Origin of the sequence: Nocardioides sp. LHD-245 (assembly GCF_030929495.1) — a bacterium.
In the GTDB taxonomy this organism is placed as follows: domain Bacteria; phylum Actinomycetota; class Actinomycetes; order Propionibacteriales; family Nocardioidaceae; genus Nocardioides.
The window spans coordinates 56507-169054 of sequence record NZ_JAVFWN010000004.1 but is presented as its reverse complement, the minus strand read 5'-3'; the positions used below and the strand labels follow the sequence as shown (position 1 = coordinate 169054).

At 72.1% G+C, this 112548-nt stretch carries 115 protein-coding genes (2 of these 115 only partly in view); 62 read left to right on the top strand and 53 right to left on the bottom strand.

What is annotated here, in order from left to right:
- The 6 genes from RB608_RS08145 to RB608_RS08120 form a co-directional block, all read left to right on the top strand.
- On the top strand, positions 1 to 1323 hold the 3' portion of the coding sequence (locus tag RB608_RS08145) for an Ig-like domain-containing protein (RefSeq protein ID WP_308087308.1). It extends 2451 nt beyond the left edge of the window; only the last 1323 of its 3774 coding nucleotides appear in the window; its start codon lies off the left edge, out of view; its stop codon occupies positions 1321 to 1323.
- Positions 1324 to 1398: 75 nt separating this feature from the next.
- Positions 1399 to 1794 carry a hypothetical protein gene (locus RB608_RS08140; RefSeq protein ID WP_308087307.1) on the top strand — a complete coding sequence of 132 codons (396 nt, stop codon included), beginning with the start codon at positions 1399 to 1401 and terminating at the stop codon, positions 1792 to 1794.
- Between the two features lie 92 nt (positions 1795 to 1886).
- On the top strand, positions 1887 to 2672 hold the full coding sequence (locus tag RB608_RS08135; protein ID WP_308087306.1) for an amino acid ABC transporter ATP-binding protein: 786 nt from the start codon (positions 1887 to 1889) through the stop codon (positions 2670 to 2672).
- Positions 2673 to 2685: 13 nt separating this feature from the next.
- Entirely contained in the window at positions 2686 to 3570 is an 885-nt protein-coding gene (locus RB608_RS08130) for a glutamate ABC transporter substrate-binding protein (RefSeq protein ID WP_308087305.1), read from the top strand.
- Between the two features lie 134 nt (positions 3571 to 3704).
- Positions 3705 to 4358 carry an amino acid ABC transporter permease gene (locus RB608_RS08125; protein WP_308087304.1) on the top strand — a complete coding sequence of 218 codons (654 nt, stop codon included), beginning with the start codon at positions 3705 to 3707 and terminating at the stop codon, positions 4356 to 4358.
- The gene (locus RB608_RS08120; RefSeq protein ID WP_308087303.1) at positions 4358 to 5248 is read left to right on the top strand and encodes an amino acid ABC transporter permease; all 891 of its coding nucleotides are present in this window, start codon (positions 4358 to 4360) and stop codon (positions 5246 to 5248) included. Before RB608_RS08125 ends, RB608_RS08120 begins: the two co-directional genes overlap by 1 nt.
- Position 5249: 1 nt before the next feature.
- Here the strand turns inward: RB608_RS08120 and RB608_RS08115 are convergent, their stop codons facing one another.
- Both RB608_RS08115 and RB608_RS08110 read right to left on the bottom strand, forming a co-directional pair.
- Positions 5250 to 5726, bottom strand: a complete 477-nt coding sequence (locus RB608_RS08115; protein ID WP_308087302.1) for a hotdog fold domain-containing protein — start codon at positions 5724 to 5726, stop codon at positions 5250 to 5252.
- A 46-nt stretch (positions 5727 to 5772) separates the two neighbouring features.
- Entirely contained in the window at positions 5773 to 7272 is a 1500-nt protein-coding gene (locus RB608_RS08110; protein ID WP_308087301.1) for a sigma-70 family RNA polymerase sigma factor, read from the bottom strand.
- Positions 7273 to 7448: 176 nt separating this feature from the next.
- Here RB608_RS08110 and RB608_RS08105 point away from each other — a divergent pair, with 176 nt between their 5' ends.
- A complete protein-coding gene (locus tag RB608_RS08105; protein ID WP_308087300.1) occupies positions 7449 to 8297 on the top strand; it encodes a hypothetical protein in 849 nt (282 codons plus the stop codon).
- 198 nt (positions 8298 to 8495) lie between these two features.
- Here RB608_RS08105 and RB608_RS08100 read toward each other — a convergent pair whose 3' ends face one another.
- Both RB608_RS08100 and RB608_RS08095 read right to left on the bottom strand, forming a co-directional pair.
- Complete coding sequence (locus RB608_RS08100) at positions 8496 to 9290, bottom strand: methyltransferase domain-containing protein (protein WP_308087299.1); 795 nt, start codon at positions 9288 to 9290, stop codon at positions 8496 to 8498.
- Complete coding sequence (locus RB608_RS08095) at positions 9287 to 10201, bottom strand: alpha/beta fold hydrolase (protein ID WP_308087298.1); 915 nt, start codon at positions 10199 to 10201, stop codon at positions 9287 to 9289. Before RB608_RS08095 ends, RB608_RS08100 begins: the two co-directional genes overlap by 4 nt.
- A gap of 66 nt (positions 10202 to 10267) precedes the next feature.
- On the opposite strand from RB608_RS08095, the gene RB608_RS08090 reads away from it, so the two are divergent.
- Entirely contained in the window at positions 10268 to 10756 is a 489-nt protein-coding gene (locus RB608_RS08090) for a MarR family transcriptional regulator (RefSeq protein WP_308087297.1), read from the top strand.
- Between the two features lie 44 nt (positions 10757 to 10800).
- On the opposite strand, the gene RB608_RS08085 is transcribed toward RB608_RS08090, so the two are convergent.
- The 9 genes from RB608_RS08085 to RB608_RS08045 all read right to left on the bottom strand — a co-directional run bounded on the left by RB608_RS08085 (position 10801) and on the right by RB608_RS08045 (position 21058).
- Positions 10801 to 12225: a hypothetical protein gene (locus RB608_RS08085; RefSeq protein ID WP_308087296.1), complete on the bottom strand. Its 1425-nt coding sequence runs from the start codon at positions 12223 to 12225 to the stop codon at positions 10801 to 10803.
- 77 nt (positions 12226 to 12302) lie between these two features.
- Positions 12303 to 14117 (bottom strand): ABC-F family ATP-binding cassette domain-containing protein, encoded by a 1815-nt coding sequence (locus RB608_RS08080; RefSeq protein WP_308087295.1) that lies wholly within the window; start codon positions 14115 to 14117, stop codon positions 12303 to 12305.
- Positions 14110 to 15003 carry a 4-(cytidine 5'-diphospho)-2-C-methyl-D-erythritol kinase gene (locus RB608_RS08075; RefSeq protein ID WP_308087294.1) on the bottom strand — a complete coding sequence of 298 codons (894 nt, stop codon included), beginning with the start codon at positions 15001 to 15003 and terminating at the stop codon, positions 14110 to 14112. Before RB608_RS08075 ends, RB608_RS08080 begins: the two co-directional genes overlap by 8 nt.
- Positions 15000 to 15884 (bottom strand): 16S rRNA (adenine(1518)-N(6)/adenine(1519)-N(6))-dimethyltransferase RsmA, encoded by an 885-nt coding sequence (gene rsmA / locus RB608_RS08070; RefSeq protein ID WP_308087293.1) that lies wholly within the window; start codon positions 15882 to 15884, stop codon positions 15000 to 15002. Before rsmA ends, RB608_RS08075 begins: the two co-directional genes overlap by 4 nt.
- A gap of 29 nt (positions 15885 to 15913) precedes the next feature.
- Positions 15914 to 17080, bottom strand: a complete 1167-nt coding sequence (locus tag RB608_RS08065; RefSeq protein ID WP_308087292.1) for a ubiquitin-like domain-containing protein — start codon at positions 17078 to 17080, stop codon at positions 15914 to 15916.
- Between the two features lie 233 nt (positions 17081 to 17313).
- Positions 17314 to 18168, bottom strand: coding sequence for a TatD family hydrolase (locus RB608_RS08060; protein WP_308087291.1), 855 nt, complete (start codon positions 18166 to 18168; stop codon positions 17314 to 17316).
- A 10-nt stretch (positions 18169 to 18178) separates the two neighbouring features.
- Positions 18179 to 19039, bottom strand: coding sequence for an alpha/beta fold hydrolase (locus tag RB608_RS08055; protein WP_308087290.1), 861 nt, complete (start codon positions 19037 to 19039; stop codon positions 18179 to 18181).
- Positions 19032 to 19880 (bottom strand): 16S rRNA (cytidine(1402)-2'-O)-methyltransferase, encoded by an 849-nt coding sequence (gene rsmI / locus RB608_RS08050; protein WP_308087289.1) that lies wholly within the window; start codon positions 19878 to 19880, stop codon positions 19032 to 19034. The genes RB608_RS08055 and rsmI overlap by 8 nt, the downstream gene beginning before the upstream one ends.
- A gap of 23 nt (positions 19881 to 19903) precedes the next feature.
- Entirely contained in the window at positions 19904 to 21058 is a 1155-nt protein-coding gene (locus tag RB608_RS08045) for an ATP-binding protein (RefSeq protein WP_308087288.1), read from the bottom strand.
- Between the two features lie 99 nt (positions 21059 to 21157).
- Here RB608_RS08045 and RB608_RS08040 point away from each other — a divergent pair, with 99 nt between their 5' ends.
- Positions 21158 to 22906, top strand: a complete 1749-nt coding sequence (locus tag RB608_RS08040; RefSeq protein ID WP_308087287.1) for a phospholipid carrier-dependent glycosyltransferase — start codon at positions 21158 to 21160, stop codon at positions 22904 to 22906.
- Here the strand turns inward: RB608_RS08040 and RB608_RS08035 are convergent.
- Positions 22903 to 23937: a methyltransferase domain-containing protein gene (locus RB608_RS08035; RefSeq protein WP_308087286.1), complete on the bottom strand. Its 1035-nt coding sequence runs from the start codon at positions 23935 to 23937 to the stop codon at positions 22903 to 22905. The two genes, RB608_RS08040 and RB608_RS08035, sit on opposite strands and share 4 nt — an antisense overlap.
- 232 nt (positions 23938 to 24169) lie before the next feature.
- Between RB608_RS08035 and RB608_RS08030 the strand changes: the two genes are divergently transcribed.
- Positions 24170 to 25489, top strand: coding sequence for a DUF222 domain-containing protein (locus RB608_RS08030; RefSeq protein ID WP_308087285.1), 1320 nt, complete (start codon positions 24170 to 24172; stop codon positions 25487 to 25489).
- A gap of 371 nt (positions 25490 to 25860) precedes the next feature.
- Here RB608_RS08030 and RB608_RS08025 read toward each other — a convergent pair whose 3' ends face one another.
- From RB608_RS08025 to RB608_RS07990, 8 genes are all read right to left on the bottom strand, one after another.
- Positions 25861 to 26130, bottom strand: a complete 270-nt coding sequence (locus RB608_RS08025; protein ID WP_308087284.1) for a Rho termination factor N-terminal domain-containing protein — start codon at positions 26128 to 26130, stop codon at positions 25861 to 25863.
- 45 nt (positions 26131 to 26175) lie between these two features.
- Positions 26176 to 26874, bottom strand: coding sequence for a hypothetical protein (locus RB608_RS08020; RefSeq protein ID WP_308087283.1), 699 nt, complete (start codon positions 26872 to 26874; stop codon positions 26176 to 26178).
- 13 nt (positions 26875 to 26887) lie between these two features.
- Positions 26888 to 28120: a divalent metal cation transporter gene (locus tag RB608_RS08015; RefSeq protein ID WP_308087282.1), complete on the bottom strand. Its 1233-nt coding sequence runs from the start codon at positions 28118 to 28120 to the stop codon at positions 26888 to 26890.
- Entirely contained in the window at positions 28117 to 28575 is a 459-nt protein-coding gene (locus RB608_RS08010) for a hypothetical protein (protein WP_308087281.1), read from the bottom strand. The genes RB608_RS08015 and RB608_RS08010 overlap by 4 nt, the downstream gene beginning before the upstream one ends.
- Positions 28572 to 29051: a DUF6328 family protein gene (locus RB608_RS08005; RefSeq protein ID WP_308087280.1), complete on the bottom strand. Its 480-nt coding sequence runs from the start codon at positions 29049 to 29051 to the stop codon at positions 28572 to 28574. The genes RB608_RS08010 and RB608_RS08005 overlap by 4 nt, the downstream gene beginning before the upstream one ends.
- Positions 29048 to 29218 (bottom strand): hypothetical protein, encoded by a 171-nt coding sequence (locus RB608_RS08000; protein WP_308087279.1) that lies wholly within the window; start codon positions 29216 to 29218, stop codon positions 29048 to 29050. The genes RB608_RS08005 and RB608_RS08000 overlap by 4 nt, the downstream gene beginning before the upstream one ends.
- A gap of 25 nt (positions 29219 to 29243) precedes the next feature.
- Positions 29244 to 30107 (bottom strand): SDR family oxidoreductase, encoded by an 864-nt coding sequence (locus RB608_RS07995; protein ID WP_308087278.1) that lies wholly within the window; start codon positions 30105 to 30107, stop codon positions 29244 to 29246.
- Between the two features lie 71 nt (positions 30108 to 30178).
- Complete coding sequence (locus RB608_RS07990; RefSeq protein WP_308087277.1) at positions 30179 to 30874, bottom strand: PAS and ANTAR domain-containing protein; 696 nt, start codon at positions 30872 to 30874, stop codon at positions 30179 to 30181.
- Between the two features lie 130 nt (positions 30875 to 31004).
- On the opposite strand from RB608_RS07990, the gene RB608_RS07985 reads away from it, so the two are divergent.
- The 3 genes from RB608_RS07985 to RB608_RS07975 are packed head-to-tail and all read left to right on the top strand — an operon-like array spanning position 31005 to position 33416.
- Positions 31005 to 32033 (top strand): iron-containing redox enzyme family protein, encoded by a 1029-nt coding sequence (locus RB608_RS07985; RefSeq protein ID WP_308087276.1) that lies wholly within the window; start codon positions 31005 to 31007, stop codon positions 32031 to 32033.
- A gap of 7 nt (positions 32034 to 32040) precedes the next feature.
- On the top strand, positions 32041 to 32241 hold the full coding sequence (locus tag RB608_RS07980) for a CDGSH iron-sulfur domain-containing protein (protein ID WP_308087275.1): 201 nt from the start codon (positions 32041 to 32043) through the stop codon (positions 32239 to 32241).
- Positions 32238 to 33416 (top strand): alcohol dehydrogenase catalytic domain-containing protein, encoded by a 1179-nt coding sequence (locus RB608_RS07975; RefSeq protein ID WP_308087274.1) that lies wholly within the window; start codon positions 32238 to 32240, stop codon positions 33414 to 33416. The genes RB608_RS07980 and RB608_RS07975 overlap by 4 nt, the downstream gene beginning before the upstream one ends.
- A gap of 93 nt (positions 33417 to 33509) precedes the next feature.
- Here the strand turns inward: RB608_RS07975 and RB608_RS07970 are convergent, their stop codons facing one another.
- Positions 33510 to 34349, bottom strand: a complete 840-nt coding sequence (locus tag RB608_RS07970; RefSeq protein WP_308087273.1) for a sigma-70 family RNA polymerase sigma factor — start codon at positions 34347 to 34349, stop codon at positions 33510 to 33512.
- 231 nt (positions 34350 to 34580) lie between these two features.
- Here RB608_RS07970 and RB608_RS07965 point away from each other — a divergent pair, with 231 nt between their 5' ends.
- Positions 34581 to 34940, top strand: a complete 360-nt coding sequence (locus tag RB608_RS07965; RefSeq protein WP_308087272.1) for a hypothetical protein — start codon at positions 34581 to 34583, stop codon at positions 34938 to 34940.
- Positions 34941 to 35093: 153 nt separating this feature from the next.
- Entirely contained in the window at positions 35094 to 35792 is a 699-nt protein-coding gene (locus RB608_RS07960; RefSeq protein ID WP_308087271.1) for a response regulator transcription factor, read from the top strand.
- A gap of 132 nt (positions 35793 to 35924) precedes the next feature.
- Here the strand turns inward: RB608_RS07960 and RB608_RS07955 are convergent, their stop codons facing one another.
- The 8 genes from RB608_RS07955 to flgN all read right to left on the bottom strand — a co-directional run bounded on the left by RB608_RS07955 (position 35925) and on the right by flgN (position 44151).
- Positions 35925 to 37889: a methyl-accepting chemotaxis protein gene (locus RB608_RS07955; protein ID WP_308087270.1), complete on the bottom strand. Its 1965-nt coding sequence runs from the start codon at positions 37887 to 37889 to the stop codon at positions 35925 to 35927.
- Positions 37886 to 38386 carry a chemotaxis protein CheW gene (locus tag RB608_RS07950; RefSeq protein ID WP_308087269.1) on the bottom strand — a complete coding sequence of 167 codons (501 nt, stop codon included), beginning with the start codon at positions 38384 to 38386 and terminating at the stop codon, positions 37886 to 37888. The genes RB608_RS07955 and RB608_RS07950 overlap by 4 nt, the downstream gene beginning before the upstream one ends.
- Complete coding sequence (locus RB608_RS07945) at positions 38383 to 40542, bottom strand: chemotaxis protein CheA (protein ID WP_308087268.1); 2160 nt, start codon at positions 40540 to 40542, stop codon at positions 38383 to 38385. The genes RB608_RS07950 and RB608_RS07945 overlap by 4 nt, the downstream gene beginning before the upstream one ends.
- 119 nt (positions 40543 to 40661) lie before the next feature.
- Positions 40662 to 40907, bottom strand: coding sequence for a carbon storage regulator CsrA (gene csrA, locus RB608_RS07940; RefSeq protein ID WP_308087267.1), 246 nt, complete (start codon positions 40905 to 40907; stop codon positions 40662 to 40664).
- 17 nt (positions 40908 to 40924) lie between these two features.
- Positions 40925 to 41314: a flagellar assembly protein FliW gene (gene fliW, locus RB608_RS07935; RefSeq protein ID WP_308087266.1), complete on the bottom strand. Its 390-nt coding sequence runs from the start codon at positions 41312 to 41314 to the stop codon at positions 40925 to 40927.
- A gap of 44 nt (positions 41315 to 41358) precedes the next feature.
- The gene (gene flgL / locus RB608_RS07930; protein WP_308087265.1) at positions 41359 to 42249 is read right to left on the bottom strand and encodes a flagellar hook-associated protein FlgL; all 891 of its coding nucleotides are present in this window, start codon (positions 42247 to 42249) and stop codon (positions 41359 to 41361) included.
- A 19-nt stretch (positions 42250 to 42268) separates the two neighbouring features.
- Positions 42269 to 43672 carry a flagellar hook-associated protein FlgK gene (flgK, locus tag RB608_RS07925; protein ID WP_308087264.1) on the bottom strand — a complete coding sequence of 468 codons (1404 nt, stop codon included), beginning with the start codon at positions 43670 to 43672 and terminating at the stop codon, positions 42269 to 42271.
- Positions 43672 to 44151: a flagellar export chaperone FlgN gene (gene flgN, locus RB608_RS07920; RefSeq protein ID WP_308087263.1), complete on the bottom strand. Its 480-nt coding sequence runs from the start codon at positions 44149 to 44151 to the stop codon at positions 43672 to 43674. Before flgN ends, flgK begins: the two co-directional genes overlap by 1 nt.
- Positions 44152 to 44418: 267 nt before the next feature.
- Between flgN and RB608_RS07915 the strand changes: the two genes are divergently transcribed.
- The 6 genes from RB608_RS07915 (at position 44419) to RB608_RS07890 (ending at position 49373) form a co-directional block, all read left to right on the top strand.
- The gene (locus RB608_RS07915; RefSeq protein ID WP_308087262.1) at positions 44419 to 45261 is read left to right on the top strand and encodes a sigma-70 family RNA polymerase sigma factor; all 843 of its coding nucleotides are present in this window, start codon (positions 44419 to 44421) and stop codon (positions 45259 to 45261) included.
- A gap of 125 nt (positions 45262 to 45386) precedes the next feature.
- Positions 45387 to 46517: a flagellin gene (locus RB608_RS07910; protein ID WP_308087261.1), complete on the top strand. Its 1131-nt coding sequence runs from the start codon at positions 45387 to 45389 to the stop codon at positions 46515 to 46517.
- Positions 46518 to 46618: 101 nt separating this feature from the next.
- On the top strand, positions 46619 to 47965 hold the full coding sequence (gene fliD / locus RB608_RS07905; protein WP_308087260.1) for a flagellar filament capping protein FliD: 1347 nt from the start codon (positions 46619 to 46621) through the stop codon (positions 47963 to 47965).
- A gap of 8 nt (positions 47966 to 47973) precedes the next feature.
- The gene (fliS, locus tag RB608_RS07900) at positions 47974 to 48351 is read left to right on the top strand and encodes a flagellar export chaperone FliS (RefSeq protein WP_308087259.1); all 378 of its coding nucleotides are present in this window, start codon (positions 47974 to 47976) and stop codon (positions 48349 to 48351) included.
- Positions 48348 to 48674 (top strand): hypothetical protein, encoded by a 327-nt coding sequence (locus RB608_RS07895; protein WP_308087258.1) that lies wholly within the window; start codon positions 48348 to 48350, stop codon positions 48672 to 48674. Before fliS ends, RB608_RS07895 begins: the two co-directional genes overlap by 4 nt.
- A 264-nt stretch (positions 48675 to 48938) precedes the next feature.
- Positions 48939 to 49373 (top strand): hypothetical protein, encoded by a 435-nt coding sequence (locus RB608_RS07890; protein WP_308087257.1) that lies wholly within the window; start codon positions 48939 to 48941, stop codon positions 49371 to 49373.
- A 39-nt stretch (positions 49374 to 49412) separates the two neighbouring features.
- On the opposite strand, the gene RB608_RS07885 is transcribed toward RB608_RS07890, so the two are convergent.
- On the bottom strand, positions 49413 to 50471 hold the full coding sequence (locus RB608_RS07885; protein ID WP_308087256.1) for a chemotaxis response regulator protein-glutamate methylesterase: 1059 nt from the start codon (positions 50469 to 50471) through the stop codon (positions 49413 to 49415).
- Positions 50472 to 50557: 86 nt separating this feature from the next.
- Between RB608_RS07885 and RB608_RS07880 the strand changes: the two genes are divergently transcribed.
- The 31 genes from RB608_RS07880 (at position 50558) to RB608_RS07730 (ending at position 74701) form a co-directional block, all read left to right on the top strand.
- Positions 50558 to 51409, top strand: a complete 852-nt coding sequence (locus RB608_RS07880; RefSeq protein WP_308087255.1) for a protein-glutamate O-methyltransferase CheR — start codon at positions 50558 to 50560, stop codon at positions 51407 to 51409.
- 11 nt (positions 51410 to 51420) lie between these two features.
- On the top strand, positions 51421 to 51783 hold the full coding sequence (locus RB608_RS07875) for a response regulator (protein WP_308087485.1): 363 nt from the start codon (positions 51421 to 51423) through the stop codon (positions 51781 to 51783).
- Positions 51780 to 52262 carry a chemotaxis protein CheX gene (locus RB608_RS07870; RefSeq protein ID WP_308087254.1) on the top strand — a complete coding sequence of 161 codons (483 nt, stop codon included), beginning with the start codon at positions 51780 to 51782 and terminating at the stop codon, positions 52260 to 52262. The genes RB608_RS07875 and RB608_RS07870 overlap by 4 nt, the downstream gene beginning before the upstream one ends.
- Complete coding sequence (locus RB608_RS07865) at positions 52259 to 52618, top strand: response regulator (RefSeq protein WP_308087253.1); 360 nt, start codon at positions 52259 to 52261, stop codon at positions 52616 to 52618. Before RB608_RS07870 ends, RB608_RS07865 begins: the two co-directional genes overlap by 4 nt.
- Positions 52619 to 52628: 10 nt before the next feature.
- Complete coding sequence (locus tag RB608_RS07860; protein WP_308087252.1) at positions 52629 to 53108, top strand: hypothetical protein; 480 nt, start codon at positions 52629 to 52631, stop codon at positions 53106 to 53108.
- Positions 53109 to 53222: 114 nt separating this feature from the next.
- Positions 53223 to 54236: an Ig-like domain repeat protein gene (locus RB608_RS07855; protein ID WP_308087251.1), complete on the top strand. Its 1014-nt coding sequence runs from the start codon at positions 53223 to 53225 to the stop codon at positions 54234 to 54236.
- 258 nt (positions 54237 to 54494) lie between these two features.
- Positions 54495 to 54857: a flagellar basal body rod protein FlgB gene (flgB, locus tag RB608_RS07850; RefSeq protein WP_308087250.1), complete on the top strand. Its 363-nt coding sequence runs from the start codon at positions 54495 to 54497 to the stop codon at positions 54855 to 54857.
- Positions 54857 to 55249 carry a flagellar basal body rod C-terminal domain-containing protein gene (locus RB608_RS07845; protein WP_308087249.1) on the top strand — a complete coding sequence of 131 codons (393 nt, stop codon included), beginning with the start codon at positions 54857 to 54859 and terminating at the stop codon, positions 55247 to 55249. The genes flgB and RB608_RS07845 overlap by 1 nt, the downstream gene beginning before the upstream one ends.
- Entirely contained in the window at positions 55249 to 55602 is a 354-nt protein-coding gene (locus RB608_RS07840) for a flagellar hook-basal body complex protein FliE (protein WP_308087248.1), read from the top strand. Before RB608_RS07845 ends, RB608_RS07840 begins: the two co-directional genes overlap by 1 nt.
- Positions 55603 to 55608: 6 nt before the next feature.
- Positions 55609 to 57210, top strand: coding sequence for a flagellar basal-body MS-ring/collar protein FliF (gene fliF / locus RB608_RS07835; RefSeq protein ID WP_308087247.1), 1602 nt, complete (start codon positions 55609 to 55611; stop codon positions 57208 to 57210).
- The gene (gene fliG / locus RB608_RS07830) at positions 57207 to 58238 is read left to right on the top strand and encodes a flagellar motor switch protein FliG (RefSeq protein WP_308087246.1); all 1032 of its coding nucleotides are present in this window, start codon (positions 57207 to 57209) and stop codon (positions 58236 to 58238) included. Before fliF ends, fliG begins: the two co-directional genes overlap by 4 nt.
- Positions 58222 to 58893, top strand: a complete 672-nt coding sequence (locus RB608_RS07825) for a hypothetical protein (protein ID WP_308087245.1) — start codon at positions 58222 to 58224, stop codon at positions 58891 to 58893. Before fliG ends, RB608_RS07825 begins: the two co-directional genes overlap by 17 nt.
- Positions 58890 to 60206, top strand: coding sequence for a FliI/YscN family ATPase (locus tag RB608_RS07820; RefSeq protein WP_308087244.1), 1317 nt, complete (start codon positions 58890 to 58892; stop codon positions 60204 to 60206). The genes RB608_RS07825 and RB608_RS07820 overlap by 4 nt, the downstream gene beginning before the upstream one ends.
- Positions 60203 to 60652, top strand: a complete 450-nt coding sequence (locus RB608_RS07815) for a flagellar FliJ family protein (protein ID WP_308087243.1) — start codon at positions 60203 to 60205, stop codon at positions 60650 to 60652. Before RB608_RS07820 ends, RB608_RS07815 begins: the two co-directional genes overlap by 4 nt.
- Positions 60653 to 60713: 61 nt before the next feature.
- The gene (locus tag RB608_RS07810) at positions 60714 to 61658 is read left to right on the top strand and encodes a transglycosylase SLT domain-containing protein (protein ID WP_308087242.1); all 945 of its coding nucleotides are present in this window, start codon (positions 60714 to 60716) and stop codon (positions 61656 to 61658) included.
- Positions 61655 to 62785 (top strand): flagellar hook-length control protein FliK, encoded by a 1131-nt coding sequence (locus RB608_RS07805; RefSeq protein ID WP_308087241.1) that lies wholly within the window; start codon positions 61655 to 61657, stop codon positions 62783 to 62785. The genes RB608_RS07810 and RB608_RS07805 overlap by 4 nt, the downstream gene beginning before the upstream one ends.
- Positions 62786 to 62794: 9 nt before the next feature.
- Entirely contained in the window at positions 62795 to 63301 is a 507-nt protein-coding gene (locus RB608_RS07800; protein ID WP_308087240.1) for a flagellar hook capping FlgD N-terminal domain-containing protein, read from the top strand.
- A 42-nt stretch (positions 63302 to 63343) separates the two neighbouring features.
- A complete protein-coding gene (locus tag RB608_RS07795) occupies positions 63344 to 64192 on the top strand; it encodes a flagellar hook-basal body complex protein (protein ID WP_308087239.1) in 849 nt (282 codons plus the stop codon).
- Between the two features lie 163 nt (positions 64193 to 64355).
- Positions 64356 to 64631 (top strand): flagellar FlbD family protein, encoded by a 276-nt coding sequence (locus RB608_RS07790; protein WP_308087238.1) that lies wholly within the window; start codon positions 64356 to 64358, stop codon positions 64629 to 64631.
- Positions 64628 to 65398, top strand: coding sequence for a MotA/TolQ/ExbB proton channel family protein (locus RB608_RS07785; protein ID WP_308087237.1), 771 nt, complete (start codon positions 64628 to 64630; stop codon positions 65396 to 65398). Before RB608_RS07790 ends, RB608_RS07785 begins: the two co-directional genes overlap by 4 nt.
- A gap of 1 nt (position 65399) precedes the next feature.
- Positions 65400 to 66413 (top strand): flagellar motor protein MotB, encoded by a 1014-nt coding sequence (locus RB608_RS07780; protein WP_308087236.1) that lies wholly within the window; start codon positions 65400 to 65402, stop codon positions 66411 to 66413.
- On the top strand, positions 66410 to 66838 hold the full coding sequence (gene fliL, locus RB608_RS07775; protein ID WP_308087235.1) for a flagellar basal body-associated FliL family protein: 429 nt from the start codon (positions 66410 to 66412) through the stop codon (positions 66836 to 66838). Before RB608_RS07780 ends, fliL begins: the two co-directional genes overlap by 4 nt.
- Before the next feature lie 128 nt (positions 66839 to 66966).
- Positions 66967 to 67884: a flagellar motor switch protein FliM gene (locus RB608_RS07770; RefSeq protein WP_308087234.1), complete on the top strand. Its 918-nt coding sequence runs from the start codon at positions 66967 to 66969 to the stop codon at positions 67882 to 67884.
- A 5-nt stretch (positions 67885 to 67889) separates the two neighbouring features.
- Complete coding sequence (gene fliN / locus RB608_RS07765) at positions 67890 to 68693, top strand: flagellar motor switch protein FliN (RefSeq protein ID WP_308087233.1); 804 nt, start codon at positions 67890 to 67892, stop codon at positions 68691 to 68693.
- Between the two features lie 5 nt (positions 68694 to 68698).
- Positions 68699 to 69172 carry a flagellar biosynthetic protein FliO gene (locus RB608_RS07760; protein ID WP_308087232.1) on the top strand — a complete coding sequence of 158 codons (474 nt, stop codon included), beginning with the start codon at positions 68699 to 68701 and terminating at the stop codon, positions 69170 to 69172.
- On the top strand, positions 69169 to 69939 hold the full coding sequence (gene fliP / locus RB608_RS07755) for a flagellar type III secretion system pore protein FliP (RefSeq protein WP_308087231.1): 771 nt from the start codon (positions 69169 to 69171) through the stop codon (positions 69937 to 69939). Before RB608_RS07760 ends, fliP begins: the two co-directional genes overlap by 4 nt.
- A 24-nt stretch (positions 69940 to 69963) precedes the next feature.
- Complete coding sequence (gene fliQ / locus RB608_RS07750; RefSeq protein WP_257430391.1) at positions 69964 to 70233, top strand: flagellar biosynthesis protein FliQ; 270 nt, start codon at positions 69964 to 69966, stop codon at positions 70231 to 70233.
- A 4-nt stretch (positions 70234 to 70237) separates the two neighbouring features.
- On the top strand, positions 70238 to 71005 hold the full coding sequence (locus RB608_RS07745) for a flagellar biosynthetic protein FliR (protein WP_308087230.1): 768 nt from the start codon (positions 70238 to 70240) through the stop codon (positions 71003 to 71005).
- A gap of 2 nt (positions 71006 to 71007) precedes the next feature.
- Positions 71008 to 72147 (top strand): EscU/YscU/HrcU family type III secretion system export apparatus switch protein, encoded by a 1140-nt coding sequence (locus tag RB608_RS07740; protein WP_308087229.1) that lies wholly within the window; start codon positions 71008 to 71010, stop codon positions 72145 to 72147.
- Positions 72148 to 72353: 206 nt separating this feature from the next.
- A complete protein-coding gene (gene flhA, locus RB608_RS07735) occupies positions 72354 to 74423 on the top strand; it encodes a flagellar biosynthesis protein FlhA (protein WP_308087228.1) in 2070 nt (689 codons plus the stop codon).
- 2 nt (positions 74424 to 74425) lie between these two features.
- The gene (locus tag RB608_RS07730; RefSeq protein ID WP_308087227.1) at positions 74426 to 74701 is read left to right on the top strand and encodes a hypothetical protein; all 276 of its coding nucleotides are present in this window, start codon (positions 74426 to 74428) and stop codon (positions 74699 to 74701) included.
- On the opposite strand, the gene RB608_RS07725 is transcribed toward RB608_RS07730, so the two are convergent.
- The gene (locus RB608_RS07725) at positions 74682 to 76250 is read right to left on the bottom strand and encodes a GAF domain-containing sensor histidine kinase (protein ID WP_308087226.1); all 1569 of its coding nucleotides are present in this window, start codon (positions 76248 to 76250) and stop codon (positions 74682 to 74684) included. The two genes, RB608_RS07730 and RB608_RS07725, sit on opposite strands and share 20 nt — an antisense overlap.
- 213 nt (positions 76251 to 76463) lie before the next feature.
- Between RB608_RS07725 and RB608_RS07720 the strand changes: the two genes are divergently transcribed.
- Positions 76464 to 79778 carry a FlgD immunoglobulin-like domain containing protein gene (locus RB608_RS07720; RefSeq protein WP_308087225.1) on the top strand — a complete coding sequence of 1105 codons (3315 nt, stop codon included), beginning with the start codon at positions 76464 to 76466 and terminating at the stop codon, positions 79776 to 79778.
- Positions 79779 to 79796: 18 nt separating this feature from the next.
- On the opposite strand, the gene RB608_RS07715 is transcribed toward RB608_RS07720, so the two are convergent.
- Positions 79797 to 80237: a YiiD C-terminal domain-containing protein gene (locus RB608_RS07715; protein WP_308087224.1), complete on the bottom strand. Its 441-nt coding sequence runs from the start codon at positions 80235 to 80237 to the stop codon at positions 79797 to 79799.
- Positions 80238 to 80429: 192 nt separating this feature from the next.
- Here RB608_RS07715 and RB608_RS07710 point away from each other — a divergent pair, with 192 nt between their 5' ends.
- A complete protein-coding gene (locus RB608_RS07710; protein ID WP_308087223.1) occupies positions 80430 to 81374 on the top strand; it encodes an erythromycin esterase family protein in 945 nt (314 codons plus the stop codon).
- Positions 81375 to 81503: 129 nt separating this feature from the next.
- Here RB608_RS07710 and RB608_RS07705 read toward each other — a convergent pair whose 3' ends face one another.
- On the bottom strand, positions 81504 to 82094 hold the full coding sequence (locus tag RB608_RS07705; protein WP_308087222.1) for a hypothetical protein: 591 nt from the start codon (positions 82092 to 82094) through the stop codon (positions 81504 to 81506).
- Positions 82095 to 82164: 70 nt separating this feature from the next.
- Between RB608_RS07705 and RB608_RS07700 the strand changes: the two genes are divergently transcribed.
- Both RB608_RS07700 and RB608_RS07695 read left to right on the top strand, forming a co-directional pair.
- Positions 82165 to 83187, top strand: coding sequence for an AraC family transcriptional regulator (locus RB608_RS07700; protein ID WP_308087221.1), 1023 nt, complete (start codon positions 82165 to 82167; stop codon positions 83185 to 83187).
- 95 nt (positions 83188 to 83282) lie between these two features.
- Positions 83283 to 84764: a DUF1254 domain-containing protein gene (locus RB608_RS07695; RefSeq protein WP_308087220.1), complete on the top strand. Its 1482-nt coding sequence runs from the start codon at positions 83283 to 83285 to the stop codon at positions 84762 to 84764.
- A 29-nt stretch (positions 84765 to 84793) separates the two neighbouring features.
- Here RB608_RS07695 and RB608_RS07690 read toward each other — a convergent pair whose 3' ends face one another.
- Positions 84794 to 85606, bottom strand: a complete 813-nt coding sequence (locus RB608_RS07690; protein WP_308087219.1) for an alpha/beta hydrolase — start codon at positions 85604 to 85606, stop codon at positions 84794 to 84796.
- 225 nt (positions 85607 to 85831) lie between these two features.
- Here RB608_RS07690 and RB608_RS07685 point away from each other — a divergent pair, with 225 nt between their 5' ends.
- Positions 85832 to 86848: a hypothetical protein gene (locus RB608_RS07685; protein WP_308087218.1), complete on the top strand. Its 1017-nt coding sequence runs from the start codon at positions 85832 to 85834 to the stop codon at positions 86846 to 86848.
- Between the two features lie 40 nt (positions 86849 to 86888).
- Here RB608_RS07685 and RB608_RS07680 read toward each other — a convergent pair whose 3' ends face one another.
- A complete protein-coding gene (locus tag RB608_RS07680; RefSeq protein WP_308087217.1) occupies positions 86889 to 87230 on the bottom strand; it encodes a DUF2200 domain-containing protein in 342 nt (113 codons plus the stop codon).
- A 57-nt stretch (positions 87231 to 87287) separates the two neighbouring features.
- On the opposite strand from RB608_RS07680, the gene RB608_RS07675 reads away from it, so the two are divergent.
- Positions 87288 to 89282: an MFS transporter gene (locus tag RB608_RS07675; RefSeq protein ID WP_308087216.1), complete on the top strand. Its 1995-nt coding sequence runs from the start codon at positions 87288 to 87290 to the stop codon at positions 89280 to 89282.
- A gap of 108 nt (positions 89283 to 89390) precedes the next feature.
- A complete protein-coding gene (locus RB608_RS07670; protein ID WP_308087215.1) occupies positions 89391 to 91031 on the top strand; it encodes an alkaline phosphatase D family protein in 1641 nt (546 codons plus the stop codon).
- A gap of 209 nt (positions 91032 to 91240) precedes the next feature.
- On the opposite strand, the gene RB608_RS07665 is transcribed toward RB608_RS07670, so the two are convergent.
- A complete protein-coding gene (locus tag RB608_RS07665) occupies positions 91241 to 91876 on the bottom strand; it encodes a TetR/AcrR family transcriptional regulator (RefSeq protein ID WP_308087214.1) in 636 nt (211 codons plus the stop codon).
- A 73-nt stretch (positions 91877 to 91949) separates the two neighbouring features.
- Here RB608_RS07665 and RB608_RS07660 point away from each other — a divergent pair, with 73 nt between their 5' ends.
- Positions 91950 to 92939 (top strand): nitronate monooxygenase, encoded by a 990-nt coding sequence (locus RB608_RS07660; RefSeq protein ID WP_308087213.1) that lies wholly within the window; start codon positions 91950 to 91952, stop codon positions 92937 to 92939.
- Here the strand turns inward: RB608_RS07660 and RB608_RS07655 are convergent.
- The 15 genes from RB608_RS07655 to RB608_RS07585 all read right to left on the bottom strand — a co-directional run bounded on the left by RB608_RS07655 (position 92927) and on the right by RB608_RS07585 (position 110667).
- The gene (locus RB608_RS07655) at positions 92927 to 94066 is read right to left on the bottom strand and encodes a CaiB/BaiF CoA-transferase family protein (protein WP_308087212.1); all 1140 of its coding nucleotides are present in this window, start codon (positions 94064 to 94066) and stop codon (positions 92927 to 92929) included. The two genes, RB608_RS07660 and RB608_RS07655, sit on opposite strands and share 13 nt — an antisense overlap.
- A complete protein-coding gene (locus RB608_RS07650) occupies positions 94063 to 95622 on the bottom strand; it encodes an AMP-binding protein (protein ID WP_308087211.1) in 1560 nt (519 codons plus the stop codon). Before RB608_RS07650 ends, RB608_RS07655 begins: the two co-directional genes overlap by 4 nt.
- Positions 95622 to 96359: an ABC transporter ATP-binding protein gene (locus RB608_RS07645; RefSeq protein WP_308087210.1), complete on the bottom strand. Its 738-nt coding sequence runs from the start codon at positions 96357 to 96359 to the stop codon at positions 95622 to 95624. Before RB608_RS07645 ends, RB608_RS07650 begins: the two co-directional genes overlap by 1 nt.
- The gene (locus RB608_RS07640) at positions 96352 to 97137 is read right to left on the bottom strand and encodes an ABC transporter ATP-binding protein (protein ID WP_308087209.1); all 786 of its coding nucleotides are present in this window, start codon (positions 97135 to 97137) and stop codon (positions 96352 to 96354) included. The genes RB608_RS07645 and RB608_RS07640 overlap by 8 nt, the downstream gene beginning before the upstream one ends.
- Positions 97127 to 99148 (bottom strand): ABC transporter permease, encoded by a 2022-nt coding sequence (locus tag RB608_RS07635; protein ID WP_308087208.1) that lies wholly within the window; start codon positions 99146 to 99148, stop codon positions 97127 to 97129. The genes RB608_RS07640 and RB608_RS07635 overlap by 11 nt, the downstream gene beginning before the upstream one ends.
- A 73-nt stretch (positions 99149 to 99221) precedes the next feature.
- Positions 99222 to 100463, bottom strand: a complete 1242-nt coding sequence (locus tag RB608_RS07630) for an ABC transporter substrate-binding protein (protein ID WP_308087207.1) — start codon at positions 100461 to 100463, stop codon at positions 99222 to 99224.
- 147 nt (positions 100464 to 100610) lie between these two features.
- Complete coding sequence (locus RB608_RS07625; protein WP_308087206.1) at positions 100611 to 101990, bottom strand: 4-hydroxyphenylacetate 3-hydroxylase N-terminal domain-containing protein; 1380 nt, start codon at positions 101988 to 101990, stop codon at positions 100611 to 100613.
- 152 nt (positions 101991 to 102142) lie between these two features.
- Entirely contained in the window at positions 102143 to 102910 is a 768-nt protein-coding gene (locus RB608_RS07620) for a crotonase/enoyl-CoA hydratase family protein (RefSeq protein WP_308087205.1), read from the bottom strand.
- Positions 102911 to 102949: 39 nt separating this feature from the next.
- Positions 102950 to 104182, bottom strand: coding sequence for an acyl-CoA dehydrogenase family protein (locus RB608_RS07615; protein ID WP_308087204.1), 1233 nt, complete (start codon positions 104180 to 104182; stop codon positions 102950 to 102952).
- Positions 104179 to 105327 (bottom strand): acyl-CoA dehydrogenase family protein, encoded by a 1149-nt coding sequence (locus RB608_RS07610; RefSeq protein WP_308087203.1) that lies wholly within the window; start codon positions 105325 to 105327, stop codon positions 104179 to 104181. The genes RB608_RS07615 and RB608_RS07610 overlap by 4 nt, the downstream gene beginning before the upstream one ends.
- Positions 105327 to 106088: an SDR family NAD(P)-dependent oxidoreductase gene (locus tag RB608_RS07605; protein WP_308087202.1), complete on the bottom strand. Its 762-nt coding sequence runs from the start codon at positions 106086 to 106088 to the stop codon at positions 105327 to 105329. The genes RB608_RS07610 and RB608_RS07605 overlap by 1 nt, the downstream gene beginning before the upstream one ends.
- 6 nt (positions 106089 to 106094) lie before the next feature.
- Positions 106095 to 106931 (bottom strand): enoyl-CoA hydratase-related protein, encoded by an 837-nt coding sequence (locus RB608_RS07600; protein WP_308087201.1) that lies wholly within the window; start codon positions 106929 to 106931, stop codon positions 106095 to 106097.
- A 161-nt stretch (positions 106932 to 107092) separates the two neighbouring features.
- A complete protein-coding gene (locus RB608_RS07595) occupies positions 107093 to 107764 on the bottom strand; it encodes a TetR/AcrR family transcriptional regulator (protein WP_308087200.1) in 672 nt (223 codons plus the stop codon).
- 129 nt (positions 107765 to 107893) lie between these two features.
- Positions 107894 to 109462 carry an AMP-binding protein gene (locus RB608_RS07590; protein ID WP_308087199.1) on the bottom strand — a complete coding sequence of 523 codons (1569 nt, stop codon included), beginning with the start codon at positions 109460 to 109462 and terminating at the stop codon, positions 107894 to 107896.
- A 5-nt stretch (positions 109463 to 109467) separates the two neighbouring features.
- Complete coding sequence (locus tag RB608_RS07585) at positions 109468 to 110667, bottom strand: acetyl-CoA C-acyltransferase (RefSeq protein ID WP_308087198.1); 1200 nt, start codon at positions 110665 to 110667, stop codon at positions 109468 to 109470.
- A 187-nt stretch (positions 110668 to 110854) separates the two neighbouring features.
- On the opposite strand from RB608_RS07585, the gene RB608_RS07580 reads away from it, so the two are divergent.
- Positions 110855 to 112012: an acyl-CoA dehydrogenase family protein gene (locus tag RB608_RS07580; RefSeq protein WP_308087197.1), complete on the top strand. Its 1158-nt coding sequence runs from the start codon at positions 110855 to 110857 to the stop codon at positions 112010 to 112012.
- A gap of 2 nt (positions 112013 to 112014) precedes the next feature.
- Positions 112015 to 112548, top strand: partial view of an acyl-CoA dehydrogenase family protein gene (locus tag RB608_RS07575; protein WP_308087196.1) — the 5' end (the start) only. It continues 642 nt past the right edge of the window; 534 of the gene's 1176 nt are visible here — the first part of the coding sequence; it begins with the start codon at positions 112015 to 112017; the stop codon falls past the right edge of the window.

The window sequence follows — 112548 nt, the reverse complement described above, 5'->3', positions numbered from 1 at the left end:
CTCAACGGCGACCTGCTCGCCGGGGCCACCAACGGCACCAGCCTGAAGGCGAGCGTCACCAACACGCGCGGTGCCGTCATGGGGCGCAAGGCGATCGTGTTCACCGCCATCCGCGAGGACGACGGCGTCACGACCGGCAGCCCGCTGCCGCCGTACGGCGTGCCGGGGGACGTGTGCGCCGAGTACGCCTCGCTCAGCGGGGCCGGCACCGTGACCGCGAGTGAGAGCACCCCGCTCCCGGGAGACGTGATCACGCTGGCGGCGGACGGCTTCCGCCCCGGCGAGTCGGTGACCTTCACCCCGGCCGGCATCGCGCCCGTCACGGCCATCGCGGACGGGGACGGCGTCGCCGCGGCGCCGCTCACCGTCCCGGCGGACGTCACCCGCGGGGTCGTCGAGGTGACGGCGCTGGCCGCGGCCACGGGACGGGGCGCGGAGGGCGTGTTCTCCGCGCTGGACGCCACCAGCACCGAGCTCGCCTGGACACCGGACGAGGTCGCGATCGACAAACCGTTCGATCTGGTCGCGACGGTCAGCGGTCCGGACACCGGCGGCCAGGTCGAGTTCCTCGACGGCGACGTCTCGCTCGGCTCGGCTTCGACCGTCGACGGGGTGGCGACCCTGGCGGTGTCGGGTCTGAAGGCCGGGACCCACCGCCTGACGGCGGTGTTCGGCCAGACCGCGACCGCCCGGTCCTCGACGTCGAACGTCGTCACCTTCGCCCTGAGCCGCGGCGGGTCGGCGATCGCGCTCTCGCTCTCCGCCGGCTCGGCGGCGTACGGCACGGGGGCGTCGGCCACGGTCGTGGTCCCCGGCGGCGAGGGCGGCACCGTCACCGTCACCGTCGACGGCGCCGCCAGCACCCACCCGGTGCCGGCCGGTGGCCGGGTGACGATCGCGCTGCCCACCACCCTCGCGGTCGGCGACCACGCGGTCACCGCGGAGTTCTCCGGCACCGACACCCTCGCGTCCAGCGGGCCGATCACGGCGACGTACCAGGTCGCCAGGGCGAGCGTCGGCCTCAGCGCGACCGTGAAGGCCAAGGTCCGCCGGGGCGCCAAGCTGCCCGTCCGGATCCGCACCTCCGGCGCCGTCGCGGGTGCGCCCGTCGGCACCGCGCTGGTGCAGGTCGCGATCGGCAACGGCGTGTTCAAGACCCGCGCCCAGGTCGCTCTCACGAGCGATCTGACGAAGGTCAAGGTCAAGGTGCCGACGTCGGCGAAGGCCAAGAAGGCGTCCTTCGTCCGGGTGCGGGTCCTGCTGCCCGGCGGCCCGGTGTATCTCGACGCGGCCGCCCCGGTGGAGGTGGTCACCCTGCGCTGACCCTGACCCGCGCACCACCTCCCCCGGGATCGCCCGACCCCGGGGGAGGTGGTGCGCGGTCTCTACAGTGGGCGCATGCCTGAGACCGTCTCACCCGGCTTCGTCGCCCGCAACAACGAGGTGATCGGCAGCGTGCTGAGCATCCTCGCGCTGCTCGTCTCGGCCGGCATGGGCGCGGGACTCATGTTCGGGACCGGCACCCGCGGCGCCTCGGCGATCCTCACCGTGCTCACGGTGACCGGCGGCGCGTTCACCCTGCTGCTGCTCGCGCTCGGAGCGATGCTGCGCTCCGCCACTCCCCCGGAGCAGTGGGACCGCGAGGAGACCGCATGGCGCGCCGAGCGGGGCCTGGACCCGCTGACTGCGGCCGACCATGCGGCGTCGGCGAAGGCGCAGCGCAGCGCCGCCCTGCTCGCCGTGCTCGCACTGCTCGTGGGCCTCGCCCTCAGCGTGCTGCCCGACATCTTCTAGGCCCCGAGAGGCATCCGCCGGGTGTCACAACTTGGTCTCGGCGGCAGGTGGCTCTAGCCGAGACGGCATGCATCGGGCTAGCGTCCCGGCGTATGACCGTGACCGATGACGCTCCGGTTGGCAGCGGCACGCCGCGCTCGGGCGAGCCCCTCGTCGAGCTCACCGAGGTGCAGAAGTACTACGGCGGGCTCCACGTCCTGCAGGACATCGACCTGACGGTGGACCGGGGCGAGGTCGTCGTCGTGATCGGCCCGTCCGGCTCCGGCAAGTCCACGCTCTGCCGCACGATCAACCGGCTCGAGCCGATCGACTCGGGCCGGATCCTCGTCGACGGCGCGCCGCTTCCGCAGGAGGGCAGGGCACTCGCCCGGCACCGGGCCGACGTCGGCATGGTGTTCCAGAGCTTCAACCTGTTCGCTCACAAGACGATCCTGCAGAACGTCACGCTGGGCCCGATCAAGGTGCGCGGGCTCGCGAAGGGCGAGGCCGAGACCCGCGCCCGCGAGCTCCTCGAGCGGGTCGGGGTGGCTCAGCAGGCGGACAAGTACCCCGCGCAGCTCTCCGGCGGTCAGCAGCAGCGGGTCGCCATCGCCCGTGCACTGGCCATGGATCCGAAGGTGATGCTCTTCGACGAGCCGACCTCGGCGCTGGATCCCGAGATGATCAAGGAGGTGCTGGACGTCATGGTCGATCTCGCCGAGCGCGGGATGACCATGATCGTGGTGACCCACGAGATGGGCTTCGCGCGGACCGCCGCCAATCGCGTCGTCTTCATGGCCGACGGCCGGATCCTCGAGACGACCGACCCCGAGACCTTCTTCACCAGCCCGGAGAGCGACCGGGCCAAGGACTTCCTCGGCAAGATCCTCAAACACTGAGAAGGAGAATCGCATGCGACTGACCAGACTGAAGGTGGCCGCGGCCGCCGTACTCGTGGCGTCGACGCTCGCCGCATGTGGCGATGCCGGTGACGACGACGACAAGGGCCTCGACGTCGACGTCCAGGACAACGCGGCCGAGGAGTTCGACGCCGGCACCCGGATGCGCGAGCTCGCGGACGCCGGCTCGATCAAGATCGGTGTCAAGTACGACCAGCCGGGCATCGGCTTCAAGGGCGCGACCGATGACACCCCCGTCGGCTTCGACCCGGAGATCGGCAAGATCCTCGCCGCCGACCTGGGCATCGCCCCCGAGGACATCGACTGGGTCGAGACCATCTCCGCCAACCGCGAGGCCTTCCTCCAGAAGGGCGAGGTCGACCTGGTCATCGCGTCGTACTCCATCACCGACGAGCGCCGTCAGGTCGTCGGGCAGGCCGGGCCTTACTACGTCACCGGCCAGCAGCTCCTGGTGAAGTCCGACAGCGACATCGAGTCCATCGAGGACGTCAAGGGCACCGAGGTCTGCTCGGTCACCGGTTCGACCTCGCTCGCCAACATCGAGGCCGAGGGCGCCACGCCGCGCGGGTTCGACACCTACTCCGAGTGCGTCGACCAGGTGCTCAACGGCACCGTCGACGCGATGACGACCGACGGCGCGATCCTGCTCGGCTACGCCGCCGAGCACCCGGACGAGCTCAAGGTCGTCGTCGAGCCCTTCTCCGAGGAGCGGTACGGCGTCGGCTACTCGATCGACCACCCGGAGATGTGCGACTGGATCACCGAGACGATCGAGGACGCGCAGGAGGACGGCGACTGGGCCGCGGCCTTCGAGGTGACGCTGGGCAAGTCCGGCGTCGAGACGCCGGAGCCGCCGGCGATGGATCCCTGCGCCTGACCGATCACCGCGGACCGCCCCGCGGGCCCGGCACCCCGGTGCCGGGCCCGCGGCGGACCGGGACGACCGACCCGACTGACCGACCCAGCTGACCGACCCAGCTGACTTGCCGAGACCGAGAGGAGCGCCACGGCATGGACGACGTGTTCTCCAACTTCGACCTGGTGCTGAAGGCCTTCTGGATGACCGTCCAGCTGGCTGTGCTGTCGGGCGTCGCGGCCATGGTGCTCGGCACTCTGCTCGCGGCCATGCGGGTCGGCCCGGTCGCGGTGCTCCGCACCGTGGCGTCGACCTACGTGACCGTGGTGCGCAACACCCCGCTGCTGGTCATGTGCGTCTTCGTCTTCTTCGCGGCCCCGAACCTCGGGCTCCTCGTGGGGACGCCCTTCCTGGTCAAGGGCACGATCGCGGTCGGCCTCTACACCGCGCCCTTCGTCGCCGAGGCGATCCGCTCCGGCGTCAACGCGGTGCCCCTCGGGCAGGCCGAGGCAGCCCGCGCGATCGGGATGACCTTCGCCCAGAACATGCGCCATGTCGTGCTTCCCCAGGCGTTCCGCGCGTCGGTGCCGCCGCTGGCGAGCACGCTCATCGCGATGACGAAGAACACCTCGGTCGTCGCGGTGTTCGGGATCATGGAGGCGACCGCGCGGATGCGCTACTTCGTGAACCGCAACGCCGACGACACCATCTTGATCTTCGTCGTCTTCGCGATCGGCTACATCCTGCTCGTCGAGCTCATCTCCCTCGGGGCCGTCGGCCTCGAACGTCGCTGGAAGGCGGCCCGCTGATGACCGGCTCGGTCCTCTTCGACGCACCCGGGCCGCGCACGATCGCGCGTCACCGCCTCTACTCGATCCTCACGGTGGTCGCCGTGGTCGCCGCGATCGCCGGTGTGCTGCTCTTCCTGCGGTCCGAGGGCGAGCTGGCCTATGAGAAGTGGGAGCAGTTCGTCACGCCGAAGTACGTCGAGGCGCTGCTGGTCGACGGCCTGCTGAAGACCCTGCAGATGGCCTTCACGTCCGTGATCTTCGCGGTCGTGTTCGGCGTGGTCTTCGGCGTCGGCAAGCTCTCCGACCACCGGCCGGTCCGCTGGGCGTGCACGCTGGTGGTGGAGTTCTTCCGCGCCGTGCCCGTCCTGCTGCTGATGATCTTCATCTTCTTCACCTGGGGCGTCGGTGACGGCTTCGGGCCCTACTGGTCGGTCGTCTTCGCCCTCACCCTCTACAACGGCTCGGTCCTCGCCGAGGTCTTCCGCGCCGGCGTGCTCGCCGTGCCGAAGGGACAGGGCGAGGCCGCCTACGCCATCGGGATGCGCAAGACCCAGGTGATGAACCTCGTACTCCTGCCGCAGGCGGTGAAGATCATGCTGCCCGCGATCATCAGCCAGTGCGTGGTCGCACTGAAGGACACCAGCCTCGGCTACTACATCGTGGCGCCCGGCCTGACCTACATCGGCAAGGCGATGTGGACCGAGTTCCCCGGAACCCACCTGCAGACCGCGGTCGTGCTGGCCGTCCTCTACATCTCGGTCAACCTGCTGCTGACCGGTCTGGCCACCTGGGTGCAGAAGAAGTTCGTCGGCGAGCACAAGCCGCTCGACGTCGGGATGACCGCGCTGACCGGCCTGACTGCTCAGGGCACCGGTGGCGCGCCCGGTCCCGGCATCGGCGCCCCCTGAGCTACTTCTTGCTGGTCACCCACAGGTTGATGGTGCCGTCGATGACCACGGTGCCGTCGGCCAGCTCGCCGCGCACCCGGACGGGCAGGTCGCCGTCGGCGCCGTCCCACTGCTCCTGGTCGGTCTCGGCGATGCACGTGACGTCGCCGGTCGCCTTGGCGGTGTAGGACACGGTCATGCCCTTGGGGATCCAGCGCTTGCCGCTGGGGACGGTGGCCTCGGCGAGGCCGCCCATCGCCATCTCGAGACCGTTGCACAGCGCGATCGCATGGACCGTGCCGATGTGGTTCTGCACGCTGCGCCGCTTGGGGATGACGACCGAGGCGTAGTTGGGGCGCAGCTCGGTCACCCGCGGATGGATCGACGCGAAGTACGGCGCCTTCTGACTGAACGCGATCGAGAAGACGCGCTTGCCGAGGGTGCCGCCGACGACGGGCAGGCTCGTGGTGGTCTTCCAGAGGCTGTGGACCTGGGTCATGGACCTAGATTACTAGCCAGTAACCTCCGGCGCGAGACCCGGCCGGCTACGGCCCGCCCGGTCCGGCCTTCGGGCCGATCGAGATCGTGATCGGCAGACCGGGCAGGTTGATCTCGACGGACGCGCCGGGGTGACCAGCACCGGGCAGGGTCACGGTCACCGGACCCGCGCAGATCCGGCGCGCGCCGCAGTCGGCCGGGCTCGGCTTCGTCGTCGGGGGTACGTCGACCGGTGGCGTGACCGGCGGGGTGAGCGGGGGCGGGACGTCGGCCGGCGCCGGGGTCGGATCGCTGCCCGGGCTCTTGGCCGGGTCGCCGGCCGGGTCCTTGCCGCCGGGCGGTGCCGCCGGCGGTTGCGGGTCCGGGTCGCTCGCCGGCGGCGGGGCGGAAGGGCCGGGCGCGGCGTCGGCGGGGCCCGGGGCGGCAGCGGGCGGGTCCGCCGGCGCGGGGTCGGCTGCCGGAGCCGGATCGACAGGAGCCGGATCCGCCGGCGCCGGGTCCGCTCGACCAGGATCGACCGGGCTCGCCTCCGCCACCGGGCGGGAGGCGGCCGGCGTCCGGTCGGCCCCGTCGTCGCGGTTGATCGCGGCGAAGGCTCCGGCGGCGACGGCCGCCACGACGACGGCGGCGGCCACCGCCGCGACCGGGGCACTCGAACCGCCTCCCGCGACAGTCGAGCCGCCGGCGGCACCGCCTCCCGACGTACCGCCGCCCGCTCCGACGGCGCCCGTCGTGCCGGCCGCCGCTCCCCCGGCCAGCCAGGCCACGCCCTTCGCCCCGGCCGGCAGGGCCAGCAGCACGATCGGCAGGAGGTGGGCGGCGAGCTTCTGGTTGACCCGGTCGACGACGACGAAGGCCCGCCGGCAGTCCGCGCAGCCGTCGAGGTGGGCACCGAACCGCTGCTCGGCGCGGGCACCGAGGTCGCCTCGGGCGTACTGGCTCATCCGGGCGTGCACCCAGCGGCACTGCTCGGGCGCCGGCTCGGGCCCGGCGTGCAGATCGAGGTAGGCGCGCTTGAGGCCTTCGCGGGCGCGGTGCGCGAGCGAGGAGACCGCGCGCGGCTTGAGGTCCATGAGGGTCGCGACCTCGGCGGGCTTGCGGCCCTCGACCTCGACGTGCCACAGCACCGTGCGCCAGCTCTCCGGGAGCGTGGCGAGGGCGTCGACGGCCACGGTCTCGTCCAGCGCCTCGACCGCCTCCTCCGGCGTGACCTCTCCGGTCTCGGCCTGCTCGAAGAGCCACGGCTGGTCCGACGCCACCGCCTCGCGCCGCGAACGCAGTCCGTCGCGGTAGCCGTTGCGGATCGTGACGTGGAGATAGGAGCGGAAGCTCGAGGTGGGGCCGCCGCCGGAGCTGAGCTGTCCGAGCACCCGGGAGAACGACTCGGCGACCAGCTCCTCGGCCGCGTCGGGACCCACGAGGATCCGCGCCAGGTGCCGGGCGCCGTCGACGTGGTCGCGGTAGAGCTCCTCGAACGCGCCGGTGTCGCCGGCGCGCACCCGGTCGAGGAGCTGCTCCTCCGGCGCGCGGGACGCGTCCTCGTCCATCCGGTCCTCCGGTCCTCGTACTCTCGCGTACCTCGATTCAACGACCGAGCACCGTCGATGATGCACCGATTCGGAAAACTTTCGAACTCGCGGCGAAAAGCGCGTGATGTTCCGTGTCGCGCTCCGTCCGGTTCGGTGACTGCCCCGCCAGGGCGGTCCGACCCGAACGGAGACAGATGAGTACGACGCGTCCGGCCGTCACCGCGCTGCGCCCGCGGTCGCTGGCCCGCAGGTCGGCGACGCTGCGCGAGCACGTGCGCGCCCGGCGCGTCATCGGCCTCCCGCACGAGGAGCTGCTCCTCGACGTACTCGACGGCGCGCTCGCCCGGACGCACCGGGTCCGCCCGGAGGACCTCGACGTCTGGGCGCGGCTGGTCGCCCTGGTCGAGGAGCACCCGGAGCTGTCCCACACCCTGCCGGCCTGCGCCGCGTCGGCGAACCTGGTCGGGCTCGCGCTGCTCGGCGACGTGGAGGACCACGCGGCGCTGTCCGGCCTGGTGGGCGAGCTGGGGCACAAGCGGCTCGCGCGGCTGCAGCACCGCTACGGCACCGCGCTGGAGACCGACTCCCGGCTGCCGGTGACCAGCGCCGCGCTGCGCCGGATCCTCGCTCCCGGGCTCACCCGCCGGCTGGCGGCACACCCGCGGACCGCGCACCGCAGCGAGACGATCGACGACACCTGTCTGCGGGCCGCGCACGCGCTGCTGCTCCAGGGCGTCAACCGCACGTGGACCGTGCCGCGGCTCGACTCCGTGGAGGAGTTCGCCGACATCGCGGCCCACGGCACCATCAACGAGTGGCGCCACCACGTCGCGATGATCATCGCGGATCCGTGGTCGCCGTACGTCGACCGGATCGTCGATCTGGCGCGACAGGTCGGGAGGTCGCACCCGTCCCGGATCATCACGGCGATCGTCGCCCTGTGCCGCGAGCAGGAGCTCGCGACGGGCGCCCTCGCGGTCCCGCCCACTCCGCATCCCGCGACCCGACGGTCGCGACACCTGGGCGCCCGGGCCGCCCCATGAGCTGCCGAGGCGGCTGCGGTGCCGAACCGATCCGGCTGGGGGGCGGGGCGGAGCGGCCGAGGTTCGAAGCATCTGGGGGGTGCTGCGGACCGGCGTCCTGAGTTCTCAGGAGCCGACGTCGTCTCGGCGCACCACCGCGAGAGCGGGGGCGAGCGGTCACCGGGGTTCCCTGGAGGGAGGGGAACCCCGGTGGCCGCGTCACGTGGCCTGGGCACCGACCCGCGCCACGGCGAAGACGCGGCGGAAGGGCAGCACGACGCCACGCCCCTCGTCGGGGTACGCCGCCCGCAGCCGCGCCTTGAACGCGTCCTCGAAGCGTGGCCGGAGGTCGTCGGGCAGCGCCTGCAGCGTCGGGCGGGCGCCGGTGCCCGCGACCCAGGCGAAGACGGGGTCCTCTCCGTGCAGCACGTGCAGGTAGGTCGTCTCCCACGCGTCGACCGCGCAGCCGAGCTCCTGGAGCGCGCGAAGGTAGGTGGCGGGGTCGTGGGCCGCCGGGCGCGCGACCCCGACCGTGTGCGCGGCGTACGGCGGCTCGGCCGCGAGCTCCGCACGGATCGTGTGACTGGGCTCGTCGTGGTTGCCGGGCACCTGGAAGGCGAGCCAGCCACCCGGGGCGACCGCGCGCACCAGCGCGGGCAGGAGGTCGAGGTGCTCGGGCAGCCACTGCAGGGTGGCGTTGGAGACGAGCACGTCGACCCCGCCGGCCGGCGCGGCGGTGAGCCAGTCGCGGAGGTCGGCCCTGTGGAAGACCACCCGCTCGGCGGCCGGACTGTCGGAGGCGGCGCGGATCATGGCGTCACTGGAGTCGACACCGGTGATCGCCGCGGCCGGCCAGCGATCAGCGAGCAGGGAGGTGAGGTTGCCAGGTCCACAGCCGAGATCGACCACGACCCGGGGGTCGACGGCGGCGACTCGGCCGACGAGGTCGAGGAACGGGCGCCCACGCTCGTCCGCGTAGGTCAGATAGCGGTCCGGATCCCAGGCGAGGCTCATCGGCGGCGTGCTCCTCCGGGCAGATGCAGGTGGTCGAGGATGTGGGCGTTGACGACGTCGGGGCGCTCGAGCTGGAGGAAGTGGCCGGCTCCGTCGACGATGGCCACGCGGCTGCCGGCCGGCAGGCGGTCGCCGATCCGTCCGGCCCAGCGCGGGTCGAGGCAGCCGTCGTCGGCGCCGTGCAGGTAGAGCAACGGCACCCGGGGTGCGCGGGTCCAGTCGCGGGCCAGCGACCGGTAGGCGGCCGGAAGCCGGTGCGGCCGGGCCTGGGCGCGGTAGTAGCCGATCGCCGCCGCCTTGCGGTCACCGTCCGGTACGGCGGCGGCGAGGTGCGCGAGGTCGTCGGTGGCGTCGTGGCCCGGTGACCAGCGCCGCCACAGGTGGGCGACGAGGGCGTCGAAGCGCCGCTCCGGCAGCCGGGGCAGCTGGTTGAACACCGTGTACCAGCTCAGCCCCGCCTGCCGCGGCAGGATGCGCAGCCAGCGCGCGAGGTCGTCGCGGCGCGGGTTCAGCACGGAGAAGGGAGGCACGGCCAGCGACACGATCGCGCCGAACGGGTTGGCGCAGGAGGCGGCGACGCCGTTCGCGGTGATCGCGCCCCAGTCGTGACCGACGAGCGCCGCCCGGTCGTCGCCGTCGTACGCGCGGTGCAGCGCGAGGACGTCGTGCATGAGAGCGGGGACGTGGTAGCTGCCGTCGGCCGGCACACCGCTCGGCGCGTAGCCGCGGGTGAACGGCGCGACGACGCGGTAGCCCGCGCCGGCGAGCGCCGGGCCGAGGTGGCGCCAGGTGTGGGCGGTGTCCGGGAAGCCGTGGACGAGGACGGCGAGCGGGCGGTCCCGGTCGTCGAGCTCGCCCCAGGTCAGGCTGGCCAGGGCGACCGGGCCGAGATCGATGGCGTGCTCCTTCACGGGGCCGACCCTACGCTCGATTTATCTTGATATCAAGATTCTCGATCGGTGGGATAAGATGGCACCGTGCGGGACGAGGTGGACGAGCTGATCGAGGCGTGGGCGCGCGAGCGCAGCGACCTCGACCTCGGTCCGGTGTCCGTCTTCAGCCGGATCTCGCGGCTCGCGCACCACGTCGACCGGGCCCGGCGCGACGCGTTCACCACCCACGACATCGAGTCCTGGGAGTTCGACGTGCTGGCGGCGCTGCGCCGGGCCGGCGAGCCCTACGAGCTCTCCCCCGGCCGGCTGCTGCGCGAGACGCTGGTGACGAGCGGGACGATGACCAACCGCGTCGACCGGCTGACGACTCGCGGCCTCGTCGAGCGCCACCCCGACCCCTCGGATCGCCGCGGCGTGCTCGTCCGGCTCACCCCGGAGGGCAAGGACGCCGTCGACGGCGCGTTCGCCGCCCTGCTGGACGCCGAGCGCGAGCTGCTGACCGGACTGTCGGAGGCGGACCAGACCGACCTCGCGGGTCTGCTGCGCCGGCTGCTCATACCCTTCGCCGGCTGACCCGACCCGGCGCCGACGGAGGTCAGCGGCGGGTCGGCGGCGGGTCAGCGGCGGATCTTCGCGGCGCGGATCGAGATGCAGCACGCGACGCGGTCGCCCGCGCCGTACACGAGCGAGGTGCGGCCCCGCGCGTCGGAGCCGACCATCGGGTTCGAGGCTCGGCCGGCGAGACGACGCGCCTCGCCCCAGGCGCCGGACGCCGCGCGGTGCCGGGCCAGGGCCAGGGGCCAGCGCTTCTCGGACCGGTACTGCTGCTCCCAGGTGAGGGTGACGTCGCCGCCCGCACCCACCTCGAGCTGGGGCAGGAAGAGGCTGTAGCCGTACGCCGGGAAGGGCGAGGTGGCGTTCTCCCGGATCCACGGCGTGCCGGGAGACTCCTGGATCGCCACGTACGGCAGCACGGTCCCGGCCCGCACGTCGACCTCCTGGCCGTAGATCACCGCTCGCCCGGTCTCGGCGATGCCGACGTCGGTCGCGTTCTGCGGGGTCTGGACGCCGCCGGTGACGACCTGCTCGGTCGGCCCCCACCCGCCGGCCGGAGTGCGGTGCCGGGCGAAGATGGTCGTGGCGTCGCGCCACGCGGCCACCAGTCGGCCGTCGCGCGTCGTCGCGACCGACGGCTGGTCGAGCGGGCCCTCGGCCATGGTCTGCTGGGTCCACCCCGTCGCCGGTCCCCGGGAGGCGAGCCGGACCCGGCTGGTCGCCGGGCCGGCACCCGCCCCGATCTCGTCCCAGGCGATGGTGGCCACGCCACGGTCGTCGATGGCCGGCTCGCTCGCCCGGGCGTCGGGACGCCAGGCCGGGTCGACGTCGAGACGCTGCGCGGCCTCCCAGGTGCCGCCGGGGGCCCGGTACGAGGCGTGGAGGGTGAAGTCGGTGACGCTGGTGTCGAAGCGACCCGCCCAGTGCACGACGGCGTAGCCGTTGCCGGAGACCGCGACCTGCGGGAAGCCGGTGCGCTCGCCCTTGGCGGACAGGGTCCTCGGCTTGGACCAGCCACGCTTCCCCTTGCTCGAGACGGTCCTGACCACGACGCTCTTGCCCTTCGACTGGGTCCACACCACGGTGACCCGGCCCCGGTCGTCGATCGCGATGTCATTGGTTCCGGCGTAGTTGCGCAGCCCCTTCCAGGAGAAGCTGCCGGTGAGCGTGTGCGGCCGGCCCCACTTCCCGCCGGCCGTCCGGCGCGCCACCCGGACCCGGCGCCGGTCCCCGTCGCCGTCGACCCAGGCCGCCGCACCGGCGCCCTTGGCGTTGACGTCGTAGCTCCAGAAGTTGGTCGAGAAGAGGGTGCTGCGGGCGACGCTGGTGCTCTTCCAGGCACCGCCGGCCGACGCGGCGCCCGCCCGCCCCGGCGACAGCGGGCCGAGGGAGAGGACGAGAGCGACGACGAGGCCGGTCGCCACGGCGAGCGCCGCTCGGCGCCCCGCGCGTGGACGAACGCCGTGCAGCATGCTGGATCGGGTCATGCTCGCAACCTTCCCAGAAGCGATCGGCCGAACCACCGACCGCGGTGGGCCGTCGCGTGTCCCACGCCTGGACCGGGCTACCCGAGCACCTCGGCGGCCTCGAGCCACTCCAGCTCGGCGGCCTCCTTCTCCTCCTGCAACGCGGCGAGCTCGGTGCCGATGGCCGTCAGCCGCTCGGGGTCGGTCGCGTGGGCGGCGAGGTCGGCACTCAGCTCCGCCTCGCGGGTCGCGAGCCGCTCGAGCACCTTGTCGAGGCGGGCGACGGTCTTCCTCGCGGTCCGCTCCTCCGCCGAGCCGGCCTTGGCCCTCGGCATCGCCGCTCCTCCCCCGGCGCTCGCCGGCGCGGAAGAGGGAGGCGCGGCGGAAGGGGTGGGTACGGCGACATCGAGGTGCATCGCCGCGGCCCGGCGCTCGAGGTACTCGTCGACGCCTCGGGGCAGCATCGAGACCTGTCCGTCGCCGAGCAGCGCCCAGACGGAGTCGGTGACGCGCTCGAGGAAGTACCGGTCGTGGGAGACGACGACCAGGGTGCCGGGCCAGCCGTCGAGGAAGTCCTCGAGGACGTTGAGGGTCTCGATGTCGAGGTCGTTGGTCGGCTCGTCGAGCAGCAGCACGTTGGGCTCGGTCAGCAGCAGCCGGAGCAGCTGGAACCGGCGGCGCTCGCCACCGGAGAGGTCACCGATCCGAGCCGTCAGCTTGTCGCCGGTGAACCCGAAGCGCTCGAGCATCGAGGTGGCGCTGATCTCGCCGTCGGCGGTCTTCGTGACCCGGCGGATCGACTCGACGGTGGCCAGCACGCGCGCCTCGGGGTCGTCGACCTCGACGTCCTGGGTGAGGTGCTGGAGAGCGACCGTGCGGCCGTGGCGCACCTTGCCGACCCCGGGCACCGCCTCGCCGGAGAGCAGCGAGAGGACGGAGGTCTTGCCGGCGCCGTTGACGCCGACCAGGCCGACCCGGTCGCCGGGGCCGAGACGCCAGGTGGCGTGCGAGAGGAGCTGCCGGGTGCCTCGCGAGAAGTCGACGTCCTCGACGTCGATGACGTCCTTGCCGAGCCGCTGCGCGGCGAACCGCTGCAGCTCGAGCCGGTCGCGGGGCGGCGGCACGTCCTCGATGAGGGCGTTGGCGGCATCGATGCGGAACTTCGGCTTGGACGTGCGGGCCGGAGCGCCGCGCCGCAGCCAGGCGAGCTCCTTGCGGACCAGGTTCTGCCGGCGCACCTCCGAGGCGGCTGCCTGGCGCTGGCGCTCGGCCTTGGCGAGCACGAACGCGGCGTACCCGCCCTCGTAGGTGTCGACGACGCCGTCGTGGACCTCCCAGGTCTGCTGGCAGACCGCGTCCAGGAACCAGCGGTCGTGGGTGACGACGACCAGCGCGGAGGGCCGCGCGGCGAGATGGGCGGCCAGCCAGGCGACCGCCTCGACGTCGAGGTGGTTGGTGGGCTCGTCGAGCACGACCAGGTCGTGATCGCCCAGCAGCAGACCGGCCAGGGCGCACCGGCGGCGCTCACCGCCGGAGAGTCCGTGAACGGCTCGGTCGAGGTCGACACCCGCCAGCAGCACGTCGACGATCTCCCGCAGCCGGGCGTCGGAGGCCCACTCGTGGTCCGCCTTGCCCTGGAGCACGACCTCGCGCACGGTGTGGCTGTCGTCGAAGTCGTCGTGCTGGGCGAGGACGCCGACCAGGAGCCCCCGCTGGCGCGAGACCCGGCCGTCGTCGGGCTCCTCGGCACCGGTCATGATCCGCAACAGGGTCGTCTTGCCGTCGCCGTTGCGGCCGACGATGCCGATCCGCTCACCCTCCCCGATGCCGAGCGAGACGTCGGCGAGCAGCGGACGGACGCCGTACGACTTCGAGACCCGCTCGAGGTTGAGCAGACTGCGCGGCTCAGGCATAGGTCACCACGTGGGCGCCCGCGACGGGGCCGGGGGCGAGGGTGCAGCGCATGCCCAGCGCGGTGAGCTCGGCGACGGTGGTCCGCGCCTCCTCGACGTCCTCGTGGAGGACCAGCAGGGTCGGCCCGGAGCCGGAGAGGAGGACGCCGTCGGGCGCCATGCTGCGCAACTGCACCTCGACGTCGACCAGGTCCGGGCGCAGGTCCCGGGCGGCGGGCCACAGGTCGTTGGCGAGCAGGTCGCCGATCTCGTCGGTGTAGCCGGTGCCGAGCGCCTCGACCAGCGCGTCGGGGACCGGCGGCTCCGCCGGGACATCGGGCGACAGCTCGTCGAAGTGGGCGTACACCGCGGGCGTGGACAGTCCCTCGTCGGACAGGACCACGACCCACCACACCGAGCTGGCGTCGGGGACGGGGGTGACCACCTCGCCGTGGCCGGTGCCGAGCGCGGTGCCGCCGAGGAGAGCGAAGGGCACGTCGCTGCCGAGCGTCCCGGCGATCCGGAGCAGGTCGTCGTCGGAGGTCTGCAGGTCCCAGAGCCGGTCCAGGGCCAACAGCGTGGCGGCCGCGTCGGCGGAGCCGCCGGCCATGCCCCCCATCACCGGGATGCCCTTGGCGATGGTGATCCGGGCGGCACGGTCCAGCCCGTGGTGCGCGGTCAGCGCGCGTCCGGCCCGGACGGCGATGTTGTCCTCGCCGAGGGGGACGCCGTCGACGGGCTCGGTCAGCCCCACGGCCCAGCTGTCGGCCTCGACGACGGTGACGTCGTCGTACAGGCCGACGGCCTGGTAGACCGTGGCGAGGGCGTGCTTGCCGTCCGGCCGCAGCCCGCCGACTCCGAGGTGGAGGTTGATCTTCGCGGGGGCCCGCACCGTCACCTGCGTCATGCACTCTCCCCAGCGTCGGGACTCTCATGGAGGGCGACCGCGATCGCCACGAACTCGTCGATCCCGAGTGCCTCGCCGCGGGTCAGCGGGTCGATCCCCGCCGCCCGCAGAGCGGCCTCCGCCCGCTCCGCGCCACCGGCGATCGTGCGCAGGACGCCGCGCAGCGCCTTGCGTCGCTGGGCGAACGCGGCGTCGATCACCGCGAACACCTGCTCGCGCGTGACCCGGTCGGTGGGCGGCTCGCGTCGGGTCCAGGCGACCAGGCCCGAGTCGACGTTGGGCGCGGGCCAGAAGACGTTGCGCCCGATCGCGCCGGCTCGTCGTACGTCGGCGAACCAGGCCGCCTTCGCCGAGGGGATGCCGTAGGTCTTCGATCCCGGGGGCGCCGCCAGACGGTCGGCGACCTCGGCCTGCACCATCACCAGGCCGCGCTCCAGCGACGGCAGCAGGGCCAGCAGGTGCAGGAGGACCGGGACGGAGACGTTGTAGGGCAGGTTCGCGACCAGCGCCTGCGGCGGCGGTCCGGGCAGGTCGGTCACGGCCATCGCGTCCGCGAGCACGACCCGGAGTCGCTCGGCCTGGCCGGGCGCGAAGGCACCGATGGTCGTCGGCAGCTCGCCGGCCAGCAGTGGGTCGATCTCGATCGCGGTGACCTCGGCGCCGACCTCGAGCAGTGCCAGGGTCAGCGATCCCAGCCCGGGCCCGACCTCGACGACGACCTCGCCGTCGGTGACGCCGGACTCGCGCACGATCCGCCGCACCGTGTTGGCGTCGATGACGAAGTTCTGGCCGCGCTGCTTGGTCGGGCGCAGCCCGAGCCTGGCCGCCAGCTCCCGAACCTCCGCCGGGCCCAGCAGCCGCGGAGCGGAGGTTTCAGGCATGGGGCCCAGGCTATCGGCTCCCCTGCCGGTCAGCGGGGCAGACCGAGCTTGGCGGCGCAGCCGGGCCAGGCGCCGTAGCCACCGGAGCGGTCGCGCAGGCGGGTGGCGATGGCGATCTGGGTCTCCCGGGAGGCCTGGTGGGGGTAGCCGGTGCCGCCGTTGGCCCGCCACGTGCCGAGGCTGAACTGGAGGCCGCCGTAGTAGCCGTTGCCGGTGTTGATCCGCCAGTTGCCGCCGGACTCGCACTGGGCGAGGCGGTCCCACACGGTGTTGCCGGACTCGACGACCGGCTTGGTGCCGACCTTGACGACCTCGGGCGTCGGCTCGCGGGTCACGGTCGCGGTCAGGACGACGCGCCGCACGACCTCGCCGTTGCGGACCGTCACCCTGTAGGTGACGTCGCGGGCACCGTCGACACCGGGGGTCTCGACCTCGGTCTGGCCCTGGTAGAGCGCGTCGTCGGAGACCTTCCGCACCGGCGCGGCGACGCTCTCGCCGGTCACGCTGCGCTCGCGCTTCTCGATGTCGGTGAAGACGATCCGGTCGCCCGCGGCGACCTCCGTGCCGCGGGCGGGACGCACCTTGTCGTGCTCGTCGAGCTGGACGCCGACCTGGGCCAGGGCGTCCTCGACGGTGAGCGCAGGCAGCTGCCGGGTGACCGGCTCGGCACCGGCCAGGACGAAGGTGAGCTCCTTGGGGGTGACGACCTCGATCGCCGCGCCGTCGCGGTCGATGTCGGCGGAGCGGCTCGTGGAGAGCCGGCCGTCGGCGTACGGCGTGCCGATCTCGCTGAGGGCTCCCTCGACGTCGGTCGCGGTCACCCAGTGGGTGCTCGTCTCGCCGTCGACGGTCAGCTCGACCGGGCGGCTGAAGAGCACCGCGATCCGGTCTCCGGCCTCCACCTGCTCGTCCGGGCCGGGCTCGACGATGTCACGCGCGGACACCTCGATGCCCTCGTCGCGCAGGACGTCGCCGACGGTGTCCCCCATCGTCGAGACCGCGCGCTCCCGGCCGTCGACCGAGAGCCGCACCTCGGTGGTCATCGAGGAGTAGCCCCAGGTGACCGCGGAGACGGTCACGAGGACCGCCGCGACGACGACGGTGAGGGCCCTGCGGCTGTGGGCCAGCCTGAGGACGGAGGCCTTGAGGGACCGGCCGTGGGTCAGCCGGGCGAACTGGGGGTGCGTCAGTCGCACGATTCTCCGAACGTCGTTCTGCCCGGGCCTCGGTCGACCAGCCCGACCGACCCCCGACCGCGTGCCGCGGCGGGCGTCGGACCCTGCGTGAGCTGGCCGGAGAACTGCCTCCGATCCCGGCCGTCAGCCATCCACGAGAACAGGGCGCGACCGTCGATGGCAACTTGGCGAGGGCCCTCAGGGCGCCGTCGCGTGACCTGTTTCACGCAATCTCGCCCCATCCGTCACACCGGTCACACGCCCCAGGGACCGCCGAAGGCGGCCTCCGTGGTGGCGTCGATCGCGGCGCACAGCTCGCCGAGGTCGTCGCCGCGCTCGGCCGCCATGGCCCGCACGGTGAGCGGGACGAGGTACGACGCATTGGTGCGGCCGCGGAAGGGCGCCGGCGTGAGGTACGGCGCGTCCGTCTCGACGAGCACCCGGTCGCGGGGCGCGATCCGCAGCGCCTCGCGCAGCGGGTCGGCGTTCTTGAAGGTGACGGTCCCGGCGAACGAGAGATACGCCCCACGGTCGAGACAGGCGCGGGCGAAGGCGGCGTCGCCGGAGAAGCAGTGCATCACCCACCGGTCGGGCGCGCCCTCGCCGTCCAGCACCTCGAGGACCCCGTCATGGGTCTCCCGGTCGTGGATGACGAGGGTCTTGTCGAGCCGCTTCGCGATGTCGATGTGACGCCGGAAGGACTCGACCTGCACCGCCCGGCCCTCGGCGCCCGTGCGGAAGGCGTCGAGACCGGTCTCCCCCACCGCGCGCACGTCGGCGTGGGAGCCGGCCAGCCGCTCGATCTCGTCCCACGCCGCCTCGAGCGCGGCGCGACCGTCGCGCTCGAGGATCCGCGGCGCCTCGTTGGGGTGCAGGGCGACGCCGGCGACCAGCTCCGGATGCTCCGCGGCGGCGGCGACCGCCCACCGGGCACCGGGCAGGTCGCAGCCGATCTGCACGATCCGGGGTACGCCGACCGCGGCCGCCGCGTCGATCGCCTCCCGGGCGTCCCAGGCCTCGCCGCCCCGGCCGATGTCGAGGTGACAATGGTTGTCGACGACCGGGTGCGGAAGCGGCTCCGGGACGGGCGGTCGCTCGTCGGTGCTCACGACACCGGGCTCACGACGCCGTGCGGACGCGGTCGAGGATCGCCTCGACCAGCGCGTCCGGGGCCTGGGTCGGGATCCAGTGGGAGACGCCGTTGAGCTCGACGAATCGGTAGGGCGCGTCGACCCAGCGGACCGTGTGCTCGGCGCCCCAACGGGCCAACGCGACGTCCTCGTCGCTCCAGACCAGGGTCGTCGGCACGCCGACCCGGGTGCGCATGTCGCGGGGGTCGTTGAACGGCAGGGCGCGGTACCACCCCAGCGCGTGCGTCAGTGCCCCGGCGTCGATGATCTCGGTGCGCACACGCTCCACGTCGGCTCGCGTCATGCCGGCGTGCCTGAGCTGGCGGTCGGACGCGGCGCGGACCCGCCCGAGCAGCGTCTCGGGCAGGATCGGGAGCTGGAAGGCCAGCATGTACCAGGACTTCAGCAGCTGGCCGGAGCGCACGAGCGAGGACAGGAACGCCCCCGGGTGGGGCACCGAGACGGCGGTGAGGGTGCGGACCCGGTCGGCGTGGTGCTGGGCGAGGGCCCAGGCGACGATCGCGCCCCAGTCGTGGCCGACGACGTGGACGGCACCGCTCGGGCCGGCGACGGCGTCGATGACGGCGACCGCGTCCTGCGCGAGCAGGGAGACGCGGTAGTCGCGACGCCGGGACGGCCGGGCCCGCGGCGCGTAGCCGCGCTGGTCCATCGCGATGGTCCGATAGCCCGCCGCATGCAGCTGCGGAGCCACCAGGCGCCAGGACGTCGCCCGCTCGGGGAACCCGTGCAGGAGCAGGATCGGCTCGCCGTCGAGCGGACCCGCGTCGAGGACGTCGAAGACCAGTCCCTCCCGCTCGACCGACGTGATCCGTGCCGTCTGTTCAGCCATCGATGTGCACCACCTGGTAGACGTCGCGTTTGGGGAGTCCAGCCTGCCCGGCCACCACCGCGATCGCCTCCTTGCGACGCATGCCGGACTCCTCGAGCTCCGCGACCGCGGCCCGCAGGCTGTCGGGATCGGTCGCCACCGCCGCCCCGGGGACGGCACCCGCGACGACGATCGTCACCTCGCCGCGGACCCCCTCGGCGGCCCAGTCGACGAGGGCGGCGAGCGCGTCTCGTCGTACCTCCTCGTGGGTCTTGGTCAGCTCGCGGCACACCACGGCGGCGCGCTCGGCGCCGAACGCGTCACGCATCGCCGCGAGCGCGGCCTCGGTGCGGTGCGGCGCCTCGAAGAAGACCATCGTGCGCTGCTCGCCGGCCAGGTCGGCGAGCCGGCGCGAGCGCTCCCCCGCCTTGCGCGGCAGGAAGCCCTCGAAGCAGAACCGGTCGACCGGCAGTCCGGACACGGCGAGCGCGGTCAGCACCGCGGACGGACCGGGGACGGCGGTGACCCGGACGTCGGCCTCGACCGCGGCGGCGACCAGCCGGTAGCCCGGGTCGGACACACTCGGCATCCCCGCGTCGGTCACCAGCACCACCCGCTCGCCGGCGACGAGCGCCTCGACCAGCGACGGGGTGCGCGCGGCCTCGTTGCCCTCGAAGTAGGACACCACCCGCCCGCTCAGCTCGATGCCGAGCTCGGTCACGAGGCGGCGCAGACGGCGGGTGTCCTCGGCGGCGACGACGTCGGCCGCGGCCAGCTCGGCCGCCAGCCGGGGCGGCGCGTCGCCGACCTGGCCGATCGGCGTACCCGCCAGCACCAGGACTCCACGCACGGGACCGATCATTGCAGGCGGGCCCGGATCCACGCTCAGGGCCGTAGGTCGCCGAGGCTGTCGACGGCCAGCAGATCGTCGAGCCCGAGCACGGTCGCGTCCGGGGAGAGTCGGTAGCGGCGGTGACCGGGATACAGGACCCACAGGTGGTCGAGGTCGAGGTCGGCCAGGGCCGACCTCATCGAGGAGGTGAGGCGGGGCGCGTCGGCGCGCTTCATCTCGAAGCCGAGGCGATGTCCGGCCACCTCGACCAGGAGATCGACCTCGGCACCGTTGCTCGTGCGCCAGTGGTAGGCGCGCGCCTGATCCGACCGGCGCAGCACCTCCTCCATCGCGAACCCCTCCCAGGACGCGCCGATCCCTGGATGGCGGAGCAGCTGATCGTGGGTGCCGACTCCCCACAGGGCGTGGAGCAGGCCGGAGTCACGGTAGAAGACCTTGGGCGAGCGGACCAGGCGCTTGCCCAGGTTCGCGTGCCAGGGCGGGAGAATCCGCACGAGGAGGGCATCGGCCAACGCCTCGACATAGCGACGGGCGGTGGTCTCACCGATGTCGAGCGCCCGGGCCACGGCGGCGGCGTTCCAGAGATTGCCGTGCTGATGCGCGACCAGACCGAGGAACCGCTCGATCGTGGCCGCCGACAGCGACATCCCGAAGTCCGCCAGATCGCGATTGGCGAGCGTGCGCACGTACGCACCGCGCCAGCGCAACGAGTCCTCCTCCGTGTCGGCCAGCAGCGAGCGGGGGAAGCCCCCGCGCAACCAGACGGTCGCCAGGTCGCCATCGAGGTCGGCGGGATCGATGCCCGGCAGGTCGATCACCTCGACCCGGCCGGCCAGCGACTCCGAGGACTGACGCAGGGCGTGCGGTGAGGCGCTCCCCAGTACCAGGAACGTCGCCGGTCGATCCGCCCGGTCCGCGAGCACCCGCAGCGTCGGGAAGAGATCAGGGCGCCGCTGGACCTCATCGATCACGACCACCCCTCGGAGGTCGGCCAGCGCGAGCATCGGCTCCTCCAGACGGGCGAGATCGACCGGGTCCTCCAGATCGAAGTAGTTCGGCGAGTCCGGCGCCACGATCGTGCGCGCCAGGGTCGTCTTCCCGACCTGGCGAGCGCCGAGCAGCAGGACCACCGGCGAGCGACGCAAGGCGTCCCGAAGACCGGCTCCGTCGTGCTTCCTCTCGACCACAGCTTCAACTTACCATGCAATTCCTCGCAGAGAAGGGGGAAATACATGGCAGGGAAGGCGCCTCAGCTTCCTCCACCCACGGCTGCGTAGGGTTCCCTCGTGACCGTCGTCGGCCTCTCCCGCACCGCGCTCGGCCGGCGGGTGCCGCTGGCGGTGGAGCGGGCGATCGGCCCGATCCGGCGGCTCTCGGGCCGCGATCGGCTGCTCGGCTGGCTCGCGCCGCTCGGGCTGACCCTGCTCGCGTTCGGACTGCGCGTGGTCGGGCTCGGCAACCCGCACCGCTTCGCGTTCGACGAGACGTACTACGCCAAGGACGCCTGGTCGCTGCTCAACAACGGCTACGTCCAGACCTATCTCACCGACGCCGACGGCAACACCAAGACCGACATCAATGCCGACGTCCTCGCCGGGCACACCCAGGGGCTGTGGACCGGCGACCCGTCGCTGGCCGTGCATCCCGACGTCGGCAAGTGGCTGATCGCGCTCGGCGAGAAGGCCTTCGGGATGGACCCGTTCGGCTGGCGGATCGCATCAGCGGTCGCGGGCGCGCTGATGGTGCTCGTCATGTGCCGGCTGGCGCGACGGATGACGGGCTCCACGATGCTCGGCTGCATCGCCGGCACCCTGCTCATGCTCGACGGGCTGCACTTCGTCCTTTCCCGGCTCGCGCTGCTCGACATCTTCCTGGCGCTCTTCCTGCTGTGCGGGGTGTCCTGCCTGGTGGCCGACCGCGACTGGCACCGGGCATGGCTGGCTAGACGAGCGCGCCGAAGGGTCGACACGTCCGGTGACGGTGTCACGCTGAGCGGCTGGGGTCCGCGGATCCTGTTCCGCCCCTGGCTCCTGGCGGCCGGGGTGTGCTTCGGCCTGGCGGTCGGCACCAAGTGGACGGCGCTCTACCCGCTCGCCGCGCTCGGGGTCCTGTGCTGGATCTGGAGCGCGGGCGCGCGGCGCTCACTCGGCATCCGGTGGGCGCTGGTGAAGGGCGCGATCGCCGACGGCATCCCGGCGTTCCTGTCCCTGGTCGTGGTGGCGCTGCTCGTCTACATCGCCACGTGGGGCGGCTGGCTGGCGCACGCCGACAAGTACGAGGAGAGCCTGAGCGCGACCCAGTACCGGCAGTACACCGGGCAGGGCCATTGTGCGAAGGACGACGACTCGTACGTCGCGACCGACCTCGACAAGACCAAGAAGTGGCCGACCGCGACCGAGAAGGACGCGAGCGGGCTCGGTGAGGCGTGGCAGTCGCTGCGCTCGCTCTGGTACTACCACCAAGACGTCTACACCTTCCACACCCACTTCCTGAACTGCTCCACGCACTTCTACGAGTCCAAGCCGTCGGGCTGGCTGCTCATCAACCGGCCGGTCGGCGTCGCGGTCACCAACGACATCTCGCCGGACACCCCCGGTTGCGACGCCCCTGCCGACAGCGACTGCATCAAGCAGGTGCTGCTCCTCCCGACGCCCGTACTGTGGTGGGGCGGCGTGCTGGCGCTCATGTTCGCCGTGGTGATGTGGATCGGCGCCCGCGACTGGCGCTACGGGCTGGCCGTCGTGGGCGCACTGTCCGCATGGCTGCCGTGGATGATGTACGACGACCGGCCGATCTTCCTCTTCTATGCGATCGCGATCCTGCCGTTCACGGTCCTGGCGCTCACCCTCGCGATCGGGGCGCTGATCGGGCCCTCGCGCGCGCCGTCGGCCCGGCGTACCGCGGGCGTCATCGTCAGCGGGGCCTTCGTCGTACTGACCCTGGTGAACTTCGCGTGGTTCTGGCCGATCTGGACCAACCAGATGCTGACGCACAGCGAGTGGCTGGACCGGGTCTGGTTCTCCCGCTGGGTCTAGGGCGCGCCACCGGGCCGCGGTGTTGCTCGGTGTTCGAGAACCAGCTGCCAGGCGAAGCCGACTCGGTTGAACGGCTCTCGGTCGCACAATTCAAGTTCGAGTGCCAGGAGCTGTTCGAAGAAGGCGGGGTCGTGCTTGGAGGTGTTGTCGACGAGGAGATCGTTGGCGATCCGGTTGCCGAAGATGCCGATGGGTGTGAGTCCCGCTGCTGTTGCTTCCGACATCGTGGTCTCGACGCTGACCTTCCGGGCGCTTGTTCGGAAGGTCTCGACCTTCGCGCGGTCGGCCTTGAGTTCCTCGAGCGCCGCGGCGGGGCCACCGTTCAGCAGTTCACGTAGGACTCGACCATCGGGGTTGACGTCCATGAGCGAAAGTCGGCCGCCGGGGCGAACACGGCGTGCGAGTGCGCCGATGTCGTCGGCGGCGCCGTCGCGGTAGCGAAGCACGAAGTGGCACATGACGAGGTCCCACTCGCCCGGTGGCAGGTCATCGAGCCCCGCACGAACGGTGGCGATCGTTGCTCCCGCCGCGGCTGCACGCCGCTGGGCCTCGCCCAGCCAAGCTTCGGAGGGATCGACGACGGTGACGTCGTGACCCGCCAGTGCGAGCGGCAAAGCGTCCATGCCGTCGCCACCCCCGACGTCGAGGATTCGGATCTGCTCACCGAGCTGCTCGGTCTGGCGCCGGAGCACGTCGCCGACGACTCCGTAGCGGATCCGTGCCCAAGGGGTCCGGGTGTAGTCACGCCAAGCCGCGAGCTTCTCGCTGAAAACGTCACTCACGCAACTCAGTCTGCCGGTCCACTGCCACGTGTCATGCGGTGAGCGACCAACCGCGATCGTTCTGGGCGAAGGCGTCGTTGCGTCGGATCCCGTGTTCGAGCTCGCTGAGGGTGGTCGGGGCTGAGGGTGGTCGGGCAGGCACCGAAGGTGTGGTGAGGAGTCGAAGACCTCGCGGGCGATGGCGCGCTTGAGCTTGCGCAGGATCTCCTTGTTGCTGAAGCCGGCATCGCGGCGGCGCATGCGGCGCATGCGGCGCAGTCCTTGGCGCTGATCGTGGCGACCGGCTGAGAAGCAGGTTCCTCCCCGTCGCCGCCCGCCTGGTGGCGCCACCCGTCTGTCCGGGCGACCTTCGGGTGCCCGCCCTCCCCGTCCGTCCTGGTCGGAGCCATTGCCTGTTCACACCCCGGTGATCGGGTTTCGCTAGTCCACAGGCGGGTTTGCGACACGTTGAAGTGTCGTGGGCGGGTGGGAGAATCCAGTCATGGATCTCGCCACCGACGCCCGTTCGACAGCAGTGTTGCTGTCGCGTGTCGGTGAGCGGATCCGGTCCCGCGAGACGTTGATCGTCGAGGAGTGGGAGGACATCGCGACCTGGGCCAGCGACCATGTGATCGCCGGTCCTGAGGGTGCGGCGACGATCACCGAGGGCTACCTCGACACCGGGGTCCCGATCGCCGGCGACGGCGCTCCACTGGTGTCGGAGTTCGGGTTGATGGAGCTGGTCGCGGTGCTGGGCCGGTCTCCGGATGGTGGGAAGGGGTATGTCGGGCGGGTCATCGAGTGCGCATGGCGGCTCCCCCACGTCTACGCCGCCGTCACCGCGGGTCGGTTGGCGCCGTGGCGGGCCGAGCGGATCGCCGACCTCACCCACGCTCTCAATGCGGAGGCGGCGGGGTTCGTGGACCGGCAGCTCTGGGACGCCTCCGGGGTCGGGTGGGCCCAACTCGAACGACTCGTGGCCGAGGCGGTGCTGCGGTTCGACCCCGAGCAGGCCGAGGTCGAGCGGCAGAAGGCTGCGGATGGTCGGCGCTTCGACGTCGGGGAGGTCGACGAGCACGGGCTGGTCCACCTCGACGGGCTCCTGGATGCCGCCGACGGACACGACCTCGACCTCGCGGTCGCCCGCCGAGCTGAGGTTCTGGGCCGGCTCGGTGACGACTCCTCGCTCGATGTGCGGCGCTCGAAGGCCGCAGCCGAACTGGCCCGCCAGGACCTCGCCCTGGACCTGCTGATCCCCGACCCCGACACCGGAGAGGCGGTCGCGACCGTCCCGGGCCGCAAGGTCGTGCTGAACGTGCACATCACCGACACCACTATCACCGGCACCACGGCCACCGGGGACAACCCGTTCGGGAACCCCGTCGGCCGGTGGGAGGAGGGCCGCTGCCCGGTCTCCTCGGCGCAGATCCGTGAGTGGCTGCGGACCAAGGGCACGACCGTGATCGTGCGGCCGGTGATCGATCTGGCCGAGCATGTCCCGGTCGGGTCGTACGAGATCCCTGACCGGCACCGCACCCGGGTGATCCTGCGGGACCACACCTGTCGGTTCCCACACTGCTCTCGCCCCGCGCAGCGTTGCGATGTCGACCATGCCCGCCCTTACGGCGAGGGCGGGCCGACGTGTCCGTGCAACGAGGTCGCGTTGTGTAGGCGGCATCATCGTGCGAAGACCCACTCCACCTGGCGCTACGACATCGTGATGCCGGGGACCTATGTGTGGACCAGCCCGAACGGCCACCGGTTCCGGGTCGACCACCGCGGCACCCACCCCATCCGGACCACCCACCCGCCCGACGAGTAGCCACCCCGCCCCACACCCCGCGACCCGACGGTCGCGGGGACGTCGCCATGTCGGGATCTGTGGCACGAGGCACGAGCGACCGGAGCGGGAAGGCGGACCCTTTCCGCGAGCCGGCCGTCGTGCCGCCATCCCAACCCGACCACCCACCCAGGCCGACCGCGCTCGCGCCATCCCACTCAGCGGTGGCCGGTCATCGCGGGAAGCGACGCCGACGCCGCGCAGGGAGCGAGGCACGAGCGACCGGAGCGGAGAAGGCGGACCCTTTCCGCGAGCCGGCCGTCGTGCCGCCATCCCAACCCGACCACCCACCCAGGCCGACCGCGCGCGGCAGCGCGGCGCGAGGCACGAGCGACGCGCTCGCGCCATCCCACTCAGTGGTGGCGCAGAGCGTCGATCAGCTCGTCCTTCCTCATCGACGACCGGCCCTCGATGTCGAGCTCGCCGGCGCGCTTGCGCAGCTGGTCGACGGTCCAGTCCTCGTAGTCGCCGGCCTTGCCACCGCGACGGGCGACGGTGCTGGCGCCCTCGGTGGCCATCGCGTTGGAGATCCGGGCGGCCTTCTCCTTGCTGGCGCCGTCCTTGCGGATCTCCTCGTAGGCGTCCGGGTTCTTGATGCCGGGTCCGTGCTTCTTGCCAGGCATGTCTCCTCCTCCGGCAGGTGGGGTGTAGGTGTGTTCGTACCGGCGTTACCCGCGCAGGGGCGCGAGAGACGCCTCGGCTCCGATCCGGACCACGCCGGCGTCGGTGTCGATGTCGACGGCGGGACCGAGGTCGACGACGCGGGCGTGACGGTGCAGCCAGCCGATGAGGGCGGCGACGACGGCGGGGCCGGGCTCGCTGCTGCGGTCGTAGCCGAACAGCGCGCCCGGGCGGCCGGGTCCGACGAGGAGGGCGACGACCCGGTGCTCACCGGGCCTGCCGGGTGCGCCGGTCATCCGCAGGTCGAGGACCTTCGATCGCCGGGGCAGCGCGGCGCAGCGGACCGGGAGCCCGAGCAGGTCGCCGACCCGGCACCGGCGCGGGTCCGCCGCGCGCTCGTGGGCCATCCGGTGCAGCAGACCCGGGGCCGGCTCGGAGAGCCGGACCTCGCTCGAGACGTCCTCGACGAGGTCGAAGTCGACGACCAGCGGCAGCTCCTGGTCGGCCGCGGCCTCACGGACCAGGCGGTGCGCGCGGGCAAGGCCCCCACCCAGCCTCCGGCCGAAGCGCGGCAGGAGGGCGGGCAGGCCGACCAGCAGCGCCGTCGGCACGAGGGCGCCGTCGTCGTCGAGGACGAGCTCGACGTCGTCGACCTTGCCCACCAGGCGGTCGTCGGCGCCGATGATCTGCCGGTCGAGCAGATGCAGCCCGACGTCGTACCCGTCGCGGTCGGCCAGTGAGACCATCAGTCCTCTCCTCTCAGCCCTGCCCCATCGACGTGACGATCATGAGCGGGATCGCCGCGAGGGCGGCGACCGCGATGACCACGAGATAGACGACGCCGAGTGTGTTGGCGACCCGCCCGTTGACGTGCTCGCCGAGGTAGTCGGGGTCGTTGGCGACGACGAGGATCGGGAAGTACGTCAACGGCAGCGCGATCGCGGAGAACACCACCGAGATCTCGGTGACCATGATCGGGTCGACGCCGGTGAGCAGCACGCCGGCCGCGGTCACGGTCACGACCAGCAGGATGATGTGGAAGCCCGCGGCCTCGCGCGGGCGCACGTACTTGCCCCACGGGAACCCGAAGTACTGCGCGAGGCTGTAGCCGGTCGACAGGCCCGTCTCGCAGGCGGCGCCGAAGGTCGCCGCGAAGAAACCGAGCACGACGACCGCCAGTCCGATCTTCCCGAGGCCGATCGCCACGGGCAGGCCGACCTGGCCCAGCGTCTCGACCGTGACGCCGGCGGGCAGGAAGACGGTGGCGGCGCACGCCGCGATGGCCACCGAGAGGATCCCGCCGAGGGGGAAGCCGATGAAGACGTTGGCCCGCATCACCCCGATGTCCTTCTCCGTCCAGCGCTCCTCCACGCCGCCACTCGAGAAGAAGAACACCTCGTACGGCGTCATCGCCGCGCCGAACAGGGCGACGCCGAAGAAGGCGTACGTCGCCCAGCTCTCCGCATCCGGCTTCTCCGCGGGCGACAGGCCGGTGGCGAGCTCGCCCCAGTCCGGTCCGAGCTGCCACAGCGCGACGGCGAAGGCGATCAACGCCAGCCCCATCAGGCCGAGCACGTTCTCGATCGAGGAGAACCTCGCCCGCCACAGCACGATCCACACGGCGACCGCCACGAACGGGACGATCAGCAGGTGGTGCACCGAGCTCACCAACTGCAGGGCGAGCGCGACGCCGCCGATCTCGGCGATGAAGGTCAGCAGGGTGACCAGCATCGAGCCGACCAGGTTGAGAAAGCCCATCCGCGGGCCGAGGCGCTCCCGCACGAGGTCGAAGGTCGCGCGGTGGCTGACCGCGGCGATCCGGCCCGACATCTCGGCGAACACGCAGATGCCGACGACGCCGACGACCACCACCCACACGAGGGAGGTGCCCAGCCGGGCGCCGACCTGGGCGTTCGTGACCAGGTCGCCGATGTCGACGAAGCCGCCGATGGCGGTCAGGATGCCGAGCAGGACGGCGAAGTAGCGCTTCACGGGGCGGCCTGCCGCAGGTCGCCCTCGAGGCGGTCGAGGTCGTCGAGCAGCCCGGCGTCGTCGTACCGACCGGCCACCGCACGGGCCCGGGCCTCGGCGACGAGGTCGACCGCGCGGTCCAGCAGGTCGAGCACGGCGGCGGCCGTGTCGGCGCGCGCCGCGGGCACCTGCACCCGGGCGAGGTCCTCCTCCGCCCGGCCGGCGGCCTCCTCGGCCTGGACCACCAGCACGGTCGTGTACGACGACCAGGTGCGCCCCTCCCCCGCCGACGCGAGCGCGAGGCGGACCGTGGCCACCTGGCTGCCCGCGTCGGTCAGCGCCTGGGCGGCCCGGTCGTCCCAGGCGGCGGCATCGGGCCGGGCGACCACACCGCACCCGCCCAGGAGGACGAGCGGAAGGACGAGCGGGAGGACGAGGAGGACCGCGACGACGGTCGGTCGCTGCGAGCGCTTCACCGCTCGCGGCCCCGCCAGGGAACCGCCGCCCACATCAGGGTGAAGGCGAGCGCAACCGCCGCCGCGGCGATCAGGGCCGCGGACGGTCCGAGGACGATGTCGAACACCAGCAGCACCACCGCCGTGGAGACGGCGGCCAGGCCGACCAGGCCGGCGAGCGCGCACCGGTGCGCGGCCGCGACGATCCAGTCCCGCCGCCCCTGCCGGAACAGCACCCGGTGGTAGCAGACCGGCGCCACGATCACGAGCGTGGTGAGCACGGCCCCGACGAGGATGCCGAGGTAGATCCGCTGCTGGGTCTCGGTGAGCTCGGTGAACCGCTCGGTGAACGGCACGGTGAGCAGGAAGCCGGTGAGGATCTGCACCCCGGTCTGCATGACCCGCAGCTCCTGGAGCAGCTCGCTCAGGTTGCGGGTGATCTGCTGAGGCGGGCGGGTGGGACCCGGCCGTCCCGCGACGGGGTGCGCGGTGCTCACGCCCGCTCCTCCTCCAGGTCCGCCACGTGCGGGTAGTCCTGGTCGGGGTCGACCTCGACCACGGGCTCGTCGAGCGGAGCCTCCGGGTCGGTCGGCACGTCGGGGTCGTCCGGGACCACCGGTTCGTCAGGCTCCACGGGGCGTTCGGGATCGGGGATGGTGTCCATGCCGCGGCGGTACCCGGTGACGGGCTCAGAACACGGGCTTGCCGCCGGTCACGCCGAGCACCGTGCCGGACACGTACGACGCGTCGCCCGGGGAGGCCAGGAACACGAACGCCGGAGCGACCTCGGCCGGCTGCCCGGCCCGCCCGAGCGGGGTGTCGACGCCGAAGCGCTCGACCTTCTCGGGCTCCTGGGTGGCCGGTTGCAGCGGGGTCCAGATGGGGCCCGGAGCGACGGCGTTGACGCGGATGCCGTCGCCGCCGAGCGAGGCGGCGAGGTTGACGGTGAGGTTGTTGATCGCCGCCTTGGTCGCGGCGTAGTCGAGGAGCGTCTCGGACGGCTCGAACGCCTGGATGGAGCTGTTGTTCACGATGCAGCCGGGCCTCCGGCGCAGATGCGGCGCGGCCGACCGCACCAGCCACATCAGCGCGTAGAGGTTGGTCTTGAAGGTGCGGTCGATCCGGTCGTCGCTGAGGTCGTCGACGGCGTGGTCGCGCGCCATCTGGTAGCCCGCGTTGTTGACCAGGACGTCGAGGCCCCCGAGCTCGTCGGCGGTGCGCCGGACCGCCTCGTCGCACGCGTCGCTGGTGCGCAGGTCCAGGGGCAGCGCCAGCACGCGGCGGCCGGCATCGGCGACCAGGGCCGCGGTGGCGTCGGCGTCCGGCTGCTCCTCGGGGAGGTGGGTGAAGGCGATGTCGGCGCCCTCGCGGGCGTAGGCGATGGCGACGGCCCGGCCGATGCCGGAGTCGCCGCCGGTGATCAGGGCGATCTGTCCCTCGAGACGGCCGTGGCCGACGTACGACTGCTCGCCGTGGTCGGGCTCGGGTCGCATCTGCGCGGTGAGGCCCGGAGGCGTCTGCTGCTGGGCGGGGAAGGCTACGTCGTCGGTCATGTCCCGGGCGTTACCCCGAGTGCACCGCGCCGAGTCGGGTACACCAGGGAGCGTCCGTGCTCTCCCACGGCTCAGCCGGAGCGGTCCTCGCGGGCCGTCCGGCTGGCGGTGAGGTCGTCGAGTAGTGCGTCCAGCAAACGGCGCAGCCCCGGGTGGCTGACATGCCCCTCCCGAGCCACCTGGATCAGGCGCTCGGCGACCTCCCGCACCTTCACGTTGCGGTTGCGCGACCACCACTTGAGCATCGCGAAGGCGGCATCGGCGTCGAGACCGTAGCCCAGCATCAAGATGCCCTTGGCCTGCTCGATCGTGTCCCGGGACGCGGCCGACGCGGCGACCGCGGCATCGGCGGCGGCGGCGGTCTCCGCGTCGAGCTCGGGGGTCAGGTCGAGGTAGTAGCCGACGAGGCGGTCGACCTTGCCGCTGGTGCGGCCGTCGTCGTACTGGCCCTCACCACACAGCACGACGTTGCGGACCTCGACGCCGACCAGGATCCGGTAATAGACGTTGAACGGCGCACCGTCGGCGACCGCCTCCTCCAGGGTCTGCTCGACGAGCGCACGGTCCTGCTGGTGCTTGTGCCGCATCACCAGCTCGGTGGTCGGCTCCACCTCGCCCGGCCGGTAGCCGTGGATCGCGAAGACGTCGTCGTCCCACTCCCAGCGCTCGTCCGCGACGTGGAAGACGAATCGCCCGGTCTGACGGGGGCCGTCGGGGTCCAGCGGCGGCAGCGGGAGGACCTCGCCCCCCGGAACGTCTCCACCCATCTCGTCTCCTCGTGCGCGTCGGTGCTGCTGTATGGAGGCAGTCGGCGCGGGTACCCCGCAACCACCCGAGAGGAGGTCGCCGCGGGGTGATCGGACCGTCTGCGACGAGAACTATAGGGACGAGGACCGGATGAGACTGCCTGCCCCCTGTGGACCGCTGAGCGAAGGCGTGGTGGAGACCCTGCGCGCCCGCCCCGCCGGCCCCCACGCCGTGCCCGAGCCGCGGGCGATGGGCGACGTCACCTACCCGCTGACCGACCGCGACTTCCAGCTCGCGCTGTGGATCCTCTACGAGCTCCACTACCGCGGCTTCGAGGACGTCGAGGACCCCGGCGCCGAGTGGGACCCGCTGCTGATGGTGAGTCGCGCCGCCCTGGAGCGCACCTTCGAGCACGCGGTACGCCGCCTGGTCGGCGAGGCGTCGCAGGACGCGCCGGCGCTCGCCGATCTCGGTGACACCCCGGCCGCGCAGGTCACCGCCGCGCTGGTCCGGATGACCGCGCGCTCGGGCCCCTCCGAGGTCGCGCAGTTCCTGCACCGGCGCGCCACCCGCGAGGAGTTCCGCGCCTACCTGGCCGAGCGCGCCGTCTACCACCTGCGCGAGTCGGACCCGCAGTCGTTCGTGCTGCCCCGGATCGGCGGCGCCGCGAAGGTGGCCCTCGCCGAGCTGCAGTACGACGAGTACGGCGGCGGGCGCCCCGACCGCCTGCACCAGGCGCTCTTCGCCCGCGCCCTGGCCTCGCTCGACCTGCCGACCGACCTGGCGCCGTACGTCGAGCGGGCCACGGGAGCCACGCTCGCCTCGGTCAACCTGATGTCGCTGTTCGCCCTCAACCGGCGCCTGCGCGGCGCCGCGATGGGGCACCTCGCCGCGTTCGAGGCGACCAGCTCGCTGCCCTGCGAGCGGATCCTGCGCGGGGCGCGTCGGCTCGACCTGCCCGAGGCGGTCCAGGACTACTACGACGAGCACGTGGAGGCCGACGCGGTCCACGAGCAGCTCGCCATCCGGGGCATCTGCGCCGCCCTGGTCGAGGACGAGCCGGACCTGGCGCCCGACGTCGTGCTCGGCGCCACCGCCTGCCTCGCCGTCGACGGACTCGCCGGCGAGGTGCTGCTCGACGGCTGGCACGGCCGGCGCGACGCACGGGCGGCGGGGTGAGGCCGTCATGAGCGAGCGACGGGTCGTGGTCACCGACTGCCCGGGCGGACCGCTCCTGGTCCGGGGCGCCGACGAGGTCGTCGGCGTCGACGGGAGCACCGCCCGCGTCGAGCGCGCCGTGGTGGCGGTGTGCCGGTGCGGCCGGTCCGATCGGATGCCGTGGTGCGACGACAGCCATCGCGACCGACGGCGGAAGACGAAGCCGTGAGAGCGGTGACCTGGCAGGGCAGGGGCCGGATGAGCGTCGAGGACGTCCCCGACCCGCGGATCGAGCAGCCGGACGACGTCGTGGTGCGGGTGACGTCGAGCGGTCTGTGCGGTTCCGACCTCCACCTCTACGATCCGCTGGCGCCGTTCATGGAGGCCGGCGACGTGGTCGGCCACGAGCCGATCGGGGTCGTGGAGGAGGTGGGTGCCGGAGTCGGGTCACTGCGAGTGGGCGACCGCGTCGTGGTGCCGTTCAACGTCAGCTGCGGTCGGTGCTGGATGTGCGTCCGGGGCCTGCAGAGCCAGTGCGAGACCACCCAGAACCTGGAGCAGGGCACCGGCGCGAGTGTGTTCGGCTCCAGCAGCCTGTACGGACAGATCCCCGGCGCGCAGGCGGAGTACCTCCGGGTGCCGTTCGCCGACAACCTGCCGATCAAGGTGCCCGATGGGCCGCCCGACGACCGCTTCGTCTTCCTGTCCGACGTCCTGCCGACGGCCTGGCAGGCCGTGGAGTACGCCGGCGTCGGCCCCGACGACAGCCTGCTGGTGCTCGGCGCCGGCGCGATCGGGGACATGTGCGCGCGGATCGCCCTCCGGCGCGGGATCCGGGTCCTCGTCGTGGATCCGGTCGTCCATCGGCTGCAGCGGGTCTCGGCGTACGGCGCCGAGACGCTCGTCACCGGCAGCGACGCCGAGACCGTGAGGGCCGTCCTCGAGGTCACCCGCGGTCGGGGCGTCGATGCGGTGATCGACGCCGTCGGCATGGAGGCCCACGGCTCGCCCGCCGCCGAGTCGACGGCGCTGGTCGCGATGCTGCCGGACAGCGGCGCCGGGCCGCCGATGCGCAGCGCCGGGGTCGACCGGCTGGCCGCGCTGCATCTCGCGATCGACGTCGTCCGCCGCGGCGGCACGGTGTCGGTCGTCGGTGTCTACGGCGGTCCGATGGAGCCGATGCCGCTGATGGAGATGTTCGACAAGCAGGTCCAGCTGCGGATGGGCCGGGCCAACGTGCGGCACTGGAGCGACGACATCCTCGCGCTCCTGCTGGAGCCGGCCGACCACCTCGGTGTGGAGACGTTCGCGACCCACCACCTCCCGCTGGAGGACGCCCCGGCGGCGTACCTCGACTTCCGGGACAAGAAGGACGGCATGGTCAAGGTGCTGTTCCGGCCCTGACCGGGCGACGACCCGGCGACAGCGGTCCGCCGACGCTGTCCCTGAGCGTATCGAGGGACCGATATCGGCGGACCGCCGTCGTCGCTGCGGCCCTCAGGCGGCGCGGGGCCGGCCTCCCGGGCCTCCCCCGCCGACGGCGCGCCGCAGGTCGGTGAAGATGCGCTGGAGCAGCCGCGAGACCTGCACCTGGGTCACGCCGAGCTCGTCGGCGATCTCCTGCTGCGTGCGCTGCTCGTAGAACCGCATCCGCAGGATGCGGCGGTCGCGCGGCTTGAGCCGGCGGCAGGCCGGGCCGAGCAGGGCGACGGCCTCGCTCTGCTCGTAGCCGGCTTCGAGCGTGGGCAACAGCTCGCCCAGCGGGCTCCCGGTCGCGGCCACGGGCTCGTCGAGCGAGGCCGCGTGCGCGAGGTCGCCGCAGGCCAGTGCCTCCTCGACCTCGGCCGGCGGACAGTCGAGCTCGTCGGCCAGCTCCGCCGGCGTCGGCGGACGGCCGAGCCGCTGGGCCAGCTCCTCCTCGGCGGCGACCACCCGCGGCCGGATCTCCTGGATCCGTCGTGGTGGGCGAACCGCCCAGGCGGCCGAGCGGAAGTGCCGCTTGAGCTCGCCGAGGATGCTCGGGACCGCGAAGACCAGCAGGTCGTCGCCGCGCTCCGGGTCGAAGGACTGCACCGCGCGGGTCAGCGCGAGACAGGCGACCTGCTCGAGCTCGTCGGCGGACTGCCCGCGGTTGCGGTAGCGCGCGGCGAGGGTGCGGGCCACCGGGATGTTGAGCACGATGACCTCGTCGAGCAGGTCGTGGCGCTCCCCTGGTGGACACTCCCGCGCCCTGGCCAGGAGCTCTGCTGTCCGGGTCTTCCGCTCGGCGGAGCTCACCCGGTTGATGGACGAGCCGGTGGAACGGTGGGGGATGGTGGGGATCGATGCGATGGACATGGTTACTCCCGAGGATCGAGAGCGGTGTGGCGGTGGGCTTGGCCACGGATGTCTGTTGCGTCGCTACCCAACCTAGCGCGATCTCATACCGGTGGCCACCCTTCCGGATCAGCCACGGTGGTCACAAAGAACTATCGACGAGAGGACCTTCGGTGCCATAACACGGTGCCCACCCGCGCCGTTGTACCGGCGTCAGGGCACACCGGGTGCTCACGGAGCCGGGGAGTCGCGGTGCAGCAGATCGTGGTGGCGCTGAGCCCCTTCACCCGCCGCAGCCGCTCGCTCGGAGTGAGCCACACCGACCTCGGCCTCGACCGCGGCCTGGAGCCCGGCGAGCACCTCCTGGTCCACGACCCGGTGGCCGACGAGCACTTCACCGCGGTGGTCGGCGACATCGCGTTCGAGCTCGCCGAGACGTCGTACCGCCTCGAGATCGGAACCCGGATCACCGCTGCCGAGGCAGCCGAGCGCCTCGGGCCGCCGAGCGACGACGGGCGGCTCACGACCCAGGACATCGTCGCGCTGCTCGCCGCGCTGCGGCGCGGCGAGCGGGACGTCGCCGCGGCGCTCGCGGACCTGCGCGCACGCTGACCCCCTCGCGCCGACCGCTCGCGCGAGGTCCTCGACCGGCACGGTTCGATCAGCCACGGCGGGCTAGTCCTTCGTGACCACTACCACGGATCCACCGGCTCGACCTTGCTCCAAGGGTCGCCGTCGACGGCGTGGCGCGGGAGAATCGCTCACGTGCCAGCCGAGAATCCGATCCGCGTCTACATCGTCGACGACCACGAGGTGGTCCGCCGGGGCGTGGCGAGCCTGCTCGCGACCGACCCCGAGCTCGAGCTGGTCGGGCAGTCCGGCAGCGCGACCGTGGCACTGCGCGAGATCCTCCAGCTGCGCCCCGACATCGCCGTCCTCGACGCGAACCTGGCCGACGGCACCGGCCTCGACATCTGCCGCGAGATGCGCTCGGTCGACCCCGACATCAAGGCGCTGATCCTGACGACCTACGACAACCCGGACGCGATCTCCGCGGCCATCCTCGCGGGCGCGTCCGGCTACGTCCTCAAGAAGATCGAGGGCAACTCGCTCCTCAACGGCATCAAGCTCGTCGCCGGCGGCCACTCCCTCATCGATCCCGCGGTCGCGAACCGCGTCGTCGAGCAGATGGAGATGCAGCGCAAGTCGCTCGACGTCATCTGCGAGCTCACCCCCCAGCAGCGCAAGATCTTCTTCCTCATCGCCGAGGGGATGACCAACCGGCAGATCGCCGAGAAGCTCTACCTCGCCGAGAAGACCGTCAAGAACCACGTCACCGGCCTGCTCTCCCGGCTGGGCCTCCAGCACCGCACCCAGGCGGCCCTGCTCGCCGTACGGCTGCGGGGCGCCGATGCGGCCGCCGCGGCCGAGCCGGCGAAGCCGCGGTTCTCCGCCGCGGGCTGACGAACGGCGCGCGCTCCGCAGCTCGGGCGGCGCACTTGTCCGGCACTTCTGTCGCTTGTCCGGCGTTGCAACGCCCGCCAGGTGCAGGAATCGCCGGTCGACCGGCGATTCCTGCACCCTGCCCCGCCGCGCTCAGAGCTGGAAGCGACCCACCATGTCCCGCAGCTCCGTGGCGACGCCGGTGAGCCCCGTGGCGGAGGCCAGCGTGTTCTCGGCGCCCTCCCGGGTGTCGGCCGCGGCGGTGGCGACCTGGGTGACGTCCTCGGCGATGCCGTTGGCGCCGGCGGCGGCCTCGGTGACCGAGCGCGCGATCTCGTTGGTGGTGGCGGTCTGCTCCTCCACCGCGGAGGCGATCGTCGACTGGATGTCGTTGATCCGGGCGATGACGTCGGCGATCCGGCTGATGGCGGACACCGCGCCCTGCGTGTCGCTCTGGATGGCCTCGATCTTCTGACCGATCTCCTCGGTGGCCTTGGCGGTCTCCTTCGCGAGCTCCTTGACCTCGTTGGCCACGACCGCGAATCCCTTGCCGGCGTCGCCGGCCCGAGCCGCCTCGATGGTGGCGTTGAGAGCGAGCAGGTTGGTCTGCTGGGCGATCGAGGTGATCACCTTGATGACCTGGCCGATCTCGGCGGAGGACTCGCCGAGGGAGGCGACCGTGCCCTGGGCCTCGGAGGCGACGGTGACGGCGTCGGTGGCGACGGTCGCGGCCTCGGTGGCGTTCTTGGCGATCTCGCGGATGGAGGCGGTCATCTCCTCCGCCGCGGTGGCGACGGTCTGGATGGAGGCGGACACCTGGACCGACGCGCTCGAGGCGGAGGCCGCCCGGTCGGAGGTCGTCGAGGCCCCTTCGCCCATGCCCTCGGCCAGGGACGTGAGCTGGTTGGCGGCAGCGCCCAGCGTCTCGGCGGCACCGCTGATGTTGCCCATGCTCGAGCGGAGGGTCGACATCAGCGTGCGCAGCCCCTCGGCGACCTGGCCGACCGCGTCGTCACCCTCGATGTCCAGGTCGCGGGTCAGGTCGCCCGCGGCGGCCGCGGAGACGACGTCGAGGATCTGCGCGACCTTGCCGGCGAGGACGGCGGCCGCCTCCCGGTCCGCCGCCTCGCGCTGGATCCGCGCCAGGGTGTGCGAGACGAGCCGGCCGACGTTCCGCAGCGCGTCGAGGCGCTGGACGCTCGGCTCGAGGGTCTCGGAGGCGAAGAAGTCCATGGTGCCGACGACCTCGCCGTCGAGGATCACCGGGAAGCAGATGCCCGACTTCACGCCGACCCGCTGGGCCACCGGAGCCCGGACGCAGTCGGTCATCTCGCCGATGTCGCGCGTGAAGTAGAGGTCGCGCTGCGCCCACGCCCGGCCGGACAGGCCGATGCCCTCGGCGAACGAGGCCTGCAGGGTGACCTGGCGGAACTCCGGTCCGGCGTCGCCGGACTCGCGGTCGAACTTCAGCAGCCGGTCCGCGGGGTCGACCGTCCAGTAGGAGCCGTATGCCCAGCCGAACTCGCCGCGCACCGTGTCGAGCGCGATCTGGATGGCGGTGTCGACCTCGGTCGCGGCGCCGAGGCCGGAGAGCACCTTGTTGACCGCCGAGGTGTCGGCCGCGGCCTCGGCCCGCTCGCGCTCGACCCGCAGCCGGTCCGTGACGACCTCCCAGGTCGCCATCGCCCCGACGTACTCGCCGGCGGCATCGGTGATCGCGCTGACCAGGAGATCGAGCGTCTGGTCGCCGACCTGGATGTCCGCCCGGCGCGGCAGGTGCTCGGCGGTCGCCAGCAGGCCCCGCTGGTAGGCGGGGTTCTTGTGGAAGACGTCGAGGCTGGACCCGACCACGTCGTCGGCCCGGACCGGCAGCACGTTCTCGAGGCTGCGCAGCGTCCGCAGCGACGCCGGGTTCATGTAGCGGATGACGAAGTCGCGATCGGCGAACATCATGTTCGTCGGGGAGTTCTCCATCATCGACAGGGCGAAGGCCGAGGCGTCGGGCGCCGTCGACCCGGTCGCCCCCCTCGGTGTCGTCGGTGTCGTCGACTTGGCGGGCGTCGCCTTCGCCTTCGTGGGGGCGGTGCCGTTGGCCGGCGCCTCCAGGATCTCGGTCATGGGGTACCTCCGGGGTTGTCGGGTGTGGTCGCCACATCGACCGCGCGGTCGGCGTCGAGGACGAGCAGGATGGATTCAGGCAGAGGACGGACGCCGCGGACGACGTCCTGCACGCCCCGAGGCATGGTGGTCGGCGCCGGCTGCAGGTCGACGCCGGCCGTGTCGATGACGTCCCCGATGTCGTCGACGAGGAGGCTGACCACCTCACCGCGGCTGCGGACGATCACGTTCATGGGGAGCTCGTCGCCGGACCGGTCGGGCAGCCCGAGACGCACCCGCAGGTCGACCGCGGTCACGATCTGGCCGCGCAGGTTGATCAGGCCGGTGACCGCGCGGTCGGCCCGCGGCACGGGTGTCATCGGCTGCAGCCGCAGCACCTCCTGCACCTCGTCGACGGCGACGCCGAAGAACAGGCCGGCCACCCAGAACGTGCAGTACTGCTCGGAGGTCCGGGTCGTCGTGCCCGGGCTCCCGCCGGTGTGCACGCGGGTGCTCACGCCGGCACCCCGGAGCGCCGTACGACCGCGTCGAGGTCGACGAGGTCGGTGACCCGGTCCTGGACGACGGCGCTGCCGGTGACGCCGGTACGACGGCCGACCTCGCTCGCGTCGACCACGACCTCGACCACGTCGAGCACCCGGTCGATCACGATGCCGACGGCGCCCGTCGCATCGCCGCTCTCGTGCACCACGACGCTGATCTGGTCCCCCTGGTCGCTGGTGTCGGGCAGGCCGATCGCCGCGGCGAGCCGCACGAGCGGGAGGATCCCGTCGCGGTACTGCACCACCTCGGCCGTGCCGCTGCGCTCGACCCGGTCGCGGCCGAACTCCTCGAGCCGTGCGACCGCGGCCAGCGGCAGCGCCGCGCGACGGCCGTCGGCGACCTCCAGGACCAGCAGCGCGGTGCGGTCGTCGGCGCCGCCGGCAGCGCGGTCGGCGGGCTCCTGCTGGGTCGCGCCGACGCCGACCGTCGCGGCGATGCCGGCGACGTCGAGGATGAGCGCCACCCGGCCGTCGCCCATGATCGTCGCGCCGGCGTACATGCTCAGGGCCTTGAGCTGGCGCCCGATCGGCTTGACCACGATCTCCTGGGTGTCGTGCACCTCGGAGACGCAGAGGCCGAAGCGCACGTCGTCGGACTGCAGGACGACGACCGTGAGCGCCTCGTCGCCGGACGACGACCCGCCCAGCGTCTCGGCGAGGGACACCAGCGGGAGCAGCCGGCCACGGAGCCGGAGCACCGGGGCGCCGGCGAGGTCCTCGACCTGGCGGCTCAGGTCGTCACCCTCGATCCGGACCAGCTCGACCAGGTTGGCCTGCGGGATGGCGTAGCGCTCGCCGCCCTCGCCGACCACGAGCGCGGGGATGATCGCGAGCGTGAGCGGGATCCGGACCCGGGTCGTCGTACCGCGGCCGGGCTCGGAGGCGACGTCGACGCTGCCGCCGATCCGCTCGATGTTGGTGCGCACCACGTCCATGCCGACGCCGCGGCCGGAGATGTTGGACACCGCGGCAGCCGTCGAGAAGCCGGGCCGGAAGATCAGCCCGAGCACGTCGCGCGCCTCCATCCGGGCGAGCTGGTCGCGGGTGACGACGCCCCGGTCGACGGCGACCGCGCCGATCGTGGCGGGATCGATGCCCTTGCCGTCGTCGGCGATCTCGACGACCACCTGGCCGGACTCGTGATAGGCCCGCAGGCTGAGCGTGCCCTTCGGTTCCTTGCCGGCAGCGCGGCGTACGTCGGGGGGCTCGATGCCGTGGTCGAGCGAGTTGCGGACCAGGTGGGTCAGTGGGTCCTTGACCGCCTCCAGCAGGCTGCGGTCGAGCTCGGTCTCGTGGCCCTCCATCATCAGCTCGACCTCGCGGCCGAGCTGGTGGGACAGGTCGCGGACGACCCGCGGCAGCTTCGACCAGATCTGACCGATCGGCTGCATGCGGGTCTTCATGATCGACTCCTGCAGCTCGCTGGCCACCAGGTCCAGCCGCTGGCTGGCGCGGACCAGCTCGGCGTCCGCGGAGCCGAGGCTGCGCTGCAGCAGCTGGTTGCGGGTCAGCACCAGCTCGCCGACCAGGTCGACGAGATCGTCGAGGAGGTCGACGTCGACGCGGACCGAGGAGTCGACGACGGTACGGCGCTCGCCGGGCTCCTCCGGCTCCGGCCCGGGGACCGGCTCCGGCTCCCGTTCCAGGGCGGGTTCGGAGGCGGGCTCGGGGGCGGGCTCGGGAGCGGGCGGGGGCACGACCGGCTCCTCGGCGACCGGGTCGGCGGCCAGGAGTGCCTCGAGGACGGCGACGACGGGGTCGACGGCGATCGCGGGGTCGGTGTCGCGGCCGGTCCGCTCGATCCCGTCGAGCAGGGCGCGCACGGTGTCGACCATCGAGAGCAGGCCCTCGGCGATCGGCGGCGTCATGACGACCTCGCCGTCCCGCAGCCGCGAGAGCAGCGTCTCCCCGACATGGGTCAGCTGCTCCAGCCGGTTGAGGGCCAGGAAGCCACTGGTGCCCTTGATCGTGTGGATCGTGCGGAAGATGCTCGACAGGCGCTCGCGCGACCCCGGCTCCCGTTCGAGCTCGACGAGGTCGCGGTCGAGCTGATCGAGGTTCTCGTGGGACTCCACGAGGAATTCCGCGATGATCTCGGCGTCGTCGTCCATCCGTCCCCTCCCAGGCGGGCGACCCGCACCGGGCGCGGGTCGCTCAACCTGCCGATCGGCCCGGCGCGGACGGGCGTGAGCCGAGTGGAGCGAGTTGGGATGTAGTCCCGGGCCGGCGCTCAGCCGCGGGAGCGGAGGGCCTCGCTGAGCGAGGCGACGGCGGAGTCCGAGGGCGAGGCGGCGTCGGCGTTGGCGTCGGCGAGCTCGGCGAGCAGCTCGGCCCGGTGGACGGCGACGGAGCGCGGGGCGGCGATGCCGATCCGGACGACGTCGCCGCGGACCTCGAGGACGGTCACGGTGACGGCCTCGGGTGAGTCTGCGCCGATGACGACGCTTTCGCCGATGCGACGCGAGAGAACCAGCACGTGGCGAGGTTAGCGCGTCAGGACACGAGCGGCGCGGCGAGTGGCAGGTCCGCGTCGTCGAGGATCACCTGGCTGGCGCGGCGGGTCGCCGGATTGACCACGAGCGGGGCCCGGAGGTTGACCGTGGTGTCGGCCAGGCTGGCGCCGGCCCGGACCACGAGCAGCAGGAGCACGTCGGCCGCGCCGGCCTCGTCGATGCCGAGCTCCGTCACGGTGTCGTCGTCGAGGTCGAGCGTGTAGTCGGGGTAGAACGGCGCCGGCGGGACCACGACGAACTGCAGGTCCTGGCTGTCGAGCGAGCGGAAGCCGTGCAGCAGGCCGTCGTCGTCGAGGCGGACCAGCGCGAACCGCGCATCGTCGGGGAATCCGGGCATCGGACGTGCCAGCTCGATGACGGGGAGGTCCATGCGGCCCATCATCGCAGGCCCGTTCGCCATCGTGAGCCCGTCCGTCATCGCAGGAAGTCCAGCAGACTGGGCTGCAGGACGCGCGAGGTCGCGCCGAGGGCCGCTTGGTAGGCGACCTCCTGCAGCTTGAGGTGCACGGTGGTCTCGGCGAGGTCGGCGTTCTCGATGGTGCTGAGGTGGTTGGACAACGAGGTCTTGGTGTCGTCGGCGGCCTGCGCGGACAGCTCGATGCGCTGGTGCCGGGTGCCGGCCGCGGCGCGGGCCCCGACGACGGTGTTCTCCCGCGCCCGGAGCACGTCGATCGACGCGGTGATGCCCGCACTGTCACCGGACCGCAGCGCCGTGGCGAGCGCGTCGAGCTCCGCGAAGACCGAGGACGCGCCGTCCCCGAAGACCGTGCGGCCGTCGACGTCGACCTGGACCACCACGTCGTCGGCGACCCGCCGGTTGACCGCACCGGCCACGCCGACCCAGGTCCCCGCCGCGTCGTAGGCCTGGCCGCCGGAGGTCACGCCGCCGAAGATCGGCCGCTCGAGATAGCGCGCGTTGGCCTGGCCCAGCAGCTGGTCGCGGACCCCCTCGACCTCGATCGCGAGCGCGTCGCGGGCCTGCTGGCCCATGGCACCGGTGTTGGCGCCCTGGAGCGCGAGGTCCCGCGCCCGCCGTACCGCACTGGTGGCGGAGTCGAGGGTGCTGTCGACCTGGCTCAGCCACCCCAGCCCGTCGCGGGCGTTGCGGGTGTACTGCGCCTGGTCGGCCACCGACGTGCGGATCCGCATCGCGGCGGTGGTGCCGGTCGGGTTGTCGGAGGGCCGGTTGATCACCCGGCCGGTGGAGAGCTGCTCCTGCAGGGCGGCCATCTGGCCGAGGCTGCGCTGCAGGTTGGCCAGCGAGCCCTCGGTCATCATCCGCTGGGTGACGCGTCCGATCGCCATCAGTGTCCGTCGCTTCCGGTCAGCGGCCGACGAGGCCGGTGCGGTTGATCAGGGTGTCGAGTACGCCGTCGAGGGTGGTCAGCAGGCGCGCGGCGGCCTCGTAGGCACGCTGGGCGGCGACCATGTTGACCGTCTCCTCGTCGAGACTGATGCCGGCCAGCTGTTCGCGGGCGTCGTCCAGCGATCCGGCCAACGAGGCCTGGTTGGCGCTCTGGCGCTCGAGGGCGGAGACCTGGGTCCCCAGACCGTTGACGAGGCGCTGGTACCCCTCGGGATAGGTACCGACCCGGCTGGCCAGGTCGGCGTTGCCGCCGTCCAGGGCGCCGCCGGGCAGGCTGGACGCGGCGATCAGGTCGGGGTCCGAGATCGCGACCTGGAGGCCGGCCGCGCCGACGAGGGGGTCGTAGGTGAACAGCGGGGCACCGGGCGCGCCGGTGGCGTCGTACCCCGCCGCCTGCTGGGCGTTGAGGGCCGACGCCAGGTCCGCGGCGACCGCGTCCAGCCCGGCCCGGTACGCCGGCAGCCGGTTCGTGAGCACCTCGGTGACCGCCCCGAGCTCGCCCCCCGGGCCGGCCGCGCCGGTGGGGAGCACGGTGCTGCCCGACGCGTTGTCGATGCGGTAGGTGAGCGGAGAGCCGTCGGCGTCGCCGGTCGGGGTGATCCCGGAGGCGAGGACGAAGGTGCCGGCCTCCTTGCCCTGGACGAGAGCTGCGCCGCCGACCGTCACGGTGAACTGGCCGTCCGCCTGGACCGTGGTGACGCCGCCGGCGAGCTCGGCGAGCTCGAGGGCGAGCTGGTCGCGACGGTCGCGCAGGGTGCCGGCGTCGGTGCCGTTCTGCTCGGTCACGAGGATGTCGTGGTTGAGGGCCGCCAGCCCCTTCGCGGCGGAGTTGATCTCGCTGACCAGGTTGACGGCGTTGACCCGCTGGTCCGCCTCCTCCCGGGCGACGTTGCCGGCCTGGGTCCGCAGCGCCTGGGCCAGGGTCTCCGCGCTGCCGATCACCTGCTGGCGGGCGGCGAGGCCGCCGGGGTCGAGGGAGAGGTCCTGCCAGACGTCGCGGAAGTCGAGCATCGCGGCGTGGACGCCGTTCGGGCCAGGCTCGCCGACGCCCTCCTCGACCCGGGCGAGGATCGTCCGGGTCGTCGACAGGTAGGACAGCAGTCCGTGCTCGCGGCGCACCCGCGAGTCGAGGAGCGGGTCGGTCATCCGGCGGACCTCGCCGACAGAGACGCCCTCGCCGTGGCCGTCGTACCGCGACCACATCGCCGGCTGCGCGCTGCTCACGGACGCGCCGACGACGCGACGGCGTACGTAGCCGTCGGTGGTGGCGTTGGCGATGTTGTTGCCCGCCACGTCGAGCGCGACCTGGTTGTAGCGCAGCGCGGAGAGGGCGGTGCTGATCGAGCCGAACGAGCCCGCCATCACAGGCTCCGGTCCACGAGGTGGTGACGGGGCGCGTCGGCGACGACGGTCCCGGCGTGCGTGTAGCTCGCGGTCGTGGTGCCTCCGATCGCGAGCAGGGTCTCGCGGGCCGAGCGGTAGCCGGCGGTGAGCAGGCCCTTGGCGTCCTCCGAGGTCTCCGCGATGTCGCGGGCGAGGTCGATCAGCGCGTCGCGGTGGTCACGCAGGATGCCGGCCCACGGGTCGGAGGCGGCCTCGGCCAGCGCGGCGAGCGACGGGTTGGGCGTCAGTCCGAGCGTGACGGCGGCCTCGTCGGCCGCTGCGGCGCGCAACACCTCGGTGGCCCGCAGGTCGTCGATCAGGTCCTCGATGTCCCGCGTGGCGTTGACCAGCCACCGGGTGCGGCCGCTGGCGAGCACCAGCCGCTCGACCTCGAGCCGATAGGCGAGGGCCTCGAGCATCTCCCGCTCCCGCCAGAGGACCTGCGACAGGTTGTCCATGCCTGGTGTGTCTGTGTCGACCACGACGATTCCGACCTCTCCGACCTCTCTGGCCCGCCCCGATCCGCGGGGACATCCGTGCCCTCTCATCGCCCGGCGCGGGCCGGATCTGAGAGGTTTCCCGCGAGGCAAGCCGTCGAACGGTCAGTCCGTGGCTGCCATGGTGACCAGAGGCACCCGGGACCTCGGTCCCCATTTGCCAGACCGAGCGGCCCGTAGAGTCACATTGCGCTGCGCGATCTTGGCAACTCGGCGGAATGTCGTGCCGTGAACGCGAACCAGCCAGCCGCCGCCGCGGGTACGGACGAGCTGATCACCAGCCACATGCCGCTGGTGGGGCACATCGTGCGAGAGACGATGGGCCGGGTGCCCTCCCATGTCAACCGCGACGACCTCACCTCCGCGGGACTCATCGCCCTGGTCCTGGCGGCCCGCGCCTTCGACGAGAGCCGCGGCGTCCCGTTCGACAGGTACGCCGCCACGCGGATCCGCGGCGCTCTGCTGGACGAGCTCCGCTCGGTCGACTGGGCCTCCCGCTCCGTGCGCCGCCGGGCCCGCGATCTCGCCGAGACCCGCAACCAGCTGTGCGTCGTCCTCGGCCGCACCCCCACCCTCGCCGAGGTCGCCCGCGCCACCGGCCTGACCGAGGAGGAGGTCGCCGCCAACGACGACGACGTGTCCCGGGCGCAGGTCCTGTCGTTGCAGGGCTCGAGCACCACTCCCATCGAGGAGCTCGTGCCGACCCGAGCGCCCTCCCCCGAGGACCTGGTCGAGCACGGCGAGCGGCTCACCTACCTCCGCGAGGCGATCGCTGAGCTCCCCGACCGGCTGCGGGTCGTGGTGGAGGACTACTTCTTCGCCGAGCGGCCGATGGCCGACATCGCGGCCGACCTGGGGGTGACCGACTCCCGGATCTCCCAGATGCGGGCGGAGGCACTCTCCCTGCTCCGCGACGCGCTCAACCACGAGCTGGAGCCTTCCCTCGTCCGGCAGGCCGGCAAGTCCGGTGGCGTCGCCCAGCGCCGCCGCGAGTCCTACTTCGCGGCCGTCGCCGCCCGGCATGCCGCCGGGACGCGGCGCGGCGTGCGCACCCTCGACGCCGTCGGCTGACCCGCGCCCGACCAGAGCCGCAAAACCGCTCAACCCGGCGCTCGGCGTACCGATCACCACCCCGACGGGCGACCACGGACGGTCCCCGGCCAACGCAAGTGACCTGATTCCAGGAGGGAAACACCATGGGTCTTCGCATCAACCAGAACATCGAGGCCACCAACGCCTACCGCAACCTGTCGGTGACGCAGGGGCAGCTCTCGAAGTCGATGGAGAAGCTGTCGTCCGGCTTCCGGATCAACCGGGCCGCCGACGACGCCGCCGGTCTGGCCATCTCCGAGGGCCTGCGCTCGCAGGTCGGTGGTCTCAAGGTCGCCGTCCGCAACGCGCAGGACGGCATCTCCGTGGTCCAGACGACGGAAGGCGCACTCACCGAGGTGCACTCCATCCTGCAGCGCATGCGCGACCTCGCGGTGCAGGCGTCGAGCGACAGCAACAACGCCGACGCGCGGGCCAACATCAAGGCGGAGGCGGACCAGCTCACCAGCGAGCTGACCCGGATCGGCAACTCGACCAACTTCAACGGCACCAAGCTGCTCGACGGCAGCGCGGGCACGCTGAACTTCCAGGTGGGGGCGGACGGCGACGCCAACAGCAACATCGCCGTCAACCTGTCGAGCGTCAACGTCGTCTCCATCGCCAACAACCTCGGCAGCGCGGGCGCGACGTTCGAGGTGCTGACCCCGACCGCCGTCACCGGCGCGATGGCCTTCTCGGCCACCGACGGCACGACCACCGACACCGCGACCGTCACCCTCGGCGCGGCCGGCACCTACACCACCACGCAGCAGGTCGCGGACGCCCTCAACGAGGACACCGCGTTCTCCGCGAGCTTCAGCGCCTCGGTCGACAACAACAACAAGCTGGTCGTGTCGTCCAAGAACGGCCTGACCGTCGACGTCGCCACCGACCCCGGCACCGGGGTCGACAACGGCGCCGCCACCGCCGGTGGCCTGAGCTTCGCCAGCCACGCGTCGGCCCAGGCCGCGATCAACACCATCGACACCCAGATCAACGCGGTCTCGACGGCCCGCGCCAACCTGGGTGCCTACCAGAACCGGTTCGAGCACACCATCGCGAACGTCAACGTGGCGATCGAGAACCTGTCGGCGTCGGAGTCGCGGATCCGCGACACCGACATGGCGTCGGAGATGATGAGCTTCACCCGGGCACAGATCCTCTCGCAGGCCGGCACCGCGATGCTCGCCCAGGCGAACTCCGCCCCCAACGGCGTGCTGCAGCTGCTCCGCGGCTGATCCTTCGGCACTCCCCCTGCGACGACGCTGTGACGACCAGGTGCCGGTGGGACCTCGGCCCCACCGGCACCTGCCGTTCCTGAACCCCACCGGAGGACTCCATGGCGACAGCGAGCATCGGCGGCCTGGCCAGCGGTCTCAACACCGCCGAGATCATCAGCCAGCTCATCACCCTGGAGTCGGCTCCGCAGCTCAAGCTCAAGGGTCAGCTCTCGACCGAGCAGACCCGGCTCTCCGCGCTCCAGCAGCTCAACGCCCGGCTGGCCACGCTCGCCGCCACGTCCGGGTCCCTGGCCGGCACGTCACAGACGACCGGCCCCTGGTCCGCCCTGAAGGCGACCTCCTCGAACTCCGCGGTCACGGTGACGGCGACGAACGGCGCGATGCCCGGCGCCTTCTCCGTCACGGTCGGCCGGACCGCCCTCGCCCACCAGCTCGCCTTCGCCGACGCCCACGCCAAGACCGACGCCGTCACCGGCGCCGGCACGGACGTCGTCCTCAAGCGGGCCGGCGAGCCCGACGTCACGATCGCCACGGCGGGCGGCACCCTCGAGCAGGTCGCGGCGGCCATCAACGCCGCGGACGAGGGAGTCCGGGCGACGCTCGTGAAGGTCACCTCGTCCGGCGGCGGTGGCGACACCTACCGCCTGCTGGTCGAGTCGACCACCACCGGCGCCGACTCGGCGTTCGAGCTCACCACCGCCGACGGCTCCCCGCTCCTGGGCGGCGCGAGCGTGCGGGCCGGGCGGGACGCCGCCGTCGCGATCGGGGGCATCGAGGCGACCTCCGGCACGAACACCTTCGCCGACATCACGCCCGGTGTGACGATCACCCTCGGGACCGCAGCCGCCGGCAGCGCCGACATCACCGTCAGCCGCGACGCCACCAGCCGCTCGGCCGCCGTCAAGGCGCTGGTCAACGACCTCAACGGCATCCTCGACGCGATCGGGACCGCCACCGCCCACAACGCCGACGCCACTAAGGCGGGCGTCCTGTCGGGCGACAGCACCCTGCGGGGAGTGACGGCCGGCCTGGCCGAGACGGTCTACCCCACCGACGGCACCAGCCTGGCGGCGTACGGCATCGAGGTGGACCGGTACGGTCGCTTCACGTTCGACGAGGCGGCCTTCGCCGAGGCCTACGCGGCCGACCCCGACGCGACGACCGCCGCCATCACCGGGGCCTCCGGCTTCGCGTCACGGATCGAGAAGGTCGCCAAGCTCGCCAGCGACAAGTACGACGGCATGGTCACCAACGCCGTCAACGGCAAGACCGCCGCCATCGGGCGCCTCAACGACAGCATCGCCGCCTGGGACGACCGGCTGGCGCTGCGCCGCACCACCCTGGAGCGCCAGTACACCGCCCTGGAGACCGCGCTCTCCCAGCTCCAGTCCCAGTCCAGCTGGCTCAGCAGCCAGCTCTCCGCCCTGACCGCGTCGAAGGAGTGAGGAAGCCGATGAACGCCATGGACGCCCACGCGGCGTACCGCTCCAACGCCATCACCACCGCCTCCCCCGCGCGGCTGCTGGTGATGCTCCTCGAGCGGCTCGTCCTGGACATCGAGCGGGCCCGCGGCGCGCAGGAGCGCGGCGGGTGGCCCGACGCCCACCGGGACCTGCTGCATGCCCAGGACATCGTGCTCGAGCTCGAGGCGAGCCTGGTGGTCGAGCGGATGCCGGCCGGCAGCCAGCTCGCCGCCCTCTACGCCTACCTGCGCGGTCGGCTCGTCGAGGCGAACGTACGCCGGCAGGTGGAGGTGACCGACGAGGCGCTGACCCTCGCGCGACAGCTGTGCGACACGTGGCGGGAAGCGGCGATGGCGGCGGTGTCATGAGCGGTCCCGAGCGCCCGGGCTCCTGGACCGAGGCGCTGGACCGGCTGGAGGCGCACGCCGACCACGCCGAGCGGATGCTGCAGGGCACCCCGGCCGGCGCGACCGGCGCGGCGATCGCCCCGTGGCTGCCGTCGGCGGACCTGGGCCCGCTCCCGAACGAGCTGATCCCCCGGGCCCGGCAGCTGCTGGCCCGCCAGCAGCGCCTGATGGCCGCGATCCCCGCCGTGCTCGCCGGCACCCGTCGGCAGCAGCAGGTCACCGACCGGGTGGGACGGGCGACGACCCTGCCGCCGACGCCGGTCTATCTCGACGTCACCGCCTGAGGCGGGCAGGCTCAGGGCGGCTCGCGACGACCGATCGGCCGCAGGAGGTCGAGGGGCGCCGACGAGGCGGCGCGCAGCAGCCCACGGCCTCTCCGCCAGGTTCTGAACCTCTTGCCCTCCCTGGTCGGGGATCTCCCCGCGGTGCTCCGCGGTTGTCCACAGGCAGCACGGGCATCGCTCGACGGCGCCGACGCCCGGGGCTAACGTCGTGCGCGTTCACTGGCCTCCCGGAGGGGCGGGCGGCACACTGAGGAGGTGGGAGTCATGACGCTGGGCGACTGGGCGTCGATCATCACCATGATCGGCGTCGGTGTCTCCGTGCTCGTCACCATCTCCCGCCGGCTGGACGCCCTTCGCGACGAGCTCAAGGGCGACATCGCCGACCTCCGCGCGGAACTCAAGGGCGACATCGCCGACCTCCGCGCGGAACTCAAGGGCGAGGACGCATCGATCCGACGGGAGCTCGCACTCGTCCGCGACGAGCTCAAGGGAGAGGTGGCAGCCCTCCGCGCTGAGGTCAAGACCGACATCGCTGCCCTCCGCGACGAGGTCAGGACCGACATCGCGGACCTCCGCACAGGCCTCCGGCAGCTCCACGACAAGGTCGACCGGCACCACGAGGCCAGCGGAGCGCTGATCTACGACCTCAACACCCGCGTGACCGCGGCGCTGAGCCCACGCACGGCCGAGAGCGCCTGACCCGGTCGGCTGAGCCCGAGGCCGTGTTCTCTCGCAGGATCAGGCCGCGCGGGAGCGCCGGACCGTGGCGACGATCCGGCCGGCCAGCTGGTCCAGCGGCAGCACGTCATCGGCGAGCCCGGCACCGGCGACCGCGCCGGGCATGCCCCACACGACCGAGCTGTCCTCGTCCTGGACGACGATCCGGGCGCCGGTCGCCGCGAGCTCCCTGGCCCCGGCCAGCCCGTCCTGGCCCATGCCGGTGAGCACGGCGGCGAGCGCGCCCGCGCCGTACACGTCGACCGCGGAGCGGAAGAGCACGTCGACGGCCGGCCGGCAGAAGTTCTCCTGCGGGCCCTGGTCCAGCCCCACGCGTACGCCGAGCGCGGACCGCCGCAGCCGGAGGTGGAGGTCGCCGGGGGCGATGAGCACCTCGCCTGCCCGCACCGGCTCTCCGTCGGAGGCTTCGCGGACGGAGAGCGCCGCGAGCTTGTCGAGCCGCTGCGCCAGTAGGGACGTGAAGACCGGAGGCATGTGCTGCACCACGAGGACCGGAACGCCGAGATCGGCCGGCAGCCGTGGCAGCAGGCGCGCGAGGGCGTCGGGGCCCCCGGTGGAGCAGCCGATGAGGAGCGCGGACACCGGCGCGACCACGGGGCGGGCCCGCTCGCGGCGCACGACCGGGACGCTCGTGCCCGGGGTGAGCTTCCGGATGCCCGCGAGGGCGCGGATCCGGGGCACCAGCTGGTCGCGGATCGCCGCGATCCCGTCGGCGATCTGCCCGGTGTTGGACGGCTTGGTGACGTAGTCCGAGGCGCCTCGGGACAGCGCGTCGAGCGTGGCTGTCGCGCCGCGCTGGGTGAGCGTCGAGAACATGATCACGGGCAGCCGGGGGTGCTTGTCGCGGATCCGGGTGAGTGCACCGAGGCCGTCGAGGTGGGGCATCTCGATGTCCAGGGTGACGACGTCGGGACGGAGCTCGTCCACCATCCGCACGGCCTCCAGGCCGTCCCGGGCGACCCCGGCCACCTCGATGTCGGACGCCCCCCGCAGCGCGGTGGTGACCAGTCGTCGTACCACCGCGGAGTCGTCGACCACGAGCACCCTGATCTGCGTCACGCCCTCCTCCATCGGCGCCCGAAGGGTGCGCCTGAGCCCTCCGGCCGAGCGCTCAGGTCGCCCACCGGGACGCCGATGGAGCGGGCATGACGACGCCGACCGCCTTCGCCTCCGTCTCGGCGCTCGTGCGGCGCGAGACGTCGATGGTGTACGACGAGGGCAAGGAGTACCTCGTCGAGGCCCGGCTCAACCCGCTCGCCGCCGCCCGCGGCCTGGGCCTGGAGGAGTACGTCGGCCGGCTGGCCTTCGACGCCGAGGAGCGCCGCAAGGTGGTCGACGCGCTGACCATCAACGAGACCAGCTGGTTCCGCGACCACACGCCGTACCAGGCGTTCACGGACGCGATGGTGCCCGCGCTGCTCGAGCGCCGGCAGATCACCCGGCGGCTGCGGATCTGGAGCGCGGCCTGCTCCAGCGGGCAGGAGGCCTACTCGATCGCGATGCTGCTCGACCAGCACCTGCCGGAAGGCTGGAGCCACGAGATCGTCGCCACCGACATCTCGACGGCGATGCTGGAGCGGGTCCGGGCCGGGCGGTACAGCCAGGTCGAGGTCAACCGCGGCCTGCCCGCCACCAGCCTTGTCCGGTACTTCACCCGCGCCGGACGCGAGTGGGAGATCGCCGAGCGGCTGCGGGAGCGGGTCACGGTCAGGCACCTCAACCTCGCGGCGCCGTACGTCGGGCTCGGGTCGTTCGACGTGATCTGGCTGCGCAACGTCCTCATCTACTTCGACGCGGCCACCAAGACCGACATCCTGCGCCGGATGCTGCCGATGCTGGCCGACGACGGCTATCTGCTGCTCGGCTCCTCCGAGACCACCCTCGACCTGCCGGCCGATCTCGCGGCCGCCTGGCGCCGCGAGCAGATCGGGCGGGTCCCCGCCTACCGCCGGGCGGCGACCTCCCTGACCCCGTCCCTCACCAGCACAGGAGCCTGACCGTGCGAGCGATGATCATCGACGACTCCCGGGCGATGCGCAGCATCCTGCGCCGCATCGTCACCGGCCTGGACTTCGAGACGAGCGAGGCCGAGCACGGCCAGGACGCGCTGGACCAGCTGCGCGCGGGCGTCGTACCCGATGTGTGCCTGGTCGACTGGAACATGCCGGTGATGGACGGCTACACCTTCATCACCGAGGTGCGCGCGAACCCGGCGTGGCGCGACATCACGCTGATGATGGTGACGACCGAGAGCGAGCAGCGACAGATCGTGCGCGCGCTGGCCGCCGGTGCGCACGAGTACGTCATCAAGCCGTTCACGCCGGACGCGATCGTCGACAAGCTCTCGCTGCTCGGGCTGGTCCCGGCATGAGTGCCGCCGCCCACGAGAGCCCGGCGAGCGAGGATGTCCGCGCGGTCACCGAGGACGTCTGGATGGTGCTGCTCGGCGAGGACGGGGGGTTGAGGCCGCGCACGGTGCCCGCGGACGCGCCGTTCGACGCCGCTGCCTGGTCGGCCGCGACCACGATCAGCGGTGGCTGGCACGGCGTCGTCACGGTCGAGCTGGACGAGGCACTCGCCCGCCTGCTGACCGGCCGGATGCTGGCGCTGACCGACGACGAGACCGCCACCGACAGCGATGTCGCCGACGCGGTCGGCGAGCTGGTCAACATGGTCGGCGGCAACGTCAAGAGTCTGATGCCCGGCCCCAGCACGCTCTCGCTGCCGGCCGTCGCTGCCGGCCGAGCGGCCTTCGGCAGCGACTCGGCCCTCGCCTGCCGGATCGACCTGGCCTGGCAGGACGGCCCTGTCCGCGTCTCCGTGCACGTACCCCAGGGAGGACCCCGATGAAGATCCTGATCGCCGACGACAGCCGGGTGATGCGGCAGATCGTGATCCGGACCCTGCGCCAGGCCGGGCACGGCGGACACGAGATCGTCGAGGCGGAGAACGGGCGGCAGGCCCTGGAGCTGGTGCGCACCGAGGCACCCGACCTGGTCCTCTCCGACTGGAACATGCCCGAGATGAACGGGATCGACTGCCTCTCCGCGCTGCGCGCGTCCGGGTCCACGGTCGCCTTCGGCTTCGTCACCTCGGAGGGGTCCGAGGAGATGCGGGAGCGCGCCGCGTCCGCCGGGGCGGCGTTCCTGATCGCCAAGCCGTTCACCCCGGAGGCCTTCGACGACGCGCTGCGCGGCGTGGTCTGAGCGGGGCGTCATGGCCGTCCACCTGCCCCAGCCCAAGCAGCTGCGCGACCTGCTGGCCGACCTGCTCGGGCGCGACGTCACGCTGAGTCCCTCGCCCCCGTTCGCCCCGGGGCCCGACACCCCCGCGACCGTCGCCGTGTACGTCGACGACAGCCTGCGCATCAGCGCCCTGATCGCCTGCGACCTGGCCCTCTCCGCCCGCGCCGGGGCGGCGATCGGCCTGGTGCCCCTCGCCGACGCCGAGGCCGCGATCGGCGACGGCGGGCTCACCGAGACGATCGCGGAGAACCTCGCCGAGGTGCTCAACATCGCCGCCTCGACGTTCAACGTCCCCGGCGCCGACCACCTGCGCCTGCACCAGGTCCACCCGGCCGGACCACCGCTCGACCCGCAGGTGCGGATCAGCACCCTCACCCTGGGGCGGCGGGAGGACCTGCGCGTCGACATCCCCGGCTACGGCAGCGGCATCTTGTCGATCGTCCTGCTGTGAACCCGGATCCGTGGGCGTCCCTCGGGACAGGGGACAAGTTCGGGACACAGCCAGGGACAAACCGGGGACGTCGGCCCTCCTCGGCAGGACGAGCCGCCTCCTAGCGTCCCCGGCATGACTTCACAGCATCGGAAACGCACCTCCCTGCTCGCCCTCGGGGCGAGCCTCCTCACCGCCCTCTCGCTCGCCATCGGCTCCCCGGCCCACGCGGCCGGGGAGTGGCAGGACGGCAGCAGCCAGTCCGACACGATCCTCGATTGCACGACCGGCCTGCCCGCCACCGGCGTCACCGCGAACACCGGCTGGTGGTCCCCGACCGGCCAGGTCCCCAAGGTGGGCGAGCCGTTCCTCCTGCACGGCTACATCGGCCTGGTCGGCTTCCCGTGCAGCAGCGGCGTGGCCGTCCTCCCCGAGCTCCTCTTCGACGAGACCGCGTTCGGCTACCCCGACGAGCCGGTCAAGTGGGGCATCAACGACATCGACGACCCCACGCCGACCTTCACCACCGACCCGGTCGAGCTGACCCGCGGCCCGAACGGCGGCATCGCGATCGCCACGGTCGGCGGCCAGGCGATCACCCTCGAGCGGGGCGAGATCTTCGAGTTCCAGGTCCCCGTGGTCGCGCTACGCGCTCTCAAGGGCACCGCCACGCCCGCCCCCAGCTGCCCCGAGCGGACCGCAGGCACCCGGCCGTGCCCGGTCGCCACCTCCGGTGACCACCTCCAGGTCGCGTTCAAGGTCGGCGGCCACGGCGGCAACAAGTCCTTCGTGACGCCCTATGTCCCGCTCTTCGCGGCCGGTCCGGCCGGCGGCGGGGGTGGCGGTGGCGCCGTGGCGAAGGCTCCATCGAGCACGAGCGCGAAGTTCAAGGTGTCGGCCCGCAAGGCCGGCCGGGCGACGGTCACCGTCCAGGCGAGCCCGGCGCCGACCGGCCGGGTCGTGATCCGCGATCTCGCCCGCAAGGGCAGGGTCGTGGCCCAGGGCACGCTCACCGCCGGTCAGCACGGCGTGCTCAAGCTGAAGGTCGCCAAGCTCGGCAAGGGCAAGCACCGGCTCGTAGCGGAGTACGCCGGCTCGGCGGCCGTGGGTGCCTCCAGCTCGGCGATCCGGAAGATCCGCCTGAAATGAGCCCGGCGGGCCCGCTGGCCCGCGAACCGGCGCACCGTGCCCGATCCCGCCGTGGGGTCGGGCGCGGTGCCGCGTCCCGGGCACCGGACTCCGGTCGATCGGGCGAGATAGTCAGGACCTAATCCCGGACCCGGCGGCTCAGGTCCCCGGCGAGCGCACCGATCAGGCACCTGAGCGACGGATTGCTCACCCCTGCCGACGGACCGGCACCGACTGTCACGCCGTCCCGAGGGGACGGGTACGTCTCCAGGAGATCGAGTGTCCTTCGCATCGTCCGACGCCGTCGGCCAGGTGTTGCACTCCGCGATCAACGGGCTGTCCCAGCGCCAGCAGGTGATCGCCGACAACATCGCCAATGTCGACACCCCTGGCTTCCGCGCCCGCAGCGTGGACTTCGAGACCACGCTCTCCTCCGCGATCGAGCGCGGCCGGGCCACCGCCGACGACCTCACCGCGACCGTCACGCCCACCGGCACGCCGGTCGGCGCGAACGACAACAACGTCGACCTCCGCAAGGAGTCGATCGCGGCCATCCAGACGCAGTTCCAGTACCAGATCATGGGGCGCGCGATCAGCGACCGCGACTCCCGCCTGCGGATCATGGCCGGCGGCGCCGCCTGATGGGCGCGTTCGAGACGCTGCGCATCGCGAACACCTCGCTCGGTGCGCACCAGGTGTGGCTCGACGCCCTGGCCGGCAATATCGCCAACGCCAACACGGTCAAGCGGACGAGCGAGGACGCCTTCCAGGCGACGTACGTCGTCTTCGATGCCCGCGAGGACGGCGGCGTCGACGTGGACGGCTTCGCCGCGGGCGATCCGGAGGGCCGGATGGTGCACTCCCCCGAGCACCCCCTCGCGGACGAGGACGGCTACGTCCGGCTCCCGGATCTCGACATGGCCGCCCAGCTGAGCCAGCTGGTGATGGCGCAGCGCGGCTACCAGGCGTCGGTCCAGGTCACCAAGTCCGCCCAGGACACCTACTCCGCGGCCCTCCAGATCGGGGCCCGCTGATGGACATCACGCCGCTCCAGTTCCCGACCGTGCCCGGGATCGGGCCGGTCGGCCCCGGCGGCGCGCCCAGCACCCTCGGCTCGATCGCGGCACCGACGTCGGCCGAGCGCTCGGCGCCGGTCACCGGCCCGGACACCGAGTTCGGCTCCATGGTGCTCGACGGCCTCGACCGGCTCGAGGGTCTCACCGACCGGGCCGACGACCTGGCCGTCCAGGCCGCAACCGGCAAGCTCGAGAACATCCACGACTACACGATCGCGGCGAGCGAGGCCCAGGTGGCCGGTCAGCTGACCGTCTCCCTCCGCAACCGCGCGGTCGAGGCGTTCAACGAGATCATGCGGATGCAGGTGTAGTCGCCGATGCAACAGCGACTCACCCGGTACCTCACGCGCGCCCGCGACACCTTCGGCGGCTTCACCGCCGGCCAGAAGGCCGTCGCCGTCATCGGTACGGCGGCCCTGCTGATCGCCGTCTTCATGGTGTTCCGGTGGGTGTCGACCCCCAGCTACGCGCCGCTGTACTCGAACCTGTCGGGGACCGACGCCAGCGCCGTCATCGAGGAGCTCGACTCCCAGGGCGTCCCGTACAAGCTGGCGGGTGGCGGCGGCACCATCATGGTGCCGCGTTCGGACGTGTACGGCACCCGGATCACGCTGTCCGGCAAGGGGCTGCCGTCCAGCAGCGACGGGGGCTACAGCCTGCTCGACAAGCAGAGCCTGTCGACCTCTGAGTCACAGGAGCAGACGAACTTCAAGCGCGCCATGGAGGGCGAGCTCAGCAAGACCGTCGAGGCCATCCACGGTGTCGACACGGCAGTCGTGCACCTCGCCATCCCGGAGAAGCGGGTCTTCACCGACGAGCAGGACCCGCCGACGGCATCGGTCCTCATCGACACCGAGCCGGGCACGACGCTGGACGACGATCAGGTGCAGGCCGTCGTCCACCTGATCGCGTCCAGCATCGACGGGCTCGACCCGAAGCGGGTCACCGTCACCGACGCGACGGGCAAGCTGCTCACCACCCCCGACGGCACCGACGGCGCCGGCGGCGGGAGCGGTGCCGCGTCCGCGCGGTCCAAGCAGGTGCAGGCGTTCCAGGGCTCGATGCAGTCCGAGATCCAGTCCGTGCTGGACCGGGTCCTCGGGCCGGGCAACTCCACCACGACCGTCACCGCCGACCTCGACTTCGACAAGTCCGTGACCGACAGCCGCACCTACCAGGCACAGGAGAACACCCCGGCGCTGTCCGAGTCCTCGACCAACGAGACCTACGCGGGCCCGGCCGGTGCCCGGACCGGCGAGGCCCAGGGTGTGGTCGGTCCGGACGGCCAGATGGATCCCGCGGCCGCCACCGGCGGCGACTCGTCGTACAAGAACACCTCGAAGACCCAGGACAACGCCGTGGGCGAGACGGTGGAGCACCGGGAGAAGGCACCCGGATCGATCAACAGCCTGCACGTCGGCGTCGTGCTCGACGCGACCGCCGCGGCCGCGGTGCAGCCGCAGGTGGTGAAGGACCTGATCAGCAGCGCCGTCGGCATCAAGCCGGCCCGCGGCGACACGATCGACGTGTCGACGATGCCCTTCGACCGCAGCGCCGAGGAGTCCGCCGCTGCCGAGCTGAAGGCGGCCAAGGACGCCGACGCGGCCGCGCGGCGCAACAGCCTGATCCGCAACATCGGCATCGCCGGCGGCATCGCCTTGATGGTGCTCCTCGCCTGGCTGCAGGCGCGGCGCCGGTCCGCCGCCCGGGAGGAGGCCCGGGCCTACCTGGTCGAGCAGCTGCGCACGGACGCCGCCGGCCGCACCGCCCAGCTCGAGGCCCCGGCCCTCGCCGCCCTCGAGACGTCGGAGAAGGACGCCGAGGAGTCGATGCGCGACGAGCTGATCGCGCTCGTCGACCGGCAGCCGGACGATGTCGCGGCCCTGCTGCGCGGCTGGCTCGTGGAGCCCCGGCCATGACCCTCATGGCGGCCTCCGGCCCCGCTCTGGTCTCGATGGGGGTCCGCAAGGCCGCGGTGCTGCTCATCCAGATGGGCAAGGAGCGCGCGGCCCAGGTGATGGCGCACCTCAGCGACGCGGAGGTGGAGGCGATCTCCGGTGAGATCGCCCGCCTCGACGCGGTCTCCGCGAGCGAGACGTCCCAGGTGCTCACCGAGTTCCACGACCTCGCGACGGCGCACGCCCACGTCACCCAGGGTGGGTTCGGGTTCGCCCAGCAGCTGCTGGAGCAGTCGCTGGGCCCCGAGCGCGCGAAGGAGATCATGGAGCGGCTGCACGCCGCGGCCGTGCAGATGCCCTTCCAGTTCCTGCATCGCGCGGATCCCGCTCAGCTGCGGGGATTCATCGCCGACGAGCACCCGCAGGTGATCGCTCTGGTGCTGGCGCACATGGCGGCCGACAAGGCCTCCCTGCTGCTCAGCGGGCTGCCCGCGCACCAGCAGGCCGTGGTCGCGCACCGGATCGCCGTGATGGACCGGACGTCGCCCGAGATCGTGCGCACGGTCGAGGCCGTCCTGGAGCGGAAGCTCTCTTCGATGCTCCAGCCCGCCGAGGTCTCGCGGGTCGGCGGCGTGGACCCGTTGGTCAACATCATCAACCGGTCCGACCGGCCGACCGAGCGGCAGATCGTCGAGGGCCTCGAAGGCCTCGACCCGGCCCTGGCCGACGAGGTCAAGAGCCGGATGTTCATGTTCGAGGACATCATCGGCCTCGACGACCGCTCGGTGCAGCAGGTGCTGCGCCAGGTCGACACCGCCGAGCTGTCCCTGGCGCTCAAGGGCGTCAGCGACGCGGTCCGCGCCAAGATCACCGCGAACCTGTCCGAGCGCGCCGCCGAGAACCTCCTCGAGGAGGTGGAGCTCCTCGGCGCGGTCCGCCTGGCCCAGGTCGAGGAGGCCCAGCAGGGCGTCATCCGCACCATCCGCCAGCTCGAGGAGCAGGGCCAGATCATGGTCCGGCGAGGGAACGACGATGAGTTCATCGTCTGAGTCCGCCGCGCTGCCCCGCCCCGACCTGCCCGAGCTGCGGGTCGGCACCTGGACCCGCCTGGGTGGCGACACCGTGCTCGGCGACGCGGTCACCGAGTCGTTGCTGGCCGGGCTCGCGACCGACGCACGCGACGCCGCCCGCGCCCAGGGGTACGCCGTGGGGTGGGCCGAAGGGCGCCGCGCCGCCGCCGAGCAGGCGGCCGGCGAGGAGGCCGTCCGCGCCTCGGCCCACGCCGTCGCCGAGGAGCGGCGCGAGGCCGAGCACCGGGCCGCGCTCGACGCCCTGGGACGGGCCGCCGAGCAGGTCCGCGGGCTGCTCGACGACCTGGTCCGCACGGTCGAGGACCAGGCCACCGCTCTCGCCTGGTCGCTGACGACGACGCTGATCGGCACCCAGGTCGCGCGCCTGGTTCCCGCGGACGTCGTCGCCCGGGTGCTGCAGGTGCTGCCGCCCGCCCCCGTCGGCAGGGTCCGCCTGCAGCCCGCCGTCGCCGCGTCACCGGCCGCGCAGGAGCTGGTGTCCCGTGGCCTGGAGATCGTCGCCGATCCGGCCCTCGGCCCGGCCGATGCCCTGGTCGAGGCCGTCGACGGGTCGGTCGTCGACCTGCGGATCCGCGAGGCGATGGCCCGGGTGCGGGAGGTGCTCGCCGAGTGAGCACCGCGCTGTTCTCCCCGGAGGTCCAGGCCGCCGCCGTCGCGGCCGCCGCTCCCCTGCACCTCGGCACCGTCGCCGAGCTGGTCGGCCTGCACCTGGAGGTGCGCGGCCTGCCCGGCGCGGCGCTCGGCGACCTGCTGGAGGTCCGTACGGCGAGCGGCCCGCTGCTCACGGAGGTCGCCGCGCTGCGACCGGGAAGCGCCACCTGCCTGCCCCTCGGCACGACCACCGGCGTCCGGGCCGGCGACCGGGTCCGGGCGACCGGAGGCCCCCTGCGCGTCCGGGTCGGCGAGGCGCTCCTCGGTCGCGTCCTCGACGGTCTCGGCCGGCCGGTCGACGGTGGTCCCGCGCTCAGCGGGCCGGAGTCCGTGTCGACCGAGCACCCGACACCCGACGCGCTCAGCCGCCCCCGCATCACCGAGCCGCTGGGCTCGGGTGTGCGCGCCCTCGACGCGCTGGTGCCCGTGGGCCGGGGCCAGCGGATCGGCGTCATGGCCGGTTCCGGCGTCGGCAAGTCGTCGCTGCTCTCGATGATCGCGCGCGGCACCGACGCCGCGGTCAACGTGATCGCCCTGGTCGGCGAGCGCGGCCGCGAGGTCCGGGAGTTCATCGACGGCGACCTCGGTCCCGAGGGCCTGGCCCGCTCGGTGGTCGTCGTCGCCACCTCGGACGCGCCGGCCGTCGAGCGGCTGCGCGCGGCGTTCACGGCCACCCGGATCGCCGAGTGGTTCCGCGACACCGGCCGCGACGTCGTGTTGATGATGGACTCGCTCACCCGGGTCGCCATGGCCCAGCGCGAGATCGGCCTGTCGGCGGGCGAGCCGCCCGCCACCCGCGGCTACCCGCCCAGTGTGTTCGGACTGCTGCCGAGGCTGCTCGAGCGCGCCGGCACGTCGGCGACGGGCTCGATCACCGGCATCTACACGGTCCTCGTGGAGGGCGACGACCTCCAGGACCCGATCGGCGACGCCGCCCGCTCCATCCTCGACGGCCACGTGGTGCTGTCGCGCGACCTCGCCACCGCCGGGCACTTCCCCTCCATCGACGTCCTGGAGTCGATCTCCCGCGTCCACCGCGCCGTCACGACGCCCGACCAGCAGCGCGACGCCGCCCGGCTGCGGCGGATGCTCGCCGCGCACCGCTCGGTCCGCGAGCTCGTCGAGATCGGCGCGTACGTCGCCGGAGCGGACGCCGACGCGGACGCCGCCCTCGCCCGGCTGCCCCGTATCGAGGAGTTCCTGCGCCAGTCCATGGACGACATCACCCCCCGCGCCGAGGCGTGGAGCCGGCTCGCCCAGGTGGTGGCGTCATGAGCCGCACGCGTCGCCACGTCGCTGCCGAGGATCGCGGGCTGGCCGCCGTCGCCCGGGTCCGCGAGGTCCGCGAGACCGACAGCAGGATCGGTCTGCAGCGGGTGCTCGCCGAGGAGGCGGCCGTCGGGGCGCGCCTCGCCACGCTGGAGTCGGCCGTCACCGCCACGACCGTGCCGGCCGTCACGACGACGGCCGAGCTGGTCGCCGAGCGGACCCGGCTCGCACAGGTCGGCATCCTGGTCGGCGAGACCCGCGCGGAGGCCGCGACCGCGCAGGTCGTCACGGCGGACGCCCGCGCCCGGTGGGACGCCGACCGCGCCCGCCTGGCCGCGGTCGAGCACCTGCTCGAGCGCCGAGCGGCCCGGCGTCGTACCGAGGCCGACCGGCGGGCCGCGCGCGACGCCGACGACCTCGCCGCCCAGCGCTGGATGCGGGGGACGCGATGAACCACCCCGCGACGTTCTTCTCCTCCGCTTCGCTCCCCCGAACAACGTCGCGGGGGCCCCGGTGAGCATCGAGAACGTGACCGCCCGGATCGGCGAGCTCCAGGCCCGCCTTGCCCAGTTCGCGCCGGTGCGCACCTCCGGCGTCGGCGGCAGCTTCGCCACGGAGCTGGCCGGCGCGCGGGTCGCCACGACGGGCGCCGCGCCGGACGGCACGGTCACGGGCGACGACGTGGTCGTCGAGGCCCGCAAGTACCTCGGCCTGCCCTACATCTGGGGCGGCACCGACCCGACCAGGGGCATGGACTGCTCCGGCCTGGTGCAGGTCGTCTACAAGAGCCTCGGCTACGACCTGCCCCGTGTCTCCTACCAGCAGGCCGCCGCCGGCCGGCCCGTCGCGAGCATGGCGCAGGCCCAGCCCGGCGACCTGCTGGCGTGGGACAACTCCAGCCGCAACAACGGCGTCGACCACATCGCGATCTACATCGGTGGGGGCAAGATGATCGAGGCACCACGCACCGGGCTCGACATCCGCGTCGTCGACGTCTCCTCGACGCCCGACGTGATCCGGCGGATCATCGACCAGCCCGGCAGCACCGCGGGCGGCACCGGCGTGGCCGCCCGAGCCACCACCGGGACGCCGTACGCCGACCTGATCGACGCCGCCGCCGCGCGCACCGGCGTCCCCGCCGGCCTGATCGCCGCCGTCGCCAAGCAGGAGTCCGGTTTCAACGCCCGGGCCGTCAGTCCCGCCGGCGCGCAGGGCCTGATGCAGCTGATGCCCGGCACCGCGAAGGGACTCGGCGTGGCCGACCCGTTCGACCCCGCCCAGGCGATCGACGGCGGGGCGCGGCTGCTGCGCTCACTGCTCGACAGGTTCGGGCGCACCGACCTCGCGCTGGCGGCGTACAACGCCGGTCCCGGCGCCGTCTCCCGCTACGGCGGCATCCCGCCCTACCAGGAGACCCAGAACTACGTCCGCAACGTGATGGCGATGGTGAGCTCATGAGCATCACTCCGTTCCTGCCGGGCCTCCCCGCCCCGGTCCCCGCCGACGCCGGCGCACCCGCCGGCGGCGAGCCCGGCGACCCCGGCGACCTGGGGGCGGTCTTCGGCGAGGCCCTCACCGCGGCGCTGCTCGCCACGGTGCCGCCGCCGACGGCCTCTCTCCCGGGCGTCCCCGCGACACCAGCCACCGCGCCGCTCCCGGCCACGGCCGGCGCGCTCGCCGCCATACCCGCCGCCGCCCCGGTCGTCGGCGCCGTGCTCGCCCCGGCAGGTGATCCGGGCCGGCCGGACCTGCCCACGCCGACGGCGACGCGACCGGCCACACCGAACAGCCCTGGCGCGCCGGTCGCCGCGGAGCCGACGGTCCTCCCGGGCCGTCCCGCGGCCGCCGTCCGCGCTCCCCTGCCCGAGGATCCCGCGCCCGCGCGGCTCGACGCCCGGCCCGCCGCCACCGACCCGACTGCCGCGAGCGCCCCGGCCGACCCGACGACCGCCCCGGCCGTCGGCAGCACCGCCTCGACGGCACCACCAGCCACCGCGGCCGGCCCGCGCCCGACGGTGGAGCGGGCGGTCGTGCAGCAGGTCTTCCCGGAGGTCACCCGGCTGGTCACCAGCACGCCCACCGACCGGCCGGGCACGCACCGGATCACCCTGACCCTCCAGCCCGAGCACCTCGGCGAGGTGCGGGTGACCCTGGTGGTCAAGGACGGCGCGGTGCAGGTCCGCCTGGCCGGCGCCGCGGGCGACCCGGCCGGCAGCGCGGCCGTGCACCGCGCGCTCAGCTCCGGCATCCCCGAGCTGCAGCGGCTGCTCGAGCGCTCCGGCGCCACCGAGGCGCGGGTCCTGGTCCGCGACCCGTTCGCTCCCATCACCGCTGCGCCGCCGGCGCCCGCCACGACCTCGGCCGCGACGACCGGCCAACCGGGCCCGGGCGCCTTCACCGCCGACGCCCGCGGCGACGGCGGCGACGGGGCCGCCACCGGGGACCGCTCCTCGGGCCACCCCGGCCAGCGCGGCGGCCGGCACCCGGGCGCCGCGGTGCCCGAGCCGGTCGCCGTACCCACGGCCGGCAGCACGATCCCCACCCGCCCGACCACCCCCGCCGGTCAGCTCGACCGGACCCTGTGAGGAGGAGAGATGTCCGTCTCCAGCACCGAAGGCATCGGCTACGGCGTGACCGGCGCGGCAGCCACCAGCGCCCCCGGCGCGGCGGGCCCGCCGAAGAAGGACGACAAGGACATGTTCCTGCAGCTGATGGTCGCCCAGATGAAGTACCAGGACCCGCTCAACCCCACCGACTCCTCGCAGTTCCTGGCCCAGACCGCGCAGTTCACGGCGCTCGAGAAGATGCAGGACGTCGCCGACCAGACCGCGATGCTGCTGAGCACCCAGCTCGCCTTCGGCGCCAGCTCCCTGATCGGCCAGACCGTGCGCTGGTACGACGCCGGCGGGGTCGAGCGGTCCGGCGTGGTCCAGGGCACCACCTATCTCGCCACCGGCCCCGTCCTCAGCATCGACGGCACGTCCGTCCCGGTGACCGACGTGGTCAGCGTCGGCGACGCCCCGACGATCAAGGAGCCCACGCCCAGCGGCGGGGGCACCACCGCGCCGCCGCCCAGCGGCACCCCGCCCACCACCGCCTGACCCTCGCCGAGTCCCGCACCACCACCCGAGAAGGAGAACACCATGCTTCGCTCGCTCTTCGCCGGCATCTCCGGCCTGCGCGTCAACCAGACCATGCTCGACGTCACCGGCAACAACATCGCCAACGCGAACACGACCGGCTTCAAGGCCAGCACCACCGTCTTCGCCGACACCCTCAGCCAGCAGCTCACCGCTGCCTCGGGCGGCAATGCGGAGCGCGGCGGCACCAACCCGATCGAGATCGGGCTCGGCGTCCAGCTCGCCGCCACCATGGCCAACTTCGGGCAGGGCTCGGCCCAGCTCACCAACCGGCCCACCGACCTGATGCTGCAGGGCGACGGCTTCTTCGTGCTGCGCGACGGCCAGGAGGACGTGTACACCCGCGCCGGCGCGTTCACGTTCGACCAGAGCGGCGTGCTCGTGGCTCCCAACGGGATGCGGGTCCAGGGCTACGCCCTCGACGGCGCGGGCCTGCCGACCGGTGGCCCGATCGACGTCGACCTGAACCTGATCGACGGCACCCTGCCCGCCGGCGTCGACCTGACGTCGTACTCCATCGGTCCCGACGGCAAGCTCCGCGGCGTCTTCTCCGACGGTGTGCAGCGCGACATCTGCCAGCTGGCGGTCGCGGACTTCACCAACCCGATGGGCCTGGAGAAGGTCGGCGACACCGCCTTCCGCGAGTCCGCCAACTCCGGCCCCGTCCAGCTCGGCGTCGCCGGCCAGGGCCAGCGCGGCCAGCTGATCGCCGGCCGGCTCGAGATGTCGAACGTCGACCTGTCGGCCGAGTTCACCAACCTGATCCTCGCCCAGCGCGGCTTCCAGGCCAGCTCCCGGGTGATCACCACGAGCGACCAGGTGCTCGAGGAGCTCGTCAACATCAAGCGCTAGATCGGCCCGCAGGGATAGTCCCTGCTCAAAAGCACCACGACACACCAGAAACGCGTGCTTTTGGTCAGGGACTAACGCAACCGGCCGATGGGACCTGCGGAGCGCCACGGACGGCGCTCCGAACCAGCCCCTGACACGGAGCCACGCACACGGAGGTGCCGCGGTGATCTCGCTGACCCGACTCTCGGGGACGACGTTCCTGCTGAACGCGGACCTGATCGAGCGCGTCGACTGCACGCCGGACACCGTGGTGACCCTGGTCGACGGGACGAAGTACATCGTCGCCGAGTCCCTCGACGAGGTGCGCGACGAGGTCGTCGACTACCGCTCCGCCATCGTGGCCCGGGCCGCGCTGCCCGACGCCTCGACCATCCCGCCCGTGCGGCCGACCCGCCCGAGCCGGTTGAGTGCCGTACGCCCGCGAGGAGTCACGCCGTGAAGGACATCGCCACCCCCGTCGGGATCGGCGCCGCCCTCAGCGTCATCATGCTCGCCAACATCCTGGAGGGCGGCAGCCCGGCGAGCCTGTTCCTGATGCCGCCGATGCTGCTGGTCTTCGGCGGCACGCTCTGCGTGGCCGTCGCCGGCGGGACGCTGGGCGACGCCAAGAACGCGGTGCGCTCGGCCAAGAACGCGCTGCTCGGCAAGGTGGCCTCCTCCGCCGACGTCGTGCCGGTGATCGTCAGCCTCTCCGACGCCGCGCGCCGGGAGGGGATGCTCGCGCTCGAGGGCCGGGTGGGCGACATCGACGACCCGTTCCTCGTCAAGGGAGTCACCCTCGCGGTCGACGGGACCGACCCGGAGGAGCTGCGGGAGATCCTCGAGGCCGAGCTGCATGCCAAGAAGGCGGTCGACAAGCACGCCGCGAAGTTCTTCACCGACGCCGGCGGCTACGCCCCGACGATCGGCATCGTCGGCACCGTGATGAGCCTGGTGCACGTCCTGGAGAACCTCGCCGACCCCGGGGCGCTGGGGCACAGCATCGCCGCCGCCTTCCTCGCCACCCTCTGGGGCGTCCTCAGCGCCAACGTCCTCTGGCTGCCGATCGCGGCCCGCCTCAAGCGGCTCAGCGAGCTCGAGTGCACCCGGATGGAGATCGTGATCGAGGGCGTCGCCGCGATCCAGGCCGGCTCCAACCCGCGGATCGTCGCCCAGAAGCTCCAGTCCCTGCTGCCCGCGCAGGAGCAGCTGAAGGAAGCGGCCTGACATGTCGCACCCCCGGCGCCGACGACGCGAGATCGAGGAGGAGCACGAGAACCACGAACGGTGGCTCGTGTCCTACGCCGACATGATCACCGTGCTGATGGCGCTGTTCATCGTCATGTTCGCGATGAGCCAGGTCGACGAGCAGAAGTACCAGCAGCTCAAGGACGGCCTCGCGGACGGCTTCGGCCGCGAGAGGTCGATCCTCAACGGCGCCAGCCCGGTCAGCAACGCCAAGGGCACCAGCGACCCCGGCGAGGCGTCGTACGCGATGCTCCTCGCGCAGGTCCCCGAGGCACAGCAGGAGACGGTCGCCAAGATCCTCGAGGAGTCCGAGCGGCTGCGCAGGCAGCGGGCCTACGGCGACGCCCGGACCGAGGCCGACCGGCTGCTGAAGGTCTGGCGCAGGATCGACCGGGCGCTGCGCGACCAGGGTCTGCGCGACGATGTCCGGGCGTCCATCGACGACCGCGGCCTCGTGGTCAGCCTGGTCTCCCAGCACGTCGTCTTCGAGCCCGACGTCGCCGAGCTGACCGACCGGGGCCGCCGGGTCGTCGACACCATCGCGCCGGTGCTCGCCGAGCTGCCGGAGCCGGTCGAGCTCGACGGCCACACCAACCAGGAGCCGGTGAAGCCGCGGTACTACCCGTCGGACTGGGAGCTCTCCGTGGCCCGCGCCGTCCACGTGCTGCGCCGGCTCGAGGGCGACCACGGGATCCCGGCCCGGCGACTGCGCGCCACCGGATTCGGTCACACCAAGCCGCTCGTCGACCCCGCCGTCCGCGGCTCCCAACGGGTCAACAAGCGCGTCGACATCCTCGTCCTGAGCCAGCAGCCGGCCGAGACCCGGGCACTGCTCGGCGAGGCGTACGCCGAGCTGCGCCGTGCGGCCGGTCTGGGCGACCTGCCGACCGCCCCCGCCGACCCGGCCATCCCGGCCGATCCCGCCGGTGACGGCACCGACGGCGGCTCCGCCGCCACCACCCCCACCCGCTCCCGAGGAGAGGACCGACCGTGACCACGAGCGTCGCCGCACCCGCACCGCCCGAGCAGACCACGAGCGGCAAGGGCCGCACCGTCGCGATCGCCCTCCTCGTCGTCGGCCTGCTCGCCGGCGCGGCCTGGTTCCTGGTGCTGAAGCCCACCGGCGACGGCGAGCCGAAGCCGGGCGAGGTCGCCCCCCTGGAGGCGATCCAAGTCAACCTGGCCGGCGGGCACTACCTCCGGCTGGGCATGGCGCTCCAGCTGACCACGGCCGCCGAGGAGGTCGACGGCAGCAAGGCGCTCGACTCCGCGATCACCGTCTTCTCCGGCCTCCCGGTCGAGGAGGTCACCAAGCCCGACGTGCGGGAGACCCTGCGCCAGCAGCTCGTGGAGCGGCTGAAGGAGCGCTACCACGGCGAGGTGATGGAGGTGTACTTCACCGAGTACGTCACCCAGTAGGCCTGCGTCGGAGCAGGACCCGGGACCCCACCCGGGACCCTGCGTGGCCCGAAGTGACCACGGGACCCTGACCGCCCGGCGTCCCGACGACCCCTCAGGTCCGCGAGCACCGCGACGATGGGCTCGTCGTGACCCTCCAGCGGCCGCGCCGGCGACCTCGCACGGCCGAACCCACGCCGTACGACTTCCGGCGTCCGATCCAGCTCTCGCGTGAGCACCAGCGCACCCTCCAGCTCGGCTTCGACAGCTTCGCGCGCCAGGCGACCACGGTGTTCACCAGCTCGCTGCGCACCGTGTGCACGGTCGTGCTCACCGGCATCGAGCAGCGCACCTACGCGGAGTACGTCGACAGCCTCGGCCCCTCGACGTACATGACCCTGTTCAGCGCGGACCCGATCCCGGGCACCGGCGTGCTGGAGATCCCGCTGTTCGCCACCATGTCGTGCCTCGACCACATGCTCGGCGGCCCCGGCTCCGAGGAGCAGCCCGACCGCCCGCTGACCGAGATCGAGGACGGGGTGTTCCGCGGGCTGGTCGAGCGGCTGCTCGGCGAGATGCGCTACTCGCTCGACGGGATCGTCACGCTGGAGCCGATCGTCACGGGCATCGAGTACAGCCCCCAGTTCGCGCAGGTCGCCAGTGCCGCCGACGTGATGGTCGTGGTCACCCTCGAGCTCCGGATCGGCGAGCACGCGCACCGGATGTCGGTCTGCCTGCCGTTCGGCGGCCTGCTTCCCCACCTCGCCAACGCTACCGGCAACGGCGCCGTCTCCGACCGCGAGCGGGCGCAGCGCGCCCACTCCGCGGGCCTGCTGCAGGAGCAGTTCCAGCGGGTGCCGGTCGCGGTCTCCGTCCGGTTCCGGCCGCTCCCGGTCGACCCGGCGACGCTCGCCGACCTGCGCCCCGGGTCGGTGCTCCGGCTGAGCCATCCGGCCTCCGCGCCGCTGGACGTGACCGTCGCCGGCAACACCTTCGCCCATGCCACCCCCGGAGCCCGCGGCCAGCACCTGGCCGCCCTCATCGTCACCACGCCCGAGGAGTCCTGATCCCCATGACCGACGTGCTCGACCCCACCCTGCTCGCCGAGGCCGTCGCTGTCGCGGCGGCCGCTCCCCTGCCGGCGGTCACCCCGCTGGCCCCGGGCCCGGCCCAGCCCGGCTCCCCGCACGTCACCGCCGCGTTCGCCGGCGGCGCGATCGCCGAGCTCGACGGCGGGGTCCCCGGGGCGGTCGTCGTCCTCGTGGGCACCGAGCTGGTCGAGGCGCTCGCGTCCAGCCCGATCGGCGCGCTCGACGTCGCCGCCGCCGTCCAGCCGGCCCTGGACGCCGCGGCCCGCCGGCTCGGCGCGCACGCCCGCGGAGCCCGCACCCTCGCCCTCGACGTCGAGGGCTACGACATCACCGCCGAGCTGGGCGGTCCGTTCCGGACGGTGCCCCTCATCGGTGCCGGCATCGCGGCCGCGGTCCTGGTGTCCGAGGCCACCCTGGCCGGCGCCCGCGAGCCGATCCCGGACAGCACCGACGACGACCTCGGTACGACGGCCGCGGCGGCCGACGTCGTCGAGGACGCGCCGTTCGTGCCCGCCTTCGGCGCGCCCTCCGCACCCCCGCGCGGCCTCGAGCTGCTCCAGGGCGTCGACATGGAGGTGACCGTCGAGCTCGGCCGGACCCGAATGACGGTGCGCGACCTGCTCGCCCTCACGCCCGGTGCCGTGCTCGAGCTGGACCGCGCGGCCGGCAGCCCGGCCGACCTGCTGGTCAACGGCCGGCTGGTGGCTCGCGGCGAGGTCGTCGTCATCGACGAGGACTTCGGCCTGCGGGTCACCGAGATCGTCGACGCGAACGCCGCGGTCTGACGCCGATGCTGGACAGCTCCGGCGGCGTGGGCCTGGGCGAGCTGGCCGTCCGCCTGGTCGGCTCGCTCGCACTGGTCGTCGGACTGCTGCTGCTCATCGCCCGGCTCGTCAACCGCCGGTTCAAGGCGCCCGCCGGTGCGGCCGTCCAGGTGGTGCAGCGCCAGGCGCTCGGTCGCGGGCAGGGCGTGGTGGTCGTCGCGGTCGGCACCCGGATCCTGGTGCTCGGCACGACCGAGCAGCAGGTCACCCTGCTCGCCGAGGTCGAGCCGGACGAGATCGGGCTGGACCTGACCGCGCCGGAGCCGGCCGGGGCGGAGTCGGCCCGGGCGGCCTCCGCCGGGGCGGCGCCGGCCGCGGAGGAGGGCCGGCCGGCCGGCGTACCGGTCCCCGGCCCGACGGGGCCGCTCGGGGGCTCGGTGCTCTCCCCGCAGACGTGGAAGGACGCCATGGCCGCCGTCACCGGGAAGCGGGCGTCGTGACGACCCTCTCCCTGGCGGCGTCGCGGATCGCGCTCGTCGTGTCCGAGCTCGCCGCCGAGCCGGTGGGGCCCGACGGGCCGAACGGCCCCGGCAAGGGCGGCACCGTCCAGATCGACCTGTCGGGGATGACCGACAAGCCCAGCCACAGCCTGCTGGTCTTCCTCGCGCTGACCCTGCTCAGCCTGCTGCCCGCGATCGTGCTGACCTGCACCAGCTTCACGAAGATCCTCGTCGTGCTGGGCCTGACCCGCAACGCGCTCGGCCTCCAGCAGACCCCGAACAACCAGGTCCTGGCCGGACTCGCCCTCTTCCTGAGCCTGTTCATCATGGCGCCGGTGCTGTCGCAGATCAACGACGAGGGCGTGCAGCCCTATCTCGACGGCGACAAGACGACCTCGGTCGCCTTCCAGGACGGCATGGCGCCGCTGCGGGAGTTCATGCTCGACAACACCGACGACGGCGAGCTGCAGCTGCTCACCAGCGTCGCCGACCGCAAGCTCCCCGAGAACCGCGACGACGTCTCGACGGCGACCCTGATCCCCGCGTTCGTGCTCTCCGAGCTCAAGGACGCCTTCATCATCGGGTTCATCATCTTCATCCCGTTCCTCGTCATCGACATCGTCGTGAGCGGGGCGCTGATGAGCCTGGGCATGATGATGATGCCTCCGGTGATGGTGTCGCTGCCGTTCAAGCTGCTGCTGTTCGTGATGGTCGACGGGTGGGCGCTGATCATCAGGTCCCTCGTGGCGTCGTACGGGACGGGATAGCCGGGTGAGCCAGGTGATGGAGCCATGACCGACACCGCGATCATCGAGATCGCCCTCAAGACCATGCTGGTGGCGCTCAAGCTGTCGGCGCCGATCCTCGCGACGTCGCTGGTCATCGGCTTCGCCATCTCGCTGTTCCAGTCGATGACCCAGATCCAGGAGTTCACGCTCTCGTTCGTGCCGAAGCTGGTCGGCGTCGGCGTGGCGCTGCTGGTCTGCGGCAACTGGATGCTGCACACCCTGATGGCCTTCACCCGCGAGCTCTTCGACCTGCTCCCCGGCCTGCTGGTCTAGGGCAGTGGTCCTCTCCGTCGACGGTGCCGCGCTCAGCGCGCTGCTGCTCGCCTCGGTGCGGGTGGTGGCCTGGCTGGTCGTCGTACCCCCGTTCGCGACGCGGGGCATCCCCACCATGGCGAAGGTGATCCTCGCGATCGGCCTCTCGCTGGCGATGGCACCGACCTTGGCGACCCAGGAGCTGCCCGGTACGACGCCGGGGCTGGTGCTCGCGACCGCCGCCCAGGCGCTGATCGGGGTCGGCATGGGCTACGTGACGATGCTGCTGTTCTCCGCGATCGGCGCGGCCGGCGCGCTGATCGACGTCTTCGGCGGCTTCGCGCTCGCCGCGGCGTGGGACCCGCTGTCGATGAACTCCAACACCGTCTTCGGCCGCTTCCACCAACTGCTCGCGACCGCGCTGCTCGTCGTCTCCGGCGGGCACCTGATCGTGATCGGCGGTCTGCTCAGCACTTTCCGCTACCTGCCACTGACCGGCATGCCCGACGTCGCCAGCTGGGACGGCGTGCTGCTGACGGCGTTCTCGATGTTCTTCACCGTCGCGGTGCAGATGGCGCTGCCGATGATCGCCGTGCTCTTCGTCGCCGACCTTGCCCTGGCGCTGCTGACCAAGGTGGCGCCGCAGCTCAACGCACTCAGCGTCATGTTCCCCGCGAAGGTCGGCCTGACCCTGCTGCTGCTCGGCCTGTCCTTCCCGATGCTGCCCGGCGCCCTCGACCGGCTCGTCGACTACGCCAACCAGGCCATGTCCGCCATGTCCGGGGCGGGGTAGCCATGGCCGCCAGCAGCGAGGAGAAGACCGAGAAGCCCACCCCCAAGCGGAAGAAGGAGGGCCGCAAGGAGGGACAGGTCCCCCGCACGCCCGAGTTCGGGGGGTGGCTGGGCCTGCTCGTGGTGGGCCTGGCGATGGGGCCGCTGCTCGACCACGAGCTGGACGCGCTGCGCACCATGATGGCCACCGCGCTGCGCTCGGCTGAGAACCCGTCGGTGTCGCTGGCGCTGACCCTGCTCGGCGACGCGGGCCGTCACGTGCTCGTGAGCCTGGTCGTGCTCGGCTCGATGGTGCTGGTCATCGGCGTGGTCTCAGCACTGGCCCAGGGCGGCTTCTACCTCGCGCCCAAGCTCGCGAAGCCGGACCCCAAGAAGCTCAACCCGATCCAGGGGGCCAAGCGGCTGCTCGGCCCGCACGCGTTCTGGGAGGGCGCGAAGGTCCTCGTCAAGAGCGCCGTGGTGGCCTTCCTCGCCTGGGGCGCGGTGCAGGCGATGATGCCGCTCGTCGGCGGCCTGCTCCCGATCCAGGTCGTCCTCCACCAGGTCGGCGCCGAGGTCTCCCGCCTGCTGCTGACCGTCGCCCTCGCCGGTCTGGTCATGGCCGCGGCCGACTACGCCATGATGCGGCGGCGGATCGGCAAGCAGCTGCGGATGAGCCACAGCGAGATCAAGCGGGAGCACAAGCAGGCCGAGGGCGACCCGCTGGTCAAGGGCGCCATCCGGGCCCGGCAGCTGGCCGCCGCCCGGAACCGGATGATCGCCGACGTCCCCACGGCGGACGTGCTGCTCGTGAACCCGACGCACGTGGCCGTCGCCCTGCGCTACGACCCCGAGCGGGGCGCGCCCCGTGTGGTCGCCCGCGGCGCCGGGGCGATCGCTGCCCGGATCCGGTCGGTCGCGGCCGAGGAGCGGGTGCCGCTGGTCCAGGACGTGCCGCTGGCCCGGGCGCTGTACCGGCACTGCCAGGTCGGCCAGGAGATCCCCCGCGAGCTGTGGTCCGCGGTCGCGCAGGTGCTGGCCTTCGTGCTCAGCCGCCGCAACGCGGGCCAGTACGGCGGTGAGCACCGCACCCCGCGTCGTACCGACGACCTTCCGGAGGTGCTCGCCCTCTCCCGGCGCCGGCGGGCCGCGGAGGGTGCATGAATCCCCGGCTGACCGGGGACTCCTGCACTTGTTGGGGGTTGCAACACCTGACAAGCGCATGAATCCCCGGCTGACCGGGGATTCATGCAGCACGTCAACCGCTCATCCCCAGCCCACACCTGCCGATGGAGCCAGCGACGCCAGGACGGCGCCACCTCGCAGTGCCACGGACGGCGCGACCTCGTCGAGAGGGCTGAACCCACCGCATGTCCGTGAAGTCGCTGACCCGGCTCGGTGTCCCGCTGGGCATCGTGCTGATCGTCGTCATGCTGGTCGTGCCGCTGCCGGCGATGGTGCTCGACCTGATGATCGCGCTCAACATCACCGGTGCGCTGCTGGTGCTGATGGTGGCGATGTTCATCCACAAGCCGCTGGAGTTCGCCGCCTTCCCCTCGGTGATCCTGGTGATGACGCTGTTCCGGCTCGCGCTCAACGTGAGCGCGACGCGCCTCGTCCTCCTCGACGGGTACGCCGGCAAGGTGATCGACACCTTCGGCCACTTCGTCGTCGGCGGCTCCCTCATCGTCGGGCTGATCGTGTTCGCGATCCTGCTCGTCATCCAGTTCGTGGTCATCACCAACGGCGCCGGGCGGGTGGCCGAGGTGGGCGCGCGGTTCACGCTCGACGCGATGCCGGGCAAGCAGATGGCGATCGACGCCGACCTCAACTCCGGGCTCATCGACGAGGAGGAGGCCCGGCGCCGGCGCGCCGAGGTGCACGCCGAGGCGGACTTCCACGGCGCGATGGACGGTGCGTCGAAGTTCGTGAAGGGCGACGCGATCGCGGCGATCGTGATCACCCTGGTCAACCTGTTGGGCGGCTTCGCGATCGGGGTCGCGCAGTACGGCATGCCGTTCGGCGAGGCGATCAACACCTACTCCCTGCTGTCCATCGGCGACGGGCTGGTCTCCCAGGTGCCCGCCCTCCTGCTCAGCGTCGCGACCGGTCTGATCGTGACCCGCTCGGTCGCCGACTCCGACATGGGCTCCGACATCGTCGGCCAGGTCTTCGCCCGCAAGATGCCGCTGCGGGTGGCCGGCTTCGGCGCCCTGGCGCTGTGCGTCATCCCCGGCCTGCCGAAGCTGCCGTTCCTCGTCGCCGGCGGCCTGATGCTGCTCGGCGCGAGCCGGGTCGACGAGTCGGGCGGCGACCGGACGGCGGGCACCGATGCCGACGTCACCGCCGGCGAGCTCGCCCAGGCGGCGGACACACCCGAGGCGCTGGTGGCGGAGATCCGGGTCGACCCACTGGGCCTGGAGCTCTCGGCGGATCTGATCGACCTCGTCGACAGTCGCACCGGCGGCGACCTGCTCGACCGGGTCAAGGCGCTGCGCCGCAAGGTCGCCGGCGAGCTCGGCATCGTGATCCCGCCGGTCCGCACCCGCGACAACCTCGAGCTGCCGGCGAACACCTACGCGATCACCCTGTACGGCGCCGAGGTGGCGCGCGGCGAGGCGCCGCGGGGCACGGTGCTCGCGATCGGGGAGTTCCTCGGCACGCTGCCGGGCACGCCGACCCGCGAGCCGGTGTTCGGCCTGGACGCGAAGTGGATCCCCGCCGAGCTGCGGCACCAGGCCGAGATCGGCGGCGCGACCGTCGTCGACCGGGCATCGGTGGTCACCACCCATCTCGCCGAGATCGTGCACCGGCACGCGAGCCGGCTGCTCGGCCGGGAGGACGTCCGGCTGCTCACCGACGTGGTCAAGCGCACCCACCCGGTCGTCATCGAGGAGCTCACCCCGACCCAGCTCCCGCTCGGCGAGGTGCAGCGGGTGCTGCGCGCCCTGCTGGAGGAGCGGATCCCGATCCGCGACCTGGTCCGGATCTTCGAGGCGCTGTCCGTCCGCGCCGCGGTCAGCAAGGACCTCGACGGCCTGGTCGAGGCGGCCCGCGCCGCGCTCGAACCGGCCCTCGCGGCGCCGTACGTCACCGACGGCGTGCTGCACGCGATCAGCTTCGACCCGCTGCTGGAGCAGCAGATGCTGGAAGGGCTGCGCCCGACCGAGCAGGGCGCGGTCGTCGTCCTCGACCCCGACACCGCACAGCAGGTGCTGCTCGGTCTGGCCCAGGCGGCGCAGGCCGCCGAGAACACCGACGTGCGACCGGTTCTCGTCTGCGCACCCGCGCTCCGGGCCGCCGTACGACGTCTCGTGTCGCCGACCGTCGAGCGTCTCCCCGTCTTCTCGTACGCCGAGCTCGGCGCGGCGCACGAGATCCGCTCGGTGGCCGTGGTGTCGGCCACCGGTGCCCGGCCCGCACTCGGAGCAGGAGTCTGACCATGATGTTCGACCTCAGGGTGTTCCTGCTCGCCGCCCTCATCGCCTCGCCCGTCGCGGTCCTCACCGCCCGGGGCGAGCTGAGCCTGGACGAGGCGCTCGGCCGGCTGCTGCTCGTGATGGTGGGCGCCACCGCGGCCGCGCTGCTGGTGCGGACGCTCTGGCCGCTGCTGGCCGGCCCCGTGCCGGACCTGCCGGGTGCGCCGGACCCGACCGCGCCGGAGGCCGGGGAGACCGCGCTGGTCGATGCCGAGGCGCTCAGCCGACCGTCGGAATGACCCACTCGAGGGTGGTGCCGGCGCCGGGCGCCGAGGTCACCTGCAGGTGGCCGCCGAGGTCCTCGGCGCGACCGCGGAGGTTGGCGGACCCGTTGCCGTCCGCGACGCCGGTCGGGTCGAACCCGGCGCCGTCGTCGACGACCCGGAGCCGGAACCACGCCGACGAGGCGGTCAGCTCGACGCTCACCGAGCTCGCCCGGGCGTGCCGGGCGACATTGGAGAGCGCCTCGCGCAGGGTGCCCAGGACGTGACCTCCCGCGTCGGGTGCGAGGGCCCGGTCGACCGGGCCGTGCAGCCGCAGCAGCGGCTGGAAGCCGAGCACGCCGGCGTACTCGCCCAGGAGCGACCGGACCTCCTCCAGCAACGATCGGTCCGTGCCCGTGCCGAGCTCGAAGATGACCGACCGCAGTTCGCTGATCGCCCCGTCGAGCTCCGCGATGGTGCCGTCGACGCGGGCCCGCAGCTCGGCGGCGTCGAGGTCGCGCGCGCCCTGCAGCTGCATGCCGGTCGCGAACAGGCGCTGGATGACGAGGTCGTGCAGGTCGCGGGCGATCCGGTCCCGGTCGCGGGCCACCAGCAGCCGGGCGCGCTCGCTCAGCGCCTGCCGCCGATCGAGGATGAGGCCGAGCTGGGACGCGGTCACCGTGACCAGGTCGAGCATGATGTCGCGCAGTGACGGCGTCTCCTCGGCGTGCTCCACCAAGATGGCGCCGGGCCCGTCGAGGCGGGTGTCGACGGGCACGACGAGGGTGGTGCGACCGCTGCCCTCGGGCCGCCGCTCCGGGACCCGGGAGACGGTGACCTCGCGGATCTGGTCGGCGTAGCTGTCGACCACGGCCGCGGCGGAGTCGGAGTCGCCCGCCGTCTGCCGGATCTCGAGCAGGCCGCCCGCCACGCCCACATAGGCGACCAGGCGCGCACCACACAGGTCGCGCAGGGAGACGACGAGCTCGTCGAGCGCCTCCTCGGCGCTCGCGGCCCCGGTCAGGTCGCGGCCGATCTCCCCCGTCGCGGCGAGCCAACGCCGCCGCCACTCCACCTGCTCATAGGTGCGGGCGTTCTCGATCATCACGCCGGCGGCCCGGGCAAGGGCCTCGACCAGCGCCTGGTCGGTGGCGGTGAACTCCATGCCGCCGCGCTTGTTGCCGAGATAGAGGTGCCCGAACGCCCGCTCCCCGACGAGGACCGGCGCCCCGAGGAAGCGGTCGATGACCGGATGGCTGCCGGGGAAGGTGCCGGACGAGACGGGATGCTCGGCCACGTGCTCGACCCGGATCGAGCGCCGCTCGCGCGGCACCAGCCCCAGCAGCCCGTGTCCCTTCGGCATCATCCCGACCTGGTCGAACTGCTGCCCCGCCTCGGCGTTGGGCACCAGGTCGATGAAGGCGCCCTCGTCGTCGACGATCCCCAGGACGCCGTACTCGGCGTCGGTGAGTTGGCAGGACGCCTCGACGATGCGGCTGAGGACGCCGCGCAGGTCCAGGTCGGACCCGATGGCGACCACCGCGTCCAGCAATGCCCGCGCCTCGGTCGGCAGCTCCAGGTCCATCCGGCGTCGATCCCCTCCGACAGCGATCGTTGACGCCCCAGGCTATCCCTCTACTTTACTTTCCCGGCGAGGCGCGTGGTGCCCATCGGCACCGGGACCGGGGTCCTGAGGACTCGGGACCCCGGCCTCCGCGCCCGCCCGCGGCCCGGAGGCGTCACCCGAGGGCACGCTCGCGCGTTGGGCGGGGGAAGGCCGACGGAGGAGGGGCGCGACATGGGGCGCTGGACCAGGTCCGCGACGGCGGTCGCCGCGCTGGCGACCGCGCTGGCGACCGCGGGGACGACGCTGCCCGCGGGAGCGACGCTGCCCGCGGCGGAGGCGGCGGACGCACCCGTGCAGCTGCGGTTCACGACCCAGCCGAAGGTCACCTTCACGGGCCTGAGCGGGGCGGACGGGGAGGCCTGGGCCGCGGTCGGGGTGGGCTGGTCCCCGTCGCGGCCGGCGAACGTCACGGTGCGGGTCGCCGACGGCACCGGATCCGTGGTGCGGACCTTCCTGGACGGCGTCTCCGTGCGGGACGCGCCTCAGCAGGTCACGTGGGACTACACCGACGCCTCCGGTACGGCCGTTCCCGAGGGCGACTACACGATGCGGTTCGAGGCCGTCGACAGCGAGGGCAACCGGGACGTCGAGACGTACGCCGTTCCGCTGGACCGGCACACGAGGGTCCCTCTGGAGGGGGTCGTCAGCGGCGCGACCTACTCCGGTGACGTCACGATGACGATCAGCCCGCGTCCGGGCCTGACCCTCATCGGCGGCCGGTTCACGATCGGCCAGGGCTACCACGCCCCCGACTGCCTGTGGACGCCCGAGCGCACACCGGGGACGGGCGGGAGCATCCGGAGCACCTTCAGCGTCGACGACTGCGGCGCCTACGACGGAAGCGCCGGCGCGATGTTCACCTTCACCGACCGCCTCGGCGCCCGGCAGACCGGCTACGCCCTCCGGGTCCCGGTCCGCATCGCCGACCGGGTGGCGCCGACGGCGACGATCTATCCGTACTCTCCGTCCTCGCAGACCCTCCACCTGCGGAGTCCGGGCGCCTACGAGACCAGTGACTTCACCTACGCGGTCCGGGATGCGGGTGTCCTCGAGTCACGCACGTACGAGGTGCGCACCACGCTGGGGCAGCTGGTCGCCTCGGGCGCCCTCCCCGTCGGGCAGGGCCTGGCATCCGACGAGCTCACCCGGCTGATCCCGTTCCGCTGGGACGGGACCCGCAACGACGGGAGCCCCCTGCCCGCCGGGACCTACCGGGTCCGGACCCGGTTCACCGACGAGTCCGGGAACTCCGGGACCGGGCCGGTGGTGCCGATCGTGCTCGACGCGACGATCCCGGGCACGCTCGCGCTGACGCCACTCGACACGAACCGGTGGCAGGCCGTCGTGACGCCGAAGGCCGGCGCGGGCGTGACCGCGGCCGCCCTCAGCGCCTACGGTCCGAGCCCGCTGCCGATGTCGTACGACGCGGCCACCGGCACCTACCGCGCCGTGCTCGACCTGAACGGCCAGCCCGCCCGCACCTACCCTGTGGGGGCGCTCGTCACCCGCGGGACCACGCCGCCGACGACGTTCGCGACGGCGACCCAGGACCTCGTGGCCGTCGTACCACCGGACACGGCGCCGCCGGTCGTGACCCCGCCGGCGGACACCCGGATCTACCTGAGGGACGCCGGCGCCTACCACCTCGCCGGCTTCCGCTTCGACGTGCGCGACCAGTCGTCCTTCCGGTCGTCCGCGTTCGTGGTGAGCGATGCGGCCGGCACTGTGGTCGACCACCGGATCGGGGTGGGCGGAGCGTACGTCGAGTCGTTCTCCTGGGACGGCACCGGACCGGACGGCGCCCCGCTCCCGGCCGGCGACTACGTCGTCCGCACCACCTTCACCGACGCCCAGGGCCACGCCACCCCGGCGGCCGTGACCGTCCGGCTCGATCGGACCGTGCCGGGCAGCCTCGCCATCACCCGGGTCGAGGGCAACCGGTTCCTCGCCGAGCTCACCCCCGCCGCCGGAGCGGCGCTCGACGGCGTCCGGCTGCACTGGGTGGGCTCGACCAAGGTCACCCCACTGCCCCGCGACGCGGCGCGCGGCACCTTCCGGGCGGTCCTGGACCTCGAGGCGCAGCCGCTCGGCAGCTACCGGTTCGAGGCGCTGGTCGACCGGCCGGTCCCGCAGGCGGCCGGCGGAACGGCCGCCCAGGGCACGTTCACGACCGAGCAGGTCGAGCTGACCGTCGCCGACGTGACCGCGCCGGTCGTGACGGGTCCCCCGGCGGCCACGCAGTACCTGCGCGCGCCCGACGCCTACGACCCCGTCGTGCTGTCCTACCCGGCGACCGAGTCGTCGCCGTTCACCGGCGTCGCCTGGGTCGTCGACGCGACCGGCCGGACCGTGCGCGGGGAGCGGCCGATGCAGGACCCCCTCCTGCCCGGGCGGGTGGTCCGGACCGCGACCTGGGACGGGCGTGACGACCAGGGCGCGCTGCAGCCGGCCGGCACCTACCTCGTGCGCACCCGCTTCACCGACGCCGCGGGCAACACCACGACCGGGCCACCGGTCGCCCTGACCCTCGACGACGCGGTCCCGGGTGAGCTCCTGACCCCCGCGCCCGGGGACACCCTCGCCGGCACCGCGCCCGTCGAATTCCGGGCGACGACACGGCCCGGGATGTCGGTGTACCGCGTCGGTGTCCAGCTCGTCGACGCCCCGGACGGCGGCGCGGTCACCCTCCACAACGCGTCGCCCGACGGCGTGTGGCGCACCACCTGGCCGATGGGGGGCATGCCCGCGGGTCCCCGGCGCCTCGCGACCTGGATCTCCTGGCTCGACGACCGGGGCACGTCCCACACCTATGCCGCCGAGGACCGCACCGTGGTGATCGACCCGACCGGCATCCCGGTCCGGGCCGAGCCCCGGACCGACCCAGGCTCCCTCACGGCCGGGCTCGCCGTCGCGACCTCCAGCCCCCACGGCGACGACGTCACGGTCGCGGTCGACTGGGGCGACGGCAGCGCACCGACCCGGGCGGTGGTCCCGGCGCCCTATGCCGTGCCGACGTACACCCACACCTATCCCCGTGCCGGCACCTACGACGCGACGCTGACCGCCTCCGCCGGCCTGGAGACGACGACGCTGACGACCCGGGTGATCGTGACCGCCTCCGGTGCCGCCACCGTGGTTCCCGGCACCGGAGCCGGGTCGACACCGGCCCCACCAGGCACCGGGCCCGGCGCCCTCCCGCCCCGGGTCGGCAAGGTGCGTGCCGCGGTCCGTGCCGGCGCCGTACGGCTCCGCTGGCGGGCCGGGGCTGCCGCGGACGGGACCGCGCCGCCGACGACCTACGTCATCCAGCGCCGGGGCCGCGGCGACGACGGCTGGACCGTCGTCCGGTCGGTCCGGGCGGACCGGACCGCGACGACCCTGCGCGGGCTGCGGCCGGGGAGCGTCGTACGGCTGCGCGTGGTCGCGCTCAACCCGGCCGGCATGGCCGAGCCGAGCCGGGCCGTCACCGTCCGCCCCCGCCGCTGAGCGCGCGTCGGAGCCGGGTCAGAACCGCCGCATCTGGTACAGCCCGCGGGTCCGCGCGACCACCGTGCCCTCGGCGTCGGTGACCTCGGCGACCAGCTCGAAGTCGGACTTCCCGCGCTCCGCCGTCTCGGCGAGCACCCGGTCGATGACGTCGTCGGCCAGCGTCGCCCGGGAGACGACGTCGGAGGTGGCCGGGCGGAGGAAGTCGATGCTCATGCTCTTGATCAGCGGTACGGCGCCCTCGAGGACCAGCGACGTGCTCGCGTAGAGGCCGCCGAGGACCTCGGCCACGGTGAACAACGATCCGGCGTACGCCGTGCCGAAGTGGTTGACGTTGGGCCCGGCGGGCAGCCGCGCGGCCACGGCGTTGCGCCCGGCCTCGACGACCTCGACGCCCATGGCGTCCATGATCGGGATCATCGAGCGGACGTAGGTCGTGAGATCGGCGGGCGTGGTCACGGCGCCACGCTAGCGGTCTCACCAGGGGCGGGGCGCCAGCTAGAGCCGCCTCGGCACCGTCCAGCGCTACAGGCCGCTCCAGCAATGAGCGCCAGCTCGACGTCGCAGGGTCTTGACCTCAACCAATCTTGAGGTCAGACGATCTCTGGAGTGGTCCGCAAGAAGCGGAGCTCGGGGATGAAGGGCAGGCCGATGGAGACGGTGACCGAGTGGATCAGGAAGAACGCCCATGTGCTCGTGAACATGAAACCTGACGAGCCACTGGACGATCTGCGGCCGCTCGCCCCACTGGTGCGGGACGCCAAGATCGTGGCGCTGGGAGCAGCTGCCCGACAGGCACGCGAATTGTCGGATGTGGCGCATCGCATCGTGCGGCTGCTGGTGGAAGAAGAGGGGTTCCGCACCCTTGCCCTGGAGGGCGACGACCCTGGTCGCCTCGGCCTGGACGTCTATGTCGCCACCGGCGATGGAGACCCCCGTGCGCTGCTGGGAGAGGCACGGTCGTTCTGGCAGACCGCCGAGATCCTCGAGCTCGTCCACTGGATGCGGTCCTACAACGAGCGTCACCCAGGCGACCCGGTGCGTTTCGCGCAGTTCCCTGCTGAGCCGGTGCGGCACACCACACAGCTCGATGGTCTGGCCGACCTGGAACGCACGCTGGCCGACGGGGTGAGCTGGTGGCAGCAGCTCACCGGCGACAAGGTCGTCTACTGGGGCGGTATGGCGCACACCGCCGTCGGCGCTCCTCGCACCGTGTCCCCCTCCGAGCCCTTGGAGTCACATCAGAACATGGGCGGATACCTGCGTGAACGACTTGGACTGGACTACCGCTCCGTGGGCCTGACCATGGCGCATGGTTCGATCGGCCAGCCACTGCCCGCTCCACGCCGGCACTTCGTCGACAGCCTGCTGCATGCGGCCGCCGAGAACAGGGCGGGATACATCCTGGATCTGGGCACCTCGCAACCCGAGCCGATCCACCGCCTCCTGGACGCCCCGACGCGCACGCGGTTGATCGGCCCGTTCTACGACCCCCGGGATGATGCGGCCTACCACATGTCGGGCGGGTCACTCGCGAGCTGGTTCGACGTCGTCGTCCACACGCAGGAGGTGACACCGTCCCGGCCCCTGCCCTGAAGGCTGCCCAGCGGGTATTCCGCCGATGCCAGTGGAGGCCCAAGCCGACGCGGTCTGCGGCGCCGGGTTCGGCGGGCGTGGTCACGGCGCCACGCTAGGGAACCACTGATCACCACTTCCCTAGCGGTCTCACCAGGGGCGGGGCGCCAGCTCGGTGAGGTACGGCGCCAGCAGGGTGCTGGTCTGCTCGATGCTGAGCACCTCGGCCGGGTCGAGCGGGATGATCTGCCGCTTCGACTCGTCGATCTCCCACACGTCCTCGCCGACCAGGCGGCCCTCGTCGTCGTAGGGCCAGATCATGTGCTCGACGTTGGCGACGAGGTAGTGCGCGTCGGGGTCGACCGGAGCGCCGGCCGCGACCAGCAGGGCACCCGGCGTCTGCTGGTAGATGGTGGCGGTGGAGACGATCATGTTGTCGCCGACGGCGAGCTTCTCGTCCTCGGCGTAGAACACGCACTGGGCCGTGCGCGACCACTCGTCGTACACCGCCTGGACCGCCTCGGCACCGTCCAGCACGGTGTTGATGCCGAAGACGTTGAAGTGGTAGATCGGGTGGTCGACGGTCATCTCGGGGGCGAAGATCTCCTTCCAGCGGCCGGCCATCTCGAGGTTGCGGTGGCGGTCGTAGGCCTGCAGCAGCCAACGGTGCCGCGGATCGGTGGTGGTCTCGATCAACCGGCGGACGGCGACATTGGTCTGGGTGATGTCGAAGCGGCTCATGCCTCCACGATCCCTTCCGAGGGCGCCGAGGGTCTTGACATCACACGACACCTTCTTGACCCTGGGCGACATGTCCCTGATCCGCGGCACCTCCCTCCAGGGGTTCGCGGAGCTGGTCGCCGAGCTGGGCGCCGACCTGCGGCCCCTGCTCGACCTCGCCCACCTCCCGGCGTCCGCCGTCGGCGACCACGACAGCTTCGTCAGCTACCGCAGCGTGGTCACGGTGCTCGAGGCGGCCGCCTCCGCGACGGGCTCCGACGACTTCGGTCGCCGGCTCGCCACCCGTCAGGGGCTCGAGATCCTCGGTCCGCTCGGGGTCGCCGCACGCACGGCCGGGACGGCCGGCGCCGCCCTGCAGTCGATCGAGCAGTACATGGCCGTCTACTCCCCCGCCATCGCGATCACCGTGACCGCGCCGCCGCGCGCCCGGCTCGCCGAGCTGGAGTGGCGGATCGTCGTACGCCGCCCGCCACCGCACCGCCAGGCGGCCGAGCTCGCACTCGGGGTGGCCGTGCGCGTCTTCCAGCTGCTCGCCGGCCCGGACTTCCGGCCCCGGTCGGTCCAGCTGCGCCACCAGCCGCTGGGCGATCCGGCCGCCTACCGGACGTACTTCGGCGCTCCTGTCGAGTTCGCCGCCGACACCTACGGCTTCCGGTTCCCGGCCGAGATCCTCGCCCGTCCCCTCGCCGACGACGGCGACGTGCACGACGTCGTCGAGCAGTACCTCAGCCGGATCGCGGTCCCCACGGCGTCCGCGACCGCCGACACCGTCGCCGAGCTGATCCGGCACATGCTGCCGACCGGCGGTCTCGACCTCGACCTCGTCGCGGGCCAGCTGGCTCTGCACCGGCGCACGCTGCAGCGCCAGCTCGCCGAGCAGGGCACCTCCTTCGCCGCCCTCGTCGACCAGGTCCGACGCGACGAGGCCGAGCGCTACCTGCGCGAGACCGACATGCCCCTGGGCCAGCTCGCCGGTGTCCTGGGCCTGAGTGAGCACAGCGCCCTGTCCCGGGCCAGCCGGCGGTGGTTCGGCGCGCCCCCGAAGCAGGTCCGCCGGGACGCGCGGGCCGTGTCGCGCCAGGTCAAGAACTAGGCGCGCAAGGTCAAGACCGGACACCGGTCGGCTTGCGACATTCAGGGGGTCCGCCTTCCTGACCGGGTCGCCCGCGACCCACCGAGAGGATCCCCATGGGTCGCAGAACGACCTCCCGCACCCTGGCACTCGCTGGGCTGCTCGCCGGCGTCGTGACGTCGGCGCTCACCACGCTCGCCGCGCCGGCGACGGCCGACCGGGCGCCGCACGACCGGGCAGCAGGCGACCAGGCGGCGTACGACCGCGGCTACCAGCTCGGACTCGAGGCCTACCGCTACGGCCTGCCGCTGGTCACCACCGACGCCACCTTCCGCGCGCAGACCAGCATCGACGTCCCGGACGGCCGCGGCTTCGGACCGGTCAACCGGTTCAACCCGGTCCGGAAGTTCATCACCCCCGACGATCGCTCGGTCGTCGCGCCGAACCTCGACACGCTCTACTCCGTCGCCTGGCTCGATCTCAGCGACCAGCCGCAGGTGATCCACGTGCCGAAGGTGCGCAACCGCTACTTCGTCATCCCGCTGATGAGCCCGTACACCGAGAACTTCACCAACCTCGGCTCCGTGGAGCGGACCGCGCCGGGCGACTACGCGGTCGTCGGGCCCGACGACGCCGACATCCGGCTCCCGCGCCACGTCAAGCGGATCGTGTCGCCGTACGACCGGGTGTGGATCATCCAGCGGATCTACGCCGACAACGACGACGTCCGTGACCAGCGCACGGTCAACCGGATCCAGGACGCCACGACCGTGATCCCCCTGCGCAAGTACCCGCGCTGGCGCTGGAACCCGGCACCGCCGCGCCACCCCGACACGACGACGGATGCGGTGACGATCCCGACCGGGATGGCGTTCTACGACCGGCTCGGCGACCTGCTCGCGGCGTTCCCCCCGCCGGGCGAGGACGCACCCGCGCTCGAGCAGCTCGCCGGCATCGGCGTCGGCCCCGGCCGCCATCCGTCGGCGGACGACACCCTCGATGCCCACACCCGCGCCGGGATGGAGGCAGCGATCGCGGCCGGGCAGGCGACGGTGCTGCAGGACGCCATGGGCCTGTACGGCCAGGGCTTCGCGAAGCACAACGGCTACCTGGTCACCCCGACCGGCAGCTACGGCACCGACTACCGGCTGCGCTCGGTCATCACGCAGGTCGGCCTCGGCGCCCTGCGATCGGAGCAGGCGATGTACCCGCTGGCGCTGCTCGACCGCACCGGCCAGCCCCTCACCGGCGCGAAGAGGTACGTCGTGCGCATCCCCGCCGGCCAGCTGCCGCCCCTCACCAGCACGGGCTTCTGGTCCCTGACCCTCTACGACGGCGACGGGTTCGTCGTGCCCAACGAGATCGACAGGTACGCGATCAACGACCGCACCGACCTGCACCGCAACGCCGACGGCTCACTCGACCTCTACGTCCAGGCATCCCGGCCGAGCGACCCCGACCGGGCGCGGAACTGGCTGCCCGCGCCGACCGGTGGCTTCCGCCTCCTGTGGCGGATGTACGGCACGCAGACCGCCGCGATCCCCGGCATCCTCGACGGGACCGGCTGGCGGACCCCGGCCATCGTCCCCGCAGGCTGAGCACAGATCCCGTCGAGGAACCCGCCCGGTCAGGCGACGTCGTACGTCGTCTGGCCGAGCCGCGGGTGCGCGGAGCCCTTGAGCAGCACGTCGGCGACGAGGTCGACGTCGTCGATCATCGGGACGTGGCCGCACTTCGGCAGCGTGACGTGCTCGGCGTGCGGAAGCGCCCGGCGGGCGCGGCCGGCCTGGTAGGGCAGCAGCGCCAGGTCGCGGGTGCCCCAGGCCACCGTGACCGGGACGGCCGGGTCGATCGGCCGGTCGAACGGGAAGCCGCCGTCGATGATCGTCTCCAGCGCGGGCCGCGCGTGGACCAGGCCACGCAGGTCGCCGAGGGCGGCGTCGGGGCTGAGCTTGTGCCCCTTGGTCATCAGCAGGCCGAAGGCCGCGGCGCGGCCCGGCGCGGTCCTCAAGATCGCGGGCGCCACCGGCTGGGCGAGGGTCGCCGCGCCGGTCAGCACCGTGAAGACCGCGCGAATGTAGGCGAAGTCGACCTTGCCGCGCCAGAACCCGGCCGGAGCCAGGGTGGTCGCGCTGCTCACGAGGTCGTCGGCCGCGGCCTCGAGCGCGATCCGGCCGCCGAGGGAGTTGCCCGCGATGTGCGGTCGGTCGAGGCCCTGCTCGACGAAGAACTCCTCGAGGAGGTCGCGCAGCAGGTCGCGCACCGGCCGGCCGTCGGGCACCAGCGCCGGCGACTCGCCGTGGCCGGGCAGGTCGATCAGCACGACCTCGCGCTCCCGGGCCAGCCGGTCCACGACCGGGTACCAGGCCTGGCGGCGGTGACCGATCCCGTGGACCAGGACGAGCGGCTCCCCCGAGCCGATCCGTTCGTGGGCAAGCATCGCGACCTCGCTTCCACGCACCGGCGCTGGTGCGGTAGATAGGTGCAACCGTGAGTTGCGGATACCGACAGTATGGGACGTGCTAGCTGATGGCAAGCACCTGTTCGCACCGGATTCTTTACCGTCGTCCCCGGTGTCCTCCAGCCGCCGCATCACTAGGGTCGAAGGTCGACACTCCCGGCGGGGACTGGGCGTGCCGTCCCATCCTCGGACAAGGAGAACCCGATGACTCCCGTACGCACGCGTGTGCTCACGAGCGGCCTGGCGGCCGCGCTCGCCGCCGGATCACTGCTCGCGGCACCGGCTCCGGCCCCGGCAGCTCCGGTCTTCACCCAGATCGAGGTCGATCCCTACGCCTCCGAGGGCCTCACCGGCGCCTGCACCAACACCGGACCGGCATTGCCGGCGACGCCGGTCACGGTTTTGAACGAGAACGGCACCTCCCTGGCCACCAGCCTCACCACGACGGCGCAGTACACCGCCAATGGCGATCCGACCGACGTCATGACCAACACAGCCACCCTCCAGGCGTCATCGTCGGCCAGCACCGCCGGCGGTCTGCCCCAGTCGATCACGACGAGCTTCTCGGGCACCGTGAGCGCAACCGCCAGCAAGGGCGCGTCGACCTGTGACGTCCGGTCGGTCGCCGGGGTCGAGGTCGACTTCGAGTTCACCACCGCCGTGCCGCTCTGGGCGACCCTGAGCGTCCACCACAAGGGTCCCGGCTATGTCGAGGCCTACATCGACCAAGACATCGGCGACGGCTATCACGAACTCTACGGTCGCTCTCTCGACGGCGGCGGCTCCACCACGGTGTTGCTGCCCCCGGGCACCTACAGCGGCTACGTCGAGGGTGACTCCGGCCGGAACGCCAACGCCAACGTCTCGGCCTCGGTCTCCGGCAAGGCGTCCATCACCTTCGCCCTGCCGGGATCAACCAGCGCCGCACCTTCGGGTAAGGCGAGCAAGTACGTCGCCCTGCCCGGCGCCCGCGCCTGCGGCACGCACAACGCCACCGCCACGTTGACCGCCAAGAAGAAGGCACTCAAGCAGGTCAAGAAGGTCACCTTCACCGTCGACGGCAAGAAGGCCGCCACCCTCAAGGGCAAGAAACTCAAGAAGGGCAGGGCCGTCGCCCTGCCGCTGGTCGACAGCGCCGCCGCCGAGCTCGGCGCCACCGTGCTGCTGAAGAACGGCAAGGAGCGCACAGTCGACGCGAGCTACCTCGCCTGCACCAGCTGATCGAGCCGGGCGAGGCGGTGGGCAGGCCGGCCCGGGGCGATCAGCCCCGCAGCACCTTATCCATCGCCTTGCCACGGGCGAGCTCGTCCACGAGCTTGTCGAGATAGCGGATCCGCTGCATCAGCGGATCCTCGATCTCCTCGACCCGCACCCCGCACACGACCCCGGTGATCAGGTCCGCCGCCGGGTTGAGCCGGGCCCGGTCGAAGAACTCCTCGAACGTCGTACCGGCGTCGAGGTGGGCCTGCAGCGCCGCCGCGTCGAAGCCGGTCAGCCAGGCGATCACCTGGTCGAGCTCGGCCCGGGTCCGCCCCTTCTTCTCGACCTTGGTGACGTAGTGGGGGTAGACCGATGCGAAACTGGTCGAGAAGATGCGGTGCACGGTCCTCACCCTAGACCGGGCCCAGGCGAGTCCAGATGAAGAAGAGGTGCCTCCAGCGTGGTCGTCGAACCCGTCCGGCCACGCACCAGCCCCGCGCTCATCGTCGCGATGCTGTCGTGCTGCGGCATCGTGGTCTCGCTCCAGCAGACACTGCTGCTCCCGCTGCTCCCTGACCTCCCCCGGCTCCTCGACACCTCGGCCGACAGCGCCTCGTGGCTGGTGACCGCCACGCTGCTCAGCGGAGCGGTGGCGACGCCGACGATCTCGCGACTGGCCGACATGTACGGCAAGCGCCGGATGATGGTGGTCTCGCTGGGGGTCGCGGTGGCCGGGTCCCTGCTCGGCGCGGTCAGCCAGGTGCTCCCACTGCTCATCGCCGCCCGCGCCCTCCAAGGCGTCGGCGTCGCGCTGATCCCGGTCGCGATCGCGATCATGCGCGACGAGCTGCCCCGCGACCGGGTCCCGCTCGGCGTCGCCCTGATGAGCGCCACCCTCGCGATCGGCGCCGGGGTGGGGCTGCCGCTGTCCGGCCTGATCGTCGAGCACATGGACTGGCACGCGTCCTTCTGGCTCACCGGCATCGTCGGCATCGTCCTGATCGCCGGCACGCTCGGCCTCCTGCCGGAGTCGCCGGTCCGCACGAGCGGCGCCTTCGACCTGCGCGGGGCCCTGATCCTCTCGGTGGCCCTCACGGCGATCCTGCTCGCGCTCTCCAAGGGCGGACAGTGGGGCTGGCTCGGTCCCCGCACCGTGGGCTGCGCCGCCGCCGGCGTCGCGCTCATCGCGGTGTGGATCCCCCTCGAGCTGCGCACCCCGCGCCCGCTGGTCGACGTCCGCGTCGCCGCCCGCCGTGCGGTCGTGCTGGTCAACGTCACGTCCGTCTTCGCCGGCCTCTCCATGTTCGCCAACATGCTGGTGACGACCCTCCTGCTCCAGATGCCGGAGGAGACCGGGTACGGCCAGGGCCTGGACGTCCTCCACACCGGCCTGTGGATGGTCCCCAACGCCGCGGCCTTCGGACTGATGGCTCCGGTGTCGGCCTGGCTGATCCGGCGCTTCGGGCCACAGGTCACGCTGGTCGCGGGCGCCCTGTTGATGGGCACGACCTACCTCTGGCGGGTCTTCTACAGCGCCGACCTCGCCCAGATCGTGATCGGCTCGGTGGTCGTCGGCACCGGCACCGCGATGGTGTACGGCGCCCTGCCGACCCTGATCATGCGGGCCGTGCCGGTCACCGAGACGGCGTCCGCCAACGGCCTCAACGTGCTGCTCCGCTCGCTCGGCACCTCGACGATCAGTGCGGTGACCGCAGCCGTCACCACCGCGTCGGTGATGACCGTCGGCGGCCGGGAGCTGCCGACGCTGGACTCCCTCGAGCTGATCTTCTGGATCGCCTCCGGCGCCGGGATGGCGACCGCGCTGATCGGCGTACCCATGCTCGGCATGCGGGAGTACGCCGAGGAGGCGGATCGCTCCGGCGCCGAGAACACCAGTCGCGCGCAGATCGTGAAGGGCCAGGTGCTCAGCCTCAAGGGCCAGCCGATCCGGCACGCGGTGGTCACCGTGCTGACGCCCGACGGCCGGGCGGTCGACTGGGGGCAGGCCGACGCCGAGGGCCGGTTCGCCGCCGCGGTCCCCGGGCCGGCCGACTACCTCGTGGTGACCGCCGCCGACGGCTGGCGGCCACGCTCGCGGATGATGACCCTCGACAGCGCCGCGCCGATCCCGCCCATCGTGCTCCGTGAGCGGCTCACCCTGCGCGGCACCATCCGCGACGCCGACGGCCGGCCTGCGGTCGATGCGCTGGTCGCCCTCACCCGAGGCACCGGCGGCCTGGTCGCGAGCGTGCGCACCGACCACGAGGGGCGCTACGAGGTCCCCCGCCCGGCCAACGGCCGCTACGTCCTCACCGTCGCCGGGCCCGACGAGGCCCTCGGCTCCCGCACCCTCACCGTGTGGGAGGAGGCGCGCGACTTCGACCTGCAGCTCGGCACGCCGCTCGCGGACGTCACCGACCGATCGAGCCGGTCCGAAGTCGGCGGCGCGACGTAACGCAGGTCACATCCGAGTCGTTGCGCCGGGGAGCACCGCCAGGAGGCCCCCGTGTCCGACCCGTCCCTTCCCGCCAGCAGGCCTCGTGGCCTGTCCCGCCGTTCGGTCATGGCGGGCGCAATCGGCGGCGGCGCCGCCCTCGCCCTCGCCTCGTGGCCCGAGGCGGTGGCCGCGTCGGCGCCCTTCGTGCACGGCGTCGCGTCCGGCGACCCGCTGCCCGGCGCCGTCGTCCTGTGGACCCGGGTGACCCCCTCCGTCGAGGCCGCGCCCGGGTCCGGCGTGGGGCCCGACGTCACCGTCACCTGGGAGGTGGCGAGCGACCCCGGGTTCGCCCACGTCGTGCAGCAGGGCACCGCGACCGCCTCGGCCGCGCGGGACCACACGCTGCACGTCGACGTCGGCGGCCTGGCCCCCGCGACGGCGTACTGGTACCGGTTCACGGCGCTCGGCGCGACCTCCCGCACCGGCCGCACCCGGACCGCGCCCGCCGCCGGCTCGTCGGCGCCCGTGCGCTTCGGCGTCGTGTCGTGCGCCAACTACGACTGGGGCTACTTCCAGCCCTACAAGTTCCTCGCCACCCGCACCGACCTGCACGCGATCCTGCACCTCGGCGACTACGTCTACGAGTACGCCCCGGGCGGCGTGATCGCCGGCTATCCCAAGAACCCGCGCAACGCCGACCCGCTCCACGAGTGCACGACGCTCGCGGACTACCGGGTACGGCACGGCTGCTACAAGCTCGAGCAGAACCTCCAGGACCTGCACGCCGCGCACCCGATGGTGGCCGTCTGGGACGACCACGAGATCGCCAACGACACCTGGCAGGGCGGCGCCGAGAACCACGACCCGGCCGCCGAGGGCGAGTGGGCGACCCGCGCCACCGCGGGCCGACGGGCGTTCCTGGAGTGGCTGCCGATCCGGCACACCGACCCCGACGACTGGCAGCGGATCAACCGCCGTCTCGCCTTCGGCGACCAGGTCGACCTGTGGATGCTCGACGAGCGCCGGTTCCGGACGCAGCCACCGAAGAGCGTGCTGCTCGGGTACGTCGCCCTCGGCGCCTCCTCCGCCGACCCGGACGGGTCGATGATCGGCGACGACCAGGAGCACTGGCTGGTCCAGGGTCTCGCGGCCAGCACCGCCCGGTGGAAGGTCCTCGGCAACCAGGTCCCCTTCTTCCCCCAGGTCCTGCTCCCCCAGCTCCCCGGCCAGATCACCGACCTGCTCGGCCCGAAGCTGTCCCAGCAGCTGGAGAAGCCGCTGCTCCAGCTGTACGTCGAGGACTGGAACGGCTTCCTCACCCAGCGCCAGCGGATCGTCGACGGCATGGCCGGCATCGACGACGTCGTGATCCTGACCGGTGACGTCCACCAGAGCTTCGCCAGCGAGATCCCCGCTCGCCCCAACCGCTACCTCCTGGACCGCAAGTCCGTCGCGGTCGAGTACGTCACCCCGGGCGTGGCCTCGCCGTCCCTGCAGACCATGGTCAACCAGGTGGCCCCCGGCGTCGGCAACCTCCTCGACGTGGTCCTCAACACCAACGCCGCACTCGCCAACCCCTGGATCCGCTGGTCGGAGGGCTTCAAGACCGGCTGCCTGATCGTCGACTTCGCCAGCACCCGGGTACAGGCCGACTGGTACCTCGTCGACAAGGGCACCGACCCGAACAGCGCGATCCGCCACGTCGCCTCGCGTCAGACGAAGGCCGGCACCCGGCGGATCACCGCCGCGACGCAACCACTCGGCTGACGGGGGCCACCTCCAGCAACACCTGCTCCAGACCCGGGTCGAGGCCGAGACGCGCGGCCTCGCCCTGGGTGCGCCGTACGCCGCGATCTCCGCGGCAGCGGTCGCCAGCATCTGGTCGAGATGGCCGCGGGCCAGCTTCTCGCCCCGCCATGGGCCGAGCCGGAGGTCGCCGAGCGCCGACTCGGAGCTTCGGCCCCACCGAGGGTGACTCAGTCGACCGTGGGGGCGAGCGCCTGCTTCCAGATATCCGACAGCGTCGTGACCAGACGCTCCTCGTCGAACTCCCGCCCGAGGGAGAACCAGACGTAGCAGGTGTACTCGAGCATCGCCCCGAGCACCTCCGCGGTGTACTCGACGTCGATGTCTGCCCGGGTCACGCCCGCATCGACCAGTCGTACGATGCCACGCTCGGTCCGACGCACGAACGTCTCCCGCAGGTCCAGACGCAGGTCGCGCATCTCCGGCGAGAAGGTGCCGACCTGCTCGATCAGCCCGATCATCCGCGCGTGGGGCCGATAGGCGTGCAGGAAACGGCGTACCGAGTCGGTGATCCGGTCGTGGAAGTCGGTGTCGGGCACCGGCGGCGCCATCAACAGCAGCATCGCGTCGACCACCCCGCGCGCGACGGCGGCGAAGACGGCTTCCTTGGTGTCGAAGTAGGTGTAGAACGTGCCCTGCGAGACCTTCGCCTCGCGCACGATGTCGCTGACCCTGGCGTCGACGAAGCCCTTCGTCTCGAACACCCTCCGCGCAGCGCTCAACAGGGCCTCGCGGCGCTGCACACCGCGTTCGGTCAGCGGTCCCTGGTCACGCCGGGCCTGCTGGGGGTCGACGACCTCACTCACCTGGTCCTCCTCCGTCGCCTCACTCTGCCAGCCTACTTGACGTCAGTGTCACATGACATCTAAATTGACAGCCATGTCAACTATGCCGCGTCTCCGCACCCGCTTCACGGAGACCTTCGGGATCGACCAACCGATCGTGCAGGGCGGCATGCAGTGGGTCGGGACCGCGGACCTGGTCGGCGCCGTGGCCGAGGCAGGCGCCCTCGGCATGCTGACCGCCCTGACCTTCCCCGACCCGGACGTGTTGGCGGCTGAGATCGCCCGCGTACGCGAGCACACGGACCGTCCGTTCGGCGTGAACCTGACCATCCTGCCGTCGATGAGGGCCGTGAACCACGACGAGCTCAGGGCCGCGGTCGTCGAGTCGGGCGTCAAGGTCGTCGAGACGGCCGGCGCGAACCCCGGTCCCTCGATGGACTACTTCGATACCCACGGCGTCAAGGTCATCCACAAGTGCACCAGCGTGCGACACGCCCTCAAGGCGCAGGCCGTCGGGGTGGCCGCCGTCAGCATCGACGGCTTCGAGTGCGCCGGCCACCCGGGCGAGGACGACGTACCCGGCCTGATTCTCATCCCCGCTGCGGCTGCGCGGCTCGACATCCCGGTGCTGGCAGCGGGCGGCATCGCCGACGCCCGTGGGCTGGTCGCCGCGCTGGCACTCGGGGCCGAGGGCGTGACCATGGGCACCCGCTTCCTCTGCACGCAGGAGGCGCCGATCCATCACCGGATCAAGGAGGCGATCGTCGCGGCCACCGAACTCGACACCGAGCTCCTGTTCCGGCCACTGGGCAACACCTCCCGCGTCCACAGCAACGCCGTGGCCCGCGAGGCCGTCGAGGTCCTCTCGGCCGGCGGCCAGTTCTCCGACGTACAGCATCTCGTGAACGGAATCCGAGGACGAACGGTCTACGAGCTCGGCGATCCGGAGGCCGGCGTGTGGTCGGTGGGCATGGCCCAGGGTCTCATCGAGGACATTCCGAGCTGCTCCGAGCTGGTGACGCGCATGGTCTCCGAGGCGATCAGCCTGCTGGACTCGCGTCTGGCCGGGGTCTATTCGTCGTAGCCCAGCGCAGCGAGCGCGCCGTCAGTCAGGCCCCAGGACGCCAGACCCGCCCGGCGGGCGTCGCGACGCAGCCGGAGCGGCCCGGCGGGGGTTCGGGCGAACCGAGGCGCCGGAGCCGGCTGGGACACTCCCTCGACGGTCTCCGCGGCACTCCGGTCAGCGGCGAACGGCGAGACGAGCCCCTCAACCGGCGAGTAGACCGGCTGGACGCACGCGTCGGTGAGGGAGAAGGTCTCGGTCCACTCGGCGCGGGTCCTCGCGGCGAAGGCGGCCGCGAAGATCCGCTCCAGCTCGGGCCAACCCGACCGATCCTGCTGTGCGGGCAGCTGCTCGATGTCGAGCCCCAGACCCGACACCAGCTGTGCGTAGAACTCCGGCTCGAGCGAGCCCACCGACATGTGCGCTCCGTCGGACGTCGCGTAGCACCGGTAGAACGGCGCGCCGCCATCCAGCAGGTTCTCTCCTCGTCCGGCCTCCCATTCGCCCTCGGCGTGCATCGAGTGCAAGTGGGTGGTGAAGAGGCGGGCGCCGTCGACCATGGCCGCGTCGACGACCTGTCCGCGGCCGGACCGCGACCGCTCGACGAGCGCCGCCAGCACGCCGAAGGCGAGCAGCAGCCCACCCCCGCCGAAGTCGCCCAGCAGGTTGACCGGAGCGACCGGCGGCCGGTCCGCGGGCCCGATCGCGCCCAGCGCGCCGGACATCGCCACGTAGTTGATGTCGTGACCGGCGACGCGAGCGAGCGCCCCGGACTGGCCCCAGCCCGTCATCCGGCCGTACACGAGTCTCGGGTTGGAGGCGAGCAGGTCGTCCGGGCCGAGGCCGAGGCGCTCCATCACGCCAGGGCGGAAGCCCTCGATGAGGACGTCGGCCCGGTCGACCAGCGCATGGACCGCGTCCCGATGGGCCGGATCCTTGAGGTCCGCCCGGACCACGTCGCGGCCACGGCCCAGGAGATCGGGATCGGGAACCGTGGGGCTCCGTCGATCGATCCGGATCACCTCGGCGCCGTGGTCGGCCAGCATCATCGCCGCGAAGGGCCCGGGGGCGAGTCCGGCGAGCTCGACGACACGGACGCCGGCCAGTGTTCCCTTCGGCGTCGGGATCTCCCGAGGATCGGCACTCACCGGTGCCGCCCCGCGACCATCTCGTCGCGCAGGGTCCGCTTGAGGATCTTGCCGCTGGCATTGAGCGGCATCTCGGGTACGACGACCACCTCCGCGGGCACCTTGTACGCCGCAAGATGCTCACGGCAGTGAGCCCTCAGTGCCTCGGTGTCGACGCCGGCGCCGTCGTGCAGCGTGACGAACGCGACCACGACCTCGCCCCAGTAGTCGTCGGGACGACCGACGACCGCAACGTTCGAGACGCCGACGTACTCGGCGATCACCGTCTCGATCTCGATCGGGTAGATGTTCTCGCCGCCCCGGATGATCATGTCCTTGCTGCGGCCGGCGAGGTAGAAGAACCCCTCGGCATCCTGTCGCGCCAGGTCGCCGGCTCGGAACCAGCCGTCGCGCAGGGTGTGCGCCGTCTGCTCCGGCATCTCGAGATATCCCGACATCACGGCGTCGCTGCGGCTGATGATCTCGCCGACCTCCCCGACATTGACGTCGTTGTCGTCCGCGTCGACGATCCGTACGTCGACAGCGCCGACCGGCCGCCCGACCGATCCGAGGAGATGGGGCTCGCCCGCCGCGGCGCGCAGATGGTCCGCCGAGGTCAGCACGGTCTGTAACCCGCCCTCCGTCGACGCCCCGAACGCCTGGATGAAACGACACCCGAAGACGTCCATCGCCTCACGCAGCATCGCCGGCGGCATGGGCGCCGCGCCGTAGATGATCGAACGGAACCGGGAGAAGTCGACATCGGCCACCCCCGGCTCGTCGAGCACCCTCCGGATCATGGTCGGAACGAGGAAGCACCCGGTCAGTCCTGCGCCCATCCAGGAGAGCGTGGTGGCCGCGTCGAACTGAGGCAGCACGAGCGTCGTGTACCCCCGCTTGACGTGGCCCAGCGTGATCGCCTGGCCCGAGATGTGGAAAGCCGGGGACGCCGTGTAGCGGAACTCTCCCGGGAGGTACTCGTACTCGACCTCCTGGATACCGATCAGCGACTTGAGCATGCCGTGCGACTGCATGACCGCCTTGGGCAGACCGGTCGTGCCGCTCGTGAACGCCAGACCGACGATGTCGGTGTCGTCGACATGGACCTCGGGCTCGGCGTCGGCGCCCTCGGCGAGCAGCGCGTCGTACGTCAGCTCGGCATCGCCGTCGAAGGCCACGAGGTGGTCGACCGAGCCGACGTCGGGCAGCACGGCGTGCGCGGTGTCCAGATAGCGCCCGCCGACGAACAGCATCGAGGGCTCCGCCCGTCGGAGCAGGGTGCGGACCTCCGCGTCGGTCAGCCGGTTGTTGAGCGGCACATAGGTCGCGCCGAGCTTCAGCGTCGCGAGGATGACCTCGTAGAAGGCGACGCAGTCGACGGCGAGGATCGCGATCCGGCTGCCCTTGCGGACACCCCGGGACGTCAGCGCGTCGGCCAGCCGGTTGACCCGGCTGTTGACCTCTCGATAGCTGAACGCAGTTCCTCCGGCCTCGACGAAGCACGGCCGGTCGGGGAACCGACGCGCGTTGATCCGCAGGTAGTCGCCCATCGCGATCATCGGGGCATAGGCGCGCATCAGCTCATCGCCTCGGCACCTCGGTCGGCGAACTCGTCGGATCCGAAGTACGCCGCCTCCAACTGGCTGCGGTCCTTGAGCAGGTCGGCAGCCGCCCCGGCCAGAACCACCCTGCCGTGGTTGAGAACCAGTGCGCGGTCGGAGACCGCGAGTGCGAGCTCGACGTGCTGCTCGACCAGGACGACTCCGATCCCCTCCTCCTTCGCCAGGTCACGGATGGCAGGCAGCATGTCCTGGACGATCTTCGGTGCCAGGCCCAACGACATCTCGTCCACCAGCAGGAGCCGAGGCTCGCTCAGGAGCGCGGCCGCGATCGCGAGCATCTGCTGCTCACCGCCGGAGAGCAGGCCGGCCTTCCGGCTGTCGAGCCGGGCGAGGGCCGGGAACCGCTCCATGACGACCGTCTCTCGCTCCGCGGACGGCCGCCGCCGAGCCAGGCGCAGGTGATCACGGACGGTGAGCCCGAAGAACAGCCCGCGGTCGTCGGGAACCAGCATCATGCCGCGCCGCGCCATGTGATGTGGCTTGCCGAGCGGTTCGCCCAGCACCTCCACCGTGCCGCTCATCAGCGGCACGAGCCCGACCATCGCGAGCAGGCTGGTGGTCTTGCCGGCGCCGTTGGGGCCGAGGAGGGACACGACCTCACCGGGCCCGACCTCGAGATCGAGGTCGCGGATGGCGGGCACCCGGTTGTAGCCGGCGGTCAGGCCGTCGACCTTGAGCAGCGAGTCAGGCATCGGCGTTCTCCATCGGGACTCCGAGGTAGGCGGCAACCACGGCCTGGTCGGTCCGAGCCTCGTCCGGTGTACCGCTGAAGATCAGCTTGCCGAACTCAAGCACGAATACCCGGTCGCAGACGCCCAGCACGAGCGACATGTCGTGGTCGATGAGTAGGGCGCCGGCGCCCTGCTCCCCGACGATGGTGCGCAGGCGAGTCGCGAACTCGAGGCTCTCCGCACTGTCGAGACCGGCGGCCGGCTCGTCGAGCAGCAGCAGCTTGCAGGTGCCGACCAGTGCCCGCGCGACACCCACCAGCTTCTGCTGGCCGAGCGACAGGTCGCGAGCGAGTCGGTCCGCCTCCTCTCCCAGCCCGACGAGCGACAGGGCCCGGCCCACCGATCCGTCGACGCGTCGACGCGGCCAGAAGATGTCACGGAACAACGTCCCGACTCCGCCCGGGCGGGTGGCGACCGCGACGTTCTCGCGCACCGTCAGGTTGCCGAAGAGCTCCCCGGACTGCCAGGTGCGCGAGAGTCCGCGCCTGCGACGTTCGTGCGGGCGCAGCGCGTCGATCCGCTCACCGTCGAGGGTGACGCTGCCCTCCGACCTCGTGAAACCGGTGACCGCGTCGACGAAGGTCGTCTTACCGGCGCCGTTGGGGCCGATCAGACCGACGATCTCGCCCGGTCGCACGTCCAGGTCGACGTCGGAGTTCGCGGTCACGCCGCCGTAGCGGACGGTGAGCCGTTCGGCCCGAAGGCCGCCGCGGGCGGCCGCGGGGACATCAGTGGACATCAGAGACCTCCCGAAGGTCGATCAGGGCATCGGAAGCGGCGGTCCCGTCGGGCCCCCGCGCATCAGGTGCTCCCCCACCGCCGATCCGGCGGCGGACCCACTCGATCTGCGCGCGGGTCGCTCCGGCCATGCCGACCGGGTTGAGAATGGCGGTCAGGATGAGGGCGAGCCCCGAGACCAGGGCGTAGTAGTCGCCCATCTCGAACAGGTCGTGGAAGAGCACGTAGATGATCCCGAGCGGCCCGATGACGCCTGCGACCGCCGCGCCGCCCCAGGACGTGATGCCACCGAGGTAGGTGACAGCGAGGATCTGCAGACCCACGAAGACGGAGAACGACTCTGCCGACAGCTGGCCCGCGCTGTAGCCGATCAAGCAGCCCGCGAGTCCGGCGATGAAGGCCGAGACCCCGAATCCGATCAGCTTCGTCTGCCGCACGTCGATCCCTACGGAGGCGGCGGCCCGCTCGTTCGCCCGCACGGCCAGGAAGGCGCGACCAGTGTCGCCCGACGCGAGTCGGACGAACGCCACGATCACAAGGGCGACGATCACGAGCACCATCAGGGAGAACGAGAGGCGGCTCAGCGTCGCGCCCTCCCGGACGGCGAGGTTCACGCCGAACAGGTGCGGGTCGGCGATCGGGTTTCCCGACGGCGGCGTCAGGCTGTAGTTGTTGAAGACGAACCGCTCGATCGCCAGGGACGCGGCGATGGTGACGATCGCCAACTGGGCCCCCCGGATGCGGAACGCCGGCAGCGCCACGATCATGCCGAGGAGCGCCGCGACGGCGGAGCAGAGCAGTACTGCCAGCACGAACGGCATGTCCCAGTTGGTGGTGACCTTCGACAGCGTGAAGCCCGCCGCGCCCGCGAAGGCGGTCTGGGCCAGCGAGATCTGTCCGAGATACCCGGTGATCACCACATAGGAGAGGGCGATCAGGGTCAGGATGATCGAGTACGTCAGGCCGAACCGATAGGCGTCCCGGGTCACCACCAACAGCACGACGGTGACCGCGAGCACGACCGTGCCGGCGACCGGCCTGAGCCGCGGGATGTGCACGTCCGGCAGCGGGATCGTCTGCAGCGACCCACGCGAGGGCAGGCGGCTGCCGAAGGCGAACAGGATCACGACGACGACGAGGAAGGGAACGACCTGCTCGATGCCCGACTGCGCCCAGGTCGGCCACCACGGCTTGAGGACGAGCAGGTTGATCACCGACTGGAAGGCGCCGAGCGCCAGGGAGGCGACGAAGACGGTGCCGATCGACTCCATGCGGGCGACGAGGAGGACTGCCAGCGCGGGAACCACCAGCAGGGTGTAGTTGCTGGGATTGAGGCCGGTCAGGCTGCTGGCCAGGATCACGCCGACGGTGCCGACGACATTGGCCATCACCAGCGCCAGCGCGGCGAGACGGTCCGGCGAGAAGCCACGCAGGGTCGCGCCCCGCTCGTTCTCGGCCGCGGCACGGGTGGCCACGCCGGCACGGGTGAAGCGGAAGTAGGCCCAGACCAGCACCGAGAGGACCAGCATGACGCCGACCATCTTCAGCTCCCGCGACGACACGGTGACGCCGAACAGGTCGATGCTTCCCGGCTCGATGATCGACTCGACCGAGATGTTGTTGGGACCGAACCGGATCACGACCAGCGCCTGGAGACTGAGCATCAACGCCACGGACACCACCACCTGAGCCAGTGCGGGCGCGTGGCGGACCGGACGGAACACCAGGTAGTGCGCGAGCAGACCCAGCGCGACGGCGGTCAGGAGTGCGACCACCAGCGACACGACCACGCTCGGCGGGCCGTCGCCGAGCTGGATCCGGCCGACCGGCAGGACCAGGCTGCCGTCGAGCCGGAGCTGCGCGAAGACGTAGGCACCCCACATGGCCATGGCGCCCTGCGCGAAGTTGATGATGCCCGTGGCTCGATAGACCAGGACGAGGCCATTGCCGAGTGCGACATAGACGGCACCCAGGCCCAGGCCGAGGATGACGAACTGCAGATAGGTGTCCACGACAGGCTCCAGTGGCTCAGGATCGGGAGTGGAACGCGGCCCGGCCGGTCACCCGGCCGGTCCGCGGGTCCTTCTAGGAGGAGGGGACGAGCGACGGGTCGAGCTCGATGTAGCCGTCGTCGTTCACGGGTGCGAGCGTGCCGTTCTCCTGTACCTCGAAGAAGATCGCCTTGTGGCTGCAGGCTGACGGGTAGCCCGGCCACTGCTGGCCGTCACAGGTCACGGTCGGGCCGGCGAACGTCGGGAAGTCCTTGAGCCCCTTCATCGCGGTACGGACCGTCTCGTTGGTGATGTCGCCGCTGATCGTGGTGAGCACGTCGACCATGTTCACCACGCCGGCAAAGGCGTACAGCGAGCGCGCCGAGAGCTCGTCGCCGTACCCGACCTCCTCCATCGCGGCGGCGAAGTCGTCGAGCTGGGTCTGCACCTCGGCGGGAGCCGCGTCCTTCGACAGCGGCACCCACAGGCGCGGCTGGACGATCGCGCCCGCCGCCTGGGCGCCCATGTCGTCGATGAACTGCGAGCACGAGCCGGCGAAGATGGTCCCGTCGAAACCCTGCTGGCGCAGTGCCTGGAACAGGGCGGTGCAGCCGTCCTCGGGCAGGGCGATGACGCCGGCCGCGTCGGGGTCCTCGGAGAGCTGGGTGGCCGCGACGACGTTGAAGTTCGCGCCCGTGGCGGGCGGGTACTGGACCGAGAAGTCGATGCCGAGCGAGTCGGCGATCGGCTTGATCAGGTCGTCGACGTACTGGTGGGAGGTCGGCGTCTCGTTGACCGCGAGGGTGACCTTCTCCTTGTCCAGGCTCTCCAGCACGCTCATGCTGCCCAGCGCGCTGACGGTCGTCGGCCCGGTGAAGTAGAAGCTGTCACCGTACGGCGCGGAGTCGGCCGCGCCGCCACCGGACAGCGTGCCGATGATAGGAATGCCCGCGGCCGACAGCACGGGGACGGCACCGGCGATCGCCTGGTCGTAGGCGTCCAGCACGAAAGGGACCTTCTTGGAGACGAAGCCGTTCGCACAGTTGATCGCGGTCTCCGGGCTTCCGTCACCGGCGCAGGTCTCGATCTCGATCGGTCGGCCGTCGACGCCGCCGAGCACGTTGTTGACGTACCACTCACCCGCCTCGACGCCGTAGCCGGTCTGGGGATAGGCAGCGGCTCCCTTGGTCGGCGCCTGGGCGCCGAACACGATCGGGTCTCCGCTGGCCTTCTTGGCGTCGTCGAAGCCGGCGCTCTTGGAGTCATCGGACGAGCCGCACCCGGCGAGCACCAGGACGGATGCCGCCAGGACGGGGAGGAGCTTGTTCGTGCGCATCGTGGAGGTACACACCTTTCGAGTGGTTCCGGCGGTCGCCGGCATCGTGGTGGGGCCTACGGGCCCCGGGAGGGCGCGACCGGCCGACCGACCGGCCAGATGTCCGATCGGAGGCTGCGCCGCAGGGACGGCTGAGCAGGTCCGGGATCAGCTCCCGGCCAGGCCGGCCGCCTTCAGTGCGAGCTCCCGAGCGCGCTCGATGTCGTAGTTCTTCCGGGTGACCAGACGCTGGGCGAACATGCCGCCCCCGGACTGGAGATTGGTGACGTGGTGCCAGCCGCCGAAGGAGTCGGCGGTGGTGTCACGGATCGCGTGGAACAGCTGCGTGCGGTACTTGCCGGAGATGCCCGAGCCGGTACCCATGTACTTGTCCAGCAGCGGAGCCAGGTCGGGGTTGTCGAAGTCGGACATCGACGGTGCCGTGACGACGGCGCCACCGGCGATGTCGTGCAGGTGGCGGACCATGGTGCTGAACTGCGCTGCACCCTGGTACTTGGTGACATTCGTGTACATGTCGTCGGGGTAGTAGTAGCCCTCCGGCGTGGCCTGGGCGTGCGACAGGGCCGCCTCCAGCCCGGCCCGCAGCAGGGTCGCGTGGATCATCATCTCGTCGATCTTCTCCCGCACGTGCGAGATCCGGCTGGTGCCGTTGGCCTCCGCGATCAGGGACGCCAGGCCGACCAGCTCGTCGGCCTGCTGCACCATGAAGGAGACGCCGCCGAGGCGCTCCCACAGGCCGAGCGAGTGGGCGAAGACCGCCGCCTGGGCGGTCTGTCCGTCGAGGAACACCCGCTCCGTCGGCACGAACACGTCGTCGAAGATCACCATCGAGTCCGGGATGCTGTCCCTGGAGGAGACCGGAAAGTCACGGTCGTCCCGGTTGCGCGGGTGATAGGTGGTGTTGGTGATGGTCACGCCGGGCGCGCCGACCGGCACGATCGCGGCGATCGAGTAGTCCTCCTCGCCGGGCTTCATCGACTTGGTCGGCATCACCATCAGGTCGTGGCCGAAGGCCGCGGCGCTGATGTGCAGCTTGGCGCCGCGGATGACGACGCCGTCGGGGCGGCGCTCCACGACGCGGACGTAGGAGTCGGGGTCCTCCTGCTGCGAGGGCGAAAGGCTGCGGTTGCCCTTCGCGTCGGTGATGCACTCGGCGATCCGGACGTCGGCCCGGCGCGCGCCGTCGACGTACTGCCGGATCCGCGGGACGAACTCGGGCGCGTGCGCCTCGAGGCGCGCCGCGGCGACCGAGAGCGTCATCAGCGACTGGTAGGTGGTGTTGGTGAGCAGGTCCATCTCGGTGATCACCGGGATCCGGTTGCGCAGCTCGTCGGGGCTGCGCGGAGCCATCGTCACCGGGTTCACCGCGTCGGGTGCCGGGTCGTAGTAGGCGTCGTACGCGTCAGCGGCGCGCTGCAGGGGAACAGCCAGCGCCGGGACCGACTCGAGGTCGTCGACGAGCTTGCCCTCGAAGTAGACCCTGCGTCCGTCCCGAAGCGAGTCCTTGTACTGCTGACCGGTGAGCATCGCGTTCCTTTCGCGTCGCACCACATTTGAATGTGATGTCGATGTCATATCCAAGATTAGTGACGTACGTCATGTTGTCAAGGCCCTGGCGGGCCCGCTGCAGCCGTGGTTCCCACGGCGGTTGCGCGCCGCCTCCGTCGGCGCTCGGTGCGCTACCTCCCGGTCCAGACGGGGGCACGCTTCTCGGCGAAGGCGACCGCTCCCTCCCGCGCGTCCGCCGAGGCGGAGACGGGGTCGGCGATGAGGCTCTGGCGCGTGAACGCCTCCGCCATCGGCCAGTCCCGGCCCTCGACGAGCACCTGCTTGGTCGCCGTGAGCGCGAGCGGGCCGTTGCCCGCCAGGGCCGCGGCGAGACGGGATGCCTCGGCCAACGCCTCTCCGTCGGGCACGAGCCGGTTGACCAGCCCCCACCTCTCCATCCGTCCGGCGGTGACCATGTCGCCGAGGAGGCCGATCTCCATCGCGGCGTGGTAGGGGATCCGTTCGGGAAGCCGCAACAGACCACCACCGGCCGCGACGAGGCTCCGCTTGACCTCCGGAAGCCCGAAGCGGGCGCCCTCGCCGGCGACGACCAGGTCACAGGCCAAGACGATCTCGAAGCCCCCCGCCAACGCGTAGCCCTCGACCGCGGCGATCAGCGGCTTGCTGCTGGCGCGCTCCACCAGACCCGCGAAGCCCCGCCCCGGGACCTCGGGCCGCTCGCCTCGGACGAACGCCTTGAGGTCCATGCCCGAGCAGAACGTGCCGCCGGCTCCGGTGATGATGCCGACCTGGAGCGATGCATCCTCGTCGAGCTCGTCGAGCGCAGCCGCGACCAGGCGAGCCAGGTTCTCGTTGACCGCATTGCGCGCCTGCGGCCGGTTCAACTCGATCACCAAGGTGCCGTCGCCGGGACGGCGGGTGATCACTTCGTCAGGCATGTCCTACTCCTTGTTCGGTTCCTTGGCACGGCGGCACGCTCAGCTACGAGGGCGGTCTCGGTACGGCGTGGCGACGTACGGGTCAGGCTCACGCGGCAGCCCCAGGAGGCGCTCGCCGATGATGTTGCGCTGGATCTCCGACGTACCGCCCGCGATGCTGAGGATCTTCGCGCTCAGGAAGGCGCGTCGCGCCTCGGTCTGCTCGACGTCCTCCGGGTCGACCGCGACGAGTCCCGCCGGCTCGAGGTCCGCGGCGATCCGACCGACCTCCTCCTCGAGACCGGCGTGCGCGAGCTTGCGCAGCGACCCCTCCGCTCCCGGCTCCCGGAACCCGAGCTCGACGAACGCCTGCACGGTCGCCATCTGGAGCACCTTCTCCTGGACCCACGCCCGCACCAGGCGGTCCTGGACCAACGGATCGGACCAGGCACCCGTGTGCCGCGCACGACGAACGAGCCCGCCGACCAGGGCCGGGCCCACACCCGGGCGGCCGGAGAGCCCACTGCGCTCGGCCATCAGTGTCGTCAGCCCCACCTCCCAGCCCGCACCCTCCGGCCCGAGGCGGTCGCTGTCGGGCACGACGACATCGTCCAGGAACACCTCGTTGAACTCGGCCTCCCCGTTGAGCTGCCGGAGCGGACGAACGCTCACGCCCGGGCTGCGCATGTCGAGCAGGAAGTAGGTGATGCCACGGTGCTTCGGCTGGGCCGGATCCGTCCGAGCCATCAGCATTCCGAAGTCGCTGATGTGGGCGAACGAGTTCCACACCTTCTGTCCGGTGATCCGCCACGAGCCGTCGTCCTGCCGGACCGCCCGCGTCTGCAGCGCGGCGAGGTCGGAGCCGGCGCCCGGCTCGCTGAAGAGCTGGCACCATCGCTCCTGCCCACGGGCCAGCGGCGGCAAGAAGCGCTGCTTCTGCTGCTCGCTCCCCCACGCGATGATCGTCGGACCGCCCAACGCGAGGCCGGGGAAGTCCGCCTCGGGCCGGGCCGCCCGGCGGCGAGCGAGCTCGGAGGCGATCACGGCGGCCGCGTCGGCACCGAGGCCGAGACCCCCGTACTCGCGAGGCCACGACGGTGTCGCCAGCCCCGAGCCGCCCAGTGCCTCGAACCACGCGGCCCCCAACCGCTCGACGACCGCGTCGAGCTCGGTCCCGCCGGCCACAGCCGCGTCCTTCCACTCCTGTGGCAGGTGCTCCTCGAGCCAGGTCCGGGTCCGCTCCGCGACGACATCGACCGACATCTCCGCATCGAGCTCGATCTGGTCACTCACCCGCGTGCCTCCTTCTCGATGTACGACGTCAGCCGGCTCCGCTCGGACCAGGCCGGCCCCAGCAGCGCGGCCGACGACTGGGCGCGGCGCAGGAACAGGTGCGCGTCGTGCTCCCAGGTGATGCCGATCCCGCCGTGCAGCTGGATCGTGTCGAACGCGGTCTGGACGAAGGCCTCGGAGGCATAGGTTCGAGCCACCGACGCGCCCATCGCGGCCAGATCGCTCCCCGGCTCCTGCCAGGCCGCCCACAGTGCCGCCGAGCGGGCGTGCTCGGTCCGCAGGTGCATGTCCGCGAGCCGGTGCTTGACACCCTGGAAGCGCCCGACGGGCACGCCGAACTGGATCCGGCCGCCGACGTACTCCGTCGTCAGGGCCACGCAGGCGGCGCTGCCGCCGGCCTGCTCGGCGGCAAGGTAGATCGCGGCTCCTTCGCGAACCACCTCAAGCACCGCCAGCGCGGCCCCCGCCTCGCCGAGACGGCGCGCCGGGGTCGCACGGAACTCGACCTCGGCCACGGACCGGGTCGCGTCGAGAGGCTCGAGCGGGCGAAGCGTCACGGCGTCACGGCCCTCCACCAGGAACAGGCTCCCGACGCCGTCCGGCTCGCGGGCCGCCACCACGAACCAGTCCGCCTCGGCCGCTCCGACTACGGGCGTCTTGACGCCGGTCACCCGCCACGCGCCCGAGATGTCGTCGGCCTGGGCCGTCGTGACACTCGGCTCCCCGAGCCGCCACGACGCGCCACCCTCGGCGACCGCGAGGGCCGCCCGGGCGGTGCCCGACACGATTCCGGGCAGCAGCCGGGCTGCCGCGTCGACGTCACCCGAGCGGAGCACGGCCTGGGCGGCGAGCACCACGGTCGGCAGGTAGGTGCCGCCGGCCAGGGCGCGGCCCAGCTCCTCGCCGACGATCGACTGCTCCACCCGACCACATCCGCTCCCGTCGTACTCCTCGGGGAGGGTCAGTCCGCCGAGGCCGAGCTCGGTGCACAGCATTGACCACGTGGAGTCGGATCGTGGCCCGTCACCCGTCGCGGCGAGCTCCCTCCGGGCGGCGCCGACCGCGTCGAGGCTCTCGAGCTTCCTGCGCAGGACGCCGCGGAACTCCTCATGCTCCTCGGTCCAGGCGAACGGTCGGGTGATCATCAGCGCGGAGCCATTCGGATCGCGCCGTCGAGCCGGATCGTCTCACCGTTGAGCATCGGGTTCTCCACGATGTGACGTACCAGGTCCGCGTACTCGCTAGGGCGGCCGAGCCGGCCGGGGTGCGGAACCTGCTGCCCCAGTGAGGTCTTGACGTGGTCGGGAAGGCCGCCCAGCAGCGGGGTCTCGAAGATGCCCGGCGCGATCGTGCAGACGCGGATCAGGTACCCGGCCAGGTCCCGTGCCACCGGGAGCGTCATGCCGACGATGCCTCCCTTCGAGGCAGAGTACGCCGCCTGGCCGACCTGCCCCTCGAACGCCGCCACACTGGCGGTGTTGACGATGACTCCGCGCTCGCCGTCCACGGCCTCGGCCTCGGCCATGGCAGCCGCGGCCAGCCGGATCACGTTGAAGGTGCCGATCAGGTTGACCGTCACGGTGGTGGTGAACCCGGCCAGCGGCGCGGGGCCCTCACGCCCGACGGTCTTGGCGGGGATGCCCATCCCCGCGCAGTTGACCAGGATACGCAGCGACCCGAGACCGGTGGCGGCCGAGACGGCAGCGCCGACCTGCTCCTGCGAGGTCACGTCCGCGGCCACGAAGGTCGCGGCCTCGCCGAGCTCGGCGGCCACCTCTGCTCCGGGCGATGTCGCCAGGTCGACCATGACGACCCGGGCACCGGCCGTCAGCAGCTCACGGGTGGTCGCCAGCCCCAGCCCGGAGGCGGCGCCGGTGACGATCGCGACGGAATTGTCGATCTGCATGCTTCTTCAGTCCCTCTTCTCTACGTTCTCGATGTGCGGTCGCGCGGCCGACAGGAAGTTCGGCTCGCGCTTGTTGAGGAACGCAGCCGCGGCCTCACGGGCGTCGTCGGAGACGAGGTTGAGGGCCTGGGCGCGCGCCTCGTCGTCGAGGGCGCGCTCGAGGGTGACCTCGAAGGAGTCGTTGAGCAGCGCCTTCGACAGCATGATCGCCGACTGTGGGCCGGCGAGCAGGCGCTGCGCGAGTTCCGCGACCGCCGCCTCCAGCGCTTCGGGACCGACGACATCGTGGGCCAACCCGAGCTCCAGCATCTGCGGGCCGCTCACGAAGTCGCCGAGCAGGACGAGCTCCTTGGCCTTCGCCATGCCGACCAGTCGCGGCAACAGCCAGGAGCCGCCGAAGTCGACCGACAGCGCCCGACGCACGAAGATCTCGCTGAACCGCGACCGGTCGGTGGCGATCACGAAGTCGCACGCCAGCGCCATGTTCATGCCAGCACCGACCGCGGCGCCGTCCACCGCCGCGATGGTCGGGACCTGCACCCGGTGCAGCGCCAGGCACGCCTCGCCGACGATGCGCATGTTGTCGAGATCGCTACGGCTGTCGTCGTTGCCGGCCAGGTCCGCGCCGGCGCAGAAGGTGCCGCCGGCTCCGGTGAGGACCACGACGCGATCCACCCGCGGATCGATCGAGCGGAACGCGTCACGAAGGTCCGCCCACCCCAGGGAGGTCACCGAGTTCTTCCTTCGGGGGCGGTTCATCGTGATCGTCGCGATGCCGGCGGCACGCTCGACGATGAGGTCATCGGCGGGGGCCAGCTCGGTCCCCTTCATGGCGGTCGTCACATCGGCAAGACAACCGCAGATATGACGTCGATGTCAACCTCAATTTCTGGGGATCTCGAACCTCTTTTCCGCCCGGTCACGGCGAGGAAACGCGCGCAGGTACGCCGGATTCCCCGACGCGCTCGACGCCGGGGAATCCGGTGGGAACCAGCGGACCCTGGCTACTGCTCCTTGAGGCCGATGGCGCGCGACCAGACCAACGTCAGGGTGTCGAGGAGCTCGTCCTCGTCGTACTCCTTGCCCAGCGACAGCCACATGAACGTGGTCTGGTCGACCATCGCCCCGAGGACCTCGGCCACCATCACCGGATCGATCGACGGGTCGGCGAAACCCTCCTCCTGCATGTGCTCGATGCCGCGAGCGGACCTGCGCACGAAGTCCTCACGCAGGGCCAGGCGCATCGTGCTCATCTCGGGCGAGGAGGTGCCGACCTGCTCGAGGAGGCGCTGGAAGGTCGCATTGGGACGGAAGGCCAGCACGAACCGATGCAGGCCGTGGCGCACTCGCTCACGCGGCGTCCCGCTGGCGCGCTCGGCCTTCAGCGTCTCGAGCATGCCCGTGGTGACCTGCTTGGCCAGCTCGGTGAAGACGGCCTCCTTGGAGTCGAAGTAGGTGTAGAAGGTGCCCTGGGCGACCTTCGCCTCCTTCACGATGTCGGCGACCCGGGCGTCGACGTACCCCAGCCGCTCGAACACCCGGCGAGCGGCGATCAGGATCGTCTCCCGTCGCTCCTGGCCCTTCACCGTCACCGGACCGGCGTCTCGCCGCGCGGCCTGCGTTGCGGTGGGGCCGACGACCGCCCGGCCTCTCGTGCTTCCCCCGCGCGCGCTCATCGCCATTCTCCCCTCGTGTCCCTGAGTGAGTCGACCGCCGAGTCTAGGGCGCGGACGACCCCGATTCCGTGCGTTGAGGCGTGCCGCCGGCCGGGTCGCATCCCGTCGTGATCGCCGAGCACCGCTCCCCTAGGCACGGGTCCGGAGCTCCCGCTTGAGGATCTTGCCGCTCGCGTTGACCGGCAGCTCCGGCTCGAACCGGAACTCGGCAGGTACCTTGTAGCGCGCCAGCCGCGCCGCGCAGTGCGCGCGCAGCGCCATCTCCGAGAGACCGGACTCAGGGCTCAGCACGACCCAAGCGCGCACGATCTCGCCCCAGTGCTCGTCCTCGACACCGACGACCGCCACCTGGACGACGTCCGGCAGCTCGGAGAGGACCGCCTCGATCTCGAACGGGTAGATGTTCTCGCCCCCGCGCACGATCATGTCCTTGCTGCGCCCGTTCAGGTAGAGATAGCCGTTGTCATCGACATAGGCCATGTCGCCGGCACGGAACCAGCCGTCCCGGGTCGCCCGCGCGGTCTCCTCGGGCATGTCGAGGTAGCCGTCGAACACCATGTCGCTGCGGGTGGCGATCTCGCCGACCTGGCCCTGCGGGACGTCGTTCATGTCCCCGTCGACCAGTCGCATCGACACGCCGTACGACGGCTTGCCGATCGAGCCCAGCAGCGCGGGCTCCCCGGCAAGCGCGCGGCGATGGTCCTCGGGGCGCAGCACGGCCTGCAGCCCCGCCTCGGTGCCGGCCCCGAAGGCGTTGAGGAAGTCGCAGTCGAAGGTGTCCATGGCGCGACGCAACAGCGCCGGAGACATCGACGAGGCGCCGTAGTACATCAGCTCGAGCCGGGCGTAGTCGTGGTCATGGACGTCGGGCAGCTGCAGCATCGTGCTGATCATCGTGGGGACCAGGAAGACCGCGGTCAGCTCGTCGGCAACCAGCTGGTCGAGCGTCGCGCGCGCATCGAACTGTGGCATCACCAGCGACGTGAAGCCGTGCATCACGCCCGCGAGCAGCTGGCAGATGCCCGAGATGTGAAAGGCGGGCGCTGCGGTGTAGCGCACCTCACCGGGCCGCATCCGGTACTCGACGATCTGGGCGTTCACGATCGCCTTGACCTGTCGCTGGGACTGCAGTACGCCCTTCGGCAGCCCGGTGGTGCCGGAGGTGAACGCCAAGCCGATCAGGTCCGCGTCGGTGGCGACGACCGGGGGCTCGTCCTCGACCCCGGACGCCAGCAGTTCCTCGTACTCGGCGACACGACCGGGATCGGATGCGTCGATGCGGACCAAGAGCCGCAGTGCCGGCTGGTCCTCCGCAACCCCCTCCAGCAACTCGGCGTAGCGGGTGTCGTAGAAGAGTGCCACCGGCTGCGATCGCGCCAGAAGGACATCGACCTCCGGACGGGTGAGCCGATAGTTCAAGGGCACATAGGTCGCCCCCAGCTTCGCCGCTGCGAGCACGATCTCGACATAGCCGTGCGAGTCCAGCGCGAACACCGCGACCCGGTCGCCCGGACCGATCCCGTGGCCGCGCAGCACCGAGACCAGACGGTTGACACGGGCGTTCGTCTGCGCGAACGAGTGCGTGGTGCCGTCGGTGTACAGGAAGCTCGCCCGGTCGGGAGTGTTGCGAGCGGTGTTGGTGATGCTCTCACCCAGGCTCACCTGCATCGTGGCGCCCAGGCCACCGGTCACCGGCATGGGGATCAGAGCCGCTCGATGATCGTCGCGTTGGCGATGCCGGCACCCTCGCACATGGTCTGCAGCCCGTAGCGGCCACCGGTCCTCTCCAGCTCGCAGAGCAGGGTCGCCATCAGCTTCGACCCGGAGGATCCCAGCGGGTGGCCGAGCGCGATGGCGCCACCATTGGGGTTGACCTTGGCCAGGTCGAAGCCGATCTCCTTCTGCCAGGCGAGAACCACCGAAGCGAAGGCCTCGTTGATCTCGACGACGTCGATGTCATCGACGGACAGGCCGGACTTCTCGAGAATCTTGCGGGTGGCCGGAATGGGGGCGGTCAGCATCTCGATCGGGTCGGCGGCAGCCAGCGCGAAGGCGTGGAAGCGGGCCCGCGGCGTCAGTCCCAGTCGGGTCGCCCGCTCTTCGGACATGATGAGCAGCGCCGAAGCCCCGTCGGTGATCTGCGAGCTGTTGCCCGCGGTCACCCTGCCGTCCGGCAAGAAGGCCGGCTTGAGGCCGGCCAGGCTCTCGGACGTCGAGGCACGGATCCCTTCGTCGCTCGTCAGCAGCTCACCGGTCGCGGTCGCGGTCCTGGTCTCCGCGTCCCACGTGCGACGCTCGATCCGCAGCAGCTCTCGATCGAACCGGCCCTCGTCACGCGCCGCCGCGGCACGCTGCTGGCTCTGCAACGCGAAGGCGTCGAGATCCTCCCGTCCGAGTCCCCACTTGTCCGCGATGAGCTCGGCACTGATGCCCTGGTGAACCAGTCCCCGTACACCGAGGGTCTCCCGGTCGGCGTACCGCTCGGTCACGAGAGGGCCGAACGGCTCGCCGCCGACGCTGGAGGCGCCCATGGGAACCCGCGTCATCACTTCGACACCGCAGGCCACGGCGATGTCGTAGGCGCCCGACAACACGCCTTGGGCGGCGAAGTGGGCCGCCTGCTGGCTGGAGCCGCACTGGCGGTCGATCGTGGTGGCCGGGACGGTGTCGGGCCACCCCGCCGCCAACACCGCCGAGCGACCGACGTTCACCGCCTGGTCGCCGACCTGCGAGACACAGCCCATGATGACGTCGTCGACCAACGCCGGGTCGAGCCCGTTACGCTCGCCGAGCGCACGCAGCACGGTGCCCGCCAGGTCAGCCGCATGCCAGCCCCCGAGGGAGCCGTTGCGCTTCCCCCCAGGCGTGCGAAGAGCATCGACGATGACTGCTGAGCGGGACATGTGCACCTGATTTCGGTCGATTTGCGAGCATGACGTCAATGTCATATTAGAAGTCCACGGCGACGCCGTCAACGAGTCGTGGGAGCCCACCGGACCGCAGCGCCTCCCATCTCGCCGATTGACGCATTCGCCCTCAGATCGTACGGTAACCGAACGAACGTTTAGTTAATTAGGAAGGACGGCGTCCGTGAAGCGCAGCCTGTACACCGCCGACCACGAGGAGTTCCGCTCCGTGGTGCGTGAGTTCGTCGACCGCGAGGTCGTCGACAACATCGAGCGCTGGGAGGAGGAGCGCCTGATCGACCGCGATGTCTGGCTCGCCGCGGGCAAGCAGGGCATCCTCGGGCTCCCCGCGCCGGTGGAGTACGGCGGCGCCGGGCAGTTCCGCGACTACCGCTTCCGCAACGTGGTCCTCGAGGAGCTCGCCCGCGTGCACGCGACCTCGCTCGCATCCAGCTTCTCGCTGCAGGACGACATCGCCATCCCCTACCTCACCAGCCTCGGCAACGACGAGCAGAAGGCCCGGTGGCTGCCGCGGTTGGTCGCGGGCGAGCTGATCGGCGCGATCGCGATGACCGAGCCGGGCACCGGAAGCGACCTGCGCGGCATCCGTACGTCGGGCGCCCGGGTCGACGGCGGCTGGGTGGTCAGCGGCGCGAAGACGTTCATCACCAACGGCATCCACTCCGACCTGGTGATCACGGTCGTGCGCACCGACCCCGAGGGCGGCTCGCGAGGCTTCACGCTGATGGTCGTCGAGCGCGACATGCCGGGGTTCAGCCGCGGTCGCAAGCTCAACAAGGTCGGCCTGCACGGCCAGGACACCGCCGAGCTGGTCTTCGAGGACGTCTTCGTCCCCGACGCCAACGTCCTCGGCGAGATCGGCGGCGGGTTCGGCCAGCTGGTCCACCACCTGCCCCTGGAGCGACTCTCCATCGCCGCCGCAGCGGTCGCTGGCTCGACCGCGATCCTCCAGTCCACGGTCGAGTACGTCGACGACCGGGTCGCGTTCGGCCAGCCGATCGCCGACTTCCAGAACACCCGCTTCGTGCTGGCCGACGTCGCGACCGAGATCGACGTGACCCGGGCCTTCGTGGACCAGGCCATCCGGTCCTGGAACGCCGAGGAGCTCACCGTGGTCGACGCCGCGAAGGCGAAGCTGTGGGCCTCGGAGATGCAGGGCCGCGTGGTCGACCGCTGTCTGCAGCTGCACGGCGGCTACGGCTTCATGCTCGAGTACCCGGTCGGTCGCGCGTACCAGGACGCCCGGATCCAGCGGATCTTCGGTGGCGCCAACGAGATCATGCGCCAGATCATCGGCCAGGACCTGTTCGGACGGCGCTGACCATGACCCACCACGAGATCGACGACATCATCGCCCGCACCCGCACCCTCATCCACGACGTCGTGCTGCCGCTCGACGACGAGTACGACGGCGACATCACCGCGGCGGGCGGTGACGAGGTTCGCGGGACACTGCAGGCCGCGGCCCGCGCGGCCGGAGTGTTCGCCCCGCACGCCCCGGTCGAGCTCGGCGGCCTCGGGCTGAACCTGGTCGACCGGGCGCCGGTGTTCGAGGAGGCGGGCTACTCGCTGTTCGGCCCACTCGCACTCAACATCGCCGCACCCGACGAGGGCAATGTGCACCTGCTCGACCAGGTGGCGGTGGGCTCCCAGCGCGACCGCTTCCTGGCGCCCCTGGCCCGCGGGCAGGTCCGCTCCGCGTTCGCGATGACCGAGCCCTCCCCCGGCGCCGGCTCCGACCCGACCGCCCTGGCGACCACGGCCGTCAAGGTCGACCGCGGCTGGGCGGTCAGCGGCCGCAAGTGGTTCATCACCGGCGCCGACGGAGCGTCGTTCTACATCACCATGGCCCGCACC

Bases quoted from the DNA above. Each gene is read 5' to 3' on its own strand.
- RB608_RS08020 (WP_308087283.1), bottom strand. From the start codon at position 26,874: ATGGTCTCACTGGCCGACCGCGACGGGTACGACGTCGGGCTGCATCTG.
- RB608_RS07910 (WP_308087261.1), top strand. From the start codon at position 45,387: ATGGGTCTTCGCATCAACCAGAACATCGAGGCCACCAACGCCTACCGC.
- RB608_RS08080 (WP_308087295.1), bottom strand. From the start codon at position 14,117: ATGCCTGAGCCGCGCAGTCTGCTCAACCTCGAGCGGGTCTCGAAGTCG.
- RB608_RS07855 (WP_308087251.1), top strand. From the start codon at position 53,223: ATGACTTCACAGCATCGGAAACGCACCTCCCTGCTCGCCCTCGGGGCG.
- RB608_RS08115 (WP_308087302.1), bottom strand. From the start codon at position 5,726: ATGACCCAGGTCCACAGCCTCTGGAAGACCACCACGAGCCTGCCCGTC.
- RB608_RS08120 (WP_308087303.1), top strand. From the start codon at position 4,358: ATGACCGGCTCGGTCCTCTTCGACGCACCCGGGCCGCGCACGATCGCG.
- RB608_RS08075 (WP_308087294.1), bottom strand. From the start codon at position 15,003: ATGACGCAGGTGACGGTGCGGGCCCCCGCGAAGATCAACCTCCACCTC.
- RB608_RS07640 (WP_308087209.1), bottom strand. From the start codon at position 97,137: ATGTCCACTGATGTCCCCGCGGCCGCCCGCGGCGGCCTTCGGGCCGAA.
- RB608_RS07860 (WP_308087252.1), top strand. From the start codon at position 52,629: ATGGCCGTCCACCTGCCCCAGCCCAAGCAGCTGCGCGACCTGCTGGCC.
- RB608_RS07895 (WP_308087258.1), top strand. From the start codon at position 48,348: ATGAGCGGTCCCGAGCGCCCGGGCTCCTGGACCGAGGCGCTGGACCGG.
- RB608_RS07670 (WP_308087215.1), top strand. From the start codon at position 89,391: ATGGCGGGCGCAATCGGCGGCGGCGCCGCCCTCGCCCTCGCCTCGTGG.
- RB608_RS08000 (WP_308087279.1), bottom strand. From the start codon at position 29,218: ATGGACACCATCCCCGATCCCGAACGCCCCGTGGAGCCTGACGAACCG.
- RB608_RS07685 (WP_308087218.1), top strand. From the start codon at position 85,832: ATGACTCCCGTACGCACGCGTGTGCTCACGAGCGGCCTGGCGGCCGCG.
- RB608_RS07875 (WP_308087485.1), top strand. From the start codon at position 51,421: ATGATCATCGACGACTCCCGGGCGATGCGCAGCATCCTGCGCCGCATC.
- fliS (WP_308087259.1), top strand. From the start codon at position 47,974: ATGAACGCCATGGACGCCCACGCGGCGTACCGCTCCAACGCCATCACC.
- RB608_RS07955 (WP_308087270.1), bottom strand. From the start codon at position 37,889: ATGACCGAGATCCTGGAGGCGCCGGCCAACGGCACCGCCCCCACGAAG.
- flhA (WP_308087228.1), top strand. From the start codon at position 72,354: ATGTCCGTGAAGTCGCTGACCCGGCTCGGTGTCCCGCTGGGCATCGTG.
- RB608_RS07700 (WP_308087221.1), top strand. From the start codon at position 82,165: ATGTCCCTGATCCGCGGCACCTCCCTCCAGGGGTTCGCGGAGCTGGTC.
- RB608_RS07990 (WP_308087277.1), bottom strand. From the start codon at position 30,874: ATGGGTGGAGACGTTCCGGGGGGCGAGGTCCTCCCGCTGCCGCCGCTG.
- RB608_RS07650 (WP_308087211.1), bottom strand. From the start codon at position 95,622: ATGCGCGCCTATGCCCCGATGATCGCGATGGGCGACTACCTGCGGATC.
- RB608_RS08100 (WP_308087299.1), bottom strand. From the start codon at position 9,290: ATGAGCCTCGCCTGGGATCCGGACCGCTATCTGACCTACGCGGACGAG.
- RB608_RS07595 (WP_308087200.1), bottom strand. From the start codon at position 107,764: ATGAGCGCGCGCGGGGGAAGCACGAGAGGCCGGGCGGTCGTCGGCCCC.
- RB608_RS08025 (WP_308087284.1), bottom strand. From the start codon at position 26,130: ATGCCTGGCAAGAAGCACGGACCCGGCATCAAGAACCCGGACGCCTAC.
- RB608_RS07630 (WP_308087207.1), bottom strand. From the start codon at position 100,463: ATGCGCACGAACAAGCTCCTCCCCGTCCTGGCGGCATCCGTCCTGGTG.
- RB608_RS08030 (WP_308087285.1), top strand. From the start codon at position 24,170: ATGGATCTCGCCACCGACGCCCGTTCGACAGCAGTGTTGCTGTCGCGT.
- RB608_RS07840 (WP_308087248.1), top strand. From the start codon at position 55,249: ATGGACATCACGCCGCTCCAGTTCCCGACCGTGCCCGGGATCGGGCCG.
- RB608_RS07710 (WP_308087223.1), top strand. From the start codon at position 80,430: ATGGAGACGGTGACCGAGTGGATCAGGAAGAACGCCCATGTGCTCGTG.
- RB608_RS08110 (WP_308087301.1), bottom strand. From the start codon at position 7,272: ATGGACGAGGACGCGTCCCGCGCGCCGGAGGAGCAGCTCCTCGACCGG.
- RB608_RS07985 (WP_308087276.1), top strand. From the start codon at position 31,005: ATGAGACTGCCTGCCCCCTGTGGACCGCTGAGCGAAGGCGTGGTGGAG.
- RB608_RS08125 (WP_308087304.1), top strand. From the start codon at position 3,705: ATGGACGACGTGTTCTCCAACTTCGACCTGGTGCTGAAGGCCTTCTGG.
- RB608_RS07800 (WP_308087240.1), top strand. From the start codon at position 62,795: ATGTCCGTCTCCAGCACCGAAGGCATCGGCTACGGCGTGACCGGCGCG.
- RB608_RS07605 (WP_308087202.1), bottom strand. From the start codon at position 106,088: ATGCAGATCGACAATTCCGTCGCGATCGTCACCGGCGCCGCCTCCGGG.
- RB608_RS07870 (WP_308087254.1), top strand. From the start codon at position 51,780: ATGAGTGCCGCCGCCCACGAGAGCCCGGCGAGCGAGGATGTCCGCGCG.
- fliQ (WP_257430391.1), top strand. From the start codon at position 69,964: ATGACCGACACCGCGATCATCGAGATCGCCCTCAAGACCATGCTGGTG.
- RB608_RS07585 (WP_308087198.1), bottom strand. From the start codon at position 110,667: ATGTCCCGCTCAGCAGTCATCGTCGATGCTCTTCGCACGCCTGGGGGG.
- RB608_RS07610 (WP_308087203.1), bottom strand. From the start codon at position 105,327: ATGATCACCCGACCGTTCGCCTGGACCGAGGAGCATGAGGAGTTCCGC.
- RB608_RS08105 (WP_308087300.1), top strand. From the start codon at position 7,449: ATGAGTACGACGCGTCCGGCCGTCACCGCGCTGCGCCCGCGGTCGCTG.
- fliD (WP_308087260.1), top strand. From the start codon at position 46,619: ATGGCGACAGCGAGCATCGGCGGCCTGGCCAGCGGTCTCAACACCGCC.
- rsmA (WP_308087293.1), bottom strand. From the start codon at position 15,884: ATGCCTGAAACCTCCGCTCCGCGGCTGCTGGGCCCGGCGGAGGTTCGG.
- RB608_RS07845 (WP_308087249.1), top strand. From the start codon at position 54,857: ATGGGCGCGTTCGAGACGCTGCGCATCGCGAACACCTCGCTCGGTGCG.
- RB608_RS07740 (WP_308087229.1), top strand. From the start codon at position 71,008: ATGGCCGCCAGCAGCGAGGAGAAGACCGAGAAGCCCACCCCCAAGCGG.
- RB608_RS07645 (WP_308087210.1), bottom strand. From the start codon at position 96,359: ATGCCTGACTCGCTGCTCAAGGTCGACGGCCTGACCGCCGGCTACAAC.
- RB608_RS07805 (WP_308087241.1), top strand. From the start codon at position 61,655: ATGAGCATCACTCCGTTCCTGCCGGGCCTCCCCGCCCCGGTCCCCGCC.
- fliG (WP_308087246.1), top strand. From the start codon at position 57,207: ATGACCCTCATGGCGGCCTCCGGCCCCGCTCTGGTCTCGATGGGGGTC.
- RB608_RS07590 (WP_308087199.1), bottom strand. From the start codon at position 109,462: ATGCCGGTGACCGGTGGCCTGGGCGCCACGATGCAGGTGAGCCTGGGT.
- RB608_RS07880 (WP_308087255.1), top strand. From the start codon at position 50,558: ATGACGACGCCGACCGCCTTCGCCTCCGTCTCGGCGCTCGTGCGGCGC.
- RB608_RS08135 (WP_308087306.1), top strand. From the start codon at position 1,887: ATGACCGTGACCGATGACGCTCCGGTTGGCAGCGGCACGCCGCGCTCG.
- RB608_RS07695 (WP_308087220.1), top strand. From the start codon at position 83,283: ATGGGTCGCAGAACGACCTCCCGCACCCTGGCACTCGCTGGGCTGCTC.
- RB608_RS07865 (WP_308087253.1), top strand. From the start codon at position 52,259: ATGAAGATCCTGATCGCCGACGACAGCCGGGTGATGCGGCAGATCGTG.
- fliN (WP_308087233.1), top strand. From the start codon at position 67,890: ATGACCGACGTGCTCGACCCCACCCTGCTCGCCGAGGCCGTCGCTGTC.
- fliF (WP_308087247.1), top strand. From the start codon at position 55,609: ATGCAACAGCGACTCACCCGGTACCTCACGCGCGCCCGCGACACCTTC.
- fliW (WP_308087266.1), bottom strand. From the start codon at position 41,314: ATGGACCTCCCCGTCATCGAGCTGGCACGTCCGATGCCCGGATTCCCC.
- flgN (WP_308087263.1), bottom strand. From the start codon at position 44,151: ATGGACAACCTGTCGCAGGTCCTCTGGCGGGAGCGGGAGATGCTCGAG.
- RB608_RS07625 (WP_308087206.1), bottom strand. From the start codon at position 101,990: ATGCTCACCGGTCAGCAGTACAAGGACTCGCTTCGGGACGGACGCAGG.
- flgK (WP_308087264.1), bottom strand. From the start codon at position 43,672: ATGGCGGGCTCGTTCGGCTCGATCAGCACCGCCCTCTCCGCGCTGCGC.
- rsmI (WP_308087289.1), bottom strand. From the start codon at position 19,880: ATGATCGGTCCCGTGCGTGGAGTCCTGGTGCTGGCGGGTACGCCGATC.
- RB608_RS08130 (WP_308087305.1), top strand. From the start codon at position 2,686: ATGCGACTGACCAGACTGAAGGTGGCCGCGGCCGCCGTACTCGTGGCG.
- RB608_RS07760 (WP_308087232.1), top strand. From the start codon at position 68,699: ATGCTGGACAGCTCCGGCGGCGTGGGCCTGGGCGAGCTGGCCGTCCGC.
- RB608_RS07780 (WP_308087236.1), top strand. From the start codon at position 65,400: ATGTCGCACCCCCGGCGCCGACGACGCGAGATCGAGGAGGAGCACGAG.
- RB608_RS07725 (WP_308087226.1), bottom strand. From the start codon at position 76,250: ATGGACCTGGAGCTGCCGACCGAGGCGCGGGCATTGCTGGACGCGGTG.
- RB608_RS07705 (WP_308087222.1), bottom strand. From the start codon at position 82,094: ATGAGCCGCTTCGACATCACCCAGACCAATGTCGCCGTCCGCCGGTTG.
- RB608_RS07620 (WP_308087205.1), bottom strand. From the start codon at position 102,910: ATGCCTGACGAAGTGATCACCCGCCGTCCCGGCGACGGCACCTTGGTG.
- RB608_RS07945 (WP_308087268.1), bottom strand. From the start codon at position 40,542: ATGGACGACGACGCCGAGATCATCGCGGAATTCCTCGTGGAGTCCCAC.
- RB608_RS08035 (WP_308087286.1), bottom strand. From the start codon at position 23,937: ATGCGCCGCATGCGCCGCCGCGATGCCGGCTTCAGCAACAAGGAGATC.
- RB608_RS07825 (WP_308087245.1), top strand. From the start codon at position 58,222: ATGAGTTCATCGTCTGAGTCCGCCGCGCTGCCCCGCCCCGACCTGCCC.
- RB608_RS07980 (WP_308087275.1), top strand. From the start codon at position 32,041: ATGAGCGAGCGACGGGTCGTGGTCACCGACTGCCCGGGCGGACCGCTC.
- RB608_RS07690 (WP_308087219.1), bottom strand. From the start codon at position 85,606: ATGCTTGCCCACGAACGGATCGGCTCGGGGGAGCCGCTCGTCCTGGTC.
- RB608_RS07720 (WP_308087225.1), top strand. From the start codon at position 76,464: ATGGGGCGCTGGACCAGGTCCGCGACGGCGGTCGCCGCGCTGGCGACC.
- RB608_RS07660 (WP_308087213.1), top strand. From the start codon at position 91,950: ATGTCAACTATGCCGCGTCTCCGCACCCGCTTCACGGAGACCTTCGGG.
- flgL (WP_308087265.1), bottom strand. From the start codon at position 42,249: ATGGCGATCGGACGCGTCACCCAGCGGATGATGACCGAGGGCTCGCTG.
- RB608_RS08055 (WP_308087290.1), bottom strand. From the start codon at position 19,039: ATGGCTGAACAGACGGCACGGATCACGTCGGTCGAGCGGGAGGGACTG.
- RB608_RS07970 (WP_308087273.1), bottom strand. From the start codon at position 34,349: ATGTCCATCGCATCGATCCCCACCATCCCCCACCGTTCCACCGGCTCG.
- RB608_RS08140 (WP_308087307.1), top strand. From the start codon at position 1,399: ATGCCTGAGACCGTCTCACCCGGCTTCGTCGCCCGCAACAACGAGGTG.
- RB608_RS07995 (WP_308087278.1), bottom strand. From the start codon at position 30,107: ATGACCGACGACGTAGCCTTCCCCGCCCAGCAGCAGACGCCTCCGGGC.
- RB608_RS07795 (WP_308087239.1), top strand. From the start codon at position 63,344: ATGCTTCGCTCGCTCTTCGCCGGCATCTCCGGCCTGCGCGTCAACCAG.
- RB608_RS08085 (WP_308087296.1), bottom strand. From the start codon at position 12,225: ATGACCCGATCCAGCATGCTGCACGGCGTTCGTCCACGCGCGGGGCGC.
- RB608_RS07730 (WP_308087227.1), top strand. From the start codon at position 74,426: ATGATGTTCGACCTCAGGGTGTTCCTGCTCGCCGCCCTCATCGCCTCG.
- RB608_RS07890 (WP_308087257.1), top strand. From the start codon at position 48,939: ATGACGCTGGGCGACTGGGCGTCGATCATCACCATGATCGGCGTCGGT.
- RB608_RS07815 (WP_308087243.1), top strand. From the start codon at position 60,203: ATGAGCCGCACGCGTCGCCACGTCGCTGCCGAGGATCGCGGGCTGGCC.